Source organism: Campylobacter sp. IFREMER_LSEM_CL2151, from assembly GCF_025771725.1.
Classification (GTDB): Bacteria; Campylobacterota; Campylobacteria; order Campylobacterales; family Campylobacteraceae; genus Campylobacter_D; species Campylobacter_D lari_C.
On record NZ_JAKMQT010000005.1, the window covers coordinates 1 to 115,343 of the forward strand.

Consider the following 115,343-nt stretch of genomic DNA (forward strand, 5'->3'; position numbering starts at 1 on the left):
TAAAAATTTGATATAATCTATCTTTAATTTAAAGAGAGATTTATGAAATTATATACCACGTCTAAAAGATTAAAAAAAAATGTTAAAAACTTTTATAAGATAACTTCATGCCATCTCTGCAAAAACATCGTTAAAGAAGGTATTTTTGTAGGTTGGGGTAGAAAAAAGTCAGGTTTAAAAGCCATAGAGCTAGCTAAAAAGCACAATGTAAAATTTTTGCTTTTAGAAGATGGCTTTTTGCGCTCATTAAATTTAGGTATAGACAATAGTCCAAGTTTTTCTATCGTCAAAGATGATGTGGGAATTTACTATGATGCGACTGCACCATCTAAACTTGAAAAGATTTTAAATACTTATGAGTTTAGTACCGAAGAACTAGAGCAAGCAAAAAAGGCCATAGAGCTTATAAAAAAAGAAAAACTTAGCAAGTATAATAATAATCTTTGCGTGCCAAAAGAGCTTTTTAGCGCTAACGAAGAACGCGTATTAATTATCACTCAAGTAGCAAATGACGCTTCTCTTAAATTTGGCTTAGCTGAGGGTTTTTCAACTCAAGATATCATAAATGATGCTATCAAAGAAAATCCAAATGCTAAAATATACATTAAAATTCATCCTGATGTTTTTAGCGGTAATAAACAAAGTGATTTTAACGCACAAGATTTACCAAGCAAATGTGTAGTTATAAAAGAAAATTATAATCCCGTAGAATTATTAAGCTATTTTAAAAAAGTCTATACCAAGACTTCTGGTATGGGCTTTGAAGCTTTGATGTTAGAACGCGAATGTGTGTGTTATGGCATGCCATTTTATGCAGGTTGGGGTTTGACTCAAGATAAACAAGCGTGCAAAAGAAGATTTAAAAAAAGAACTTTAGAAGAGGTTTTTTATGCTACTTATATTTTATATAGTGAGTATTTTAATCCTTACTTAAATCAAAAAAGTGATATTTTTGATACCATTTATACCCTAGCAAAGTATAAAAAGATAGAGCATGCTAATTCAAATACTTTGTATTTTTTAGGTTTTACTTTGTGGAAGCGTTGGTTTATGAAACCATTTTTTAAAGCCAAGAATAGTAAAATCATTTTTTTAAACTCACTAGAAGAACTTTACAAAGCGAATTTAAATCTTGAAGATAAAATTTTCATTTGGGGTAAAAAGCATGATAAAGCTTTACTAGCTAAAGATTTTAAAAATGCAATTTTTCTAGTAGAAGATGGCTTTTTACGCTCTGTTTTTTTAGGTTCAGATCTTACACGTCCTTTTTCTTTGATAGTAGATAGTAAAGGCTTGTATGTTGATCCAAGTAAGCCAAGTGATTTAGAAGATATTTTGCAAAATCACATTTTCGATGAAAGCTTAAAACAAAGAGCTAAAAAACTCATCACTACCATTACACACAATAAATTTTCAAAGTATAATGGTTTAAAACATGAAGCATTAAATTTTAATACAAATAAAAAAGTTATTTTAATCCCAGCTCAAGTAGAAGATGATGTTTCTATGATCTTAGGTGGTGCAGGTTGTGATACCTTAAAACTTTTACAATGTGTAAGAGAGGCCAACGAAAATGCCTTCATAGTTTTTAAACCTCACCCTGATGTTTTAAGCGGTAACCGCAAAGGTTTAAAAGATAAAAACATTATTTTAAAATATTGTGATGAAATTATAGAAAATGTCAGTATAGATAGTGCTATAAATGCATGTGATGAAGTGCATACCATAACCTCTACAAGCGGTTTTGACGCTCTTTTGCGTGGTAAAAAAGTTGTGGTCTATGGTAAGCCTTTTTATGCAGGTTGGGGTTTGACAAGCGATTTACATGAAATTCCAAGACGCACAAGAATGCTTAGTTTAGAAGAGCTTGTTGCTGGCGTTTTGATCCTTTATCCAAGATACATCCATCCAAAAAGTAAAAATTTATGTGAAGTTGAGCTTGCATTAGATATAATGTTAAAAATGCAAAAAGATTATTTTTCTAAATTTTATTTGCGTTGGTTTATAGATATAAGAATTTATATATTAAGAAAAATAAGAAGATTAGTAGAATTTATTTTGATTAGATGAATTTAAGTAAAAAGTTAAAAAAATTTTCTGGTAAAAATGTTTTATTGCTCCAAGGGCCTGTGGGAGGGTTTTTTCGTAAAATTGCTACAAAAATTCCAAAAGCTAAGGTTTATAAAGTAAATTTTAATGGAGGGGATTTTTTCTTTTATCCTTTTAAAAGTATTAATTATACTAAAAGTTTAGCCGAGCTTGAAGACTTTTATAAAAAGCTTTTTGAAGAAAAACAAATTCAAGTTATCTTGATGTATAATGATTGTAGAAAAGTACATGAGATAGCCATTAGTGTTGCTAAGCAAATGGGTATTGAAGTATGGATTTTTGAAGAAGGTTATATAAGACCAAACTTCATTACTTTTGAAAAAGATGGAGTGAATGCAAACTCCACTTTACCAAGAGAAAAAGAATTTTATCTAAGTCAGAAAAAATTTGATAAAGATTTTAAATTTAAAACCTTCTCAAGCACTTTTAAAAATATGGCCTTTGCTTCATTTTTATACTGGCTTTTTGCTTTTTTATTTTCTTGGTATTTTAACAATTCTTTACATCATAGAAGTTTAAAATTATTTGACTTTTTACCTTGGCTTTGTTCAGTATATAGAAAAAACAAATACAAAATCACAGAAAAAAGTTTAAATGAAAAAATTCTTTCTCTAAAACAAAAGTATTTTTTAGCTATTTTGCAAGTGCATAATGATACTCAACTATCTCATCATTATAAAAAAACTACAGAAAAATTTATAGAAGAAGTGATCATCTCTTTTGCTAATCATGCTAAGGCAAAGTCATATCTAGTTTTTAAACATCATCCTATGGATCGTGGCTATAGAGACTATGCTAAACTTATAGAAGATTTGAGTTTAAAATACAATGTTGAGGGTAGAATTTTATATATACATGATTTGCATTTGCCTACGCTTTTAGTTAATGCAAGAGGTACTATAGTTATAAATAGTACAGTAGGACTTTCTGCTTTATATCACAATAGCCCTTTAAAAGTTATGGGAAAAGCATTTTATGATATTGAAGGTTTGACTTATCAAAAAAGCTTGCATACTTTTTGGAAAGAATGCAGAGCTTATAAACCTGATGCGGTTTTGCATGCTAAATTTAGAAACTATGTGATATATAAAACTCAAATTAATGGAAATTTTTTCAAAAATACTAGTTTAGATTAAAATTTCTTTTTATAGTTTTTTGCAATTTTTTTTAGTTTAAAAGGTAAGCTTAAATAGCCTATTTTAAAAGGAGTTCTTGAAGCTTGTAAAAGTGCATTGCCTAAAAGATAAGGCAAATGTGTTTTGGCTATTTGAGCGTGTTTATAGTCTGCATAAGCTTTTAGTGGAGGCAGATTTTTTTGTTCTTTTTGATTTTTAAAATGCTCTTTTTTGATTTTTCTTAGTTCAAAAGGTATTTTAAAATATCCTAGATAACTTTTACTATTTTTCATGATAGCTTCCCCAAGCTTATAGCTTAGTCTTTCTTTTATCCTTAAGATAGCTCCATAAAGTTTATTGTTTTGGTGGATGAATATTTCATATTCATTTTTTAAGCCTTTGTGATTTAAAAAACACAAAAGATTATGATTTTGACTTTGTAAAAATGTTTGCATATCAAGTTTTTTTAGTTCATGGTATTCTAGCACTAATTCTTTATAAAATGCTATAGGTGGTATTAAAGAATCATGGGTATTTACAAGATAATTTTTACATTCAATTTTTTTATCATTATCATTTTCTAAAAGTAAAATTCCTATTAAGTCCACATAATCAAGCCTTGGTGTTTTTTTATTTGCTATGCTTAAGCCTGAACTTTCTTCACTTTGCTTGATAATTTGCATATTAACATACAAAAATGTTTGCTCATCACAAATTGCTTTTTCATTTTGTATATCTTGAAAAGTATTGATAAGTCCAAAATTTTTTATTAATTTAAAAGATGAGTTTTCAATACTTATAGATGATATGGCATGGGTTGATGAGTTAGTGTGATTCCAAGTATGTATGCCTAAGATTTGATAGTTTTTTAACTCTTTTGGAAAAACGATTTTTTCACTAGCTTTAATCTTTGTAGTTTTTTCGCAAAAAAATGAGTTTTTATACTCTATTTTAGTTGAATTTGAAGGTGCAAAGATATGGTATTTTCTTTTTGAGCAAATGATATTTTCTTTGGATTTTTTAAAGCTATGTAAATTTTTAATGATGTTTTTTCCAAGTTCTTGCATAGCTAGTGGCATGGAGTGGAATTTATAGTTTTGATCAAAATCATAAAGATTATTTTTTTGATAGTAAAAGTCTACATCGATTAGATTAAAACCATAATACGCACAATTTTTCCTATGAGCTTCATTGATAGCTTTTGATTTGTCATTGTAAGCTGGTATGGGGAGTATAAGCACTATGGTAATTTTGTTTGCTTTGTAAAGTTCTTCATAAAAATAGTCAATATTTCTAAGTATAATATTTAAACTCATAGGACTTAGATAATCGTTGATATTTGATTCGCTGATGATGTAATCACTTTTATTTATAGTATCTTTATGGCGTATTAACTCATAAAGATTTTGCAAAGAAGTGCTAAGCCCTAAAGCGTAATTATGTAGCGTAATGTCTTTATTTTCAAGACCTATTCTAAGACCATTTTTAACTACACTATTGCTACCACCTAGTAAGATTATATTCATAAGTTCTTTCTTGATTTTATAATTTTTTATTTATTTTATAAAATATTTTTTAATGAATAATTTCAGAGTAAAAACACCTCATTTTGCCTTTAAATAAGCATTTGACAAAGATAACAACTTTAGCTATATTTTTAAATTCATTTTGAGTTTATTTGGGATTTTAATGGATAAATTGTGTCAAAAAAGAGATGTTTTTTATATAGCTGGTTATGATCCTAGAGGATATAGGCATTATTATGCTATGTTTAAAAAAAATTTAACCGAGCAAAATATACTTTTAAATTATGATTATACTTTATCAAAAGCTCAGGTTGATGCATATGCTTTTTGGCAAATTCAAACCCCACATACAAGTACTACTTATACCTTTTTAAGCTGGAATGATATAGTCAAAAAAAACTGGTCAGAAGGTATAAAAGATGCTTTGAGTGATTGTTATAGTTTTTTTAGAATTTATACCATCACAGGGCTTTTTTTAAAATTTGGTAAAGAATCCCCGCACCAACTTATCACAGGTTATTATCCATTTTTTTATGTACTTTTGAGTTTGATTTTTACTTTATTTTGTGCTTTTGGAAGTTTGTTTTATTTGCAAAATTTTCATATTGTTTTGGGAATTTTAGCATTTATTTTATCATTAGTATTTTTGCCAAAAATGCTTTATAAACTAGGCAAGAAATTAGCTGTTTTTTGGATAGCTAGAATTTGTTCTTTTTGTGCAAACTGGGAGAAAAATTCTCAAGGTGAACTTGAATTAAGAATGGATGATTTTGCTAGGGTTATTTTTGAAAAACTAAAAGAAAATGTAAATGATAAAAACTATGAGCTCATCTTAAGCGCACATAGTGTAGGAACGGTACTTTGTATAAATGTTTTAGCAAAAGTGCTTAGAAAATGTGAAAAAGAAAATATTTCTTTTGAAAATTTAAAGGTTTTAACTTTAGGTGAGTGCATACCTTTGGTAAGCTATCAAAAAAGATCTTTTGGGTTTAGAAAAGACTTAGAATATTTAGGAAGTAAAAATTTAATATGGTATGATTTTACCTCTATTATCGATGGGGCTTGTTTTGCACAAGTTGATTTTATACGCACAAGTGGAGTAAAAGCACAATTTAGTCCAAAATACCTTTCGGCTAAATTTCATACCTTATATAAAAGTAAAGATTATAAAAAAATCAAAAAAGACAAATATAAAGCACATTTTTTATATTTATTTGCCACACAAATTCAAGGGGTGTATAACTTTTTTGAATTTGTCATAGGCAAAAATAAATTAGAAGAAAAAATCAAATAGGAGAAAAACATGGGTCAGTGTCCTTTTCATCCAAAGCCTTATAAAAATAAAGCTTCTACATTAACTACTTTTTTACTAAAAAGAAGATCTTGGCTTGATGGACTTTATGAGCGAAGCTATAAAATGATGATGGGTAGAGTAAAAATGCCTGGCTTTGATCTATATGTAGTAAATGATCCAAAAGAAGTTAGACGCATTATGGTAGATGAGGTTAGAGAATACCCAAAAAGCCAACTTTTACATGAGCTTTTAGAGCCACTTTTGGGCATAAGCATTTTTACAACTAATGATAGAGTATGGGAAAAGCAAAGAGAGCTTTTAAGACCTTCTTTTGAAATGACAAGGATTTCTAAGGTTTTTAATTTGATGAGTGAAGCAGCTTCTGATATGATGGCAAGATTTGCAAAGTATGAAGATAAAGCGATTATAGAAGTAGATGAAGCTATGACTTTTGTGACTGCAGATGTGATTTTTAGAACTATCATGTCATCAAAACTTGATGAGCAAAAAGGTAAACTTGTTTTGGATGCTTTTGTAACTGTGCAAGAAGAAACAGTTAAAACAGCTATGCGAAGAATGTTTCGTTTCCCAACTTGGCTTTCAAATCTTTTGGGCGAGAGAAAAAGACTTAAAGCAGGTGGAGTTATACGCAAGGTTTTATCAGATATTATAAAGCCAAGATATGATAATGCCCTAAATGATCAAGGAAAATATGAAGATATTTTATCATCTTTACTTATGGTGGTAGATGCAGATACCAATGAGAGATTTTCTTTTGATGAAATTTTAGACCAAGTTGCCATGCTTTTCTTAGCAGGCCATGAGACTACTGCAAGCTCGCTAACTTGGACGCTATATATTTTAAGTATTTCTCCAAATGAGCAACAAAAAGCTTATGAAGAAATCATGCAAGTTGCAGGTGATGAGGAGTTTAAAATAGAGCATATTAGAGCGATGAAATATCTTACAAATGTGTTTAAAGAAAGTTTAAGACTTTATCCGCCAGTTGGCTTTTTTGCTAGAGAAGCAAGAAATGATAACAAAATGAGAGATAAGCTCATCAAAAAAGGCTCAGGCGTAGTGGTAGCTCCATGGCTTATCCATAGACATGATAGTTTTTGGGAAAATCCGCATGAGTTTGATCCAAGTCGCCATGAAGATAAAAGCAAGATTAAAAAAGACACTTATATGCCTTTTGGTATGGGAGAGCGTGTGTGTATAGGGCAGGGCTTTGCTATGCAAGAGGCTGTTTTGATTTTAGCTAATATTTTAAGGACTTATAAGTTAGAATTAGAAGAAAATTTTGTACCTGATATAGTAGGAAGACTGACTATAAGATCAGCAAATGGTATGAATATAAGATTTATAAAAAGGCAAAAATGAAAGAAAAATTAGCAGGAACCATACTGCTTTGTGCTATCGTTCCTTTAGCGGTGATTAGTTATCTTTTTATTGTTATAGTAGGTACTTTTGGTAATCCTGCTAGGGTTAGACAAGGTGTGAGAGCACTTGATCATTTTGTCAATGCTACTTTGTTTAATGGTTATGCTTGGGAGTCTTTATCATCTCATGCTTGGAGAGAACGTGATAAAAGATGGGCTAAAATAGTTATTAAAATCACAGATTTTTTTGACAAAAATCATTGCCAAAAGGCAAATAAAAGAGAACAACCTATAGTGGATTTAGTTTTAGAAAGAAAGCTTACCGAACAAACTGTCGGTAAGCAACTTTAATTTTCTCCAAATAAAGCTTTAAGATTTTTAAATGCTTCTTCTTGGTTATTAGTTTTATCTTCATTATTTACTTCATTAAGCTCTATCTCATATCTAAGAAGCATGCTAGCTAAGCGTATATTAATACCACTTTTTCCTATGGCTTTGCTTTTTTGCTCACTATTTAGCGTTACAATAGCCTTTTTATCTTCAATACTAACTGAGTTTATAATGGCTGGAGCTAAGCTTCTTGTGATTAAAATTGCCATTTCATTAGAATACTCAATGCAGTCGATATTTTCATTTTTTAATTCTTTGCTTACAGCATTGATTCTAACTCCTTTTATGCCCACAGTTGCTCCTACTGCATCAACGCTTGGACTATTAGCTTGCAAGATGATTTTTGCTCTCTCGCCTGGAATTCTTGCACTTGCATAAATATTTATAAGACCATCTTTGATTTCAGGGACTTCAGCTTTTAATAAAGCTTCTAAAAATTTAGGGCTAGTTCTACTAAGCTCCATTCTCATACCTGATTTATCAATATATACATGTCTAATAACAGCCTTAATCACATCGCCAACTTTAAATTTTTCACCTTTGATACGATTTTTTCTAGGTAAATATGCACGAAACTCATCAATTTCTACATAAGTATTTTCTTCACTATCTACTCTTACTACGCTACCAAAAACCATATGTCCTACCATTTTTTGGTATTTTTCATAGATTTTTTCTTCTAAGAGTTTTTGTATATTGTATTCTAATTCTTTATGTAAGATATTTACAGCAGTACGACCTAAATTTTCCAAAGAACATTCATAAGTTAGCTCATCACCAATTTCTACATCTTTAGCTTCCACTCTTGCTTTACTTAAAGCGATAAAATGCTCATTTTCATTTTCTAATCTTTCATCATTATCAGCTACTACGATGATTTTTTGGTAAAGTTGTAAATTTTTACCTGAATCAACAAAAAATTCATACTTATCACCATAAATTTTCTTAGCAGTATTAATAAGCGCTTTTTTAACTCTTTCTCTGACATCTTCTATTTGTAAATTTTTCTCATTAGCAATGGATTCAATTATATCTGTGATTTTTTCCATAATGACAATACAACCTTAATTTTGGATTTTAAAAGTTTGAAGAATAAAATTATATCTTTAATAAGTTTAATTAAAAGTAAAATTTGCTATAATTTCAGATTAAAAAAACTTGAGGATGATGATATGGATTTAAAAATAGCAAGAACCTCTGTTGATGAAAAGCCAAAAAGTATAAGTTTAGAAAGTATTGAAAAGGCTGTAGATAAAGAAGGTCAAAAATTTTTCTATTTTGATAAAGACAATGCACATAAGCAATTAATTGCTTTGGTAGAGCATTTTGAAAAAAAAGGAAAATGTGTTTATCATAGAACGATCAAATATGGTTTAGATGATACAGATTTTATGTATGAGGTACACATTCTTTGAGTAAAAAACTTTTTATACAAACTTTAGGTTGTGCTATGAATGTGCGTGATTCAGAGCATATGATAGCCGAACTTAAAGAAAAAGAAAATTATGAATTAACTCAAGATGCAAAAGAAGCAGATTTGATTTTAATCAATACTTGCTCAGTGCGTGAAAAGCCTGTGCATAAGCTTTTTTCAGAAGTTGGTAGTTTTGAAAAAATCAAAAAAAATGGAGCTAAAATAGGAGTTTGTGGTTGCACCGCTTCACATTTGGGAGATGAGATTTTTAAGCGTGCTCCAAATGTGGATTTTGTTTTGGGTGCTAGAAATGTTTCTAAAATCACAAAGGCTGTAAATACGCCAAAATTTTTAGGCAATGATATAGATTTTGATGAGAGTAATTATGCTTTTGCAGATTTTAGAAATAGTCTTTATAAGACTTATATTAATATCTCCATAGGTTGTGATAAACATTGTACTTATTGTATAGTGCCTCATACAAGAGGAGATGAGATTTCTATACCTTTTGAGATTATTAAAAATGAAGCATTAAAAGCTGTTTCTAAAGGTGCTAAAGAGATTTTTTTACTAGGACAAAATGTTAATAATTATGGCAAAAGATTTTCTAATGCACATGAAAAGATTAATTTTTCAGATCTTTTAGAAAGACTAAGTGAAATTGAAGGTCTAGAGCGTATCCGCTTTACAAGCCCACATCCATTGCATATGGATGATAGATTTTTAGAGGTTTTTTCTAAAAATCCTAAAGTGTGTAAGTCTATGCATATGCCTTTACAAAGTGGTTCGAGTGAAATTTTAAAAGCTATGAAACGTGGTTATACTAAAGAGTGGTATTTAGATAGAGCATTGAAATTGCGTTCTATGTGTGAGGATGTGAGTATTTCTACTGATGTGATTGTAGCTTTTCCAGGTGAGAGTGATAAAGATTTTGAAGATACTATGGATGTACTTGAAAAAGTGCGTTTTGAACAAATGTTTTCTTTTAAATACTCTAAAAGACCACTAACTAAAGCTGCAACTATGCCAAATCAAATTCCTGATGATATAGCTTCAAAACGCTTGAGTATTTTACAAGCTAGACATACAGAAATTTTAGATGAAATTGTTGCAAAACAAAAAGATAAAGAATTTGAAGTTTTATTTGAAGAATTAAGAAGTGAAGGTTTTGTAGCAGGTAGAAGTGATAATAACTTTTTGATTCAAGTTAAAGGTAGTGAAGAGTTATTAGGACAAATGAAAAAAGTAAAAATCACCAATCCTAGGCGTATGGTGTTAAATGGCGAAATCCTTTAAGATTAATCTTTTAGCTTTTGGAATTTTTTTATTACAATGGCTGATTTTTTTAACTTGTAGAAAGGTTTATTTAGGGCAAAAGCTTCCAAAAAGATCATGTGTGATACTTTTTTGGCATGGGCGTCTTGCTCTCATGCCTTTTGCCTATCGTAAAATGGGTATTAAAGGAAAAAAGGCTTATGTGATGATTTCACACCATAAAGATGGAGAAATCATTGCTAGAAATATTACTTTTTTTGGTTTGGATACTTTAAGAGGTAGTACAAGTAAAGGTGCTTTGGCTTTATTAAAACAATCTTTTAAAATTTTAGATCAAGGCGATGATGTGATTATCACTCCAGATGGGCCAAGAGGACCTTATCATAGTGTTTCAGATGGTTCTGTGATGATAGCTTTGAAAAAAAATGCTCCACTTTTTTTGCTAAATTATGAAGCAAGCTCTTTTTGGGAATTTAAAAGTTGGGATAAAATGATCTTACCTAAACCTTTTTCTAAGATTACCTATAGACTAAGTGAAGAAATCAAAATACAAAATTTAAATTTAGAAGAAGCTAAAGTATTGATAAAAGAAAAATTTGATATGATAAGTCAAATAGACAAAGGATAAACACTATGTTATCTTTTTTTAGAAAGTATATTTTACAACTTTTAGTTTGTATTTGCTATGATGAAAAACAATACATTATAAGATGTCATACTTGGAAAAAATCCCAAGCTGTTGATACTTTTGAAAAAAGCTTTGAAGATAAAGAAAAAGCCATAGAATATGTAAAAAATTTAACTAAAGATTTTCAAATTTATTATATATGTACTTTTTTTACTCCTATTGCTCAAGGCGTTGTGCCAAGCTCAAATTTTAAAGATCTTTCCAATTTTGGTGTCGATGCAAGTAGTGTCAAATGTATTTCTTTTAATAATGGTTTATTGTATGCATCTAATCATTCTTTAAGCTCATATGAACAAGATTATGAGGTTTTTGGCGGTTTGGATTTGCTTTATTCGCCTTTTTCTTTGCTTTATCATTGTATGGCAAATAGAGGTTTTGAAGAAAAAATAGGTCTTTATGTATATAGATACCATGATTTTGTTGCGATGTTAATTTGTAAAAATGAAGCTATATTGTTTGGAAGTTATTTTAATATAGCTAGTCAAAATTATGATGAAGATGATTTTTTTGATGATATTAAAGAAGAATTTGATTTACAAATTGATGATGAAAATCAAGAAGAAGAAAATGAGCAAAATTATGATTTAAAAAGTTTAGAAGAAATGAGTCAAGAGCTTGATAAACTTGAGGAATTAGATGAAGAAAAAGAAGAGCTTCCTATCGAGTCTTTAGAAAATTTTAGCTCAGATATGAAAATGATAGAATACATCATTTCAAGTGTAAAAGAATTTTATCAAAATCCTTTGTATGATAATAGCTTTTTAGAAGAAATTGTGATTTTTGATGAGGAAAGTTTTAGCCCAACCTCGCTTGATTATTTAGAAAATGAGCTTTTTATAAAACCTAAAGTAGAACTTGTAGATACTTTAAATTTGATGAATGAACTTATGGTGAAGGACTTAAAACTATGAGATATAGTCTAATCAAACCTAAGATAAAACCTGTTTTTAATCTTTTTACTAGAATTTGGATTTATTTTACTAGTATTAGTGTTGCTTTGATTTTTGTAGTATTTATTGTGGTTGTTTTTAAAAGCTATTATGCGTCTGTACAACTTGATAATAAAAAAGAAGAATTAGCTCAAATCATAGCTCAAATTAATGCTAATAAGCTTAAATATCAAGAATTAGTAAGACAAAATGATAAAGCAGAGTTGATTTTGGGAGATTTAGAGCAAGAGCAAGAAAATGGTAAAAATAAAGTTTTATTAAAAAGTATTCAAAATCTTTTTACTCTAGTGCCTAAAAATATATCTTTAGATGAGGTTTTAATGGAAGATAGATCGCTTATTTTAAGAGGCATTACACCTACTAAAGAAATGTTTGCATTATTATTAGAGGCTCCATTAAGAAGTATTTTTTCCAATTCTCAAACAAGTTATTATCAATTAGAAAATGGGTGGTATCGCTTTGTAAGTGTAAATATCACTATACCAGAGGAAATGTATGAGCAAAAACGATAAGAGCTTAGAAGAAGCTGATGTATTAAAGATATTAATTTATTCTTTTTCATTTGTAGCGCTTTGTGCGATTTTGATTTTATTTTTAATCGTGCCTTTTTTGAAAGATTATAAAATCGAACATTCAAGATTAGCAACCCAGCAAATTCAAAATACTAAAGCAATAAATGAGTTGCAAGCTTTAGAAAAAGTTATTGATGAGTTTCAAAAGGTAAATGCGCAAAATTTAGCTCAAATCAATGCAGAATTTTCACAAAAAGAATTATTAGAATTTATGAAAAATTACTTTGATGATGTTAAAATCAATCTCATTCCCATTAAAAAAGAGCAAGAGTATTTAAAATACCAATTTGGAGCTAATGTAAAGATGAAAAATCCTCAAGCTTTTTATTCTTTTTTAAATGATTTGCAAAGATATAAAAATTTAATAGAAGTTAGCACTCCTGTGGAGTTTAAATCCGAAGAAAAACACATTAATCTTAAATTTAAGATCAAAGTGTTTTACGCACAAGCTATTCAAAGATGATTACTTCATTATTTTGATAAGGAGTAGCTTTTTCTTCTTTATCATCTTGTTTTGCATCTTGAACTTCTGAGCTTTCTTGTGTTTTTGGTTCTTCTTTGATTTCTTTTACACTAGTTTTTAAACTAGATGTGATTTCTTTATAAAAAGCAACAAAAACTTTATCAATTTCTAAAGCGCTAGCCGCAAGACTTTCATTAAGCTGAGTAGGAACAGCACTGTATACCTCTCTAAAGCTTTCTATGCTTGCTTGACCTTTTATAGGATAATTTAAAATAATAGGATCATTTAGTTTTGCCGAGCTTGTTGTGCTTTGAAAAGTATCTTCTTGATGTAAATTATTTAAATGACTTTGAGCTTCTAAAATAATCATAAAAGAAGACTCCACACTATCGCCTCCAAGACTTGAATTTCTTGTAACCTTATCTTCATATAAATTAGCATTAATAACTATATTAAAAGCATAATCAGGATTTTCATTATCTATAGTATATCCTTTACTTTGAAGCAATGCTTTGCTATCTTCTAAAAGTTGTTTTTTGAGTAATTCTAAGCTTTTATTAATTCTTTGATTTAGAGTAGATTGCTCAAAATATGAACTATAAAAAGTACTTTTTATAATTTCTACATCATTGATTTTGACTTTAGGACTATTAGCATTTGTATGGTTGTGTTCTTCAAAAGTGCTTTTAAAATTTGGCATAGAAATATAATAAGTTTTTTGATTACCGGCGCAAGCACTTAAAAATAAAATTATGCTAAAAAATAATAATATTTTTTTCATTATTCTCTCCTTGTGATTTTTATAATTATAACAATTTTTTGCTATATTATATGTTTTATAATAAGGGCTTTTTATGGAATTTTGGCAAAATATTTATGCAAATTTTGATGTAGTGGCTTTTGAAATTTTTGGTTTAAAAGTGCATTGGTATGGCATTATGTATGTGCTAGCCTTGCTTGTTGCTTTAATGGTTGCAAAATACTATGCGATTAAAGACAATATGGGAATTTCTAAAGCTATGCTTGATAGCTATTTTATATGGGTAGAAATAGGGGTGATTTTAGGTGCAAGAATAGGCTATATTTTAATTTATGATGCGCATACTTTATGGTATCTTACACATCCTTGGCAAATTTTTAATCCCTTTTATAATGGAGAATTTGTAGGGATTAGGGGTATGAGTTATCATGGAGCTGTTGTGGGATTTTTGATAGCAACTTATGCTTTTTGCAAAAAAAATAAGCAGAATTTATGGAAATATTTAGATTTAGTTGCTATTAGTGTGCCATGTGGATATATTTTTGGTCGTATCGGAAATTTTTTAAATCAAGAGTTATTTGGTAGAGCTACAGAAGTGCCTTGGGGTATTTATGTAGATGGGATATTGCGTCATCCTTCACAACTTTATGAAGCATTTTTAGAAGGTTTTGTGGTTTTTGCTATTTTATTACTAATAAAAAAATATAAAAAATACAATGGAGAACTGATTGCTTACTATACGATTTTATATGCCCTAGCGCGCTTTGTATGCGAGTTTTTTAGAGAGCCTGATTTTGGTATAGGCTTTGTTGCTTTTGGTATGAGTATGGGTCAGATATTGAGCTTATTAATGTTTTTATTAGGACTATTTTTATCTTTTTATTTAAGAAATATTAAAAAAAATTTATAAATTTTTATTTATTTTAAGAATAAAAGTTCTATAATTGCTCCGATATTAAAACTTATCAACTTTTAAAAGGAGTAAATATGAGCCAACTCATTGAAGGTTTTTTAGGCAAGAGTATTGATGGCAAAAAAAGCAAAATGCCAGCAAAACTTGACTATATTCAAAGTGCAACAGGCTTGATTTTAGGCTTGTTTATGTGGGCACATATGTTTTTCGTTTCTACCATTTTGGTTAGTGATGATTTTTTTGATTCAGTGGTTCACTTTTTAGAACTAAAATTTATCATTAATAGCCCTATGATGAGCTACATCACTTCTTTCTTAGCTGCCTGTGTTTTGGTTATTTTCTTTGTGCATGCAGGTCTTGCAATGAGAAAATTCCCTATTAATTTCAGACAATACCAACTTTGTAGAACACACTTAAAATATATGAATCATGGTGATTCTTCTTTATGGTGGGTTCAAGCTGCAACTGGTTTTGTAATGTTTTTCTTGGGTTCTGCACACTTAATTTTTATCATTACTAATGCAGATAAAATCAGTGCTGATATGTCAGGCGATAGAGTAGTGAGCCATTTTATGTGGTTATTTTACATTGCCTTATTAATCTGTGTTGAGTTGCATGGTAGTATTGGTCTTTATAGATTATGTGTAAAATGGGGTTGGTTTGAAGGTAAAGATGCAAAAGAAAGTCGTAAAAAACTTAAAAAAGCAAAATGGTTTATTAGTATTTTCTTCTTAGTTTTAGGTGTATTAAGCTTAGCTGCTTTTGCAAAAATAGGCTTTAATAATTACCAAAACAACTCTGTAGCGCAAATAGTAAAAACTTATGATGGAGCTAAATATGAACATACAATATAGTGATGCTTTAGTTATCGGTGGTGGTCTTGCAGGTTTAAGAGCTGCTATTGAAGTTGCAAAAAGTGGTCAAAGTGTAACTTTATTAAGTATTTGTCCAGTTAAAAGATCTCACTCAGCTGCTGTACAAGGTGGTATGCAAGCGAGTTTAGGAAATAGCGTTAAAGGTGAGGGAGATAATGAAGATGTGCATTTTGCTGATACAGTAAAAGGATCTGACTGGGGCTGTGATCAAGAAGTTGCAAGAATGTTTGCGCAAACTGCTCCAAAAGCTGTGCGTGAGCTTGCTGCTTGGGGTGTGCCTTGGACTAGGGTTACAAAAGGACCTAGAACTGTAGTTATCAATGCTCAAAAAACTACTATTGAAGAAAAAGAAGAAGCACATGGTCTTATAAATGCAAGGGACTTTGGTGGTACTAAAAAATGGAGAACATGTTATATCGCTGATGCAACAGGACACTGTATGCTATATGGTGTGGCAAATGAAGCGATTAAACATCAAGTTAAAATCATCGATAGAATGGAAGCAGTAAGAATTATCCATGATGGTAAAAAATGTCTAGGGGCTATTGCTAGAGATTTAACTAATGGAGAATTAATCGCTTATGTTGCTAGAGGAACTATGATTGCAACAGGTGGTTATGGTAGAATTTATAAACAAACCACAAATGCTGTTATTTGTGAAGGAACAGGCGCTGCTATTGCACTTGAAACTGGACTTTGCAGACTTTCAAATATGGAAGCAGTGCAATTTCACCCAACTCCAATCGTACCAAGTGGTATCTTACTAACTGAAGGTTGTAGAGGTGATGGTGGTATCTTAAGAGATGTTGATGGTTACCGCTTTATGCCTGATTATGAGCCTGAGAAAAAAGAACTTGCAAGTAGGGACGTTGTAAGTCGTAGAATGATGGAGCATATTAGAAAAGGAAAAGGTGTAAAAAGCCCTTATGGAGATCATTTATGGCTTGATATTTCTATCCTTGGTCGTGCTCATGTTGAAAAAAATCTTCGCGATGTTCAAGATATTTGTAAAACATTTAATGGTATTGATCCTGCTGATGAGGGTCCAAAAGGCTGGGCACCAGTTTTACCTATGCAACATTACTCAATGGGTGGTATTAGAACAAAGCCAACTGGTGAAAGTCAATGGCTAAATGGTCTTTTTGCGTGTGGTGAAGCAGCTTGCTGGGATATGCACGGATTTAACCGCTTGGGTGGAAATTCATGTTCAGAAACTGTTGTTGCAGGTATGATCGTTGGAGATTATTTTGCACAATATTGTAAAGAAAATGGTAATGATATTGATACAAATATCGTTAAATCTTTCCTTTCTAAAGAGTATGATTACTTAAAATCTCTTGTTAGCAAAGAAGGAAAACATGATGTATTTGAAATCAAAAATAGAATGAAAGACATTATGTGGGAAAAAGTAGCTATCTTTAGAACAGGCCAAGGTCTTGAAGAAGCGGTTAAAGAGCTTGAAGAATTGTATCAAAAATCACTTGATCTAAAAGTACATGATAAAGAATTAAAATGTGCAAATCCAGAGCTTGAAGAAGCTTACAGGGTTCCAAGAATGCTAAAAATTGCTTTATGTGTTGCTTATGGTGCGCTTTTAAGAACAGAAAGCCGCGGGGCTCATTATAGAGAAGATTATCCAAAAAGAGATGACTTAAATTGGATGAAAAGAACAAATACTTACTGGGTAGAAGGTGAAAGTATGCCTAGAGTTGAGTATGAAGATCTTGACATTATGAAAATGGAAATCCCACCTGCATTTAGAGGTTATGGTGCTAAAGGAAATATCATTGAAAATCCATTAAGTGAAAAACGCCAAGCTGAAGTTGATGCGATCCGTGAAAAAATGGAAGCAGAAGGCAAAGGAAGATATGAAATTCAACATGCTTTAATGCCTTATGAATTACAAGCTAAATTTAAAGCACCAAATCAAAGAATAGGAGTTGATTATGAGTAGAAAATTAACAATAAGAGCATTTAAATATAATCCATTAAGTAAAATTTCTAAGCCTCATTTTGTTACTTATGAGCTTGAAGAAACTCCATTTATGACGATTTTTGTGTGCTTAACTCAAATCAGAGAAAAAATGGATGCGGATTTGAGTTTTGACTTTGTATGTAGAGCAGGGATTTGTGGAAGTTGTGCTATGATGATCAATGGTAAGCCAAAACTTGCTTGTAAAACATTGACAAAAGACTATCCAGATGGCGTTATAGAGCTTATGCCTTTACCTGCATTTAGACACATTAAGGACTTAAGTGTTAATACAGGTGAGTGGTTTGATGGTATGTGTAAACGCGTTGAAAGCTGGGTGCATAATGAAAAAGAAACAGATATTTCTAAACTTGAAGAGCGTATTGAACCAGAAGTTGCTGATGAGACTTTTGAGCTTGATCGTTGTATAGAGTGTGGAATTTGTGTTGCTTCTTGTGCAACTAAGTTAATGAGACCTGACTTTATCGCAGCTACTGGACTTTTAAGAACAGCTAGATATTTACAAGACCCACATGATCACAGAACCATAGAAGATTTTTATGAATTAGTGGGTGATGATGATGGTGTGTTTGGATGTATGTCTTTACTTGCATGTGAAGATAATTGTCCAAAAGAACTACCTTTACAAAGCAAAATCGCTTATATGAGAAGACAGCTTGTCGCTCAAAGAAACAAATAATTCTAGCCCCCAAGAAAAGGGGGCTCTTAAAACCTTACTAAAACAAATTTGGCAAAATCATAGCGTTTATCTTGACACAAATACACTTTTTGATGAAAGTTTGATTGATGTTCAAAAAGTAGCAATTCTTTTAAGTACTAATCTTGAAAATTATGAAAGATTTAGCGCTTTAAATGAATTTAAAAGTTTGATGAAAAGTTTAAATTTACGCTTAGATCTTTATGGTATTCAGTATGCACAGGTTTGTTTTATTAACGCTTTAAATTTAGGAATTTTAGACAAAAATGAGCTTTTAAAAGCCTTGGAAAAACTTCAAAAAATCACCGATAATACTTTAATATATGCTTTTGTATCTAAACAAAAAGTTATTCAAAAAGATTACAAGCAAGAAGTTAAAAACTCACATCAAACACTAGATCTTATTAACCAAAACTTACAAGAGCTTTGCGAAGATGAAAAAGCTCAAAAACTCTTACAAGAAGCTTTAGTTAAATTTAGCAATATTGATTTTTCTATCGCGGTAACGGGTGTGGTAAATGCAGGTAAATCAAGTATGCTAAATGCACTTTTAAAAAAAGATTTTTTAGGTGTATCTAATGTGCCTGAAACTGCAAATTTAAGTGTTTTAAAATACGGCAAAGACCAAAAAGCTAAGATATATTTTTGGAGTGATGAAGAATGGCAAGATATTTTAAAAAGCTCTAAAGATAATCAAGAAATGCAAGAACTTATAAAACAATTAGAGCAAAATTTTAATCTAAATGAGTATATTGAAAAAGAAAATAAAAATATAGAAATAAAAATTGAAGAATTAAAAAATTACACTAGTGCAAAAAACAAAATCTCAGCACTTATTAAAAAAATAGAACTTTTTTCATCGCTTGATTTTTTAAAAGATAATGTTTGTATAGTTGATACTCCAGGACTTGATGATGTGATCATCCAAAGAGAGCTTTTAACAAAAGCTTATATAAGCAAAGCTGACTTTTTAATTCATCTTATGAATGCTTCTCAAAGTTTAAGTCAAAAAGATTGTGACTTTATTATAGAATGTTTGTTAACTTCAAGGGTAAGTAAGCTTTTGATTGTGCTTACTAAGGCTGACTTGCTTAGTCAAAAAGACTTACAAGAAGTAATTAACTATACTAAAAATAAGCTCAAAGAAAATTTAGCACAAAAGCAGCTTAGCCAAGAATTATTAGATAATGTAGATTTTGTGTGTATTTCTTCAAAACTAGCTAATGATTTTTATCAAAAAAAAGGTGGAAATTTAGAACAAAGCAATATTTTAACGCTAGAAGAACTTATAGCTAAAAGCTTATATGATAAAAACAAAATCGCTCTAAGTGCTTATAAAAAAGAATTATTATTGCATTTAGAAAAAATAGAAGAAAAAATTAAATTTTCTAATAAAATACTAAATTACGAAAGCTTTGAGCTTGATAAGCAAAATCAAACTATTATCAATGACTTTAAAGCAAAAAAAGAAAAATTAATGCAAGTAAAAGCAGAGCTAAGTGCTATTTTTGGTACAAAATATGAAAATACTCAAGAAATTTTAACGCTTTTGCATTTGCTAGCTAAGAAATTAAAAGAAAAACTTATAGATGAGCTAAAATATAATCAAAATAATAAAATCAAAAACAATACTCAAAGATTAAACACTATCATCGATACGACTTTAAAAGATGGAATTTTTGATCTTTTAAGAGAATTAAAACAACAAAGTGAGTATAAGATCAATGAGCTTAAAAACACTCTAAGTGTGAAATATGATTTTTTAAAAGCTATTTTAGAGCAAAATTGTGATGATTTTAAAAGTAAGGTTGAAGCAAAAATAGAAAGTATTTTTACTAATGAACTTTTTATGACATTAAAAGCGGAACTTTTAAAAAATTTAGAGTTTACTCAAGATATTTATAAACTAGAAAGCTCTTTAGAAAATCAAATTTTAGAAAAATTACAAACATTTAATATAGAAAAAATCGCCCTAGATTTAAAAAATAATCAAGATTTTTTTACTAATTTAGAGCTTAGTTTGAATTTATATGAAAAAGAGCAAGAAGAACAAATCAAAGACTTAAAAGACTTGATTTTACAAATAGAACAAAATGAACAAAACTCCAAAGAGCTTTTAGAAAAAAACAATACAAAATTACAAAGTTTAAAGACTTTAAAAACGGAGCTTTTAAATGCAAAATGATTTGATTAATGATTTTTTAAAAGCTTATGAAAATGCTTATTGTAAAAGTTTTGATGATAGTTTTGAAGGAAAAATTTTAGCAATAAAAAATGCATTTTTAGAGCCGAGTTTGCATTTAAATGATGTGTTTTTAAAAGATCTTGAGATGATTATAGCTAGCTATAAAAGAGCCATTAATGTGGCCATTATAGGGCAATTTTCCAGCGGTAAATCTACGCTTTTAAATTTGATTTTACAAAAAGAATGCCTGCCAACAGGCGTGGTACCAGTGACTTTTAAACCTACTTTTTTACGCTATGCTAAAGAGTATTTTTTAAGAGTTGAATATGAAGATGGTAGTGATGAGATTGTTGATATAGATGAGCTTTCTAAATTTAGCGATCAAAGAAATGAGCTAAAAGAAACTAAAAGTTTGCACCTTTTTGCACCTATTGAGCTTTTAAAAGATATCACGCTTATAGATACCCCGGGTCTAAATGCAAACACCACCGACACGCTAACTACTTTTAAAGAACTTTCTTTTATGCATAGTGCTATTTGGCTTAGTTTGATTGATAATGCAGGCAAAAAAAGCGAAGAAGATGCTATAAAAGTAAATGCCAAGCTTTTAGAGCGTGGCGGGATTTGCGTGCTAAATCAAAAAGATAAGTTAAGTCAAGATGAGCTAGAAAATGTTTTAAATTATGCTCATTTAGTTTTTGATAAGTATTTTGAAAAAATCATCGCAATTTCATGCAAAGAAGCAAAATTTGATTTGCAAAAGTCAAATTTACCTTTACTTTATGAGTATTTAAAAGAACTTGATTATGAGCATATTAAAAAAGATTTTATCAAAGATAAACTTGGTAATCTATGCGAACTTTTGTCAAATCAATATGATTTGTTTCAAAATGCGCTAGAGCAATTAGAGTTTAAATTTAATACTATTTTGCAAACTTTCAAAGCAAGCAAGCTAGAGCAAAAAATCAAAATTTTAAATCATAATTGTTTAGATAAATTAAAACTTGTTGGAGAAAAAATTGCTCAAGAAATCTTAAAATTTATTAAAGAAAAAGATAGTAGTTATTATAAAGAAGCTAAGGGCTTATTTAAGAAAAATCTTTATGAAAAAGTTTCTTATAAAGCACCATATCTTTCAAGTGATGATGCGTTTTTGGCTATGTTTTATAACTCTGAAGCAATGAATAAGGAATTTAAAAGATTAAAAAATGAAATCGCTTTAGAATTTAGTCAAATCAAAGATGATTTTTCCTTATTTTTTACTAATTTAGAAGAGCAAATTTTGCTTTTTAAGGCTCAATTTTCAAATTTACAAAAAGAAAATGCCTTAGAAAGTGAAAAAGAATTTGCTAGTTTTAGAAGCTTTGCTAGTGCTAGTGAAGAACTTTTTTTAAAAGATTTTAAGCAATTATTATTTAAAAGCCAACTTGAACTTGATCTATTTTTAGAAAAGCTTAATCTAAAAGCTTTGGCAAATTATGAAAGTGCTACTAAACTTACTTTAGGATTTTTTAGCACTAAAATGAATGCGAGTAAAGAATTTTACGAGCTTGATAGCACTGAGTTTAGCTTATATCATCCAAAAGCAAGTGAAGTACATCAAAGAGTATTAACTGAGCTTAATGTATATGAATTTGAAGATTTACTTTTAAATAAGCCTGTAGTTTTAAAAATTTATAAAAATTATATGCAAAGTTTTGTTGATTTTATTGAGACTAAAAGACAGATTATTTTGAATTTAAAAAGTGAATTTGAGGCTAAAAAATCAATGATTTCTAGCATCAAATCCCAAATTTCTAAGCTTTAAAAATTTTTTCTAAGTGTGCTTTATAGTTTGTGAAATATTCTTGCACTTGAGGATTTTTGATTACATCATTTGCTATGAAAGTAGGCAAAGCGCTCATCCCTAAAAACTCATGTGCTTTGTGAAAGTGTAAATACACTCCATCAACTCCGGCTCCATTAAAGAATTCATTCTCACCATTAAAAGCTTGCATTGGAGCATTCCAAGTTAGTGAAAGCATGTATTTTTTATTTTTTAAAAGCCCACCTGTGCCATAATTCTTAGTAGGTTCATTATGACTTCTACCATCGTTTTTATAAAACACTCCATGTCCTGCTGTGAAAACATCGTCAATGTATTTTTTCACTATCCAAGGCTCTCCCATCCACCAACCAGGCATTTGCCAAATCAAAACATCAGCATTTAGAATTTTTTCTACCTCATTGTTTGTATCATAGCCTTGATCTATATGTGTTTGCTGGGTTTGTAAACCAAGATCTTGCAGAGTTTTAAGTGCAAGCTCATGTAAGCTTGTGTTTAGTCTTCCTTTAGAGTGTCCAAAGTCTTTTGCACCATTTAATAACAATACTTTTTGCATATTTTATCCTTTTATGTTTTTAAAATTATAATTTAACTATAATTTTATTTCAATACTGAAATTTATGTAAGATACTATATAAAAGGAAAGTATATGGAAGAAAAGTGCGATTTTACAGAATGTGGGTTTAACTATACCTTGTCTTTGATTTCAGGCAAATATAAGATGAGTGTTTTGTATTGTTTGTTTCGCTATGAAGTTGTAAGATATAATGAGCTTAAAAGATATCTTGGTAATATTTCTTTTAAGACTTTGACACATACTTTAAGAGAGCTTGAAAATGATGATTTAATCACGCGTAAAGAATACCCACAAATCCCTCCAAAAGTAGAATACCGTCTTGCTAAAAAAGGACAAAGCTTAATCCCTATTTTACAAGCGATGTGTGATTGGGGCGAGGCAAATCAAAAGGAATAAAAATGATAGAATTATTAGATGGTATAAATTTAGAAAAATACATGGGTACATGGTTAGAAATGGCTAGAAAACCTGCATTTTTTCAAAAAACTTGCAAAAGTGCCAAGGCAGAATATGAGCTAGAGTATGAAGGCTCTACACCTATAATTAAAGTCAAAAATATATGCACTAAAGAAAATGGAGAAATCTCTCAAGCAAATGGCAAAGCTAGGGTAAAATCACCAAGATCTTTAGCGGTTAAATTTAGTATTTTTATGAATGTTTTTAACAAGCCAAACTATGAGATTATTTATATTGATACAAATTATCAAGTTTCTATCGTAGGTAGTCCTGATAAAAAATATCTTTGGATTTTATCAAGAGAGATTTTAGCAAAAGAGCAAATAACCTCTTTGCTTGAAATAGCCAAGCAAAGAGGTTTTGATACTAGCGATGTGATTTTTGATGAGTATTAATTTTCTGCACTCATATCGATTACATAGCGGAATTTGGCTTTTCCTGAAGTGAGGTTTTCGTAAGCTTTGTCAATCTCGCTTGGCTTGATGAGTTCAATTTCAGGATAAATTCCATGTTCTAAAGAAAAATCAAGCATTTCTTGAGTTTCTTTAATGCCCCCAATAAGTGAGCCATATACTTTTTTACCTGCTTTATGTACAAAGTGAATGATGTTAATGCTAGGGCTTACTTCATGTGGAGGTAATCCTACTATAGCCATCTCACCACCAAATTTTAATAAATCCATATAAGCTAGCGGATCATAAGGGGTTGGTATGGTGGAGATGATGAGGTCAAATCTTTCTTTTACCACGCTTTTGTCTGTACTAGTATAAAAATTACTCACTCCCATAGCTAGAGCTTCTGCTTTTTTGTTTTCATTTCTTGCAAAAACACTTACTTTTGCACCCATTTTCACAGCATATTTAACTGCCATCATACCAAGTCCACCAAAACCTGCTACGGCTACACTTGAGCCTTCTTTGATGTTTGAAAATTTAAGCGGTGAATAGGTAGTAATACCTGCACAAAGTAAAGGTGCTACTTTGTCAAGTGGAGCATTTTTGGGTACATTGATAGCAAATTTTTCACTTACTACGATGTTGTTTGAGTAGCCTCCATAGGTGTTTTCATTATCATGAAATACATCTTTGCAGTTATAAGTGTAGATGGTTTTACCATTTTCGCAAAATTGTTCTTGAGATTTTTTACATGCTTCGCACTCTCCGCATGAGTTTACCATGCACCCAACCCCAGCATAATCACCTACTTTAAATTTACTCACATTTTCACCCACTGCGATAACTTCTCCTGCTATTTCATGACCAGGTACGCAAGGGTAGGTTGCCTCGCCCCATTCGCTTCTTGCGGTATGTATGTCACTATGACAAATTCCTGCGTACTTGATAGCGATTAAGATGTCGTTTTTGCCTACTTTATGGCGTGTAAATTCAAAAGGTGTGAATTTAGAATCCTTGCTAAGCATAGCATAACCTTTACTTTTAACACGACCATTTTCTAAAAAGATTTTTGAGTCCATTTTCTCTCCTTTGTGGTTTTTGAAATTATAATAAAGCTAGGTTTTTATTGCAATAGGGAAAATAAAGTAAGATACTATACTCAAGGTACGTTTGTGGGTTTTGGTTTGATTTTTATGGTATAATTATTTAAATTTTTTACCCATAAGGAAGCCATGGAACTTAAGCATTTTTCAGAAGATGATACTAGAGTTAAACTCATAGATGTAAAACTTCACGCTAGCTCTTGGAGCGAAGAAAATATCATAAGAAATTATTATTTTACCGATGGGCGTAAGCTTATAGGAAATAAAAGAGGCGAAAGAAAATTTGCAGATTATTTGCTGAAATTTCAAAACAATAATCTTGCTATCATAGAAGCTAAAAAACAAAGCAAAGATCCTTTAGATGGCTTGTCTCAAGGCATAGAATATGCCAGAATTTTAAACGTAGCATTTGTATATAGCACTAATGGCGATAAAATTTATGAATACAACTTAAAAACTTCAAGCGGTGAGTATATAGAAAAATTTCCAACCCCAAGTGAGCTTTTTGCTAGGATTTATGGAAATTTAAAAGAATGGCAACACAAGCTTTTATCGCAGCGAGAATTATACATACCCCAAAAAGGATTAAGGTATTATCAAAAGATCGCAGTTGATAAAGTCATAGAAGCTTTGATTAACGGTAAAAATAGAATTTTACTCACTCTTGCTACAGGTACAGGTAAAACCACCATAGCTTTTGCTTTGTGTTATCGTTTGCTTGAAGCTAGGTGGAATAAAACAAATCAAGACAAAAAACCTAAGATATTATTTTTATGTGATAGGGTGAGTTTAAGAGATCAAGCTTTAGGAGAGTTTAATCCTATAGAGGGCGATTGCGTGGCAGTGAGTGCGCAAGAGTTGAGAAAAAATAATGGCAGAGTGCCTACAAGTGCAAATGTGTTTTTTGGAATTTATCAAAGTCTAGCTTCAAATTCAAAAGAACAAGAAAATGCTAATGAAGAACAAGAAAGCAAATTCTACTTACAATACCCCAAAGATTTTTTTGATCTTATCATCATCGATGAATGCCACAGAGGTGGAGCGAATGAAAAAGGTAGCTGGGCAGGGGTGCTAGAGTATTTTTCGTCGGCTACGCATTTAGGGCTTACTGCTACACCTAAAAAAAGTGATAATGTAGATACTTATAGGTATTTTGGTGAGAGTATGTATGAGTATAGTCTTAAAGATGGCATAGAAGATGGCTTTTTAACCCCTTATAAAGTTAAGCGTGTTACGACTACGCTTAGTGAAGGCTATGTGTATAACCCTGATGATATCATAGAAGGTGAGTTAGAAAAAGGATTTTATAAGATCAATGAATTTGAAAGAAATATTCACTTACCTCAATACAACGATTTTCTAGCTAAAGAAATTTTAAAGCTCATCAACCCTATGGATAAAACCATCATCTTTTGTGCTAACCAAGCCCATGCAAGCGAAGTAAAAAGAGCCATTGATAAATTTAAAAGTGTAAAAAGAGATGACTACTGCGTGAGGGTTACAAGTGATGAGGGTAAAATAGGGCTTGAGTACTTAAAGCAGTTTCAAGATAATGACAAAAGCTACCCTGTGATACTCACTAGTTCTAAAATGCTAACCACAGGAGTAGATGCTAGAAATGTCCGCAACATAGTGCTTTTGGCAAATATAGGTTCTATCATAGAATTTAAGCAAATCATCGGAAGAGGCACTAGGGTGTATGAGGGAAAAGACTTTTTTACTATACTAGATTTTACCGGAGTAACAAGACTTTTTTATGATCCTAAATGGGATGGCGAGCAGATCAAAGATGAAGAAAAAACCGAAGTAAAAATTATACAAAACAAAAGAGAGCAAAGCAACCCTAAAGAAGCAACCAAGCAAAAAGAAGTCACTGTGCATTTAAAAGGCACAAAACTAAAAGTGCTTGATATAACGACAAGCTATATAGGAGATAGCGACAAGCCACTTAGCACAAAAGAATTTTTGGAATTTTTAGTAGGAAAATTAGCAGAATTTTATAACGATGAGACAAGGTTACGCGAGATTTGGAGTAATCAAGCAAGTAGAAAAGAATTTTTACAAAAACTTGAAAAAGACCGCATAAGCGAGCAGGTTTTGGAAGAATTGACAGTGATTTTTGAGCAAAAAGACTGCGATGTGTATGATGTGCTAGCACACTTAAGCTTTAACAGCGAGATAAAAACACGCCATGAACGCGTGCTAAATGTAAAAAATAGTACATTTTTAAAACGCTTCCAAAAAGAAAAAGCCTTAAAGCTTGTGGAATTTTTACTAGATAGGTATCAAGAGTATGGCATAAAAGACTTTGATAGTGGGTTAAAAACACTTATAGATCTTAGCTCTTTAGGTAGCGTAAAAGAGCTAGTGAGTGAATTTGAAGGTATGGAAAATTTAAAACAATGCATTGATGATTTACAAAGGGAGATTTATGCGAGGTAAAAAATGAAAATTTTAAAATTTGATGAAATAAATTTTGGCTCTTATAAAAATTTTAAATGGGGTAATAATCTTGATGAATTTAAAATAATTAATATTTTTTATGGTAGAAATTATTCAGGTAAAACTACACTTTCAAGGATAGCTAGAAGTTTTGAGCTTAAAAAACATAATGAAGATTTTTTAGATGGAGAATTTAAAATAAAATTAGAAGATGGTAATTTTTTAACTCGAAATGATGTGGCAAATTCTAATCTAGATATTAGGGTTTATAATAGTGATTTTGTAAAGGAAAATTTAAATTATTTATATGATAAAAAAGGAGATATAAAAGGCTTTAAAAGTATAGGGGTGGAGCAAAAAAACATAAATGAAATAATTGAAAAAAGAGAAGAAATTTTAGCAAAAAGATGTGAGAAGTTAAAAAATACACAAATAAATCAAGATGATATTTCTAAAAAACAACAAGATAAGATAAAAACTTTAAATGAAAACCTTGCAAATAAAGCTAAAGTTATAAAAAGTAGTTCAAATTTGACAAAACAAGGTAATGACTATAATAAGAGAAATTTAGAAAAAGATTTAGTTGTAATTAAAAATGATGTAAATATCTATATTCTTAACGATGAAACACAAAATCAACTTATAGAAATTTTAGAAGATAAAGAGAAACAAAATATAAATTTTACAATCAATTTTAATAAAAATAATTTTCAAAATATTTTAAAACATTTATCAGAAAATCTTGAAAAAGAAATTATCATTAAAGAAAATTTAACAAGCGAATTAAGACAATGGCTAGAAGAAGGTTTAAAATTTCATACAGAGCATTCATCTGCACAGCAATGTAAATTTTGCAACAATCCCTTAACATTAGAAAGAATAGCTTGGATTGAAAACAACACAAAAGATGATAGTGGAGAAAAAGAACAGATTGAAAAAGAATTAAAATATTTATTAGATAATTTTGAAAATTATCAACTAGAATTAAAAAATTTATTGCAAGATATTGAATATGAAAATTTTTATTCTAATTATAAAGATAGTTTTATTGCCTTAAAAGAACAACTAGGAGTAAGTATTGCGAATTATAACAAAGAGCTATTGAAAATAGAGAAAAAATTAAAAGAAAAACAAAAAGATGTTTTTACTCCCATAAAGTTAGAAAATATTAATGATTTTTCAGACGAGATATTTTTAACATTAAACCAAATTGAAAATTTATGCAAAGAAAATGATGAATACACAAAAAATTTATTAATAAATCAAAATGAAGCAAGAGAAAGATTAAGATTGAATGAAGTAGCAAAGTTTGCTAAAGATAGTGATTATTTTACTATACAAGATGAAATTGAAAATCTACAACAAAATATAAATACTTTGGGAGAAAGTATTAAAACGCAAAGCGACAAAAAAGAACTTTTAGAAAATAGAATAGAAAATTATAAAGCAAAGCTTAGTAACCTAGAAACTTCCACAAACAATATAAACAAATATTTAAAATCATATTTTGGACACAATCTATTAGAATTAAAAGCAAAAAAAGACGATAAAGGACAATTAAATGGAGAATTTGGAATTTTAAGAAATGGCAAGCAAGCTAAGAATTTAAGCGAGGGTGAGTGTAGCTTGGTAGCTTTTTGTTATTTTGTAGCAAGTTTAGAAGATGCAAACACCAAAGATAAAAATCCTATAATATGGATAGACGACCCTATCTCTAGTCTTGATAACAATCATATATTTTTTATTTTTTCTTTGATAGAAAATGAAATAATAAAAAAAGATTCTTTTAAGCAATTTTTTATATCTACTCACAATTTAGATTTTTTAAAATATATAAAAAGATTAAAGAAAAGCAAACCCAAACAAAATAAAAACGATAAAACAGAGTACGAGTTTCCACAATACTATTTTATTGAAAGGGGTATTAAAGAAAGTATAGAAACAAGCGAAATTAAAAATCTATCAAGATACTTGAAAAAATATACAACAGAATTTAATTATCTTTTTGAACAAATTTATAAGTTTAAAACCATCGATACTATAGGCGATGAAGATTTAAAAACTTCTCTTGTCTATAATTTTGGAAATAATTTAAGAAAATTTCTTGAGATTTACTTGTTTTTTAAATATCCAAATAATTTTGAGAGTTTAGATCAAGAACTAATCGAAAGATTTTTTAATGATACATATCAAAGTGATAAAATTGATGAAAATCATCAAAAAATGGTAGCAGGTATTATAAATAGATATCAAAATGAGTATTCACATTTAAGAGAGATACTTAGCAGAGGAATGCAACCTATTGATATAGAGGAAAGCAAAAAAATAGCTGATTTTGTTTTAACAATGATGAAGAAAAATGATAAAAATCAATTTAAAGCACTTGTAAGAAGTATAAGTAATGACAGATAAAATAAGTTATTTAATAACAAATTTACCGCAGGGTTGGAAAGTTAAAACCATAGAAGAAGTTTGTAAAAATTCAAGCTCTAATTTAGCATTAAAAGATATTAAAGATAAAAATGGACAATATCCTGTTTTTGGTGCTAGCGGTATTGTTGGTTATGTGGATTTTTATCATAAAGATAAAGAATGTTTAGGTATAGTAAAAGATGGAGCCGGAGTAGGAAGAGTTTTTGTATTGCCAAAAAATACTTCAGTTATAGGAACTTTAAATTATTTAGAAACTTTTGAAAATACTAATCTTAAATATTTGTTTCATTTTCTTTGTAGTGTTGATTTTTCAAAATATGTTTTAGGTTCAGCTATACCACATATTTATTTTAGAGATTATAAAAAAGAGCAAATTCCACTACCACCCCTTAAAGAGCAAGAAAGGATAGTGGAAATTTTAGATGAGAGTTTTGCAAAGATAGATGAGAGTATAAAAATCTTAGAGCAGGATTTACTAAATTTAGATGAGTTAATGCAAAGTGCCTTACAAAAAGCTTTTAACCCTTTAAAAGATAATGCTAAGAAAAACTACAAACTCCCACAAGGTTGGGAATGGAAAAGCTTAGGGGAAATATGTTTTATTACAGATGGAACACACAAAACACCTAACTATATAAAAACAGGGATTCCTTTTTTATCTGTTAAAAATATTTCTAAAGGTTTTTTTGATTTAAGCGATATCAAATACATTTCACTAGAAGAGCATAACAAGCTTATAAAAAGAGCTAAGCCTGAATTTGGAGATATTTTAATTTGTCGCATCGGAACCTTGGGAAAGGCTATAAAAATTTCTTTAGATTTTGAATTTAGTATTTTCGTTAGCTTGGGGCTTTTAAAACCAAAAGTTAAAATTATAAGTGACTATTTGGTTTATTTTTTGAATTCTTATTTTATTGAAAGGTGGATTGATAATAATAAAGTTGGTGGTGGAACACATACTGCAAAATTAAATTTAAATATTTTAGAAAAATGTCCTATTGCGCTACCCCCACTCAAAGAGCAAGAGCAAATCGCTTTGTATTTAGATGAGCTTTCTTCTCATGTAAAAAATTTAAAGCAAAACTATCAAATGCAGATAAAAAATCTACAAGAGCTTAAAAAGTCCTTGCTAGATAAAGCTTTTCAGGGAAGATTATAAATGTTAAAATTTTTATCAAATTTTAACATAAGGACTAGATATGTTAAAAATTTTTGATTTTTTTAACATATTTTTTTATAATGTTAAAAATTTTAAAAAATTTTAACATATGGAAAAATTATGAAAGAATTCATACCACCAAAACTTCCTTTAGATATAGAATTAAATGCAAATATTTATGGTCTCATCATTAGGGCTTCGAGAAAATTAGCGGAGTTAAATGGATTTAGCAAAAGCATGTCTAATCCAAATATATTAATCAATGCTTTGATCTTGCAAGAAGCTAAAGATTCTAGCGAGATAGAAAATATTATTACCACTCACGATGAACTTTTTTTATCTCAAATCGATGAAAGTAAACTTACAAGAGCGGCAAAAGAAGTAAAAGACTATGAAAATGCTTTAAAAAAAGGATATGAGCTTTTAAAAAAAGAGCAATTATTAAGAAATGCACATATTTTAGAAATTCAAAAAAGACTAGAAAGAAATAATGCGGGTTTTAGAAAACAAAGCGGAACTACGCTGATAAACCCTACCACAGGAGAAATCAAACACACACCCCCGCAAAATCCTAGTGACATACAAGAACTTATGGGAAATTTGGAGCGATACATCAACGATGATACTTTAGATGAACTTGATTTTTTGGTAAAAATGGCAATCATTCATTATCAGTTTGAAAGCATACATCCATTTTACGATGGTAATGGTAGAACAGGCAGGATTATCAATATACTTTATTTAGTTTATAAAGGCTTGCTTGATTTGCCTATCTTGTATTTAAGTGCTTATATAGTAAATAACAAAGAAGAGTATTATAATCTTTTGCAAAAAGTACGTGATGAAGGTGCAATTTTGGAATGGATAGAATACATACTCAAAGGTGTAGAGCAAACTGCTATAAAAACGATAAAAACCATTACTATAATAGAAAAAATGATGTCTGATGTAGGTGAAATTTTGCAAAATAAAACGAATTTTTACAGCAAAGACTTTATGGAGCTTTTGTTTTCTCATCCTTATACAAAGATAGACTTTTTGATAAATAAATTAGATATTTCTAGGCAAAGTGCCTCAAAATACCTTAAAATTTGTGAAAATTTAGGGGTGCTAGAGTGCATTAAAATGGGTAGAAATAATTATTATATTAATATAGAACTTTTAAGACTTTTTAGAAAGGGAATTTTTTAAATGCAAGGTAAAATCGATAAAATCACAGATATTCTAAGACGCGATGATGGCATAAGCGGTGCTATGCATTATAGTGAGCAGATTAGTTGGGTGCTTTTTTTGAAATTTTTAGATGATTATGAAGAAGAGCTAAAGCTAGAAGCTGAGTTAGATGAAAAGCCTTATAAGGCTATTTTGCAAGAAAAATTCAGTTGGAGAGCTTGGGCAGCACCTAAAACAAGCGAAGGAAAGCTTGATGTAAAAAATGCTTTAAGCGGAAGTGATTTGCTAAGCTTTGTGAATGATGAGCTTTTTCCATACCTAAAAAGTTTTAAAGATAATGAAAATTTCAAAAGCATAGAGTATAAGATAGGCGGAATTTTTGAATTTATAGACAACCGCATAGCTAATGGCCATACTTTAAGAGAAGTTATAAATTTAGTCGATGAGCTAAGTTTTAGCAAAGAAAGTGATGTATTTGCTTTAGGTGAGGTTTATGAAAAGCTTTTAAAAGACATGGGAAGCGATGGGGGAAATAGTGGGGAGTTTTATACCCCAAGACCTTTGGTTAGAGCCATGGTGGAGGTGCTAGACCCTAAAGCAAAAGAGAGAATTTATGATCCTGCGTGTGGGAGTTGTGGGTTTTTAGTAGAGAGTTTTTTGCATATTCTTTATGAAGATAGGGCAAAAAAGAAAAAAGCAAATTTGAGTGTGGAAGAACTTGAATTTTTACAAAATGATGCCTTGTTCGGTAAAGAAAAAACTCCGCTAAGTTATGCAATGGGCGTGATGAATATGATCTTACATGAGGTTAAGTCCCCAAATATCATCAAAACCAATACTCTAAATAAAAAAATCACAGACATAACTGAAAATGAAAAATACGAAGTGATTTTGGCAAATCCTCCTTTTGGTGGTAAAGAAAAAGATCAAATTCAAAATAACTTTCCTGTAAAATCAAATGCTACCGAGCTTTTGTTCTTGCAGCATATTTTAAAGTCTTTGAAAAACAACGGAAGATGTGCCATAGTAGTGCCTGAAGGAGTGCTTTTTCAAAATTCAAATGCCTTTGTGAGTGTAAAAAAAGACTTGCTAGAAAATTTTAATCTTGAATGTGTTTTAAGCTTGCCAAGTGGGGTGTTTTTGCCTTATAGTGCGGTAAAAACTAATGTGCTTTTTTTCTCTAAAGGACAAAGAAGCATTTGTGGTGAAAATGATGAAAGTGTATATTACTATGAGCTTGTGCCTCCTTTTAAATTGACCAAAAACAAACCTTTAGAATACACGCATTTGCAAGAATTTTTAAAATGTTATAAAGAAAGAAAAATCACGGCTAATTCTTATTTGGTAAGTAAAAAAGAACTTGAAGAAAGAAATTATGATTTAAGTGCTAAAAATCCAAACATAAAAGAAGAAAAAACTTTGCGTGAAGTAGAGGAAATTTTAAGCGAGTTAGAGCAAAACCAAAAACAAGCAAAAATGCTTTTTGAGAAAATTCAAAAAGCACTTATTTAAGGCATTAAAACAATATCCACTAAATCATTTTCTTTTATATCATCATTTGCTATCATAAGTGCAGCTTTGTGGTTAAGGTTGTTGATGATGGCACTTGAGCCTTGTTTTTTGCCTTTTAAATTGGCATAAATTTTTCCGTCTTTAAATTCTACATTACAAGCTACAAATTCTAAATGTGGACTTTTTTTCTTATAGTCAGTATTTGCAAATACTTTAAATACATAGTCTTTTTCTTGTAAAAGCCAAGCATTTAAAAGTTCTCTTACATATAAATTAAACATTACCATAGCCGAGTATGGAAAACCCGGCAGGGCAAAGATGAATTTGTCTTCAAATTTGGCTATTTTGATGTGTTTGCCAGGCTTTACATTGACTTTGTCTATGATGATTTCATACTCTTTAACAGCTTGCTTTAAAAAGTCAAAATCCCCCATGGAAACTCCACCAGTGGTAACTAAAATATCACATGCATTAAGTGCTTGTTTTAAAACACTTGGAGTTTTTTGCATATCATCTTTTAAAAGTGGGAAAATTCTAGCTTCAACACCAAGTTTTTTTGCCATATTAGCTATGGCTACATGGTTTGATGAGCGAATTTGTGCAGGATGTTCTAAGCTTTCGCCTAAGTCTTTGATCTCACTTCCGCTACTTAGCACGCCTATGATAGGTTTAGCAAAAACACTAATGTGAAAATATCCAAGCTCGGCTAAAAGTGCTATCTCGCTATAGCCTAGCTTTGTACCTTTTGTGAGTAAAATTTCACCTTTGGTGTAGCTCTCGCCCACCTTTCTTACAGCAAAGCCTTGTGGAACCTTTTCTTTTATATAAACTATGTTATTTTTAACTTCTACTTTTTCCACAGGCACTAAGGTATCACAACCCTCACTCATTAAAGAACCTGTAAAGGTTTTAACGCATTCTTTATTTTGTATTTTAAAGCTTGGAAAAACTCCGGCAGGCACTTCACCTATGATAGACAAAGGCTCATCTTGCTCGCTAAATTTGATCGCATAGCCATCCATAGAAGCAGTGGGAAATTGAGGGTTATTAGCAGAAGCTTTGATGTCTATGGCTAAAATTCTATCTAAGCACTGTGTTAAAGCAATGTTTTCTATCTTTTCATATGTTTGTATGTGTGAATGAAGTATATCTAAACTTTGTTTATAAGAAGTTAGCATTTTAGTCCTTAGTGCTTAAAATTCCTGCTCCTTGAAGTTTCAAAGAGCGTTCTTTGGCATAAATTTTTTCGCCATTAATGATATCATATTTCCATATAGGTGCACTTGCTTTAAAATCTTCTACAAAATCATTAATCAGCTTAAGTCCTAATTTTCTTTGCTTACTTAAAACCCCAGCAAAATAAGAACTCTCATGCACCTTAACCTCGCCGATAGAGTGAGCAAACATCAAGCTTACATTTTCATTTGCAAGTTTTTGGCACCACTTTTCAAACCAAGTTTTTAATAAAGGCTCATATATATCAAAACTCAAAGCCTCAATCTCATCTTCAGCCCTCACTATACCGCAAAATGTGATCAAAGCTCCGCAGTTTTTATCTTTAGCATATTCATACCATCTAGCATAAATGCTAGGAATTTCTAAGGCTCCTTGGTGTAATTCAAACATAACTCATCCTCCACAAACCGGTGGTAATAAACAAATTTTATCCCCATCTTTTAAGGTAGTTTCATCATTAAAAACCATTTCATCATTTAAAGCAACTGCACAAAGCTCAAGCCATTCTTTTAAGCTTTCATCTTGCCCTAAAATTGCTTTTAATTCTTTAAGATTGCTTACGTTTAGTTCTAAGCTTTCTTTGTTAATTGGCCCTAGAAATTCGACTTTTACCATTTTTTTACCTTTATTCTTTTATTTCTAAAATTCCCATCATTCCAAGATCTTCATGCTCTAAAATATGGCAGTGAAACATTCTAATACCGGTAAATTTTTGACTCATTCTAAGTCTTAATTCTTCTCCAGGTCTTACATTAATTGTATCTTGCAATGCTCTGAATTTTGCTTTTGTTATTTTACCCTTAAATTTAGAAGATATGAGTTCAAATTGTGTTCCGTGTATATGGAAAGGATGATCCATATGCGATTTGTTTTTTACTACCCATTCTTCCACCTCATTTAATTTTGAGGTTAAATCCGTTCTATTCATATCAAATGTTTTACCATTGATTAAAAACATAGAGGCAAGGCTTTTTTTGATTTCTTCTTCACTTTTTTTACTAATACCATGCATTTGCATATGATCTTCACTCATAATCACTTCTTTAAAGCTTGTAGCTTCTTTTAAAGGTGGAAATTCGCGTAATTTCTCCGGTATGTTTTCTATAGTTTTTTCTACTTTAAGATCAGCTAACATAAGAGTGTAAGGTTCTTCTTTAACAAGCATTTTATCGCGGTCATAATAAGTACTTTCAAGTTTAAATTCACCCTTACTTGCTTTGATTAATACTTCTACTCTTGAAGCAGGACTTAAAAATAACTCATCTAATTCAACACCTTTTTCTATAAGCCCTCCATCAGTTCCTACTAAAATAAATTTAGCACCTTTAATGCGTAAATTTAAATATCTTGCCGCACAAAAATTATAAATACGAATTCTTTGAGCTTTGTCAAGTGTTATTTTTGGTTTTAATTGTCCATTGATAAGAACTAAATTTCCTTCTCTACCATTTAGCCAATCAAATAAATTATTATCAGGAATTTGTGCATTTTCATCTAAACGCAAATCACTAATCACCCAATCTTGTTCTTGTAAATGCGACAACGCGTCTTTTTTAGCTTTTACTACAAATACCCCTGCTAAGCCTTTATAAACTTGTTTTGCTGTGGTGTAGTGTGGGTGTGGATGATACCAGTAAGTTCCTGCTGAATTTTCTCCAAGTTTAAAGCGATAAATTCTTTCTCTACCAGGCATGATAGGATCATGTGGGTTGCCATCTTGCTCAGGTGGTATGTCAAGTCCATGCCAGTGGATAGTAGTTGGTTCTTTTAAGCTATTTTTTACCAAAATTTCTACAGTGTCACCTTCATAAACTTCTATTTTAGGTCCAGGTATAGAGCCATTGTAAGTAAAGCATTTTGTTTTTTTACCTTTAACAAGTTCTATTTGACTTTCTTTGATTTCTATACTTGATCTAAAGAAATTTTTCTTTGTACTTGTATTTTTTAGAAGTTTTAAATTTGCTAATGTTTGTCCGCTAGGAAAGTCTTTTTCATCTAGTAATTTAATGTTTGGATTTTCTAGTTTTATAAAAGAAGTATTGATTTCTTTTGTGTCTTTTTGTGTATGTTTTGAGTGCATATTGTGATGAGAATGATCTCCCATTGCATAAGCACTGCTAATACTTGCCAAACCTAAAGCATTAAATTTTAAAAATAACCTTCTGTCCATTAAATTTTTACTCCTAAATTAATTTTGATTTGGATTTTGATTATAGCTATTATTTGATTAATGATTGTAAATTATAAAAACAAGATATAATTTTAATATGATTTGTTATACAAGTGGTTTTAAATCAAAAATTAAGGATAAATAATGCTAATTAAAAATCATCTAGATAAAGACTTCCAAACCCCTGCTTATATTTTAGAAGAAGACAAACTTAGAAAAAATTGTGAGCTTTTGGCTAAAGTGAGCGAGCAAAGTGGAGCAAAAGTTTTACTTGCGCTAAAGGGTTTTGCTTTTTCAGGTGCTATGGATATAGTGGGTGAGTATTTATCAGGCTGTACTTGTAGCGGGCTTTGGGAAGCTAAATTTGCAAAAGAATATATGGATAAAGAAATTCATACTTTTTCACCTGCTTTTAAAGAGGATGAAATAGATGAAATCATAGATCTTTCACACCATATAGTATTTAATTCTTTTAATCAGTTTAAAAAATTTAAAGACAAAGCAAGTAAAAAGTCTCTTGGTTTGCGTTGTAATCCAGAGTTATCAGTAGCCCCAAAAGAACTTTATAATCCTTGTGGCAGATTTTCAAGATTAGGAATTCGTGCAATTGATTTTGAAAATGAAGATTTAAGCGCTTTAAGTGGGCTTCATTTTCATGCTTTATGTGAAGAAAGTGCGCATTCTTTAGAGCTTGTGTTAAATGCTTTTGAAGCTAAATTTTCAAAATTTATTAAAAATATGAAATGGGTTAATTTTGGTGGAGGTCATCATATTACCAAAGAAGGTTATGACACGCAAAAACTAATTGATCTTTGTAAAAAATTTAGCGATAAATATGGAGTGCAAGTATATCTTGAGCCAGGTGAGGCTGTGGGTTGGCAGTGTGGGACTTTAGTTGCAAGTGTGATAGACATAGTAGAAAATGAGAAAAAAATAGCTATTTTAGATACTTCAAGCGAAGCTCATATGCCAGATACTATCATTATGCCTTATACAAGCGAGGTTTTAAATGCTAGAATTTTATCAAGTCGTGATGGGGAAAAATATAGCGAGTTAAAAGAAAATGAATTTGCTTATTTACTTGGTGGTAATACTTGCCTAGCAGGGGATATCATGGGTGAGTATGCTTTTAATCAAGAATTAAAAATAGGGCAAAAAATAGTATTTTTAGATCAAATTCATTATTCCATAGTTAAAAACACCACTTTTAATGGAGTAAGACTTCCAAATTTAATGTTCTTGGATAAGAATGAAAATTTATCTATGGTAAGAGAATTTTGTTATGAAAATTATTCAAAAAGAAACTAAAAATTGAGTTTTTTTGTAGTTTTTTGCAAATTTATGTTTTTTAAATAAAACTTTTTTTAAAATAAAAATGGAAACTGAAAATTAACAAAACTACAACGCTAAGCTTTGGTTAGCGTGTAATGTTTAGGAGTAATTTATGCATAGGGTTATACTAGCTCTTTTAGCCTGTTTTAACTTTCTATTTGCTCAAGAAAATTTTGAAGTTAAAAATACTCAAATTTGGGATGTACAAAGAGTGATGAATATAGAAAGTTATCAAAATTTTGGTGCTTTGTGGACTAAACTACAAGGTGAATATATTGCAAGTGCTGTTTTGATTATACTTATAGTGGTAATTTCAGCTTTTGCTTTGCATTATATGGTCATAGGTCCAAAGAAATTTTCTCATGATGGTAAGAAAATTTATGCTTTTTCGGTATTTGAAAGATTGTTTCATTTTGTAGCAGCAATCTCTTGGATTATCCTTGTGCCAACCGGACTTATTATGATTTTTGGATCGTATTTTGGCGGTGGATTTTTTGTAAGAATGTGTAAAAACTTACATGGTATTGCTACTATTTTATTTATCATTTCTATCATTCCTATGCTTTTGTGTTGGATTAAAAGAATGCTTCCTGCAAGTTATGATTTAAGATGGATGATGATAGTAGGTGGATATTTAAGTAAAGAGAAAAAACCTGTGCCTGCGGGTAAGTTTAATTTTGGTCAAAAATCATGGTATTATATAGCTGTTTTTGGTGGCTTTTTGATGATAATCACTGGTGCATTTATGTTTTTCCTTGATTTTAATTCTACTTCTTTACAATCTATTTTTGGAATTTCTCATATAGATATTTTAAGAGCTTCGGCTATCATCCATAATATTTTGGGTATTTTATGTGCAGTATTTTTTGCTATTCATATTTATATGGCTGTATTTGCTATTAAAGGAAGTATCCATTCTATGATTAGTGGTTATAAAGAAGAAGAGGAAGTTTATATTTTACATTCTTATTGGTATAAAGAATTAAGCGATAAAAAACAAATCAATCCATCATTTACTTACGATTCTAAAACAAAATTTTAAAATCTTACTTGATTTTTTTAAATTTTCCTTGTTATAATCAAATAAAAATAACAAGGAAAATTAATGATACAAGATATTGATCTTTCGCGTAAATATTTTTATGAATTTTTTTCAAAAGCTTTTAATTTTATCGATGAAAATGAGTTTAAAATTTGGCATGAGCAAGTTTTAGTTTTAGCTCAAAGTCCTTTAGATGACAGTTTAAAATCTGATTTTGAAAAACTTAGCGCATGCGATTTTGCAAGTTTTAAAGAAGAACAAAATGGGGTGTTTTTTGATTTTTCTTATGTGAATGTGCCTATTAGTGCTTCTTTTTATGATGAGGGTAGAGATGATGGTAAAATGAAGCTTCAAGCTTGTGAAATCATTAGAAAAACCAAATTTAGAAAAAAAGAAGATTGTAGACAAAGTGAAGATGAATTTGGTTTTTTGTTTGCTTTTATGGCAAGTATTATTGAGCATGATTTAAAAGTTGCACAGCAATTATTTCGTTTTGTGATAAACCCTGTAGTAGATGAGTTTATAGAAAAATTGCAAATTCACAAAAACTCAAATTTTTACATTGCTATTGCTAATATTATGAAAGTCTTTTTTGTAAATGAAAGAGCTTATTTAGAAGTACAAGCACCTATGAAAAAAGAAGGCAAAAGCGTAGCAGATGAAGCTTTACAAAGACTTCCTTACGAACCAAGACTTCCTACTAAATTTAGTAAAACAAATATAGAAGAACTTAGTAAATTATAAAAATTAATATGTATTTTGTTACCAAAATACATATTATCAAAATCATCTTTTTATGAAAATAGAAATTAAATAAAATCTTAAGTGAAAATATGCAAAATTTACTCTGTTAAGTGCGTAAATACTTTGAAAATAAGTATTTATAGTTATTCTTTACTTTTATTTCAAAGGAGAGAACATGGAGGCCAATCAAAGAAGAGATTTTTTAAAAAAATCTTTGAAAATTGGTGCTTTAGGGGTGGTAGCTGGAGCAAGTGTAAATGCTTTAGCTAAAGATGACTACCAAGAGCAAAATACCGTAGTTTTAGGAAAAAGTACTAAAAAAGAAGTGCTTTATAAAAAAACTATGCATTGGGAAAAATACTACAAAATAGCTTATTAATTAAGAAAGGAAGAAGATGGCATTAGCAAGAAGAAATTTTCTTAAGCTTGCTGGTATTGCTGGTCTTGGAAGTGCGGCTTTTGGTAGTGAAAACAAAGCTATTAGAGCTGCAAGTGAACAAGAAGTAGCAAATCCTTATCCAGATTCTAAGATTGTTAGAACAATCTGTAGTATCTGTAGTGCAGGCTGTGGAATTAAAGCAGAAGTACAAGATGGAGTTTGGGTGCGTCAAGAAAACGCTATAGAACATCCTATTTCTCAAGGATCACACTGCTGTAAAGGGATAGATCAAATCGATCTTACTAAATCAAAACAGCGTATTAAATATCCTATGAAAAAAGAAAACGGTAAATGGGTGCGTTTAACTTGGGAGCAAGCTATCAATGAAATTGGTGATAAAATGCTTGAAATCCGTAAAGAAAATGGACCTGATAGCGTTATGTTTTTAGGTTCGGCTAAATTTAATAACCAACAAGCTTATTATTTTAGAAAATTTGCAGCATTTTGGGGTACTAATAATATAGACCACGTTGCTAGAATTTGACACAGCGCAACAGTCGCCGGTGTGGCGAATACATGGGGTTATGGCGCTATGACAAATCATTTTGGTGATGTGACTAAACATTCAAAAATGATGATTATTTTTGGTGCAAATACTGCTGTGGCTAATCCTATTGGATTTAAACACTTATTGCAAGCAAAAGATCGTAATAATGCTAAATTGGTAGTTGTAGATCCTGTATTTACAAAAACTGCGGTACATGCTGATGAATACGTAAGAATTCGTCCAGGTACAGATATAGCTTTAGTTTATGGTATGCTTCATTTGATCTTCAAAAACGGTTGGGAAGATAAAGAATTAATCAAAACTAGAACTTATGGGGTTGAAGAAATAAAAGCAGAAGCTGCTAAATGGACTCCTGAAGTTGTAGAAGATGTAACAGGTGTTCCAGCTGCTCAACTTGAAAAAATCACAAGAATGCTAGCTACAATCAAACCTGCTACGCTATTTTGGGCTTTAGGTATTACTCAACACTCAGTAGGTAGCTCTAACACAAGAATTCTTGCTATCTTACAACTCGTTCTTGGTAATATAGGCAAGCCAGGTGCAGGAACAAACATCATTAGAGGTCATGATAATGTTCAAGGTGCTACTGATATGGGTTGTTTAGCTGATACTTTACCGGCTTATTATGGTTTAGGTGATGATGCATGGAATCATTTTGCTAATTTTTGGAATGTAGATAGAGAATATTTAAATTCAAGATTTTATTCTAAAGAATGGATGCATGAAAAAGGCTTTTCACTAGCGAAATGGTGGCAAGGTGTTTTACATGAAGAAAAAACTTATTCTAACTCACCTATCCGCGTACTTTGGGTACAAGGAACGGGTATTACTTCTATGGCACATACGGTAAAAATTCAAGAAGCACTTAAAAAACTTGATATGATTGTAATCGCTGAGCCTTTTGTAAATGAAGTAGCAGTTTTAGCAGATCGTCCTGATGGTATTTATATCATCCCTGCTTGTACTCAATTTGAAACAGAAGGTTATGTAACTGCGACTAACCGTGCTATGCAATGGCGCTCTCAAGTAGTAAAACCAATTTATGAAAGTAAAGAAGACCATGAAATTATGTTTGCTTTTGCTAAAAAATTTGGTTTTTACAAAGAATACACTCGCGGTATGAAAATGGAATTAAAAGATCATAAACTTGTGCAAACAAGAGATGATAGTGATGATAATTTCGTATGGCCTGATGATGCTACAAGAGAAATGAGTAATGGTCTTTTAAGTATAGGTTTAAGAGGTATTTCAGCTGAGCGTCTAAGAAAACACCAACAAAATTGGGAACATTTTGATCCTGATACTCAAAGAGGTATTGGTGGTGAAGTTAAAGGTGAATATTATGGCTTACCTTGGCCTTGTTGGGATAAACAGCACCCTGGTACTTCTATATTATGGAATACTGATGTGCCTTATGAAGAAGGTGGTATGGGCTTTAGAAACCGTTTTGGTTTAGAGCATGAGGGGCATTCTCAATTAGCAGATGAAGCCTTTACTCCAAAAGGATGTAAAGTTAAAGGTGGTTACCCACAAATTACTAAAGCAAATATCGAAAAAGTGTTTAATATTAAACTAAGCGATAGTGAAAAAGAATTAATGGGTGCTAGCTGGAGCACAGATATTTCAGGTATTATCTTAGAAAAATGTAGGGAAAAAAGTGCTTGTTGTTTAGGTAATGCAAGAGCTAGAATGAAAGTTTGGGAGTTTGCTGATCCTATCCCACTACATAGAGAGCCTATTCACTCGCCTCGTTGGGATTTGGTTAAAAAGTATCCTACTTGGGGTGATCAAGAGAAAAACTTTAGGGTTGAGAGTAAATTTATTAGCGAACAACAAAAAACAGATTGGAGCAAAGAGTTTCCAACTATCATTTCAAGTATGCGCTTAGTAAATTTAAGTGGTGCGGGTATGCTTGAGAGAACTAGTAAATATCTTGCTGCAATCACACCTGAGATGTTTGCTAATGTACACCCTGAACTTGCTTTAAAATATGGCATAAATGATGGGGATATGATGTGGATTCACTCACCACAAGGCACTAAGATTAAAGTAAAATGTGTGCATAATCATTCAGTTACGCCAGATAGAATTTGCTTGCCTTATAACTTTGCAGGCATTATGCAAGGAGTGGATTTAAGTTATAATTATCCTGAAGGTACTAAGCCTTATACTATAGGGGAGAGTTCTAACACGGTTACTAACTATGGTTTTGATATAAATACGCAAATTTCTGAGTTTAACGCAGGACTTTGCAGACTTGAAAAGGCTTAAGGGGTAAGTTATGGCTAGAATGAAATTTTATGTAGATAATAATCGCTGTATTTCTTGCTTTGCTTGTCAAGTAGCTTGTTCAAGTGCGCATGAAGTGCCAGTGGGAATTAATAGAAGAAAAGTAATCACTTTAAATGAAGGTATAGAAGGCAAAGAGTTTTCAACAACTCTTGCTTGCCAACATTGTACAGACGCTCCATGTGAGCAAGTTTGTCCTGTAAAATGCTTTTATATTAGAGCTGATGGTATTGTTTTACATGATAAAAAAACTTGTATAGGTTGTGGATATTGTCTTTATGCATGTCCTTTTGGTGCTCCACAATTTCCAAGAGATGGTGCTTTTGGCATTAAGGGTGAAATGGATAAATGTACTATGTGTGCAGGTGGTCCCGAGCCTACTAACTCTCATGAAGAAAGAGAACTTTATGGACAAAATCGTATTGCAGAAGGTAAAGTACCTATGTGTGCTGCGGTTTGTTCTACAAATGCACTTTTGGTTGGCGATGCAGCTGAAGTTAGTGCAATGTATAGAAAAAGAGTTTTACTCAAGGGTCAAAATTTAGGACTTGATATAAAATAACTCAAAGGGTGTTTACAAGCACCCTTTTTACTACTTATAATCCAAGGTTAATTCATGGAAGAGCTAATTTTACAAATTCAAGAAAATCTTGATGAAAATAATAAACTTACTTGTAAAAAAGCATTAGAACTTTTAAAACATTATTCTAAAGAAGATTTTCAAACTGCTATAAAAGAATTAGGTGTAAAAATTTCAGATTGTGAGCTAGGTCAATTTGGCAAGTTAAATAAAAATATAGCAAAAAGTGAAATTTTAGAAAAATTGGAAGTAAAATTAGATTCTAAGCGTCGCATATCATGTAAAGATGCTTTAGAATGTGCTAAAAACTTTAATATGGCTGATATGAGAGCCACGCTTAAAACTTATAAAATTGATGTTAAATACTGTGAACTTGGTTGTTTTGAAGAAAAAAAGGGTAAAAAATTTCATGTAAAAAGCAAAATTTGGGTAGAAAATCCTGAAGGAGAATTGCTTTTTGGTAAAGGTAAAACAGATATTTTAGAATTAGTAGGAGAATGTGGAAGTATCTCCCAAGCGGCTAAACAACTAGGGATTAATTATAAAAAAGCATGGCTTTATATACAAGATTTAGAAAAAAATATGAAAGAAGAATTACTCATTGCTAAAAAAGGAAGAGGAAGTGAAGCTGGTAGTAAGCTTACTCCAAGAGCTTATGAGTTAATTCAAAATTTTAAAATTTTACAACAAGATGTAGAAGAATACACTAATAAACGCTTTAAAGAATTATTTTTCAAGAAAAATCAAGAAAAAGACAAAACTTAATTTGAATACAAGTTATAACAATATATCATTAAGCAAAAAAGGTAAAAAATGAAAATTGATTGTAGAGATTTAGCTTGTCCGCGTCCTGTGATAGAAACAAAAAAAGCTTTAGAAGAGTTAAAAGAAAATGAAAATTTAGAAATTCTTTTAAATTCTCAAGCTTCTAAAGAAAATGTAATGAGATTTTTAAAATCTTTAAATTTGGAATTTAGTGTTAAAGATTTAGATGATGAGAGTATTATTAGCATTGTAAAAGATAGTAATATAGCTCAAACTCAAGAAAAAAATTTACAAGAATACAATGTGTTATTTTTAAAAAGCGATAGAGTGGGCGAGGGAGAACTTGGAAAAAATCTAATGCTAGGTTTTTTAAAAACCCTAAAAGATTTATCTAATAAACCTGCAAAAATCCTTTGTGTTAATGATAGTGTTTTGATGAATACTGATTGCTCTCATATTGCTTTTGAAGCTATGAAAGAACTTGAAAATTTAGGAGTTGAAATTTATAGTTGCGGGGCATGTTTGGAATTTTTTGGCAAAAGCAAAGAGCTTAAAATAGGTAAAATAGGTAATGCTTATGAAATTTTAAATGAACTTTTTGGAAAGGCAAAGATTATTTCTTTATGATATATAAAGATCAAAAACTAACCCAATATGTAAAAGCTGCGGGTTGAGCTGCCAAATTAGACTCGGTGGGTCTTGACAAAATTCTTGGCATTTTAAAACCGCATGAAAACATTTTAAGTGGTATTAATAATAATGAAGATGCAAGTGTTTATAAGCTAAATGAAGATTTAGCTTTGGTGCAAACTCTTGATTTTATTACACCCGTGGTTGATAGTGCGTATCATTTTGGCGCTATAGCTGCTGCAAATGCTTTAAGTGATGTATTTGCTATGGGCGCTGAGGTGATTAATGCTTTAAATATTGTAGGCTTTGATACTTGTCATTTTAATAATGAAATTTTACTTGAAGTGTTAGAAGGTGCTAGAGTTAAGGTTGAAGAAGCTGGCGCTGTGCTAGTAGGTGGACATACTATAGAAAATGATGAATTTATTTTTGGTCTTAGTGTAACAGGTGTAGTTCATCCTAAGAAATTTATAGCTAATAATAGCGCAAAAGATGGCGATGTGATTTTACTTACTAAGCCTATAGGTAGTGGTATTATTAGTACTGCTATCAAGGCTGGTTTGCTAGAAAAAGCAAAGATTTTAAAAGCAGTAGAACAAATGGGTTTTTTAAATCTTTATGCAAGTCGTATTTTAAAGAGGTTTAAAAGTCTTAGTGCTTTAAGTGATGTTACCGGTTTTGGTCTTTTGGGACATTTAAAAGAAATGTTAAATAAAGAGCTTATGATAGAAGTGTATAAAAATGAAATTCCTTTAATGGATGGAGTTTTATCAATGGCTAATATGGGGATTATCCCAGCAGGAGCTTATAAAAATAAAGATAGTCTAAAAATTTGGGTTGATAATTTAAATGAAAAAGATGAGGATATAGTGTATTTTGATCCTCAAACTTCAGGTGGACTTTTAGCTAGTATGAGTGAAAATGAATCAGTTGAAGCTTTAAAAATTTTGAAAGATCATAATATAGAGGCAAAGATTATTGCTAGATGTGTAAGAAATACTCATAATTATTTATTATTGCGCTAATATTTTATTTACAATCAAAAATATATGTTTATATTTGTTACTTTTTTACATAAAAAAATAAATTACAAATAAATATATGTTGATTTTCGTTGCAATTTTTGTATCATAAATACATATTAACTATTAAAGTGGAGGAAAAAATGATACAAAAAGCTTTGCAATTAGCTGAAGAATTACAAAGAAAGATAGAAAGTAATATCTCTCAAAGCGAAAAAGAATTTCACGCCAAAATGCAAAAACTTTTAAACAATCCTAAAAATAAAGTAATGTTAATTGAGCTTTTAGATCGCTCTTTTAGATGTAAAGATAAAAGTGCGAGTTTTGAGCTTATAGAACATACTTTAAACAAATATGGTATAGCTGATTTTTTTAGTGCTTTTGAAAAATTTTTACTTTTTTCATTTTTAAATTTTGGAAAATTTGCACCAACTCTTAGTGTGCCATTTTTCATTAAGCATTTAAGAGAAGATACTAAAGCTATGGTTTTAGATGCAAATCCTGGTGTTTTAGAGCCTCATATGCGCAAAAGAAAAGATGAAGATAAAATCACTTTAAATGTAAATTTAATTGGTGAAGAGGTTTTGGGTGAGGCTGAAAGTGCTTATAGGATGAAAAAATATGAAGAAGCATTAAAAACAAGCTATATTACTTATATTTCTATTAAAATTACTACCATTTTTTCCCAAATCAATATTATTGATTTTGAATACTCTAAAGATGAGGTGGTAAAAAGATTGGATAAATTATATGCTCTTGCTTTAGAGGAAGAAAAAAAGCAAGGTGTGTCTAAATTTATCAATCTTGATATGGAAGAATTTAGAGATTTAGAATTAACTGTTGAAGCTTTTATGGAAAGTGTTGCAAAATATGATATTAAAGCAGGTATTGTTTTGCAAGCTTATTTGCCTGATTCTTATGAGTATTTGAAAAAACTTTTTGCTTTTTCTAAAGAAAGAGTTTTAAAAGGTATGAAGCCTATAAAAATTCGCTTTGTTAAAGGAGCGAATATGGAAAGTGAAGAAACTATAGCCTCACAAAGAGGTTGGGCTCTACCTACTTTTTATAAAAAAATTGACACCGATAGCAATTATAAAAAAATGCTTGATTTTGTCTTAGAGGGAGATAATCATAAATATATTAATGTAGGTATTGCAAGTCATAATTTATTTGAAATTGCTTATGCTTATACTAGAATTTCACAAGCTGGAGCTTTATCATCTTTTACTTTTGAAATGCTTGAGGGTATGAGTTTGCAATGCTCTTATGAACTTTCTAAAATGCATGATCTTATACTTTATGCACCAGTTTGCGATGAAGCACATTTTAACAATGCTATTGCATACTTAGTAAGAAGACTTGATGAAAATACTAGTGAAGATAATTTCATGAGATATTTTTTCAATCTTAAAATCAATGATAAAAATTGGCAGATACAAAAAGAATTATTTATAAAATCTTTAGAAGGCGTTGCTAGTTTGGATAATTCTACTCATAGAACTCAAGATAGAAATAATGAAACAAAAGCTATTAGTTCTTATGAGAGTAAAGAATTTAAAAACGAACCTGACACAGATTTTATCTTAAAAGCAAATAGAGAATGGGCTAAAAATATAAGAACTAAATATGAAAATTTAGAAAATTATGATGTCTATCCGGTTGCAAAAGAAGAAATTAAAAATGAAAATTTGCAAGTAGTAGAAGTTAAAGATAAAATCAAAAATCGCACTATAGGTAAAGCACATTTAGCAGGCCAAGCAGAGATCAAATACGCTTTAGATGTAGCTAAGAGCTCGAATTTTAGCGATTTAAGTCATGATGAAATTTATAAAATTTTAGCAAAAACTGCTCAACTTGTTAGAGATCGTAGAGGAGATTTAATAGGTATAGCAGCTTTAGAAGTAGGAAAAACTTTCTTAGAAATTGATCCTGAAGTTAGTGAGGCTATAGACTTTTTAGAATTTTACCCACATTCTTTAGAAAAATTAAAAGAGCAAAATCCTAATACTAATTTTAAAGCAAAAGGCATAGGCGTGGTGATTGCGCCATGGAATTTCCCAGTAGGTATTTCAGTAGGAACCATAGCAGCACCTTTGGCCGCAGGAAATAAAGTAATATATAAACCATCATCTTTATCGATGTTAACAGGTTATATGCTTTGTAAATGTTTTTGGGATGCAGGAATTCCTAAAGATGCTTTGATTTTCTTACCTGCTAAAGGTAGTGATATATCAAAATACTTACTTGTTGATCAAAGCGTGAAATTTTCAGTATTAACCGGTGGGGAAGAAACCGCTTATGCAATGCTCAAAGCTAATCCAACCTTACTTTTAAGCGCTGAAACAGGCGGTAAAAATGCAACTATTGTTTCTAAATTTGCCGATCGTGATAGTGCGATTAAAAATATCATTCATTCAGCATTTTCAAATTCAGGTCAAAAATGCTCTGCTACTTCTTTACTAGTTTTAGAAGAAGAAGTTTATAATGATGAAGAGTTTAAAAAGACTTTGGTAGATGCTGCTAGTTCCATGGCGGTTGGAAATCCATTTGTATTTAAAAATAAACTTGGAGCTTTAGCAGATAAACCAGATGTGAAATTACAAAAAGCTTTAGATGAGTTAGCTCCATATGAAAGTTGGGCTTTAAAACCTAAATTTGTAGATGATAATCCTTATCTTCTAACTCCAGGGATTAAATATGGTACTAAAAAAGGTGATTTTACGCACATGAATGAGCTTTTTGCGCCAATTTTAACCGTAATGAAAGCAAAAGATTTAAAAGAAGCTATTGATATAGTAAATTCGACAGGTTATGGACTTACAGCAGGATTTGAAAGTTTAGATGAGAGAGAATGGGAGTACTTCCATACTCACATAGAGGCAGGAAATATTTATATTAATAAACCAACAACAGGAGCTATAGTTCTTAGACAGCCTTTTGGTGGTATTAAAAAATCAGCCATTGGCTTTGGTAGAAAAGTTGGAATTTATAATTATATTACCCAATTTTTAGATATAGAGCAAAGTCAAGCTGATCAAAATGTCTTAGACAATGAATTAGTATTAAATTTAAATGCTTTAAGCTTAGATTTAAATGAAAAAGATAAAGCCGATTTTGAAGTCATTAAAGCTATGGCAAGAAGTTATGCTTATCATGCAAAGAATGAATTTGCAAGTGCGAAAGATTATGTCAATATAAGAGGCGAGGATAATCTTTTTTCTTATACAAAGGTTAAAAATATCGCTTATAGAGTGCATAAAGATGATAGTTTAAAAGATATTTTAGGGGTTATTTTAGCAGCTAGTGTGCTAAATATTGATCTTATTTTAAGTTATGATGAGCATGAAAAAATAGATCTTGTGCAAAAGATTAATCAAAAAATTAGTTCAAAAACTTTATTCCTTAAAGAAAGTAAAGAAAATTTCATTAGCAAAATAGCTGATTATGAAAGAATTCGTTATTTTGCTCCATTAGATGTTAATGATGAAATTTTCATAAAGGCAGCAAGTTGCGCAAAAATCATTGCTAATGCTAAGCCTTTAATGAATGGACGTTTTGAGTTGCTTTTATATCATAATGAAAAAGCTTTAAGTATATCTTTCCATCGTTATGGAAATTTAGGCATTCGTGCTTTAAAATAAAAAAAGGAGAATAAATGGAGGTTGTACACATTAATACTCAAATTGCGATAATGTTTGTTGCATATTCAGCATTAATGCTTTTTATCGGATTTTATTTTTATAAACAAAATAAAAATTCAGAGGATTATTTTTTAGGTGGTCGTTCTATGGGACCGGTGGTTTCAGCACTTAGTGCTGGAGCTTCTGATATGAGCGGTTGGCTTTTAATGGGTTTGCCAGGAGCTTTATATGTAAGTGGTTTAGCTGAAAGTTATATTGCAATAGGTCTTAGTATAGGAGCGTTTTTAAACTGGGCTTTTATAGCAAAAAGACTTAGAATTTATACTAGTGTGATTGCAAATTCTATTACCATACCTGATTATTTTGAGACAAGGTTTGATGATGATAAGCATATATTAAGAGTGGTTTGTGCTATTGTTATCTTGATTTTCTTTACTTTTTATGTTTCTTCAGGACTTGTAGGTGGAGCAAAACTTTTTGAAGCAACTTTTGGAATTCAATATGATTATGCTTTAACTACAGGAACTGTGATTATAGTTGCTTATACATTTTTGGGTGGATATAAGGCAGTTTGTTGGACGGATTTGATTCAGGGTTTATTAATGATGAGTGCCTTGATTATCGTGCCTATAGTGATGATTTATCATTTGGGTGGCTTTAGTGAAGCTGTTAATATAGTCAAAGAAATTAAGCCAAATACTTTTTCTATGCGAGAAGGATTAAGCTTTTTAGGTATAGTTTCAGCTCTTTCTTGGGGGCTTGGATATTTTGGTCAGCCGCATATTTTGGTGCGTTTTATGTCTATACGCTCAACTAAAGACATCCCAACTGCTACTTTTGTAGGAATTTCTTGGATGGTTATATCTTTAATTGGTGCTTGTTTGATAGGTGTTTTAGGTATAGCTTATGTGAGTAAATTTGAACTTAGTTTACAAGATCCTGAAAAGATTTTTATCGTAATGTCACAATTACTTTTTAATCCTTGGATAGCAGGTATTTTATTAAGCGCTATTTTGGCAGCTATTATGAGTACAGCAAGTTCACAATTGCTTGTTTCAAGTTCGACTATAGCAGAAGATTTTTATAAAAGAATTTTCAATAAAGAAGCGTCTAATAAAATGGTAATGACTTTAGGTAGATTTGGTGTTTTAGCAGTGGCCGTGATAGCTTTTGTTATTTCTACTGATAAAAACTCAAGCGTATTAAGCATAGTAGCTTATGCTTGGGCAGGGTTTGGAGCAAGTTTTGGTTCTGTAATGCTCTTTTCATTATTTTGGTCAAAAATGACTAGATATGCTGCTATTGCAGGTATGATTACAGGTGCAGTTGTAGTTGTAGCATATAAAAATTTCTTGGCTGAGTGGCTTAATTTTCCTATTTATGAAATCATCCCAGGATTTTTAGCTGCATCTATTGTGATTGTTTTAGTGAGCTTGGTAACTAAAGTTCGCCCAGGAACTAAAGCAGCTTATGAAACAATGTTAAAACATCTTTAAAGTTTTTTTGTGGGTAATTCTTTGTAAGAATTACCTTTAAAAACTATAGATATATTTTAATTGTGTGCTATATATTCTTTGAGTTTTTGTGCTTGTGTGAAAAATATTTTCTTTGCAATCTGAAATAGAACTTCTTATAAAAGGAATTTTAGCACCCAATTCTATACTATGATGATTGTTAAAATTTGCTCTTGTACCAAAATTAATTCCACTAATGAATCCTTTTTTCTCTATATTTGTAGAATTCACAAAATCCCAATCAGTATAACCTGCAAATAATCCACCATAAACACCCATATTTGTTTCATTTGAGGTAAAATTATATAAAGTATCTAAATTAATCGTATATTCATTCCAACCTGCTTCTTTAGCTTGAGTTACCACTCCATAGTCTATTGAACTTGATTCGTGATTAAAATAAATTCTAGCGCCAAGTTGAGGAGTGTAGAAATATTTATATCCCACAATTAGATTAAAAACAATATCTTGTGAGTTATCTTTATATTTTTCTCCGATAATGCTTGTTGTATCTTTGTTTCCTGTGCTAGAAATTCCTCCACCTATGAAAAAACCATTATTTTCTGCATTTAAAAGAGTGGCAAATAAAAGTAAAAAGAAAATACTCTTTTTTATGATTTTCATGTATTCTCCTTTATATGTTTAAAATTATAATAACATAATTGAAAAAATTATATTATTTTTTATTAATTATATGAAATATTTTTTAATTTTTACTTTATAAGTATAATTATTTTTCATTTTTGTAAAAATATATATTTACTAATTATTTTATTCTAATATATAAATTTATAAGATATAATATAATTTTTGGAAGGTTAGCTTATCTGGTGATGGCCACTGACTTCAAATCAGATGAAAGGGTAGTTGACTACTTTTTGGGGAGTTCGATTCTCTCACCTTCTCGCCAAATTTAAGTCAAAATGGAGTTTTTTATGAGTAAAGCAGATATTGTAGTTGGTATCCAATGGGGTGATGAGGGTAAAGGTAAGATAGTTGATAAACTATGTGAAAATTATGATTATGTTTGCAGGAGTGCAGGCGGACATAATGCAGGTCACACTATATGGGTTGATGGTATAAGATATGCTTTACATTTAATGCCATCAGGTGTTTTAAATAAGCAATGTATTAATGTTATAGGAAATGGAGTTGTAGTTAATCCTGATGTATTAATTAGCGAAATGGCTCAATTTGAAAATTTAGAAGGAAGATTGTTTATAAGCGATAGAGCTCATTTAAATTTAAATCACCATGCTTTGATTGATCAAGCAAGAGAAAGACTTAAAGGCGATAAAGCTATAGGAACAACAGGCAAGGGTATAGGGCCAAGCTATGAAGATAAAATAAGTCGTAATGGACATAGAGTAGGGGAGTTGCTAGAGCCTGAAAAACTTTGTGAAAATTTAATGAAAGATTTTGAACTTAAAAAAACTTATTTTGATGCTTTAGGTATTGCAATGCCTAGTTATGATGAAATTTTAAAAGATTTAAAACGCTTTAAAGAAGTTTTAGCACCATATATTACAGATACTACAAGAATGCTTTGGAAAGCTTTGGATGAGGATAAAAAAGTATTGTTAGAAGGTGCGCAAGGATCAATGCTGGATATTGATCATGGAACTTATCCTTATGTTACTAGTTCAACGACTATTTCAGCTGGAGCTTTAAGTGGTTTGGGATTAAATCCAAAAGAAATTGGAAAAGTTATAGGTATAGTAAAAGCTTATACAACAAGAGTAGGAAATGGAGCTTTTCCAAGTGAAGATTTAGGTGAAGATGGTGAAAAAATAGGGCTTATTGGTAAAGAAATCGGAGTAAGCACAGGCAGAAAAAGAAGATGCGGTTGGTTTGATGCGGTTGCGGTAAGATATACTGCAAGATTAAATGGCTTAGATATTTTATCATTAATGAAACTTGATGTATTAGATGGTTTTGAAAGTGTTAAAATTTGTAAAGCTTATGAATATAAAGGGCAAGAAATAGACTATGTGCCTTGTGATTTAGAAAATGCTAAACCTATTTATGAAGTAATGGAAGGCTGGGATAAAGTTGCAGGAATTAGGGATTATGATTTACTACCTGAAAATGCTAAAAAATACATTAAACGTTTAGAAGAATTAAGTGGTGTTAAAGTAGGTTATATCTCTACAAGTCCTGAAAGAGAAGATACTATCATTTTATGAAAAGCAAATATTCTTCTGTAATTAAGCTTAGAAAACAACAGCTTGATAAAGCAGAAGCAAATTTAACTAAAACAAGACAAAAGCTTTTGCAGTGTGAAGAAGAGCTTAAAGAAGCTTCAAAAACTTGCGAAAGCTTAACTTTAGCCGATAAGGGCTCTATAACTTTGTTAAGATCGTCTTTAAAAATGCAAGAAATTGCAAGAGAAGGCAAGCAAAGAGTTAAGCAAAAATTGGATTTAACTAAAAAAGAATTAGCACACCATCAGCACTTATATAAAAAAGCTCATTTAGAATTTGAAAAAATTAAAGTTTTAGAAAATGAAGAATTAAAAAAAATCCAAAAAGCTTTGCAAAAAGAAGAAGAAAAATTTATAGATGAACTTGCTATAACAAGGCATTTTAATAAGGATAAATAATGAAAAAAATAATATTTTTATTAATTTTTTTAAATTTTGTAAATGCACAGCAAAATTGTGAGCAGTATTTTGAAGCAAGAAAAGAACAAATGCAAGAACAAATTAGAGAATATGATGAAGCAAGACAAAGCTTGGAAGCTTATAGAGCATCTTTTGAAGCTTTACAAAAAGAAAAAATGCAAGCTTTAATGCAAAAAGAAGCTGATATTAATGCAAGTTTAGAGCAAATCAAAAGCTTAAAAGAACAAAATGAGCGTATATTAGAAGCAACTAAGCAAAATCTTCAAGTTATTAATGATAAAACTATGGGACGTATTACAGAAATCTATGCCAAGATGAAAGATGTGGCTGTGGCAGGTATATTAAGCGAAATGGAGCCTGATGAAGCTTCAAAAATTCTACTTTCGCTAGATCCTAGAAAAATTTCATCTATTATGGCAAAAATGGAGCCTAAAAAAGCTTCGGATTTAACATTACTTTTAAAAAATTTAGATCAAAATGCAAGTTCGCAGTAAGTTTTAAGCAGTTTTTACCTTTTTTTTAGTATTATTTCAATAAAAATAAAAAGGTGAATAAATGCGTATCAAACCAGCTCATATACCTTATATAGCAAATAAAATAATACTTGATTTAATGCATTCTTCTTTTGTAAAAATCAAAGATGATAGTCAAAAACTTTTAAAAATAGCAAAAGAGATTATAGAAATAGATGTTTTAAACGAGCGTAAGCTTGATGAAAAAGCAAAAGAGCTTTTGGAAAGTCAGGAAGATGAAATTGAGTTTATGCAAATAGATAGAAAAAGTATGTTTTGGATGATTAAGAAAAAATTAGCAAATGAATTTAAATTTATACTTGATAGTGAAGATAGATACAACAATCTTTCTCATAAAATTTTAGAAAATTTAGTAGAAGAGGATTTAATAAATTATAATGTATCAGAAAATCGCGTGAAAAATCTCATCTTTTCAAGTATTATGTCTTATTTAAAAGAGTATGAAAATTTAGAAGATTTGGTTTATGAAAAAATTTCAAATTATAAAAGAAAACTTATCCCAGGTTCTGAGGAATATGAATTAGTATTTGAAAAGCTGTATCAAGAAGAGCTTAGAAAAAAGGGACTTTTATGAAAGCTTATATTTATATAGAAAATGATGTTTTTTTAAGCGCAAAGGCTTTTGGAGAAGGTGGAACTTTTTTTGGAGAGCTTGTTTTTAATACCTCTTTAACGGGCTATCAAGAGATTATTTCTGATCCTTCATATGCAGGTCAGTTTGTGGTATTTTCGATGCCAGAAATTGGTATAGTTGGTGTTAATGATGAAGACAATGAAAGCAAAGAAGTTTTTGCTAGCGGTATGATTATAAGAGAATTAAATGAAGATTATTCTAATTTTAGAGCTAACAATTCTTTAAGTGCTTATTTGAAAAACCATGGCAAAATAGGACTTTGCGAAATTGATACAAGATTTTTAGTTAAAATGATTAGAGATCAAGGCAATTTAAGAGCAGTAATATCTACTGAAATTAAAGACAAAGAAGAACTTAAGAAAATGCTTCTTTCTAGTGCTAAAATCGATGAGGTAAATTATGTAGCTCAAGTTAGCACTAAAAGCTCTTATAAGCATAGTAAAGGTGCTTGGGATCATAGCAAAAAAGCTTATGAGAATGTAAAAGCAAGTGGTAAAAAAGTAGCTGTGATTGATTATGGTGTAAAAGAAAATATTTTAAATGAACTTGTAAGCGTGGGGCTTGAAGTAGAAGTTTTTCCTTATAATATCAAGGCAAAAGATTTGATTGATTTATACCAAAAAGGCGTGATTCATGGAGTATTTTTATCTAATGGGCCAGGTGAGCCAAGAATTTTAAAAGATGAAATCGCAGAGATTAAAAAATTAGCAGAAGCAAAAATTCCTATGCTAGGTATTTGTTTAGGACACCAACTTTTAAGTAATGCTTTTGGTTATGAAACTTATAAGATGAAATTTGGTCAACATGGAGCAAATCACCCAGTAATTAACCTTACAAATAACACAGTAGAAATCACAGCACAAAATCATAACTATAATGTTCCTGAAGAAATAGCAGAGGTTGCAACAATTACTCATAGAAATTTATTTGGTGACAATGTAGAGGGTGTAAGATATAAAAATTATCCTATTATATCAGTACAACACCATCCAGAAAGCTCATCAGGGCCACATGAGAGCAAGTATATTTTTAAAGAATTTTTAGAGCTTTTGTGAATTTAGATTTTATTGCTTTAGCGAGTATAGCTTTTCTTTCAAGCTTTGGACATTGCTATGGAATGTGCGGAGGCTTTGTTTTGGCTTATACTCAGCTTTCAAAGCAAATTAAACTCCCTTTTTCTCTTTTGATTTTCTCTTATCATTTATCTAGAATTTTTGCCTATGTTTGCTTAGGCGTATTTTTTGGAATTTTTGGAAATTTATTTTCTTTTAACGAATTTGCAAAAGGTGTAATGTTTTTTATTATTGGGCTTTTTATGATGATTTTAGCTTGTGCTTTAATTTTTAAAGGAAAATTTTTAGCTTTTTTTGAAAGATCTTTAATTTTTGACTGTATCATCAAAAAAAATATTCCCAAACTAATTCAAAATAAGTCTTTAAAAAATACTCTTTTTTTAGGATTTTTAAATGGTTTTGTACCTTGTGGATTGGTATATTTTTATATAGCCTTTGGTATGAGTGTGCAAAATATTTATTTGTCAGCATTAATTATGCTTGTTTTTGGACTTTCAACCTTGCCTGCATTGATATTTTTTGCTTATTTTTCTAAAACATTAAATGAAAAATTTCAAAAAATAGCTAGTTCGATTTCTTATATTTTAATCTTTTTTTATGGCGTGTATTTTTCTTATACAGGTTTTATATTCACGCGATAACATTATAATTTATTAATAAATAATAAATAATTTGACATAATTTAAGCTAAAAAAGATATTAAATATCATATAATATAAAGATTGCATAATTGCAGAAAAAAACTTAAGGAGAGGAAATGCACCCAGGAAATGCATTAAACTATGACTATACGGTTGCTAAATATTTTATGTTTGCTACCTTATTGTTTGGTGTTATTGGTATGGCTATTGGAACGCTTATTGCCTTTCAAATGGCTTATCCGGATTTAAACTATTTAGCCGGTGAGTATGGTACTTTTTCAAGACTTAGACCATTACACACTTCAGGTGTAATTTTTGGTTTTATGCTCTCAGGAATTTGGGCTACATGGTATTATATTGGTCAGCGTGTGCTAAAAGTTAGTATGGCAGAATCAAGCTTTTTAATGTTTATTGGTAAATTACATTTTTGGCTTTATATGATCACTATGATTATAGCTGTTATTACTTTGTTTGCAGGTGTTAGTACTTCAAAAGAGTATGCTGAACTTGAATGGCCACTTGATATATTGGTAGTTTTAGTTTGGGTTTTATGGGGTGTAAGTATTTTTGGACTTATTGGAATTCGCCGTGAAAAAACTTTATACGTTTCACTTTGGTATTATATAGCTACTTTCTTAGGTATAGCAATGCTTTATCTATTTAATAATATGGCTGTACCAACATATTTTGTAAGTGGAATGGGCGATTGGTGGCATAGTGTTTCTATGTATGCAGGAACAAATGATGCGTTAGTTCAATGGTGGTATGGACACAATGCTGTTGCATTTGTATTCACTGTTGGTATTATTGCTCAAATTTATTATTTCTTACCAAAAGAAAGCGGTCAACCAATTTTCTCTTATAAATTGTCTTTATTTGCATTTTGGGGCTTAATGTTTGTTTATTTATGGGCAGGTGGGCACCACTTGATTTATTCTACTGTGCCTGATTGGATGCAAACTATGGGTTCAGTTTTTTCAATTGTACTTATTTTACCTTCTTGGGGTTCAGCAATTAATATCTTACTTACTATGAAAGGTGAGTGGAGTCAATTAAGAGAAAGTCCATTAATCAAATTTATGATTTTAGCTTCAACTTTCTATATGTTCTCAACTTTAGAAGGTCCTATTCTTTCTATTAAATCAGTTAATGCATTAGCACACTTTACAGATTGGATTCCAGGGCATGTTCATGATGGTACTTTAGGTTGGGTTGGCTTTATGACTATGGCTGCACTTTATCATATGGTGCCTAGAATGTTTAAAAGAGAGCTATATAGTAAATCACTAATGGAAGCTCAATTTTGGATTCAAACCACAGGTATAGTATTGTACTTTAGTTCTATGTGGATAGCAGGTATTACTCAAGGTATGATGTGGAGAGCTACAGATGAGTATGGTAACTTACTTTATACTTTCATCGATACTGTTGAAGCTATTATTCCTTACTATTGGATTAGAGCTGTGGGCGGCTTGTTATACTTAGTAGGATTTTTCATGTTTGTTTATAATATTTACAAATCAATCGCAGTGGGTAGAGTACTTGATAAAGAACCAAAAAGTGCTTCACCTATGGCAGCATAAGGAGGAAAAATATGTTTAGTTGGTTAGAAAAAAATCCATTCTTTTTTGCTGTAGCGGTATTTATTGTGATTGCATATGCGGGTATTGTAGAAGTTTTACCTGATTTTGCTCAAAATGCAAGACCAATTGAAGGTAAAAAGCCTTATACGGTTTTACAACTTGCAGGACGTCATGCTTATATTAAAGAAAGTTGTAATGCATGTCATTCACAACTTATTCGTCCTTTTAAATCAGAAACAGATCGTTATGGTATGTATTCAGTTAGCGGTGAATATGCTTATGATAGACCATTTTTATGGGGTTCAAAAAGAACCGGACCTGATTTATTACGTATAGGTAATTTTAGAACTACAGATTGGCATGAAAATCATATGTGGGATCCAGTTTCAGTTGTTCCTGGTTCTATTATGCCAGCTTATAAACATATGTTTAGCAATAATGCAAACATAGAAACAGCTTATGCAGAAGCATTGACTGTGAAAAAAGTTTTCAATGTGCCTTACGATGTTGAAAATGGTACAAAACTTGGTACTTGGGAAGAGGCTCAAGCAGAAGTTAAAGCAGAGGCTCAAGCTATAGTAGATCAAATGAAAAATCAAGATGTTAAAGATGCGTTTGCTAGAGGCGAAATTAGAGAAATTGTAGCTTTAATCGCGTATCTTAATAGCTTAAAATAGGAAAAACCATGGATTTAGAACTAATAAGAGAGCTACAAGCTTATGGTTTTTTTGCTCTTGTAGTGTTTTTAGTGGTAGTTTTGTATTCTTATTGGTTTCATTTATATAGATCTGAAAAAACAGGTAGAAGAAACTATGAAAAATATGCTGATTTAGCATTGCATGATGAAATCAGTGATCGTGTTTTAGAGCAAAATAAAAGGAGTGCTTAATGCAATGGTTGAATTTACAAGATAATGTTAATTTATTATCTTTTATCGGAGCAATTCTTATCATACTAATTACGCTTGTTGTGGTAGGAAAATTATTTAAAAGTATGAAAGAAGAAAAAAGCCAAGGTGAGCTAAGCGAACATAGCTGGGATGGTATAGGCGAGTTTAAAAATCCTATACCACTTGGTTGGGCTGTGGTGTTTTTCTTGTCTATAGTATGGTGTATATGGTATTTCCTTTGGGGATATCCTTTAAATAGTTATTCTCAAATTGGTGAGTATAACAAAGAAGTACAAGCGCATAATGAAAAATTTGCACAGAAATTTGCAAATTTAAGTGCACAAGATAAACAAGAAATGGGTAAAAATATTTTCTTGGTTCAATGTTCTTCTTGTCATGGAATTACAGGTGATGGTATTAATGGAAAAGCACAAAATCTTAACATTTGGGGTTCAGAAGAAGGACTTATAGAAGTAATTACTAAAGGTTCTAAAGGTATGAATTATCCTATGGGTGAGATGTTAAGCGCAGCTGATAATGGCATAGATGAAGCTGATATCCCTGCAATTGCAGCTTATGTTGCCTCTGAAATTTCAGCGATTAAAAAAACTGAAAATCCTCAGCTTGTGGCAAAAGGAAAAGAGCTTTTTGTAACTTGTACAGTATGTCATGGAGAGGACGGAAAAGGAACTATTGATGGACAATTAGTAGCTCCGGATTTATCAAAATACGGTAGTGCTGAGTTTGTAGTAGATGTTTTAAATCGTGGTAAAGCAGGTAGCATAGGTGTAATGCCTCACTTTAACAATGGTTTATTAAACGAGCTTCAAAAAGAAGCAGTTAGTGAATATGCAATTTCTCTTTCAAGGGGTGAATAATGGAAAATTCAAATAGATGTGTATTTTCACTTTCAGGTGTTAGTGGAATGTTAATAGCAACTGTTTTATTATTATCGATTTTAGCTGGACTTACTGTTTGGGGTTTAAAAGCACAGCAAGATGTAATGCAAAAACCTTATAAATTAGAAAAAGCAGAGCAAATTAAAATGTTTGACTCTAAAAGAGAAGAACATATCATCATAAAGGAATGATTATGGCAAAAGTTCTTGAATACTTAATCATAGCTGGCTTAGTTGTAGCAGCAGGAATTACTGCTTGGTCGGTTTTAACTGTAAATCATCTTTTTATAGGATGAAAAATACATTTAAGGGCGGTTTTTTAACCGCCATTTTTATTTGCTTTGCTAATTTCTTGCATGCTGAAATATTATTAAATGATAACATCTTAAATACCGCAATAGAACAAAATATCACTTCAAGTTCTAAACAAATCCATGAATTAACCGGAGTTAATATAGCCTTAGCATTAAGTGATAAAAAAGACTTTGAAAGCTTAAAAAGCTATGAAGCTAATTTGAGCAAGCCATATATTTTGCTTGTGTTTTCTAAAGCTTCGCATAAGGTAGATATACTTGCAAGTGATGATGCTATGAAGTATTTTGATAAAGAAGGTGTTTTAAGTCCTTATCCTGAAAAAGGAACGATTTTACCTATACTTGCAAATCCTAAACAAAAAGATATTTATAATGCTGCTATTTTAAATGGCTATGCAGATATTGCCGATCAAGTGGCAAATCATTTTAATATAAAACCTTTTTATGGAAATTCAAATCGTGATACTTTAAATATCATGAGAATTTTAATCTATGGCTTTTTATGTGTCGCAATTTTAATGCTAGTTCAAAGAAAAATCAAAAGGAGAAGATAAATGCAAAATCAAAAAACATTTTGGCCTTATGGTATTTTGATTTCTTTAGGGCTTATTGTTATAGCTTGTATTGTTACGGTTTTTATTGCAAGCAAAGCCCCTGTGTATGAAGATAATTTTTATTTTGATTCTTATCAAAATGTTGAGTTAAATTATAATGAAATTCAAAACAGACAAAAGACTTTTGATGAAAATTTTAAGCTAAGCATTAAAGACAAAGAAAGCTTTATGCATAAGAAAAATCAAGTTTATTATATCAATGAAGGACAAAATGAGCTGAGAATTGCTATTGAAAATTTAAAAGATTATGACTTAAGTAAGCTTCAAATTCAAACTTTACTTTCACGCCCACATACAAATGTAAATGATAAGAATTTACAAGCAAAATTAGAAGGAAGTGATTTGGTATTTGATTTTAATACCAAAGAAAAAGGCGTATGGCAAATACTTTTAAAAATCACTCAAGATGAAAATAGTGTAGGATTTTTTAAATTCTTTTTACAAACTAGATAATGAAGCTTTTTGTATTTAGCTCACTAAGGGCTTTAAGAAAATATTATGAGAAAAAACTACAGATTGATAGTTTAGTAGAACCGGCTATGAGTATAGCTGAATTTATGCAAAAATTAGTTTTTTCTCCACATTTTCAAGCAACTCATTATGAGTGTTTGCTTTTGATGAAAAAGGCTTGTGAGCAAACTAAAAATTTAGAGCAAAGTTTAAAAATACCGAGTAATTTTTTTGCTTTCTTAAAAAACAATGCTTATTTATTTAGTTTCTTTAAAGAGCTTAGTTTAGAAAAAAAAGATATCAACTCATTAAAATTTCATGATGCTTATGCTCAATATGATGAGCATTTGCAAATTTTAGAAGAGCTTTTTAAAAATTATCTTACTTTATTAAAAGAGCAAAAATTATATGATGATATTTCTTTGCCACTAGATTATGAAATTAATAGCGATTTTTTAAAAAATTATGATGAGATTATTTTTGATTTTCAAGGTTTTTTAAATGCCTTTGAAGTAGAGCTTTTGTTAAAAGTTAAGGAAATACTTCCTCTTAAAGTGCAGTTTAATTGCACTAAATTTAATAAAGATTTTTTAAATACTCTTAGCTTTTTACAAGGACTTTATCTTAAGGAAAATCATGCTTATTTGTTTGATGTAAATCAAAAAACAATTTTAAAAGAAGAGTGCTTTTTAAAAGAAAGTAAAATTAGTTACAAAAGTTTTCATTTAAGATCTTTACAAGCTGCTTTTGTTTTTGAAAAAATTAATTCTTTTTTAAAATCCGGTATAAACGCAAAAGATATTGTAGTGATTACTCCTGATGAGAATTTTGTAGATATTTTAAGACTTTATGATAAAAACAATGTTTTAAACTATGCAAGTGGAGAGAGTATTAAAAACACACTTTTTTATCATAGATTAAAGTCTTTGTATGAAAGTGCTAAAGATGATGAGTTTGAGTATGAAGAAAATAAAGAATTTTATGAAAGGTGTAATTTAAACAAACATTTGTGCAATTTACACTTTTTTTCTTCTAACGTTGATTTTGCAGAGTTTAAAAAGCTTTTTGATGAAAATATTTCTTATGATTTTTTTGAGAATTTTATTTTTAATTTGCTAGAAGATAGTGATGAGGAGTTAAAAAATTATATATATCAAGAGCTTATTTTTATCAAAGAGCTTGTAAAAACACACAAGTTAAGCTTTGTGCAAATTTTAGAATTATTTTTTATGCAAATTGATAGTATAAAACTAAGCAGTGTTGGTGGTGGTGAAGTTACTGTAATGGGACTTTTAGAAAGTAGGGGGCTTAGATATGATGGGGTAATTATAGTTGATTTTAATGATGAGTTTATCCCAAAAAGAGTTTCAAGCGAGTTATTTTTAAACAATGAAATTCGCAAAAAAGCAGGACTTATCACTCATGCTCAAAGAGAAAATTTACAAAGACATTATTATTATACTTTAATAGCCAAGGCAAAATTAGTTGGAATTTCTTATGTGGAAAATGAAGAAAAAATCAAATCAAGATTTTTAAATGAACTTGAATTTCCGCTTTATGAAGATAAAACTTATAGCAATAATGCTTATGTGAAATATTTCCAAACTTATCCATGCACTTTTAATCTTGAACCTATTGTAAGTATTAAAGCAAAACATGATTATTTTCAAAGTGATCTTTCTTTTTCAAGATTTCATCTTCTTGTGTATTATGGTTTGGATTATTATTATAAGTATGTTTTAAGATTAAAAGAGCCAAAGACTTTAGATGATACACTTAGAGCAAATGAGTTGGGGAGTTTTATCCATAAGGCTTTAGAGCTTTATTATACACAAAAATCTAAAAATCATTTTGATTATGAAGTTTTTATGCAAGTGGTAAAAAACATTAAACAATACCGAGTTGATGCGCTAAATTTAGCTTTAATACAAACTATATTTAAAGAATTTCAAACACTTGAAAATGAGCATTTTAAGCAAGGTTATGTGGTGGAAAAATGCGAATTTAATCCACCAAGAAAAGAATTTATTGCAGAAAATGGAGTGAAAATTCATGCCATAGGCTTTTTAGATAGAGTAGATAATAATGGCAATGAAAGATTGATTATAGATTATAAAAGTGGCAAAGCAGATGAAAAGTCTTATCAACTTGCTTTTTATAAGTTTTTATTAGAAAGTCAAAATACCTTATTAAATACAAAAGCTTGTTTTTATGATCTAAAAAATATCAAAATCATACATGAAAATGCTAAAAGTAAGAGCGTACAAGAACTGAAAGATTTACTTAATGAGCTTGCTAAAGAACCTTTGGAAAAAGAATTTTTTAATCAAAAAAACGACAATACCTATAGTCCTTATACCATGCTTTATAAAAAGGAGTTTAAGCTTTGAGTTATCATTTTGAACCTTTTTTAGCTTTGGAAGCTAGTGCAGGAAGTGGGAAAACTTTTGCATTAAGTGTGCGTTTTGTAGCTTTGGTTTTAATGGGAGCTAAGATTAATGAAATTTTAGCCCTTACTTTTACTAATAAAGCTACAAGCGAAATGAAAGAAAGGGTTTTTAAAACCTTTTTAGAATTTGATGTGCTTGAAAATGGAGAGAATAAAGCAGAGTGTAATGAGCTTATGAAAATGCTAGGTAAAAGCAAAGATGAGCTTATAGCTTTAAGAGAAAAATACAAAGATGAGTTTTTAAGATCTAAGCTTAATATCTACACTTTTGACAGCTTTTTTTCACAAATCATTCGTTCTTTTGCTTTAAATTTAGGTCTTATGAGTGATTTTGACATTATAGAAAGTCAAGATAGTTATAAAAATTTCATTTCTAAATTAGACGAAGAAGAATTAAGAGCTTTAGCTTATTACATTGTCCAAACAAAAAGTAAAAGTGATTTTTTACAAAATCTTGAAAGCTTGTATGAAAGATCTTGTGAGATAATTTCTATACAAAATGCGCATTTTCCAAATAAAACTTTTTTAGAAAAAAGCTTAAGTGAGTTTATAACTTATGCAAGAAATTTAAGCACAGATAAAAACTATCAAAAAAATTTCGAATTTGAAAACATAGAAGATTTCTTTACTAAACCTATTATTTGTGATTTAGATAAAAAATATTTTGTAAAAGTCATCGATAGTGAATTTTTACAAAAAAGAGCAGAGTTTTTACAAAGCGCAAAAGAGTATTTTACTCAAATGGAAAATTATCGCATTAGTATGCTTGCAAAGCTTTTGAAGCATTTTAAAGAAGCAAGAAATGAAAATAATGCTAAGCAAAATGCATTGACTTTTTCAGATATAGCTTTAAAAACTCATGAGTTAATTAGTGATGAAACTAACAAAGATTTGATTTATTTTAGACTTGATGGTTATATTTCGCATTTATTAATCGATGAATTTCAAGATACTAATGTTTTGCAGTATCAAATTTTAAAACCCATCATTGCTGAGCTTGTTTCAGGCGAGGGAGTGAAAAAAAACAGAAGCTTTTTTTATGTGGGGGATAAAAAGCAAAGCATATATGGTTTTAGAGGGGGTAAAAAAGAGCTTTTTGATAAGCTTTTAAAAGATTTTCCACAAATTAAATTAGAGCATTTAGATACTAATTATCGCAGTAAAAAGATCATTGTTGATTATGTAAATGAAGTCTTTAAAGATAAATTTTTTGATAGCTTTTTAAATCCTAGCTTTACTTTGCAAAAAAGCATTAAAGAAGGTGGATATGTGGAAGTTTTGCAAAATCATATCCCACCAAAAAGTTCTTTACATGAAGCAAGTGGCAAAGAAGTTTTAAAGATCATCCAAAAGCTTTTAGAAAAAGGCGTAAAGCTCAGTGAAATTTGCATTTTGGTATGGATTAACAAAGACGCTACTTTAATGAAAGAATTTCTTGAAGAAAATGACATTAAAGCTTATACGCAAAGCAATGTAGCTTTGATAGATTGTATTAGTGTAAGAGTGCTTTTTGAGTATGCAAAGGCTTGTGTGCTTAAAGATGAGTTTAGTTTGTACTTTGCAAGTAGTATTTTAGAAAAAGAACTTGAGTTTATAACGCTTGATTTAAACCGTAGTGTAAGTGAGATTTTAAAATACTTAGTACATGTTTTAAAGCTTGATTTAAGCGATGTTAATCTCATCGCATATTTAGAGTATGCAAGTACTTTTGATAATTTTTTTGATTTTTTATTTGCTCCATGCGAGTTAAAGTCTTTACAAGCTCAAGATGATGGAGTAAGTATTATGACTGTGCATAAATCTAAGGGGCTTGAATTTGAAAATTTAATCGTACTTGATAGACTTAGTAAAAAAGCTCCAGATAATGAAACTTTAATGTTTGAGTATGATTTAGAGCAAGGTTGGGAAGTAAAATACAGGCATAGTGCTAGAAAATATCTTGAAGATCAAAATTACAATGCTTTTTTAGCTAAAAGAGAAAAACTTCAAGCAGAAGATGAGATAAATTGTCTATATGTAGCCCTTACTAGAGCTAAAAACTCTCTTTTTATTGTAAAAAACGATGAGAGTTTTAAAACCTTTAAGAGCTATTTTCAAGACTATGAAGAAAAACAAATAGGCATTATAGAAGAACAGCTTGTCAAAACAAATGAGCCTTTAGAAAATTTAGAGCAAATAGAAAGCTTTGAAGAATTTCAAAAGGTAAATTTGCAAGAAGTTAAAGTAAAAAGTCATCTTTCAAGTACGCAAATACATTTTGGTTTGGCTTTGCATGAGTTTTTGCAATATTTTGACTTTAACGCTAAAAGTAATTTTGAATTTTGCAAGCAAATGGTGTATAAAAAATATCGTTTTTACTTAGATGATGAAGGTTTTAATGAGCTTTTTAAAAGACTTACTATGCTTTTAAAAGATGAGAGCTTTAACGCGCTTTTAGTGGGTAAAAAGCTACTAAAAGAGCAAATCATCACTTATAAAGGTGAGCAAAAACAGCTTGATATGCTTGCATTTGATGATAATGAAGCTATCATTATAGACTATAAAACGGGTTTAAATTTAAACGAGCATAAAAAGCAAGTTTTGCTTTACAAAGAAGCCATAGAAAAAATCTTAGCCAAGACTTCCACTAAGGTTTTTTTGGTATATGTTTTAAAGGATAAAGTGGAGATAGCGGAGGTTTAATAATCTATTTTATTAAATATTAGATTCTACTAGAAAAATTTCCATTTCTATCTAAAAGCCCATATTCTCCATTTAGTTTAACTTCAGCTAAACCATTGTTGAAACTAGAAGCATAATCAAATTTAGGCTCTACTAATCGATTTCCATTTTCATCTATAAAGCCATACTTTTCATTTAGTATGATTATTGCAAACCCCTCACTAAAGTCATCAATCCAATCATAGATTAATTTTGCAACAACTTCACCATTAGTGTTTATTAAACCACATTTGTTATTTAATACAACTCTTGATAAACCTCGATTAAAATTGCTGACTACATCATATTTTGCTTCTATTAATCGATTTCCGTTTTTATCTATAAAACCCCATCTTCCATTTAGTTTAAAACCAGCAAGATTTTCACTAAATTCTAAAACTTCTTCATATATAGGTTCTATTATAATCTCATCTTTTTCATTCATAAAACCATAATTATTTCCCATTCTAATTATTATCAAACCTTCCTTAAAATCACCTAGCTTAATAATTTCAGGGTTCATTATTTATCCTTTCAACAAATTTATAAAGTTATTTAATCTTTAGATACAATATTACCTTTTTTGTCAATAAATACCCATTTTCCGTTTAGCTTAACTCTTGCTTTTCCACCACTAAAATACCATACATCATCAAATTTAGGTTTTATTACAAATTCCCCGTTTGTATTTATAAATCCCCAAGTATTATATAGTTTAATAGCTGCCATTTTTTCATAAAAATTTCCGATAAAATCAAATTTAGGTTCTAAAACTATATCTCCCTCTTTATTTATTAAGCCAACTTTTTCGTTTGATTTGATTATTGCAAAATTTTCTTTAAATTTGCCAATATAATCAAGAGTAGGTTTTATTGTGATTTTTCCTAAGCTATTGATAAGTCCTAGTTTTCTATTTAAGACAATAATTATTAGCTCTTCATTAAAATATATATAGTTAAATTTTGGTTCGATTATAACGCATCCATTTTTGTCTATTATTCCCCATTTATGATTAAATTTAACCAATGTAAATTCTTTCTTAAAATAAAAATCATCAAAGATATTTTCAACTAAAATTTTATTATTTTCATCGACTAAATTCCATTGATCATTATCTTTGATAGCTCTTAGATCCTTATGTTTGTGTATATAAGCACTTATGCAAGCTTTACTATCTCCCTTGTCGCATTTTTCTTTGTAGATAGCTTGGAGTATTTTACAACTTGCTTCATCGCTGTGGCATTTACTTTCAAGTTCGCTTATGTAAATTCGGCTATATTTTCCACCATAAAAATACTGATACACACTTGCTAAGGCTATCAAAATCAAAATCATCACACTAGCTATGATTTTACTTTTGTGTTTTGTGATGAATTCTTTTCTTTGTTTGAGTTTCTTTTCTCTTTCTTCTTGGGTTGTTTTTATCTCTTCTTCGATTTTCTTTTTTCTTTCTTCTTCTAATCTTTTTAATTCTTCTTGTCTTTGTCTTTCTTTTTCTAGTTTTTCTTTTGCTTGTGGATCGTATAGTTCATTACTACCACATTCTTTACAAAATTTAGCTACATCTAAATTTTTCATATTACAGCGCTTGCAAATAAGCATCATTCACCCCTTGCTTGTTTTATGATTTCATAGGCTAGGTTGATCTTTTTCATCATCTCTTGAGCTATCTTTAAAAGTTCAGGTGGAAGCTCTTTAGAATGAAGATTATCATAGTGGTATTCTTTAGCTAGTTTTCTATAATTTTTCTTAACACTTTCAAAATCATCATTTGGATGAGAATTTAAAATTTCATAGGCTTGTTCTAGGGTGATTTTTATTTCATCTTGTTGTTTTTCTTGTTTTTGCTGAGTGTTTTCATGTGTGAAATTATAAATTTGTTCATATCTTATTTTTATTTCTCTAAAGCTTATGAGGTTTAACCCAAGTCCTATGATGATATTTTCCATTAAGGTGTTTTCATTTGCACTCATTTGTTTATCATAATATATTAGATCAAGCAATAAACATATAAGAAAATCTGCTTCTTTCTTGCTTATGCGTATGTTAGAGCAAAGCTCACTAATGCTTCTATCTTGATTTTTCTCATACTCAAAAATATTTGCATAAGTATTTCTAAAGCCACTATACTCTTTAGTATAAAACATTTCTATCTTATCAAGTAAAGAAGATATAAATTTAGATAAATCTTGAGTAATGATTTTATTATCTACTTTGGCAACTTTTGCTAAAAAAGCAACCATGATAGCAGGATTTTTACTATAAATATAATCAAATTTTTGTCTTGCAACATGGTATAATTCTTTTCCGCAAAATATACAAAATTTAGCGTCTTTGTCGGGGTTAAATTCTGAGCAATGCTTGCAAATTCTATATTCTTGAGTTTTAAATTTTAAAGAAAACAAAATAAAACCTTATTTTTAATATAATAAAAAGTTATTTTATAAAGAACTTACTTAAAATGTGCTATTTTACTTTTATCTTCAAGAATTAATCAAAATATTTAAACTTTAAGTATTCTTAAATTAAGTATTAATTAAGCTAAAATAATTATAATCTCATTTTTAAAAAAAATTTTTGGCAAAGGTAAGATGATGACAAAGATAACAAAGCCAAACGAAGTAAAACGCGAATGGATCGTTTTAGACGCTGAAGGAAAGCGTTTTGGTCGTCTTTTAACAGAAGTAGCGACTATTTTAAGAGGTAAAAATAAACCTTGCTATACTCCAAATGTTGATTGTGGAGATTATGTAATCATTATCAATGCTTCTAAAGCAGTTTTCACAGGTGCAAATAAAGCAGAAGATAAACTATACCACAGACATTCAGGGTATTTTGGAAGCGTAAAAAGTGAAAAATTTGGTGATTTATTAGAAAAAAATCCAGTTAAATTATATAAATTAGCAGTTCGTGGTATGCTACCTAAAACAAACCTAGGTAGAGCTATGCTTAAAAAATTAAAAATTTATGCAGGTAGCGAACACCCTCATACTGCTCAAATTGCTAATAAAGGAAAATAATCATGGCAACAACATACGCAACAGGTAAAAGAAAAACCGCTGTAGCTAAAGTTTGGGTAAAAGCTGGTAGTGGTAAAATCATCGTTAATGGTATGGATTTAAACACTTGGCTTGGCGGACATGAAGCTATAAAATTAAAAGTAGTTCAGCCTTTATTAGTAACTAAACAAGAAACTTCTATGGATATTAAAGCAACAACTTTAGGCGGTGGATACAGCGCTCAAGCTGAAGCTTTAAGACATGGTATTTCAAGAGCTTTAGCTGCTATGGATGCAGATTTTAGAGCATTATTAAAACCAAAAGGACTTCTTACTAGAGATAGTAGAACTGTTGAGCGTAAAAAATACGGTCGCAGAAAAGCAAGAAGAAGCCCACAATTCTCTAAACGTTAATCTTTTTTTTGGATCCATTTTTTGGATCCATTCTCTCTTTTATTTTTAAAATCACATTTTTTCATATATTTTTGTTTTGTTTAAAATCAAAGGATTTTTTGTTTAGAATAAACTTTTATAATTTCAAAGTCCGATCAGGGAAACCTCCTTTTTGTAGTAAATTTAAGCCCCTTTCCCAAAAAGGGGCTTATTTTATTTTAATCTTCTTTTTATATAATACCCCATTTATTTTCATTATTTAAGGATAGTTTATGAAAAAAATTATAGGATTAGTTAGTTTAGCTAGTGTTTTGTTTGCTTTTGATGCTAGTAAAATAGAAATCACTCCAACCTTTAACTATACAACCCCAGAAGGAAATTTAGATCTTAAAAATTATGGTGGAGTGGGTTTAAGATTTGGTTATCATTATGATGATTTATGGATAGATCAAGTTGAGTTTGGCTTAGAGTATTATGATAACGCAAAATATAATAATCCAAACGATAATACACATACAGATACTAGTGTTTCAAGATTTTATATAAATGCTATTAAAGGAATTGATTTAGCCAATCATGTATATTTATATGGTTTGTTAGGAACGGGTTATGAGTATTTAAGCCATGGAGCTTATGAAAATAAAAGCGGTATGTTTGCTCAATATGGTGCGGGTTTTAAATTTGCACTTGGCGAAGATTTAGCTTTAAGGCTTGAAGCAAGAGATCAAATTAAATTCAATAATGGTGAACATAATTTGATTTCTAGTGTTGGCTTGAGTTTTTATTTTGGCAATAAAGCTCCAAAAGCTCCTCAAACTGCAACTAAACAAATCGAAGAAAAACCACAAGCAAAACAAATTGATAAATCATGTCCAGAGCCAAGAAAGGGTGCTTTGCTTGATCATATAGGTTGTGAAAAGACAATAGCGCTTGAAGGGCATTTTGGTTTTGATCAAATCACTATAAACCCTGAGTTTGCACAAAAAATCCAAGAAGTAGGTAAGGTTTTAGAAGAAAACCCACAATATTATACTATTTTAGAAGGTCACACAGATAGCACAGGCCCTAAAGCTTATAATCAAAAATTATCATTAGAGCGTGCTAAGGCAGTTGCGAAAGAGCTTGAAAAGACAGGTGTTGCTAAAGAAAAAATTGTAACTAAAGGCTATGGTTTTGATAAGCCAAAAGCAAGCAATGATACTAAAGAAGGCCGTGCGCAAAATAGACGCGTGGAAGCAAAATTTTTCATTAAAGAATAAGCTTTGTTAAAAAAGACAATTTTATTTGACTTAGATGGCACTTTGATAGACTCTACAAGTGCCATTTTAGATGGTTTTGATGCTGCTTTTAAAGCTTTTGGAGAGCCTTTAAGAGATCATGAAGCCATTAAAGCTTTAATAGGTTTTCCTTTAGATGTAGCTTTTGAAAAACTTGGAGTGCCAAAAGAAAAAACAAGTGAGCATATTAATGCTTACAGAAGCGTATATCAAAAAATCTATATAGAGCAAACTTCTTTGCTTTCTTTGGCAAAAGAAAGTGTATATGAAGCTAGTTTATTTGCTGATTTAGCTGTTGTAACGACTAAAAGTTCTAAATTTTCCAAACCTTTACTTGATCATTTGGGTATAGGAAAATACTTTAAAGTTATTATAGGTAGAGATGATGTAACTTACCCAAAACCAAATGCTGAGCCTATTTTGTTAGCTTTAGAAAAATTATCTAAAAGCAAAGAAAATGCATTTATGATCGGAGATACTCATTTAGATATTCAAGCAGCTTGTAATGCTGGCGTTAAACCCATAGCAGTAAGTAGTGGTTATGAAAGTAAGGAAAGTTTAGCTAAATTTAAAATTCCACTTTTTGAAAATACTTATGAAGCTGTAAAACATATAAAAAATATCCGATAATTTCACATTCAAACCCTATACACATAAATAATAAAAAATTTTTATCATTGTTTAAGACAATTAAAGATAAAGTAGCTATTGATTTTAAGTAATTATTTTAATTATAAGGATAATTAAATGAGTAAAATAATGAAAACAATGGATGGTAACGAAGCAGCAGCTTATGCTGCCTATGCATTCACAGAGGTTGCTGGAATTTATCCTATTACCCCAAGTTCTCCTATGGCAGATTATACTGATATATGGGCTTCTCAAGGGAAAAAAAATCTTTTTGGAGTACCGGTTAAAGTCGTAGAAATGCAAAGTGAAGCAGGAGCAGCAGGGACAGTTCATGGTTCTTTACAAGCAGGTGCTTTAACTACTACTTATACAGCATCTCAAGGGCTTTTATTAAAAATACCAAATATGTATAAAATCGCAGGTCAGCTTTTACCTGGGGTTATCCATGTGGCAGCTAGGGCTTTAGCTTCTCAAGCATTATCTATTTTTGGAGATCATCAAGATGTTTATGCTGCAAGACAAACAGGCTTTGCTATGCTTTGCTCGCATTCTGTGCAAGAAAGTATGGATTTAGCAGGTGTTGCACACCTAGCAGCTATTAAAGGTAGAGTACCTTTTATGCATTTTTTTGATGGTTTTAGAACAAGCCATGAAATCCAAAAAATCGAAGTAATGGATTATGCGCATTTTGATCGTTTGCTTGACCGTGAAGCTTTATTAGAATTTAGAAATTCCTGTCTAAATCCAGAAAATCCAAAAACAAGAGGTACGGCTCAAAATGATGATATTTATTTTCAAACAAGAGAGTTAGTAAATAAATATTATGAAGCTATTCCTGATATTGTTAATGAATATATGCAAGAAATTTCAAAAATCACAGGAAGAGAATATAAACCTTTTGTATATTATGGGGATAAAAACGCAACACGCATTGTAGTAGCAATGGGTTCAGTGACTGAAGCTTTAAAAGAGGTTGTAGATCATCTAAACAGTAAAGGCGAAAAAGTAGGGGTTTTAAAAGTTCATTTATATAGACCATTTAGTTTAAAATATTTATTTGATGTAATGCCTCAAAGTGTTGAAAAAATAGCTGTTTTAGATAGAACTAAAGAGCCAGGAAGTTTAGGCGAACCACTTTATTTGGATTTAAAAAGTGCATATTATGGAAAAGAAAAAGCACCTTTAATCGTTGGTGGTAGATATGGACTTTCTTCGAAAGATGTAGATCCTGCTCAGCTAATAGCAGTTTTTGAAAATCTAAATCAAGCAAATCCAAAAGATGGTTTTACCATAGGAATTAATGATGATGTGACCTTTACTTCATTGCCTGTGGGAGAAAAAATTTCTTTGGGTGATGAAAGTACTATAGAGTGCTTATTCTATGGACTTGGTGCTGATGGCACTGTAGGGGCGAATAAAAACTCTATTAAAATCATAGGGGATAAAACAGACTTTTATGCGCAAGCTTATTTTGCTTATGATTCTAAAAAATCAGGTGGTTATACAAGAAGCCATTTAAGATTTTCTAAAAAACCTATCACTTCAACTTATTTAGTTTCTACGCCGCATTTTGTAGCGTGTTCAGTTGCTGCTTATTTAGAAATTTATGATGTTTTAGCAGGTATTAGAAAAGGAGGAACTTTCCTTTTAAATAGTATTTGGAGTGCGCAAGAAACTATTAAAAAAATTCCAAATGCAGTTAAGAGAGTTTTAGCGCAAAAAGAAATTAATTTTTATATCATTAATGCTACAAAACTTGCTAGGGAAATAGGACTAGGTAGTAGAACAAACACAATCATGCAATCAGCATTTTTCAAACTTGCCAATATCATTCCTTTTGAAGATGCACAAAAATATATGAAAGAATTAGCTTATAAATCATATAGCAAAAAAGGTGATGCTATAGTTGAGATGAATTATAAAGCTATTGATGTAGGTGCAGATGGACTTGTAAAAGTTGATATTGATCCTTCTTGGGCAAATTTAGCTGATGAAGTTAAAGAAGAAACTATAGCTTATAAAGGCACTGAGTTTGTTGAAAAAATCGCAAAACCTATGAATGCAGCTAAGGGTGATGATTTACCAGTTTCGGCATTTTTGGGCTATGAAGATGGTAGTTTTGAGCATGGTACTACTGAGTATGAAAAAAGAGGCGTTGGTGTTATGGTGCCAAGATGGATAGAAACTAATTGTATTCAGTGTAATCAATGTGCCTCAGTATGTCCACATGCAGTTATTAGACCATTTTTAATAGATGAAAAAGAATTAGAAAATGCTCCAGCAGGTGTAAAAGAACACAGCTTAAACGCAAAAGGTGTGAAAGAGCAAAAATTAAATTTCAAAATTCAAGTTTCACCGCTTGATTGTACAGGTTGTGAGCTTTGTGTGCATGAGTGTCCTACTAAAGAAAAATCTTTAGTAATGGTGCCACTAGGTGAAGAGCTTGATCATGGTGAGCAAGAAAATGCAGATTATTTATTCAAAAAAGTAAGTTATAAAGATAATATCTTAAATAGAGAAAATGCAAAAGGTATTCAATTTGCTCAACCTTTATTTGAATTCCATGGAGCATGCCCAGGGTGTGGAGAAACTCCTTATATTACTTTAATCACTAGATTGTTTGGCGAAAGAATGATTATTGCTAATGCAACTGGCTGTAGTTCTATTTATGGTGGTTCAGCTCCTTCAACTCCTTACAGAAAAAGCAATAAAAATGGTCATGGGCCTGCTTGGGGTAATTCTTTATTTGAAGATAATGCTGAATTTGGTCTTGGTATGAAAATAGCAACTGAAACAACAAGACATAAAATAGAGCAAATCATGAATGAAAGTATGCAAGAAGTTCCTAATGCGCTTTCTGCATTATATAAAGAATGGATTGCAAATAAAGAAGATTCTAAAGCTTCTTTAGAACTAAGAGATAAGTTAGTGCCATTGCTAGAAGAAAATAAACAGATTAAAACTGTAAATGATATTTTAGAGCTTAAAAGCTATTTGAGCAAAAAATCACATTGGATTTTTGGTGGTGATGGTTGGGCTTATGATATAGGTTATGGCGGGCTTGATCATGTTTTAGCAAGTGGTGAAAATGTAAATATTTTAGTGCTTGATACCGAAGTATATTCAAATACCGGAGGTCAAAGCTCAAAATCTTCAAGAACAGGTTCAGTAGCGCAGTTTGCTGCAGCAGGTAAGCCAATACAGAAAAAAGATCTAGGTCAAATTGCTATGACTTATGGCTATATTTTTGTAGCTCAAGTAAATTCTAATGCAAACTATGCACAGTTGTTAAAAGCTGTAATGGCAGCAGAAGCTTATGATGGGCCTTCTTTGATTATAGCTTATTCTCCTTGTATAGCTCATGGTATTAAAGGTGGGCTTGGAAATTCAGGAAATCAAGCAGAGCTTGCTACAAAATGTGGATATTGGCCAACTTATATTTATGATCCGCGTTTAGAAGCTGAAGGTAAAAATCCTTTAACAATTTCTTCTAAAGAGCCTGATTGGGATTTATATGAAAGCTTTTTAATGAATGAGGTGCGTTATAGCTCACTTAAAAAATCAAATCCTGAACAAGCAAAAGAATTATTTGAAAAAAATAAAGCAGAAGCACAACGCCGTTATAGACAACTTAAACGCTTAGCAAGTGCTGATTTTAGTAATGAAAACTAAAATTTGCTTCGATTTTTACTTGTGAGTTTATGGGTGCTTAGTGCTTTTGGTGCTAAGTACCCATTTTTGAATCAAAGTTGTAATGATGTTGATTTTTCTTTGATTCAAGATCCTTTTTTTCAAAAAACTACAAATATAAAATCTGATTTTTCCTTACAAGCTATCGTTTCTAATAAAGTTAAGATTAATGATAAATGGTATGTTTTGAATGATGATATTGAAGGTTTTAAGATTGTTGAGATTAAAAATTCTCAAGTTATATTGATAAAGGAAGAAAAAATCATGGTTTTAAAATTGTATGAAAAAAATAATATTTTTATTTATTAGTATTTTAACTTTTACAAATGTTTTTGCCTCACAGTGCCATCAGCGCTTTTTTGATATAAGTGTAGAAAATAAAACTTCTTTGATTGAAATTTTAAATGAACTTGGTAGAGAATGTGGTTTTAGCATTATAATAAAAGATTCATTAGCCGGAGAAAAGTTAAATCATACCCAAAATTATCTACACATAAGAAAAATGTCTTTAAGAGAAATTTTTAAACTTTTATTGATGGAAAATAATCTTGCTTATGAGTATGAAAAAAATATTTTAAAAATTTATGGAAGACAAGTTAAAACTTTTAAAGTGCATTATATAAGCTCTATTAGAGAAGGGCAAAGCGTTACTAAAGCTTCAGTGGATTCAAGACCTAAACAAGGCGATTATGATAGTACTAAAGAAGCAGATAATCTAGTCATTAGCACAGATAAATTTGATTTTTGGGAAAAAATTTCAGAAGAAATACAAGCTTTATTAGATGAAAATACAACTAAGCCTATTATTAATACTAATGCAGGGATTATTACTTTAAATGCTACTTTGTATGAGCTTACAAGGGTTGAAAAATATTTAAAAGATTTAAATAAAAGACTTAAAAAGCAAGTTTTAATTGATGTAAGTATAGTTGCAGTACATTTAAATAAAAGTCATTCAAGTGGGATTAACTGGCAAGAGCTTGCTTTTAAACTTAATGGAGATGATAATGATTTTATAATCAATAAAGGCGGTGTTAGAAATATCAATCTTAAAGCCAATGTTGAAACTAAGGCTATTTTAAATTTATTACAAGAAAATGGTAAAACTACTGTACTTTCTAACCCAAAACTCATGGCACTTAATAATCAACAAGCTATTATTTCCATAGGTGATACGATTAATTATCAAGTAAAAGAAAGTTCTAAGGGTACTGAAAATGGTACGACTATTAGTGAAACTTATAATAATTATTCTATTTTTGTAGGAATTTTACTAAATATTTTGCCTGAAATTTCAGATGATCACAAAATCATGCTTAGAATAAATCCTAGTTTGAGTGATTTTAAATATAGTGTTGATAATCACAGACAAAATAAACCAAGAAATATAGCGCCTGATACCATACAAAAAAAGCTTTCTACTGTAGTTGAAGTTGATGATGGACAAACTTTAATTTTGGGCGGATTGATTAGTAAAAATACGATTAGTAATCATAACGAAGTAAGTGCTTTATCTAAAATACCACTTTTTGGTGCTTTATTTCAAGGAAAGCAAAATTTAGAAGATATTAGCGAAATAGTTTTTATTATCAAGCCAAGTTTAATAAGAGCTGATAAAAAAGTGTTGAGTTTGAAAGAATTAGGTTTTGAGCATGAAGATGATATGTTTTAATTTTTTAATTTGTTTGTCTTTTTTAAATGCAATGAATATTCAAAATGAAAGTTTTGAACAAAATGTATTCTATGAAAAATTTATTAATCACCCAAGTTATGAAAATGCCCTAAATTTAGCTAAATATTTTTATCAAATCAAAGATTATCGAAAGGCTATTTTTTGGGCTATTGAGGCAAATGAATTTGAGTTGTTAGAAAAAGAAGCATGGTTAGTTTTTATCAATGCTAAATTAAAACTTGGAAAGCATGAAGATGCTTTAAGAGCTAAAGAAGAGTATGAAAAACTTTTAGGAAATTATTTTGAATGATACAAAAGAAATAAAAGCTTTAAATGAACTTTCTTTGCAAGAATTAGCTTTAGAGTATAAATTAGAAATTTTAGACTTAAATCAAACTCTTAAAATAGAAAAATATCTCCATGTTTTACCTTTTTCTTTAATAGAACAATATAATATTTTTTGTTTTTATGAAGATGATGAAAATATTCATATAGCTTCTTTAAAACCTTTAGATGAGAGTATTTTAGAAAAAATACAAAATTTATACCGCTTAAAGGTTATTAAAATTTTTCTTTGTGATTTTACACAATTTAAATTCTTACTAGAAAGGATTAAATTTTTAATTTGCTTTCAAAACTATCTTGATAAATTAGAACTTAATTTAAAAAGTGATGAAAATAAAGATGAGTTTTTATTAGAGCAGTTTTTGAATTTGATTTTAACTTATGCTTGTTTTTTAAGAGCAAGTGATATTCATTTGGAGCCTTTAGAAAATGAAGTTTTGATAAGATTTAGAATAGATGGAGAATTAAAATATATCCATAGTTTTGATGTGGATTCTTATCAGGCTTTATTAATGCATATAAAAATCATTACCTTGCTTAATGTAGCAGAGCAAAGACAAGCCCAAGATGGAAGTTTTTCTAAGATAATCTTAGAGCAAAAGTATGACTTTAGAATTTCAATTATGCCTTTGTTATTTGGGCAAAGTGTGGTGCTTAGAATTTTAAAACAAGATGAGTATGTTTTAAAACTTGATAGACTTTTTATTAAAGAAGAAAATTTAACCTCATTAAAAAAATACATGAATGCGCCTTATGGTTTGATTTTATTTTGTGGGCCAACGGGGAGTGGTAAAAGTACTTTTATGCATGCTATTTTAAACGAGCTTGATCAAAATAAAAAAATTATTACCCTGGAAGATCCTATAGAATATAAACTTAAACATGCTCAGCAAATTTTGTTAAATTCTAAAACCGGCTTTGATTTTCATAAAGCTTTAAGAGCGGTTTTAAGGCAAGATCCTGATGTGATTATGGTGGGTGAAATCAGAGATGATGAGAGTTTGGATATAGTTTTAAAAGCTTCCTTAAGTGGACATTTGGTTTTGAGTACCTTGCATACTAATGGTGCTATAGAAGCTATTTTTAGAATGAAACACATGGGGGCAAAAGAATATTTAATAGCTTATGCGCTTAATTTGATTATAGCCCAACGCTTGGTAAGAAAACTATGTGAATGTAAAGAACTTAGCAATGAAAAATTTCATTTTCAAAATCAAGTTTTTGAAGGAAAATTTTATAAAGCAAAGGGTTGTGCTAAGTGTATGTATAGTGGATATAAAGGGCGTTTAATGGTGGCTGAATTTTTGTTTTTAGATCATAATTTAAAAAGTATGATAGAAAATAATGCAAATTATGAAAATATTTTAACTTATGCTTTAAAAAAAGGCTTTTTAACTTTAGGTAGGGATGCTTTGGAAAAAGTTAAGCTTGGTTTGACAAGTGTAGATGAGCTAAGAAAGATTGGTTTTTGAAAAAATTTATTATTTTTTATGCTTTAAACAAAGAGCAAAAGCAATGTATAATTAAAGCCAAAAATCTATATGAAGCTAGAAATCTTGCACAAAAATCATTTGAAAATATTATTAGTATTGAAGAGTATTTTGGAGTAACAAAACATAAAATTAAAGAAGAAGAGCTTATTTTTATCCTTAAAGATTTAAATATGGTTTTAAAAGCAGGATTAAGCTTGCAAGAGGCTATTTTAGAGTTTGCAAGATCAAATCATGATATATATGTAGCTAAAATATTTAGTGCAATTTATAATAAACTCAAAAATGGAAGCTCTTATAATGAAGCTTTTAGAGGTGTTTTAAATTCTAGAGAATGTGCTGTTTTAAAAATTTGTGACGGTAAGGAGGATTTATATAAGGCTTTTGAGATTATCATTAATCTAAAAGAGAAAAACCTTCATAGTTTTAAGCAGTTTAAAAAGGCTATAACTTATCCACTTTTTGTTTTTACATGTATTATTTTAGCTTTTTTTGTGTTGATGATTTTGGTTTTGCCTGAATTTAAAACTTTATTTTTACAACTTGAATTAGATTTGCCAAAAATCACTCAAATTCTTTTTATTGTAGGAGATTTTTTTAAACATTTTTATGTATTTATTTTATTAGGTGTGGGAATTTTTATAATACTTGCTTATTCTTTTAGAAAGTCTTTGTTTTTTCATAAAATTCTTTTTTATTCTCCCATTTTTGGAAAAATAATATTTTATCAAGATAAATTTTGTTTTTTCTTGATTTTTTCGTATTTATTAAAAGCAGGGGTGGATATAAAAAGAGCTTTTGAGCTTGCTTGTGAAGGTATAGAAAATCAATTTTTTAAAAACAAAATGTTTATTGTAAAGACTTCATTTGAATCAGGATTTGATTTAGCTCAAGCTTTTTCTAACACAAGGCTTTTTGAGCCTTTTGTGATAAGAATGTTAAATTTAGCTTTAAAAAGTTCTAAATTAGATGAAAGTACTTATGAGCTTGCTTTATTTTATGAATATAAAAAAGAAAATTACACCCAAAGACTTTTGGTTATTTTAGAACCTTTGATGACAATTTTTATGGCGAGTTTGATTTTGGTCTTGGCTTTGGGTGTATTTTTACCTATGTGGCAAATTAGTCAAGGAATTTAAGCAAGATAATCATAAGCAACCTTAGCTATAGTTAAAGCAACCATAGTTAAAAAAAGTTTTTTGATAAAAGTTCCTTGTGTTTTTAAAACTAGTTTTGAGCCTACAAAGGCGCCTAAAACTTGACCTATACCCATTAAAATACCAACTTTCCAAAGTACTTCATAAGAGTATAAAAATACTCCTAAAGCCACTACATTACTAGTAAAATTTAAGATTTTAGTATTAATGCTTGCATTTTTCATACTAAAACCAAGAAATATCACACAAGCAAAAATCCAAAAAGACCCGGTTCCAGGCCCTAAAAAACCATCATAAAAGCCAAGTAATAAACCAAAAGTGATTTGAAAGCTTGTGGTGCTCATTTTGGCTTTATTATGAACATGGCCTAAATCAGGTTTGAAAATAGTATAAAGAAAAACTAAAGCTAGGCATATTAGCACAATGATTTTAACAGCGTTTTGATCTATTAGTAAAACTGCATAAGTACCAATAACTGCTCCAATTGCGGTAAATAAAATACCTAAAGCAATTTTTTCTATATTCATATGTTTTCTATAAGATAAAACCGCAGTGAGTGAGCCAAAGGTGCTTTGAAGTTTATTAGTAGCTAGGGCTAAATGAGGAGGAATTCCACAAGCAAATAAAGCAGGTATGGTAATAAGTCCACCACCACCTACAATCGCATCAACACAACCTGCAAAAGCAGCAACAAAAAATAAAATCACATAATAAGTTAATTCAAGCTCCATAAGCTTTCCTTGTTTTGTCCGATTCTATATAGAGCAAAATCATATTTTATAGGATCAGCAGGATCAAATTTTTTAAGACTTTGCGTAAGCTCTAAAACACTTTTAAAATCATAAATCTTACGCTTTAAAAGCTTAAGTTTTAATGAAACTTTATGAGTATGAGTATCTAAGGGTATGAGTAAATCTTTTTTGTCTATATTTTTAAACAAACCCAAATCAAGCTCATCTTTTCTTACCATCCACCTAAGATACATATTGTATCTTTTTAAAGGACCTTTTGGAATGCTAAATTCTTTTGAAAAGAAAAATTCATAACCATAACTTTTATAAGGATTAAGCTTGTAAATTGTTTCTATGAAAGCTTTTGTTGCATGTGTGATGTTTTGCTCTTTTTGATAAGCTTTGGTGAAAATATTTTCTATACTATTTTCATTTCTTAAGCGTTTAAGTGTGATGAAAATTTGAGCTATGTCTTGAGAGTTTTGAAAGCGATATTTTAGATCTTTGCATTCTTTTTTAATAATCTCATCATTTCTTTCAAGTAAGGAAAAATCAAGTTTGTTTAAAAAATTTACAATATTTTTAGCATTTCCATAAGCAAATAAAGCGCAAAGCAAGGCTATATTTTCATCTTTATAAACACTTGCAATTTGCAAAGGATCAGGATGAGAAAAAAGCTCTTTTTGAGTGTTTTTGCTTAAAATTGCTTCATCTAAAAGAGCTTTAATTTGCATTAAGATTTTAAACCAAGTAAGGTTTCAAGCATTTGATCAACAGTAGTTACGATTTTAGCTGCAGCGCCATAACTTGCTTGATATTGTATGAGTGCTGCTAATTCTTCATTAGTATTTACACCACTTTTTGATTGATATTCTGCATAAGCTGTATTAAATACTGTCATATTAGTTGCATGTGCAAAACCATTGCTTTCAGCATCTGAAGCAATTTGACCTGTAAATTTTCTATAATATCCATCTAAAGTCATAGTATCTACTGTACCATCTTTATTATAAAAATTTACTTTTTGATTTTGAAGTTGCAACATAGCATTAGCTACATCATTGTTTCCATCAACTCCGTTTGAACTTGCTTTTAAGCTGTTTGGATCATTTCTGATGCTTGAATTTACATTAATACTGCTTGCATCTTGACCATTAAAAAATGAAGATACATTTAAAGCACCCGGGAAATTTGTGCCATTATCTTTAAAAGCTATTTTATAACCTTCTTTTAAGCCATTGATTTGGAAATTTCCGCTATCACTTTGTCCATCATAATGATAAAAGGCTTGAAAATAATCATTTAAATCATTACCAGGTTTTCCGTCGTGATTATCATCTATATCTGCATTGATTTGCTTGACAACATCTTCTATGGTGGTATTAACATCAATTTTTATAGTTCTAGTGGCAACCGCATTACCTTCTTCATCATAAATTGTGATGTCAAAGCTTCCTGCTTGAATGTTTTTATCATAACTCATTAAAGAAGTATCAGGTTTTAAACCTTTTAAGTCATCTGAATTGACTCTATCTGTAGCTGCTTGAGCATAGACATTATTAGTTTGGGTTATGAGCGTTTTTGTAAAGGTATTGAGCATATCTTTATACTCTTGCAATTTTCCATCACTGTAAGTATCGTGATTGCCATCATAGTTTCTACCTCTAAGATCAAGTTGAGCTCCAAGCTGTCCGCCTGAAATTTTACTAGTTAAATCATAGCGGTTTTCATCATTTACTTCATAATAAATTTGATAAAAACCATTAGGGTTGTTATTGTCTAGTTTTAAAGGATGAAAGCTAGAGCCATTGACTATACTAAAGCCTTGAATGCTTAAATCATAATATCTTCCAGAATCAGTCATGGTAGATTCTAAAGTGCTATCCTGAGAGCTTTTTCCTTTCCAAGCTACTGCATTGACTAGTTTTGAAAGTCTAAGTTCAAGCTCATCTCTTTTATCTCTTAATTGATTTGCATTATCAGTAGGTAAAACTTCTTCATTTTCAAGTTGTTTGTTAATATTTGCAATTTCTTGACCAATATTATTAATTTCATCTACAGTTTGTTGAATTTGCTCATTAACAGTTTGTTGCATTTTATTAAGATCTTGCAAGGTTTTTTGTATGTTTTGAGTTAGTGTATTTGCGCTATTAACAAGATCTATTTTACTTGCTCCATCACTTGGATTAGAAGCAAAGTTATTCCACGCATCATAGTAGTTTTTATAATCTTGTAAAATACCAGTTCCTTGCATATCAGGAAATCTTTGGCTTGCTTCTTGTAAAATTTGTCCTAAGTAATTTGTATAGTTTTGCTGAGTGGTAGCATTTTTTAATTCATAATAAGAATGCTCATCATGCAATCTTTTAATAGTATCAATTTGCGTACCTGTTCCTAGGTGTAAGCCACCTCTATCAAGAGACATACCCGAACTTTGTACAGCTCTTTGTCTAGTATAAAACACCGCATTTGCATTAGAGATATTATTACCTGTTGTGTTAATTTGAAGTTCAGCAGCTCTAATACCGCTAACCCCTGTATATAAGCTATCAAAAATTCCCATGACTTAACCTTTAAACATTGATCTTAAATAATGAATCTGGAATTGTCTTATTATCTCCATAAGCATTATTTGTTCCATTTTGTTCAAACATTGTATTTAAAAGATTGTCGTAAAAATTTTTAATAATAAGAGCTAATTTAGCATATTCTTTATTTTTTTGGTGCAAGGTATTTAAATTTTGCTTTAAAAGAGCAAGTTTTTCTTTATCTTCATCATCTAAAAGTTCATCTAAGCCTTTATTGTTTCCTTGATTGCTAAGTTCTATTAAAGCCTTGTCAAGATTTTTTTTAGCAATTTGGAAGTCATTTACAAGTTTAGTTTTTTCCTCTACGCTTTTGCTAACATGTTGGTGGTTAGCGGCTTGAATTTGGGTTATATCTTCTAAAGTAAGATTGATGAGTTTTTCTAAAATAGAATTTGTTTCGTCTAAGTGTTGTTTAACCATTTTTTATCCTTTCTTAGGCACTAACCCAAAAAAGGATAAAAATTATAATAAAGAATCTGCTATTGCTTTAGAAGTGGCTTGTAAGTCTATTTTATACGCGCCATTTTTTATTTGTGAAGCAATCAAAGATGCCTTACTCTCTTCTACCTTTTGAGTTTCTTTTGCCTTGTTGTTTTCTTTGTTTTCTGTTTTATTTAAATCATTAGTAGCAACTTGAGCTACATAACTTTGATGTATAGGGTTTATCATTTTAAGCCTCCAGTTCTATTGAAAAACTCTAAGAACTATATCGACACTTAAAAAAATAACTTAACCCCTTTCTTTTAAATAATCAAATAATAATTTTGAAAAACCTAACCCCCCGCTTAATGCTTTACTCATAGTATCATTATACATAGATGAATAAATTTCATCACTTGCATCTTTTCCAAATAAAGAATTTTCTTGTTTTAAAGAAATATCCAAAACGCTTTTGATTAAAAAAGCTTCAAAAGCATCAGTTTGTTCTTTTAAAGCTTTATCTTCATCATTTAATGCTTGTATATGAGTTAAATCATTTTTAAAAGCACTATCTGCATAGTTTTTGGCAGCCTTGTAGCTATTGTTGTGTTTAGTAATACTTTCATAAAGCTCACTGCTATAGTTTTTACTTGCTAAATAATTATCAACTCTCATCATATCACCTCTAATTCAGCACTAATTGCACCAGCTCTTTTTAGATTTTGCATAATAGCTATGATATCATTTGGTGCTGCTCCAAGTTTATTTAACATTCTAGCTATATTTGCTACTGTTGTTTTATTGTTTGTGATTTTTAAAGTATTAGATACAGGATCTAAAATACCACCATCTTTCATATCGATTTCATTTTGTCCTAAAGCTACGGTATTGTTTGGATCAATTTTTATCGTGATATCTTTATGAGTAATTAATATAGGTTCAACTTCTATATTTACTCCTGCTACTATAGTTCCTGTTCTTTCATCGATGATTACTTTGCTTTCTGGAGTATAAGCTATATCTTGCTCTAATACTCTTGCCATAAATTCAACATGAGAAAATTCTTCAGGTTTTGTTAATTTTATAGTTCTAGAATCTAAGGCCTTTGCTATATCTGTATCAAAAATAGTATTTAGAACTCTTTCTATATTATTAGCAGTTTTAAAATCTGCTTCTTTTAAACTTAAAACCAAATCTTCACTTTGGCTAAAGTTTTGTGGAATTTCTCTTTCTACTACTGCACCATTAATAACATTTGCTGATGTTGAGTGTGTTCCTGCTGCACCTGGTCTTGGACTAAGTCCGCCTATTGCTAAAGAACCTTGAGCTACTGCATAAATTTCTCCATCAACCCCTTTTAGAGCTGTCATAAGTAAGGTTCCACCTTGTAAAGATTTGGCATCGCCTAAAGAAGCTACACTTACATCAAGCTTATCCCCACTTCTTGCAAAAGCAGGAAGTTTTGCTGTAACCATTACTGCTGCTGTGTTTTTTGATTTAATATCGCCCGGGCTAATTTTTACATTCATACCTTGAAGCATATTTGAAATAGATTGTAGAGTAAATTCGCTACTTGTACCATCTCCACTTCCATTTAAACCAACAACCAAACCATATCCTATAAGTTGGTTATCTCTAACACCTACTACATTGGTAAGTTCTTTAATAGTAGCTGCAAAAACGCTTAGACTTAGTGCTAAGCTTAAAAATAATATTCTCATCGATTCTTCCTTTAACCTATGCTATTTTCATAAATTAAAGCAAAAAAAGTTCCAAATTTATATAAAGGAGTAAAAGCTTAGAGTAGTTGAGCCAAATTTTTTTTCTTTTGTTTTTTTATAATTTTGTATTTTAGCTGGAGTTTTAAAAGTGCTGTGATGTTCTATGATGATGATTTTAACATTTGAATTTTTTATATTTTCTATCAATTTTAAAGTTTTTTTATAAATATCAAAAAAACCTTCTCTAATATCAAAAGGCGGATCAAGATATAAAATAATATCTTCTTTAGAATTTTGAATAATTTGAGGGGTTTTTTTAAAGGTATCATCATTGAAGCAAATAGTGTTTTGATCAATGTTGGAAGCATTTTTTAAAGCGATTTCATAAGCTTTTTTATCTTTTTCTATAGCATAGCTTTTTAAGCAGCCATTACTTCTTGCCTCTAATGCCATTAAAGCGCTTCCTCCAAAGGCTTCTATGAAAACCTTATCTTGTAAAGAAAAACGCAAAACATTAAAAACACAAGATTTTACTATGCTTTTGGTGCTTCTTGTGGTATCTAGACTAGGAAGTAAAATTTTTTTGCCTTTATAAATTCCGCTTTCTATGGTGGTGTAAATTTTTTGAGTTTGTTTTTTTGAGTTTGTTTTTTTATCTTCTTTATAATTTTTTAAAAAATCTTTTACACTTTGATATTCTTGTATTTTATGCATTATTATTTTCTTCTTTGATAAGATTTTTTAACTCTGTTTTGTAAAGATCAAATATCGCATCGATTTTTTCATGACTTTCTTGACGTAATTGCTCTAAAATGGCTTCACATTTTTGATTCATGATTTTTTTCTCACGCATTGCTATTTTATAAGCAATATTTTGCAAACTTGCATTGAAATCATTTAAAGCATTAAGCAATTCTTCCATATTAAAAGGATGAGATAAAAAATTTGATTTTTTATTGATGATAAATTGTGGTTTTTGTGTGTTGATTTTTTCATCACAGACTAAAAAATCACAATCTTTTTTTAAAACTAAAAAATCTTTCAAAGCAATTTCTAAAGTTTTTTCTAAAATTAAATCTTTACATTCAAGAGCGATTTTCATTGACCAAACTCACTTTTAATTTATGTTTTTTTAAAGTATATGGTACTATACCTAGAGCCAAATTTGCAAGCTCTGCAAAACTTAAAATATAAAAATCTTCAAAATTTCTATTTGAAATAGCTTGTAATTCTTTATAACATTTATCAAACATATAAAAAGAATAAAAATCCTCAACTACTAAAAAATCACAACCACTATCATAAGCATCTAACATTATAGCAGCAGCACTTTTGAAAGCTAGCTCAGCATTTAAATTTAAAAACCCATAGCCACAGCTTTTGTATTTTCTTTCAAAATCTATTACATTTGCTTTAAGTATTTTAGCAAGCTCTAAAGAACAGTTCGCATTAGAAAATCCTTGATATATGCCTATATTAAATTTCTCAAAAAAATGTTTAATGTGTTCTTGTTTAAGGTGGTTTAAAAAAACTTTTGGGGCATATTGAATTTTTTCAATTTTACTCATAATTTCATAAGAGCTGTATTCGCAAGCTAAGATATTATCTTCATTCATCATTCTTGAATATTCATCTAAGATATCTTTTGGATCATAATCAATAATAAAATAATTTTTACCCAAAGGTTTTTCACATAGCGTGCTTTCAACACCGACTACGTCTAAAGCATTTTTGATAATATCAAAATAACAAAATAAGTCATTATTGCTATTAGTATAAATTTTATACATTTTAATTCCTTAAAAAATACTTCTTGCAAGGCCTGATTTTACAAGCATAACTTTTAATTCTTTAATGTAAGATTCATAATCAAGCTCATTTGATGAAATAAAATTTTTAAATTTAGTATGATAGTAAATCCCTTTTTCTTCATCTGCGACTAGTTTTAAAAATTGTGGTGCTTTTTCTGGGTATTTAAGTAGCATTTTATAAGCAAATATAAAAAAGCTATCTCCTAGATATTCAGGTAAAAATTCTCTAACTTCGCTTGTATAATATAAAAAGTCATATTGTTTGTAAAGTTCTACATCATGTATATCAATAAGTCCTTTAAAAAGCTCTAATTTTTCTAAAAAATCACTTTTATCCATGATTAAATCTTTGGTTGCTCTTTTGGTATCAAGTGGTTCTATGATGAGTTCTTTTCCAAATTTTTCAATGATATTATTTAAATCTCTTCTTTGTCTAATGGCGACTTGGTTGATTTTAATGCAACTTTCTGGGTTTTCTTCAAAATCAAAATATATATCATCTTTTTTCACTTGCACTAAAATATCATAAATACTTTTAAAATTTTTACTATCATAAACATAAGGTTTATAATAAGCTAAATAATCACTATCTTTATCAAAACGAAAAATTCTTAAAGTTATTTGCATATTTTATCCTTGGTATTATTTTTCATTATATACATTTTAAACTTATAAAAATTTGATTATTATATAAAATTAAAAGCTTTTTGTATAAAATATTCACATGGATAAAGAAAAATTTATTATCAACGGCTTTGCTAATCCTATCAATGGAGATGATGGGGCAATCATCGATGGATATTGTTATTCTAAAGATTTATTTTGTGAAAACGTGCATTTTAAGCGCTCTTGGATGAGTTTAGAACAAATTGGAGCAAAGGCTATGCTTGTTAATATTTCTGATGCAATTGCTATGAATGCTACGCCAAAATATGCTCTTTTGGGGCTTTCTTTACCAAAATGTTTAGATATGAAACAGGTTAAAGCTTTGCAAAAAGGCTTGCTAGATAGTGCAAAAGAATTTGGAGTACAAATTATAGGCGGAGATACTATAGCAGATAATAAAATCAATATTAGTATAACTATTATTTCTAAAGTAAATAAAAAGGCTATTTTTAGAAAAGGTTTGAAAAAAGGAGATTTACTTGCTTTTAGTGGAAAATTAGGTGAGAGTTTAAAAGGTTTAAATATATTATTTCGCGGTGGAAAATTGCATTCTAAACATCGTTTTATAAAACCAAATTTAAGACAAAAATTTTTTTATGATATAGCAAAAAAAGTTAGAGTAAGTATGGATATTTCAGATGGTTTAAATAAGGATCTATCGAGAATGCTCTTTATAAATCAACTTGGTATAAAATTCCTTAAAAAATTAGATAAATTTAGCTTAAATAGTGCAGAAGAGTATGAAATTTTATTTGCTTTTGATAAAAAACACAAAGCATTTATACAAAATATGGCTAAAAAGCATAGAGTTAAACTAAATATTTTTGCAAAAACAACAACAGGAAGGTATAAATTTTATGGAAGAGAACATCATTTTTAAGCCCTTATATACTTTAAAACACAGCCCGATAAATGTGTATTTTTCAAAAAATAGCAATGATTTTGTAGTAAGAGAAAAGCCTTTGTATGAATTTAGTGGAAAAGGTGAACATTTAATTTTACATATACAAAAAAAAGATCTTAGCACTAGTGAAGCTTTGAGAATTTTAAGCGAGCAAAGTGGTGTTAAAATGAAAGATTTTGGTTATAGTGGTTTAAAAGATAAACAAGGCTTAACTTTTCAATATATTTCTATGCCTAAAAAATTTGAAGAGGGTTTAAAAAATTTTAAACATGATAAGATGAAAATTTTAGAAACTTTTTACCATGATAATAAACTTAGAATAGGGCATCTAAAAGGAAATTTATTTTTTATAAGATTAAAAAAAGTTTCTAAAGTAGATGCTTTAAAAATAGAACAAGCTTTTAAAAATATCCAAGAACAAGGTTTTGCTAATTATTTTGGATATCAGCGTTTTGGCAAATTTCAAGATAATTTTTCACAAGGACTAGAAATTTTAAAAGGCAAAAAAATCAAAAATAAAAAAATGCAAGAATTTTTGATTTCTGCTTTTCAAAGTGAGCTTTTTAATAGATATTTGAGTAAAAGGGTAGAATTATCACATTTTATTAATGACTTTAGTGAAAAAGAAATAAAGCAAATTTATAGTTTAGAAAAAGAAGAAATCAAAAGTTTAAAAAATCAAAAGCAGTTTTTTAAACTTTTAAAGGGTGAAGTTTTAGGACATTATCCTTTTGGTAAATGTTTTATATGTGAAGATTTACCAAGTGAAGTAGAAAGATTTAATCAAAAAGATATTAGTGCCATGGGTCTTTTAATAGGCTCTAAAGCTTATGAGGCAAATGAAGGTTTAGCTAAAAAATTAGAAGATGAGATTTTTTCTTTTGCATATGAGTTTAAAGATAAAATGCAAGGCTCAAGACGCTTTATGTGGTCTTATTTGCAAGATTGCAAAAGTTATTATGATGAAGAAAAAGCTCATTTTACTTTGGAGTTTTTCTTGCAAAAAGGCTCGTATGCCACGGTGATTTTAGAAGAAATTTTACATACAGATATTTTTGAACAAACCCATAATATGTAATTAAAAATTGATATTGAGTATCAGTTAAAATTTATCTTTTATAAATTATAATAACAATTATCATTTTTATAAAAAGGAAAGCTCAATGTCAGTTTTGGTTATCGGAGCGGATGAAATAACTCCAATTAAGGCAGTTTTGACAAATCTAGGTGCAAAAAGCATAGAGCATTGGGATGCTAGAAATGAAAATAGGGTAAATAGAAAACCCATTCCACAAAATACCGAATGTATAGTTATGCTTACTAGTTTTTTAAACCATAATACCATGAAAAAAATCAAAACAGAGGCAAAAAAACGCAATATACCTTTAGTTTGCGCTAAACGCAGTGTAAGTTGTGTGTATTGTGAATATTGTAAGGTTTTTGGCCTTGATCAAACCTATGAGTGCGCAAAGAAGGCTTAATATGTTTGGATTTAATGAAAAAGAGGATTTTATACCTAAAATATTTAGAGATTTAGAGCAAAAAAGTATTAATCGCATTTTTTTAAATTTATACAATTCTTTGGTTGAAGATGAATTGAAAATACCTTATATTTATGCAAAAGAAGCTAGTTGTTTAAGAAATATTTTTGAGTTAAAAATTCAAAATATGAGCGCAGAAAGAGCTTTGAGATTTAATAAAGTGAGGCAATTTTGTCCATATTCTCATAAAATTATCAAGGCATATAAAGAAGGAAAATTAAACAAATTAAAGCTTGAAGCAAAGAAACCAAAATATGCTTTAGCTAAATTAATACAAAATGTGTTTTTATCATCTAGTTTTACTTTGCCTTTACAAGTAGCTTTTGAGGCTTTTGTGTATGATAAAATTTGCAAAAGCAATACCAAATCCAAAGTAACAATTTACAAAAACATTATTATTATCAATGAAAAAATGGCGGTTATGCCTTTATTTTATAAAGATAATGATAAAGATATAGAACTTGCTTTGCAATTTATAAAAGATAATTCTTTTGAAAGATTTTATATTGTGTATCCAAGAAATAAAAATTTCACTCAGCATAAAGAAATAAGACATTTTTTATGTGAAAATAACAAAACTTTGCTAAAATTAGTTCCCTATACTATTAATAATCAAATTTTAAGGAGATGTTAAATGTCAATAGCAGTAATTTATGGTAGCTCTATGGGTAATACTGAAAGTGCAGCAAATATGATCGCTCAAAAATTAGGAATTTCTGATGTATTAAATGTCGCAGATATTGATGCAGAGAAAATTAATTCTTATGATAAATTAATTTGCGGTACTTCTACTTGGGGAAGTGGTGATTTTCAAGATGATTGGGATGGTTTTGATTTTTCAGCTTTAAATCTTAGTGGTAAAACTGTTGCGGTTTTTGGTATGGGAGATAGTGAAAGCTATTCAGATACATATTGCAGTGCTATGGGAAAACTTGCTCAAGCTTTAAAAGCAGCAGGTGCAAATTTGGTAGGTGCTGTTTCTACAGGTGGTTATACTTTTGAAGCAAGTGAAGCCGTAGAAGGTGATAAATTTGTAGGACTTGCATTAGATAATGATAATCATGAGGATTTAACAGAAAGTAGAATTGATGCTTGGTTAGAGCAAATTAAACCTTCTTTTTCTTAAAAATTAGATGCCTAAAAGGCATCTTTATATTTAAAATTTTCTTTTTTTAGTTTCGCTTAGTATATCTTGTGCTAAAGAATCTACTTCATTTGCAATAGTATTAGTCTGCATAGCTGTTTGAGAGTTTTGTTGTGTGAGTTTTTCTATAGTAGCTACTGATTCATTAATTTGACTAATATCATCTGCTTCTTCTTTTATAGCTTCTCCCATATCGCTTATAGATTGGGCCAAGATATTAGTATTTGCTTCAATCTCACCCAAAGACTTTTGAGTTCTTTCTGCTAAGTTTCTAACTTCTTCAGCAACAACAGCAAAGCCACGTCCATGCTCGCCTGCACGTGCAGCTTCAATAGCAGCATTTAATGCAAGCAAGTTGATTTGCTCAGCTATATCTGAAATTACTGTGGTAACGCTTTTAATATCATTACTTTGTTTTACAACATCTTGCGCTTTAATAGAGATTTCACTCATGGCTGAGTTCATTTGCTCTAAAGCTCTTGCGCTTTCTTGTAGTGATGAGGTTTGATGAGTGGCATCATTAGTAAGCTCTTGCATACTTTGTTTGAGTGCTTCAGCTTTTTGATTTAATAACTCGCCTTGGTTAAGTGATTGTGAGAGCATGTTTTTGATTTCATTTCCAAGCGCATTGATTGCCTTTTCAACATCACCTTTTGGCGTATTGATAGCTGCTGTAAAATCTAAATGCTTGTAACTATCAAACACAGCTTGAATTTCATTTAAATCGCTACCGATTTTTGCTTGTAAGGTAGTAAGCATTTTATTTAAAACTTCTATAAGTTCTTGAATTTGAGGATTATTAGCATGAGAACTAATATGTAAATTAAGCTCACCTGTTTCTATTTTTCTAGCAACATTTACAGATTCTTCAATGGCTTTTGCGTCTTTGCTTAGAGCTTCTTTGATGATATTGATATTTTCGTTAATCTCATCTGCCATTTTCCCAAATTCATCCTGGGTTTTAAGTTTAATAGGATGAGAATGAGTGTCTTTGTGATTTAAATAATTAAAGAAATTATGCAATCCTGAAGAAATAATTGCAATTGGTTTAAGATTATATGAAATAATCATTCTAATGAAAATCAAAGTAATAAAAATAGCAATTAGAGAAATGATGATTTGTTCCATTAGTGTTTGCTCGGCTGCGTCGCTATAAAAATCATAATCAGCTATAGAGCAAATAGTATATTTTGGATTAATACTGCCATTGCAAATTAAAGCTTTAGTTCCTTCTTCTTTGGTTTGCATTTTAAAAATATCTTTAGAAAGAGCTTTATTTGCACCCTCAGGTGTTTTAAAATAGTTTGAAATGATATCTTTACTAATTTCAGTTGAAGTTAAGATTTTAGATGAATCAGTATGAAAAAGATAGGTTCCATCATCAGCTAAAACTGCTGCGTGTGAATAAGGTGTTTTGCCTATAGCTAAAACTTCTTCTGAGAATTTTTTCAAATCATAATCTGCAGCAACTACGCCTATAACCTTTCCATTTTCTATAATAGGGCTGGCATAAGAAATAGTTGGTTTTTTCATGCTAGATGATATATAAGGCTCTGTGACAATTAACTCTCTTTTTTCTTTAGCTTCTTGATACCATCCTCTAGCCCTAGGATCATATCCGCTTTCTGGGGTTTGATTGTTGCCATTTGATCTAAACATAGATCCATCTTCAAAACCTACATAGGTTAAATCAAAACCTAAAGAATCTCCTAAAGATTTTAATAAACTAGTATATTGTGCTGAATTTAGATTGTGTTTGTTTTCTTTGATATATTTTGTTAAAGAATCAATCACATTGCGTCTATCACTCGCATATAAATCAAATCTTTTACTTACATCAAAAGCAACTTTTTGCTGAAATTGAACTAGTAGGGTATGACTATTAGATTTAGATTTAACATAGTTAAAAAAACCTAAAACACATAGCAAAACTACGACAAAAATACAAACTAAGAAAGCTATTTTGTTGGAAAAATTACCTAGTAGGTATTTCTTAATGGAAGAGAGCATTTTTTCTCCTTAAAAAGCCAAATTTTGAGGCTTTATGGTTATGATAATTTATATGATTTTATTCAAAAAATATTTAAAAATTTATAAATATAGTTAATTTTTGTTAAAAAATATTATATTTTAAAGTATTTTTAAATAAAAAATTCTAATTTTTTAGAAAGTAAAATTTTATTGTCAGTATATTTTGCCCATTGTATATTTAAAGCAAAAATACAAGCTTGTGCAAGTTTTGCAAAGGGAAATTTTTCATAGTATATTTTTTCTTGCTCTTTGGTAGCTTTTTGAAAAAGAGCTTTAATTTGCACTCCTTTAATGAGATTGATGATGTTTGTATCTAGTGCTATATTAACTGCTACCTTGGGTGTTTTATAAGCAAGTTGAATGTGTTTGGTGTGTTCTTCACTAGCAAAAATTAAAGCTAAATTTTTATCATCAAAAGCATAATAACAACTTGCACAATATATTCCGCCATCATCATCAAGCATGCTTAAACTAAGAAGTTTTTGCGAGTGAATAAAATTTATAATTCTTTTATCCATTGTTGTTGGCTTTAAGTTTTAAGATTTTTTGATAACTTAAATGAGTCAAGAAAATCACATAAAATACTTGTAAAAATAAACCAAGTAAAGGTATGCTTGATAAAGCAAAAAAGATTAAAGTGATGATTTTAAAGTATAAGGGTGATGAGTTCTTATAAAAATCATCGAAATTGTTTTTGTCTAAGACATTGCTTAATACATCTAATAATAAAAGTTTGTGAAATAAATAATAAAATACTCCATAATAAATCACAATACTAACAAAAGGTATAATCAATAAGAAAGTAGCTACTACAAACAATACGCATGAGATGAGTATAAATTTGAATGTTTTAAGTAAAACCTCTAAAGAATTTACTTCTTTTTGTATGGAATAGTTGTAATATCTTTGATTGATTTTTTTCACAATAGAAGGAGTTAAAAAAGAAATTATTAGCATGGTAAAAAACACTGAGGCAAATACCACTATGAAAAATCCACCTATAGCGCTTAAAAATGCAAGTGAAAATTGCACTATAGAAAAGCTAAAAAACCAAGCCATAAAAGATCCGCTAACCACATCTTCTATATAAGAAAAGAATATATCATAACTATAATATACAAGCAAGGCAAAAAGGAATAAACTAATCAAAAATGGCAAGAGAGAAAATTTTAAAAAAGGCTTGCTAAGAAAATCTTGCAAGCTTAGGTATAGTATATTCATTTAATTTGATTGTAATTTTCTTGAAGCTTTTGATAAATTTCTTTATAATCTAGTGTTTCTTTTAAAATTTGATTTAAAACTTCATTATCTTCTGTGCCATTCCAAGTTTTTTTATAAGTACCTTCTTTGTAGCCATTTTCTTGTCTGAATTGATTTAATATATTTTTTCCAATATAGGTTTTATAAAGTTCAAAGAAATTTAAACCACATTTTCTAGCCAAAACAAAATACACGCTTAAAAGTTCACCTAAATCATAATCAAAACCACTACACTTATGGATAATAAGTTCAATATCATTTAAAATTCCATAGATATCTGCTTCATTTGGATTAGAAGTTTCTTTGCAAAAATCATCAAAAAAAGTTACAGAAGAAACTTCTTCTGCTATGAAGTTTTTATCATCGATTTGTTTTTCTTTGTATTCTTCTAAAATTAAACTCAAAATAAAATGCCATATATCTACTATTTCAATGCGTACATTATCCCAATTTGCAGGAGTATGTATGCTTTTCCAGTGTTTCCAAGCAAAAGAATCAATAAGCTCAGCACACTCCATATAAATACATCTTCTAAAACTGATTAATTTACCTTCTTTGGTATAACCATTTTCCCAACCTATACCATTGGTGTCATCATTTAATTTTTGCTGGAGTTCTAGCATGCTTTTTAAAATATCTTTTACTTCCATTTTGTTTCCTTTTTTAAGCATAAAATCCAAATTCTTTATTATCTTCTTCTTTTTCTTCTTTTTGCTTGTTATATTGCTCCCAAATTTCTTCTAATAATTTAGCACTATCTTGGAAAATTTGCTTTTTAATATCTTCAAGATCTGTTTTATTCATTTCTTTGTTTAAGCTTTTATCCATAGTATTTAATAATTCATGTAAAGTGGCTTTTTTGTGTTCTTCATTTTTTGGTTCAGGTAAGGCATTGCCGATTTTCATTGCAGTAGTGATAAGCTCTTTTGGTTTTAAAGTTCCTACTCTTGAGTTTTTCATAAATTCATCGATTTGAGGTTGTACTTTAGCTACCGCTTCTTTTATTTCTTCAATTTCTTCTTGTGAAAGTTTGGTTCCATTGTATGAGAATGAAAAACCAAATTGATTTCTAAGGCTTAAAGAAGCTGAGTTGCCATCTTTATCTAATTTTGCCTCTTTTTTATCATACATAGAAAAAGAAAGATGGTTACCATTTTTTGTTTTAATATCCATAGAAAAATTTTGAGAATTATAACTAGAAATTTGCATAACATTCCTTTCAAGTCAAGATAAAGCTATATCGTCAAAATAACTCAATCTTAAACAAATTTGCAAAGTTTTTATACTTTGCAAATTTCAAATATTAGGGAGATAAACATTTTAACATTAAGTCTTTAAATGCTCGTTAAATCCCAAAATAATTTTAATAATTTTTCATTTTTTGCACATATTAAAATTTGCTTTTTATTGTGCGTTTTTTTGCATGCTTTTAAAGCTTGTTTTAAATGTTCTTTTAAAGAAAAAATCAACCCAAAGGCAATGGCTTCTTTATCTAAGCCACCTAAAATATAAATCAAAGGCATACGCATAGATTTAGAAACATCAAGCTTTGCTTGTTCATTAATAGTGGTTTTAAAATCAAATTTGCTAGGATGTTTAAACTTATAAGCTAAAGCAAGATCTAAAAACTCATCTAAATGGTTTAATTTTTTTCCACTAATAAATGGATAGATAAAATAAAATAAATCTAAGATATTATTACTAATTTTGCTTTCATCATCATAATTTTCTTGTATAAAATCATAATATGTTTTAAATTGCTCTTGATAATTTTGCACTAAAGTCATAGCCATTTTGGTTTTTGCGAAATTATTTAAAAAAACTTTAGGATTAGCTTCAAAACTAAAATCTAAAAAATTAATCTTTGTATCATTTTGATAAAAAATCCCACTAATTTCACTTTCTAAATCTAGTAAGATATTATCTGAATCAAGCTCATTGTTAGAATTATTATGGACTATTTTATCATCTAATATAATAGAAAAATCATTATAAGCAAATTCATTACTCATAGGTTTTTCATAAAAACCAAAATCATCCCAAAAATTTTCTTCACTACAAGCAATACAGCCATGTCCTGCAGCTACTGGCCAAGAGGTTTTGGAGTTAAATTTAACCTTAGGGCAATTATTATAAGCATAAGGTCCTTTGCAACCTACTTTAAAAAGACAATAACCTTGTTTTATATTTTCATCATCAAAACTTTGAGCAAAATTTCCTGCTTCAAATTTAGCTTTTCTTTCACATAAATCATGCAAGCATTTTCCATAAAAGGCTAAAGGCCTATTTTGCTCATCTAAAGCCATGTCTTGTTCAAATAATATATAAAAGCAAAGCGCTGCGATGATATTTACATCACTTGGAGGACAACCTGGTATATTGATTACTTTTTCTTCTAAGACTTTAGAAATTCCTATGCTTTTGGTAGGATTTGGATGTGCAGCTTGAATTCCTCCATAGCTTGAACAAGTCCCCATAGCAAAGATTGTTTTAGCATTTTTAGCACATTTTTGTAAAATTTCATACCCATTTTCACCATGTGCTCCTATAGTTAGATAAAAAGGATCTATAGCACAAACCCCACCTTCAACAGCTAAAAGAAAATCTTTTTTTTCTAAAACTTCCTCTAAATGCGATTCTGCCTGGTGTCCGCTTGCACTCATAAAGGTTTCATGATATTCTAAAGAAATAAAATCAAAAATCAGATCTAAAAAGTCAGGCAATGAAGTTCTAAGTAAACTCTCGCTACACCCTGTGCATTCACTTAAATGAAGCCATATGAGACTAGGCGGGGTATGAAGTTGAAAATATCTATGTGCTAAAGGGCTAAAATCATTTGGTAAACCTAAAATTTTAATAATGGAATTTACAGCCTCTAATGAGATATTTTTTTCTTCTTTGTGTGAGTTTTCCAATAGAGCGATTTTACGCTCTAATATGCTTTTTAGTTCTTCATTGCTTAAAGACATTTTTTAACCTTTAGCTATTTGTATCATATTTAAAAAATCATTTGCATTTAATGCAGCTGAACCTATTAACACTCCATCACAATTTTTTAAAGCACAAATTTCTTTAATATTGTTTTGATTAACACTTCCACCATATAAAAGCTTAGCGTTAGTAAATTCTCTTAAAAAATTAAGTATGGTATTAATATCATTAAGATTAGCACTAACTCCTGTGCCTATAGAATAAATAGGCTCATATGCTATGATAAGTTTTTTATAAGATAAGTCAATATTTTCAATTTGTTTTTTTAAAAAGTCTAAGCTTTCGTTAGTATTCTTAGTTTCTAAACTTTCGCCTATGCAATAAATGATATTAAAATCAAGATTTTTTGCAAAATCAAATTTAGCCCTTAAAAAACTTTCATCTTCATTTAAAGCTCTTCTTTCAGAATGGCCTATTAAAACGCTTTTGATATTAAATTCTTCTAAGTGAATTTTACCTATTTCTCCGGTATATGCTCCATTTTCACAAGGGTAGAAATTCTGCGCGCCTTGTTGAAATGAAAAATTGTCTTTTAAGAAAGCTATGTTAGGAGGGAAGATGAAAATTTCATCTTCTTTGTTTAAGTTTTGGTTTAATTTTTGAGCGTAAAGTTCAAAGCTTGATCTTGTATGATTACACTTTAAATTTGCTGCAAAAATCATTCATTATCCTTTATAGTCAAAGGTTTTACACCAGGAAGTTCTTTTCCTTCTATAAGTTCTAATGATGCTCCACCACCGGTTGAAATGAAAGTCATCTCATCAGCATCACCTGCTCTTGCTACGACATCAGCAGTATCACCACCACCTATTACAGTTGTTGCATGAGATTCGCTAATATAATGACTCATTTTAATACTACCTTTTGAGAATTTATCGATTTCAAAAACCCCCATAGGTCCATTCCACCATATAGTTTGAGCATCAGAAAGTGCTTCTTTAAACAACCTTACACTAGCAGGACCTATATCAAGCCCCATCCAACCCGCAGGAATTTCTTGCACAGGAGTGTATTTCATCACCGCTTCTTGAGAGCAAGTTTGTGCTGCTGTAACATCCACAGGAAGATAAATTTTCACCCCTAGATTTTTACCTTTGAGCAAGATTTTATTCGCTTCTTCAATTAAATCTTCTTCTAAGAGAGAATTTCCTATATCATAACCTTGAGCTTTTAAGAAAGTAAAGGCCATACCTCCACCTATGATTAATTTATCTACTTTTGGAAGTAAGTTAGTCAAAGCTTGCAATTTCCCACTTACTTTAGAACCACCCACTACAGCTACAAAAGGACGCGCAGGGTGTTTGATAAGATTACTTGCAAATTCGATTTCTTTTTGGAGTAAAAATCCCGCACCTTTGTTTGCATTATCAAAGTATTTTGTAATAGCTTCAACGCTAGCATGGGCTCTATGGCAAACCCCAAAAGCATCATTAATATAAACATCAGCCATAGAAGCAAGTTCTTTAGCTAAGTTTTCATCATTCTTAGTTTCACCTTTTTCAAAGCGTAAATTTTCTAAAAGCAAAATTTCACTTGATTTTAATTCACTAGCTTTTTTCTTTGCATCTTCACCTATAACATCTTTAGCCATGATAACATCTTTAGCCATTAAGCGTGCAAGTCTTTTTGCAACCGGCTCTAAAGAATATTTTGAAGCTATTTCTTTTGGACGCCCTAAATGTGAAGCTAAAATAACAGCACAGCCATTATCTAAACAATATCTTATGGTAGGGATAGCTGAGCGAATACGACGATCATCGGTAATATTTAAAAATTCATCTTGAGGAACATTAAAATCACATCTTATAAATACTTTTTTCTTTGCAAGATCAATATCTTTAATCGATAAAATACTACTCATCTTAAGCCTTTGCCACAAATACTGCCATATCTACTAAACGAGAAGAATATCCCCATTCATTATCATACCAAGCAACCACTTTAACAAAATCATCACAAATTACTTGGGTTAAATCACTTGCTACAATCGCACCATAAGAGCAAGTTATAAAATCACTTGAAACTCTTTCTTCATCATCAACCAATAATATACCTTTTAAATTACTAGCAGCTGCTTTTCTAAAGGCTTCGTTGATTTCTTCTTTACTTACTTTTTTCTTTAAAGTTGCAGTTAAATCCACAGTTGATACATCAGCTACAGGTACACGCATGCTTTGACCGTGTAATTTTCCATCAAGCTCAGGCATAACAAGCTTCATAGCTTTTGCTGCACCAGTTGAAGTAGGGATGATATTTTGTGCAGCAGCGCGCGATCTTCTTTTATCTCTTGCTTTTGCATCAATAATGCTTTGTCCGTTTGTGTAAGCATGTATAGTTGTCATTAAACCTTTTTCTATGCCAAAATTATCTTGTAAAACTCTACAAATTGGACCCAAACAGTTAGTAGTACAACTTGCGTTTGAGATGATGTTTTCGCCTTTGTATTCGTGAGCATTTACCCCTAAAACATAAGTTGGAGTTTTATCTTTTGCAGGTGCACTCATGATAACTTTTTGCACCCCATGATCTAAAAATCCTTGACATTTTTCCATAGTTAAGTGCGCGCCAGTGCATTCTAAAACAATTTGTGCGCCATATTTTGCAAAGTCTAAATCCGCTACATTTCTGCTTTTTAAAACTTTTATTTTTTTATTATCAATTATTAAATCATCACCATCGTTTTCAACACTACCATCATATACCCCATGAACGGTGTCATATTTAAAAAGATATTTAGTAAGTTCTATATCAGTAGTATCATTAATCGCTACAAGATCGATATCATCATGCTTCATAATAATTCTTGCAACACATCTTCCAATGCGTCCAAAACCATTTATTGCAACTTTTACAGCCATTTTCATTTCCTTTTTATGATTAAGTAGGTAAAATTCTACTAAAAAAAGGTTAAATTTTAATGAAAATCGCACTTTTTGGTGGCAGTTTTGATCCACCCCATTTAGGGCATAATGCTATAGTCTTTAATGCACTAGCAAATTTAGAGCTTGATAAACTCATTATTATGCCTACTTTTATTAGCCCTTTTAAGCAAGAATTTACCGCAAATGAACAAAGACGCTTAAAATGGTGTGAGATGATTTGGGGAGGTTTAGAAAAAGTTGAAATTTGTGATTTTGAAATAAAAAAACAAAGACCCGTACCTAGTATAGAAAGTGTTGATTTTTTGTATAAGCAATATGAAATTTCTAAATTTTATCTTATTTTAGGAGCTGATCATTTACAAAGTCTTGAAAAATGGCATGAATTTGAAAGATTGCAAAATTTGGTAGAATTTGTTGTAGCTAAAAGAGATGGTATTTTTATACCAAAACATTTTAAAACCCTAGATACTAAAGTAGATATTTCTTCTTCTTTTATAAGAGAAACCTTGCAAACATCGCAAGTTTGTGAGCAAATCAAAGAAGAAGTTAAGCTTTATTATTCTAAATTTAAAAATATTTAACAAAAGGAAAATAATGCAAGAAAGAATTAATAATATAGTACAGATTTTAGATGATAAAAAAGCAGATTTAATAGAAACTTTTGATATGCAAGATAAAGATTATTTTGTTAAATTTGTAGTGATTGCTACTACTATGGGAGAAAGACATGCGCTTTCTTTGATTGATGATTTAAAAACCAATCTTAAAAGTAAGGGTGAAGAGTTTTTAAATATAGAAAGTAGCGAAGAATGGACTGTGCTTGATTTAGGTGATATTTTAATTCATTTAATGAGTGAAACTTATAGAGCAAAATATAATATAGAAGAATTTTTAAAAAGTCTAAATAAAGAAAATCAAAACTAGGATTAAGATTTGGATAATCTAATCACTGAGTTATCAGATTTAGCTAAAGAATATTTTGAAAATTCAGAATTTGAAAAATGTGATGAAGTCTTAAGTGAGCTTATAGCTTTTTGTAAAGGCGAAGTTACGCTTGCTCAAGATGGTAAAATGATTTTTATAGATGATGAGGATAAACATCGTTTGCTTTTAGAGGCTTACCATAATAGAGCGTTTTGTAGATTTAATTGTTTGAAATTTCAAGAAGCACTTAAAGATGCAACTATAGCTGTAGAATTTGATCCTAATAATGTATTTTTATTTAATCTTTTAGGTCTATGTAATTTTAAATTAGATTTATTACAAGAAGCACTTTTGGCTTTTAATAAAACTATAGCACTGGATAATACATATTATTTAGCATATTTTAATAGAGCTAGGGTTTATATACTTTTAGATGAGCACACAAAAGCTTTAAAAGATTTGCAAATTTGTATTGATTTAGCTCCCGAGTATTATATAGCTTATTATACTAGAGCTATTGCTTTGCTTAGTGTTGATCCAAAACAAGCTTTGATTGATTTTAAAAAGTCTCAAGATTTAGGCTTTGAATCCTCGCAGATTTTTTATTATCAAGGTGTAGCTTATGAGAATTTAGAAGATTATCAAAAAGCTATAGAATTTTTTACTAAGATGATTGAGCAAGATGAGAGTTTTGCTGATGCGTATTATAAAAGGGCTAATAATAAACGCAAGGTTGATGATTTAGAAGGAGCTTTGCAAGATTGCTTAAAATCTATTGAACTAGATAATGAAAATGCAATGGCGTACTTAATTTTGGGACATATTTATAAAGACTTAGAAAAGATAGAATTATCAATAGATGCCTTTAAAAAATCAATCGAATTAGATGAAAATTTACAATATCCATGTTTTGCATTGGCTAGAGTTTTGTATGATTTAAAAGATTATGAGCAAGCTTTGAAGTATTATGACAAAACAATTGAGCTTTATGAAGAATATGCCCAAGCATATATTAATAGAGGCAATACTAAAATCAATCTAAAAATGATTGAAGAGGCTATAGAGGATTTTGACTTAGCAGCTAAATATTATCAAGAAAGAGCAAGAAAGCATGATTTTACTCCATCAGAATTAGCAGAGCTTGAACACGCAGTTCCTTATGGTTTTTATCATTTGGGCAATAGCTTATATAAAATAGACAAATATGATGAAGCTTTGATAAGTTATGAAAAAGCCTTAAAATATCAAAAAGAATATCCTGATGTGTTTTTTAATAGGGCTTATTTAAAATCTGATCTTGAAAAATATGAGGAAGCTTTAGAAGATAGCGAATTAGCTGTTAAATATTATAAAAAGCAAAATAATACTCAAGATTATGTTAATTCTCTTTCTCAAAGAGCTTGGATTAAAAGCAAGCTTGAAAGATTTCAAGAAGCTATGGATGAATACAATGAGCTTATAAAAACATATAAAGATTATATTGATTTAAAAGATGTATTATTTGAAAGAGCATATTGTGCAAAAGAGCTTGAATCTTATGAAGAATTAATAGCTTATTGTAATGCAGCACATAAAGTGGATAAAAATAATTTTAAACTTTATTTTTGGCGAGGAATTGCTAAATATAATTTAAGCTTAGAAGAAGAAGCTATAGAAGATTTAGATAAGGCTTTAAAAATTGATAAAAATCATAATGGAGCAAAGTATTATAAGGGACTTTGTTATGAAGATCTTTATATGTTTGAAGCAGCGATAAAATGTTATGATAGTGTGATTTTAAGTAATGAAGAAGATGATGAATCATATTTTCATAGAGCAAAATGTAAAAGAAATCTTGAAAAATACAACGAAGCCTTAAAAGATATCAATGAATGCTTAAAAATAATTGATGATGCTGGGGAGTACTGGATAGAAAAAGCACAAATTTTAAGCTTTTTAGGAAAATATGATGAAAGCTTCAAAGCAGCAAAAAAAGCAAGTGAGCTTGAACCAAAATCACATGAATGTTATCATTTTATGGGTGCGGTTAAACTGTATTCGCAAGATTTTAAAGAAGCTATAAAATATCTTAATATGGCTTTAAATTTAGATGAAAGTCAAAATTGGACACATTATTATAAGGCAGAGTGTTTAAGAAATTTAGGTGATTTTCATGATGCATTGCAATGTTATGAAGATTGTTTAAAGATAGCAAATGAAAATACCGATGCTTTGGTGGGAAAAATTCAGTGTTTAGAAGAGCTAAAAGAATACGAGCAAGCTTTAGAGTGTGCTAAAGAATTATTAAAGCTTGATGAAGAAAATGAGTTTGCATTAAAAAATCAAAATATTTTAATGCAAAAATTAAAACAACAAAATAAAAAATGGTGGCAAATTTGGAATTAAATTAGAGTTTGTTGATGTATTCTTCAATCTCTTTTTTGATTTTGTCTTTTTTGTCTTTTAAAGCTTGTTTTTTATTTTTATATTCTGTTTTGCTCATATAATCTTTTTGTTTTTTTAATTCTTTTAACTCTTGTTCGATTTTTTTTATCTCTTGCTCTTTAAGTTTTTTAGCCTCTAATTTTTTATCATAAAAAAGAGGATCTTTTGCACAATCAGCCTGAACTTCTTTTAAAGCTAATTCTAAACTTGAAGCTTTTTCTTGATGATTATAATTTTTAGCATAAGCTATTTCTTTTTGAATTTGCTCTATTTTAACCTCACATTGTGTGGAAAATGCAAATGAGCAAAGTGTAAGTAAAAACAACAGCTGTTTCATAGTTTAAACCTTTCTTTTTTGATATTTTAGTTTGCTATATTAAATAATTTATTTGCTGTTTTTAATGAAAATATGAGTTTTGAAAAAAGTTATTTGACCTTTTATATTAATGTCAAACTCCAAAGGGATAAAAATCAAAGATGAGTTATTGTTAAGTTTGTAGCTTAATTGCGAATTTTCCTGGTAGTTTTTTAATATTTTGTCAAAATTTTCAAGCTTTAAAAGTTCTTTTTCTTGAAGTAAAAAATACAAGGTATTATCATCAATTTTCATAAAATATTTAAAGTCACTTGAATCAGCAATAAAATCAAATAATACTTCATCATAATTTTCTTTTAATTTGGAGTATTTTGGATGAAATTTTTTGGACATATTGTGAAATTCTATCTTTTGTGGTTTTAAATGAGTTAAATTATAAGTTTTTAAAAAATCATCAAAACTATAATTGTTGTTATAATTTTTATTAAGATTGTGCAAAGTGTTTTTGATACTTTTAATTTGATTATAATATTGTCTGCTTTGAATATAGTCAAGATTTAAAGAATGTATAGAGTTTTCTAATTTTTGCAATTGATATTTTTGTGAAGAAAAGCTTATGTAATTTGCAAAAAATCCTAAAAATAGTGCCATAAGTGCAAGTAGATAAAAAGAAAATTTTAATGCTATTTTTTGTTTAAACACGCTTAGATAATTTGCTATCAATAGCCATAAATTTAAAGCTAATACTGCTAAGCGTTCTGGCGTAAAGCCATATTGTGCAATTCTAATTATAATAGCATAAAATACGAAAATATTTAGTGATAGCACCACAATAAAAAAGGCATAGAGTAATGTTTTTTTGATTTTATAAAACGATAAATTTATCCACAGATTAATTAATAAAAAATTACCAAACCAAAGGCACAAATGAACTATGCTAAGATTTTCTAAAAGACTAAATAACGCCCCTAAACCATAAGCAAAAAGCATAATAATATATAAAACACTAAAAGTATTTAGTATGAATATAAAAATTTTATGAAAATTATATGAGGTAAAATTACCAAGTAAAAATAAAGAAAAAATTCCAGCACTAAAAAGCCATAATGATAAAACACAAGAATCTAACATGCTTGAAGAAATATCAAATAAAAAATCAAATGAACCATAAAATATAGCCAAAAATATACCAAAAATGAACCAAAAGCTTATACTAAAAGAAATGGCAGCTAAAAAATGATGAAAATAATTAAAATCATATAATTTTCTTGCACATACTAAAGCTATAAGAGCTGTTGTTAAGGAAATATACAAAGAATTATTAGTAAAAAATATTAAATAATTTTCTATACCATCTTTAAAAATAAAATTTAAAAATATATAAAAAATTAGCCCAAAAAATCCAACCCATAAATTTTTCAAACTTTTATAATTTTGTATTAAATTGCTTTTTTGATTCAGTGAATGTTTCACAAAAAATTATAAATAGGGTTAAAAGTAAAAAAATACTAGTTTGGTATGAATCATAAAAAAATGCTATAAAAAACCAAAAACATAAATAAAAAATAACTCCAAGTGGATGATTCAATAAAGCTAGATAGCTAGAATTAATAAATTTTTTAAACATGAATATTTTTTATTTTGTTAAGTAAAATTGATATAAATCCTTCAAAGTCAGGTAAATTTAAATCCTTAATTTCTCTTTGCTGTTTTCCCCACATGCATTCAGGAAAAAACCCATCTTCTTTAAAACGTGCCATAACATGAAAATGCACTCTTGGTACATAGTTTGCAAAGGAAGCTATATTGATTTTTTCTGGGTTATAGTATTCTCTAAGGCTTAATTCACAAGCTAAAACATATTGAAAAAGCATATTTTGCAAAAAGGCTGGGCAATCACTTAATTCTCTGTAATTTTCTTTAGTAAAAATTTTCACCCAAGGAATTTGAGAATTTTCTTTTTCTATAAATAAATAATCATTTTCATAAATCATACTAACCCTTAAGAAAAGACTAGGATTATTCCTAGTCTTTTGATTATTTTTTTGGTCCTATCATTTTTGTAGGATCTACAAATTTAGCAAAGTCTTCTTCACTTACCAAGCCAAGCTCCATAGCACTTTCTTTTAAAGAAATACCTTTTTTATGAGCATTTTTTGCTACTTTAGCTGCATTTTCATAGCCAATGTGTGGGTTTAATGCAGTCACTAGCATTAAGGAATTATGTAAATTATGATCTATTTTTTCTTTATTTGGTTCTATACCAACAGCACAGTGGATATTAAATGAATGCATAGCATCAGCTAATAAATCAAGACTTTGTAAAAAATTATAAATAATCACAGGTTTAAAAACATTAAGCTCGAAATTTCCTTGGCTTGCTGCAAAACCAATAGCTGCATCATTTCCCATAACTTGCACTGCAACCATAGTTAAAGCTTCGCATTGAGTAGGATTAACCTTACCTGGCATGATAGAACTTCCTGGTTCGTTCTCAGGTATGTTTAACTCTCCAAGACCACATCTAGGGCCACTTGCTAACCATCTAATATCATTTGCTATTTTCATTAAATTTGCAGCTAAGCCTTTCATAGCTCCATGAGTAAAATTAATAGCATCATGGCTTGTTAGTGCATGGAATTTATTTGGACTTGAAACAAATTTAGTACCTAAAAGCTTGCTTAGTTCTTCACTTACTTTTTCGCTAAGTTCTGGATGTGCATTTAATCCTGTGCCAACAGCTGTCCCACCTATTGCAAGCTCTCTTAATGTAGGTAAAGAAGCGATGATTTGCTCTTTTGAGTGAAGTAACATAGAAAGATATCCACTAAATTCTTGAGCAAGGGTAAGTGGTGTAGCATCTTGAAGGTGAGTTCTTCCTATTTTAATAATCCCTTCAAATTCTTTTACTTTTTTTTCAAAAGTTGCAATAAGCTCATCTAAAGTAGGGATAAGTTTTTTTTCTACTTGCTCTACTGAAACTATACTCATAGCAGTTGGAAAAGTATCATTTGAGCTTTGGCTCATATTTACATGATCATTAGGATGAACAAGTTTTTCTTTTCTAAAATCTCCACCCATAATTTCAGTAGCACGATTTGCTATGACTTCATTCATATTCATATTGCTTTGTGTGCCCGAACCTGTCTGCCATATTGCTAGTGGGAAATTATCGTCAAATTTTCCTGCTACAATTTCATCGCAAGCTTGCACAATAGCATCTTTTTTAGCATCATCTAATTTGCCAAGTTTGTTATTTACTAAAGCCAAAGATTTTTTAAGATTTGCAAAAGCATAAATTAAAACTTTTGGCATTTTTTCGCAACCTATTTTAAAATTTTCAAAACTTCTTTCAGTTTGCGCACCCCAATATTTGTCATTAGGAACTTTAATCTCTCCCATAGTATCGTGTTCGATTCTATATTCCATGGCTTTTCCTTGTAATAAAATAAGATATGATATTTAAGCCAAATAAACCCTAAAGTTTGCTTATAATTTAAGAAGTATTTATAAAATTTTTGAAAAAAAGTGTAGTTTTTTCAAAACTACACAAAATATTTATTCTACGGTAACACTTTTTGCTAGATTTCTTGGCATATCCACATCATTGCCAAGTCTTATAGAAACTTCTAAAGCAAGAAGCTGTAAGATCACCATCATTTCAAAAAATTCACACATATAGTGTTCTTGTTTTGAAGTTCTTATAAAATCATCACTTAAATCAAAATCAAGCGGGGAAATAGCAAGCAAAGTAGAATCCCTTGCAGCTAATTCTTCTACATTTGATTTGGTTTTTTCATAAAGGCAATTTTGCGGCATTAGTGCAACAGTAAAAAGCTCACTATCTGCTAGAGCAATAGGTCCATGTTTCATTTCACCTGCTGGATAGCCTTCAGCATGTAAGTATGAAATTTCTTTTAATTTTAAAGCTCCTTCTAATGCTAGTGGATAAAATACATCTCTTCCTATAAAGAAAAAGCCGTGGCCATGTAGGTATCTTTTTGAAATTCTATGTACTTTTTCATGTAAGTTTTGTTCAACTTTAACTATACTTGGCAAGCTTCTTAAAGCTTTGATTTCTTTACTCATTTCCAAATTTGCTTTTTGTGCAAGATAGATTGCAAGCATCCATAAAGTTGCCACTTGAGTAGCAAAAGCTTTAGTTGAAGCCACACCTTTTTCAATGCCCGCTCTAGTAAGCAATGATATATCAGCCAAACGCACGATATTAGAATTATCCACATTACATATTGCTAAAGTTTTAACTCCTTGTGCTTTTGCTATTTTTAAAGCTTCAAGTGTATCAGCTGTTTCACCACTTTGTGAGATTACTATAAAAAGAGTATTTTTACCTATAATGGCTTCTCTGTATCTAAATTCACTTGCTACTTCAACTTTAGTTTTAATCTTTGCAAGTCTTTCAAGCAAATAAGCCCCACTTAATGCTGCATGATAGCTTGTACCACAAGCACAAAGTGTGATTTCATCTATGTTTTGTAAAAGCGTTTCATCTATATCTTCAAAAACAATTTGCTCACCTTGCAAGCGTCCCATTAAAACTTCACCTAAAACTCTACTTTGCTCATAAATTTCTTTTTCCATAAAAAATCTATAACCATCTTTTTGAGCATAACTTTTATCTTGACTTAAAGCCACAAAAATAGGTTGTATACAAGCTTGATCATGACAAATTTTGCATTCGTTTAAATTCACATATCCATAATCTCCATCTTCAAGATAAGCTACTTTATCTACTAAAGAAACTAAAGGCGCATCACTTGATGCAAAATAATATTCATTTTCATCGCCATTTTTTCCGATGATGAGTGGTACAGCATTTTTAGCAAAATAAATTGTATTAGGATCTTTTTTGCTCACAAGTAAGATTGCAAAAGCACCTTTTAGTTCAGCTATAGTCTTTTTAAAAGCTTCAAATGGTTCTAAATTACTTGCATAGTATTCAAACAAATGCACAATAACTTCAGTATCGGTTTGACTTAGAAAATTAATACCTTCTTGTGTGAGTTTTGTTTTTAATTCTTGGTAATTTTCTATGATTCCATTATGTATTACACAAGAGTATTGTCCTAAATGTGGATGAGCGTTTATTTCAGTTGGTTTTCCATGAGTTGCCCAACGCGTATGGCCTATAGCAAGCCCAAAGCCATCACTATTAAAATTAGCAGTTTTGTTAGCTAAATTTTCTAATTTTCCAACCGCTTTAAAAAAGTCTAATTCCCCATCTTTCATTACTGCTATACCAGCACTATCATAACCTCTATACTCAAGCTCTTTTAAGCCTTCTAATATGATTTTTTTCTTTTCTTTAGTTCCTATATAACCTACTATTCCACACATCTTTTACTCGCTTATTAGTGATTTAAGAATTTGATCTTTATGATCTTGCAAGCTTTCATTTTTATGCAAAATCAAAACATTTCGCGTTCTTTCTTTTATGGTTTGAATTTTTGCTGCGCTTAAGATAATATCATATCTTGCAAGCACATCCATCACATAAGCCATTAAACCTTTTTGATCTTTTGTGTTTAAGGTTATTTTGGCATAGCTTTTGGAATAATTCATGTCTAATTTTAATTCATCTTTTTTAATGTTTGGTTTTTTTGCCTTTTTTTGTACTTTTAAATGCAATTTAGAATTAAGTAAATTTTCTAAACTTTGTTTTTGAGTATCGCTTACTATATCTGAATATTCAAATTTCAAATAAACTTTTTCATCAAATAATTCAAAAAAACTCATAAAGACTAAATTTAAAGAACTTAAAGTATTGAGTATATTTTCAAGATTGTTTTTTCTATTCATTATAAGCTCTAGGGTAAAATTATCTTGATTATCAAGCCAAAAAGTAAAATTTTCTTTTTGTGCAATTTGTGCTATTTTAATGATTTTTTCAAAACTATTTTTTATAAAAAAGAGATTAGATTTAATATGAGCGATATTATCTTGAGTTTGCTCATCAAGATCTAAAAAAGCCTTACTTCTTTTTAGAGTTTGTTCTTTTTTTACTCTTCTTTGGCTCTCATCAATTAAATTCTCATCCTCAAAGCCTTCTAGCGCATTTTGAAACAATCTTTCTAAACTTTTATAATAAAAATGATTTTCTATACCTAAAGCTTTAGCATTGCAAAAAGATAAAAGATGTAAGGTTTTTAAGGTATTTATATCATTTAATTTGGAAATAAAATTTAAAACAATAGTAGAATTATAAATATCTTCTTTTTCTATAATGTCTTTAAAAGCGTTAAAATTTTTATACAATCTTAAGCCAAAATCTAAAAGTTCATTATCAACTTGGAATTTTCCTACATAAGCCCTGTAAATATTTGCTAAAGAAATTTCATTTTCTTCATGAATAGCACTTAAAAGTATGGTGAGTTTTATTATTAAAAGTGTATTTTCATCAAAGTCATAATCTTTTTCTTCAAAGCATTTTAAGCAAAGTAATGCTCTATCTAATGCGCTATAAACACCTTCTTCTTCGAGTAAAAATTTACTTTGAGTAAGAGGTTTGCAAAAATCTTTTAAAATATTAGCATCAGCAAGAAGTTTTAAAAGAGCAAAAGAATGTTTTCTTTCTAAAATTTTCTTGAATAATTCTAGATTTTCATCTTTATTTTCTGCTCTTTTTAATGCAAAAATGAGTTTGATATCAAAATTATAATCTTTATCATCTAATTTTAAAAGTTGATTTAATATCAAGCTTAGGTTTTCACTTTTATTAGAATAAGTAAAAAAGTTATCTTGTGTTTCATAAAGCTTACTATCTTTATAGTGTTTTTCTTGGATACACCTTGCTAAAAATTGCGTATAAATTCCACAAGTTTGCATGCATTGCATAGCTTTTTGAATAAGTATGGATTTAAGATCTAAATTTTTCTTTTCTTTTTTTTGCATTAAGTTAGCAAGTTCTTGTGAATTTTGTATTAAAAATAAATTAGTGTTTTTACCTTCTAAAAGATTCATTGCGCATTTGAGTGAAAATAAAAAATCACTCGCAAGCTTAAATTCACTTAATTCTTTTTCGTTGATAAAATTAAGCATATAATTTTTAGGAGAATCTTTAAATAATATACTTAAATTTTCTATATCAAGTTGCTCATCTAAACCACCAAAATTTTTATTAATGTCAAATTCTTGCTTGATTAAAGGTTGATGATATGGGTTAAATTCTTGCAAGATTTTCAAAGCAAATTCTTCTTTTAACTCATCTTGAGCTTGAGAAATTTTTTCTTTGATTTGTTTGAATAAAATTTTAGAACCGCAAATATAACGATATTGTAAAATATTTTGTTTTAGCTCGTTTTTGGCTATATTGTAAAGTCCATTTATTTCACAAATTTGATAATTGATATTTAAATTAATATCATTTAGTGAAGTAATAAATGCTTTCATTAAAGGCTTGATATTATAAGCTTTTATATCTTTATAAATAAGCAATAAATCAACATTTTCTTTTATACTTAAATTCATTTTAGCATATTGTTTAATAGCGATAATACAAAAAGGGAATTTATCATTATGCGGAAAATAATCATCGAAAAAATCATTCAAAACAAGCTCGTAAACATCTTCTATAAAACGATCAATTTCTTTAGAGTGGTAAAAACTAAACGAGCCTTGTTTTAAAAAAAGTCTGGAGCAATAAGCTTCATAATCTTTTAAAGAATTTTTTAATTTTTGAATTTTTTGCATATTCATTTTTGATAATAATCCCTTTATTTTGATTTTTAATATCATACCAAAAATACTTTGTATTAAATTTTAAGTAAGTAGAAACTATAATTGTAATTTAAATTTAAAAAATGGTAAGAATATGCAAACAATTATAGAAAAACTAGAAAAACAAGAAAGATTAAATGAAGAAGAAGCTAATAAGCTTTGGGGTTTAGAGCTTTTTACTTTAGGCAAATATGCACAAAGAATTCGAACTAATTTGCATGGTAAAAAGGTTTATTTTAATATTAATCGCCATATTAATCCTACAAATATATGTGCTGATACTTGTAAATTTTGTGCTTTTTCAGCACATAGGAAAAATCCTAATCCTTACACTATGTCGCACGAAGAGATAATGAAAATAGTCGATGAAACAGTTTTGAGAGATACCAAAGAAATTCATATCGTTTCAGCGCATAATAAAAACACTTCATGGCAATGGTATTTGGAAATTTTTAAAATGATTAAAGAAAAATATCCATTTTTACATATTAAAGCCTTAACTGCTGCTGAGATTGATTTTTTAAGTAGAGCTTTTAATATGAGCTATGAAGAAGTGATAGAAAAAATGCTTGAATATGGCGTTGATTCTATGCCAGGTGGCGGGGCTGAAATTTTTGATGAAGAAATTAGAAAAAAAATTTGTCATGGTAAAGTAAGTAGTGAAAATTGGTTGAAAATTCACAAACTTTGGCATGAAAAAGGCAGACAAAGTAATGCCACAATGCTTTTTGGGCATATAGAAAGTAGAGAAAATAGAATCAATCATATGATAAGATTGAGAAATCTTCAAGATCAAACAAGCGGGTTTAATGCTTTTATTCCTTTAGTTTGGCAACAAGATAATAGTTTTATTACAGGTAAAAAACCACTTGGCTCGGTAGAAATTTTAAAAACCTTAGCTATAGCAAGGATAGTGCTTGATAATATTAAAAATATCAAAGCATACTGGGCAACCATGGGTATAAATTTAGCTATGGTAGCTCAAGATTTTGGTGCAAATGATTTAGATGGTACTATAGAAAAAGAAAGTATACAAAGTGCAGGTGGGGCAAAAAGTTCAAATGGCTTGAGTTTAAAAACTTTTATAGAAATGATTCAAAGCTCAGGTTATATAGCGATAGAACGAGATAGTTTGTATAATGAATTAAAAACTTATTAAGGATAAAAATGGATTTTTTTAAACTTAAAGAACATAATAGCGATATAAAAACTGAAATTTATGCAGGTATTGCTACTTTTTTAGCAATGATTTATATTATACCAGTTAATGCAAATATTATGAGTAATTCAGGTATGCCACTAGAAGCTTTAATTGTTGCAACCGCTTTAGTAACTATTATAGCTACTACTTTTAGTGCTTTTTTCTCTAATACTCCTGTGGCTATGAGTGTGGGTATGGGGCTAAATGCGTATTTTACTTTTAGCGTGTGTAATACCTATCAAATTCCTTGGCAAAGTGCTTTGGGAGCTGTGTTTTTATCGGGTATTGTTTTTACTTTATTATCTTTTACTAATTTTAGAATTTGGGTAATAAAAAGCATACCAAATGATTTAAGAAAAGCTATATCAGCAGGTATTGGAACCTTTATAGCCTTTATGGGACTTGTGCAAATGGGGATTATCACCAAAAGCGAAGCAACCTTAGTAGGTTTGGGTGATTTTTCAAGCACTAAAGTGCTTTTTGGATTGTTTGGCTTGTTTTTGGTTTTTGTTTTTTGGGCTTGGAGGATTAAAGCTGCGTTTATTTTAGCTGTTTTTGTAAGTGCTTTGTGTGCTTGGATTTTTGGTATTGATGGAGCCAAGTTTCCTGAGCAACTTTTATCTTTGCCAGTTATTAGTGGAGATAATGGTTTAAGTGCTATATTTGGCAAGCTTGATATTAAAGGTGCTTTAGAGCTTAGTATGATTCCTATAGTACTTACTTTTTTTGTTACTCAGCTTTTTGATAGTGTGGGCACAATCACAGGTGTAGGCTCAAGAGGAAAAATATTTGATGATCCAAAGCAAGGTGAGAAAAAATTAGGTAAAACCTTAGGCGCTGATGCAGCAAGTTCGGCTATGGGAGCAGTTGTTGGAACTTCTACTGTAACTGCTTTTGTAGAAAGCTCAGCAGGGGTAGAAGCAGGAGGTAGGACAGGACTTACAGCTTTAGTTACTGCTATATGTTTTGTTTTTACTTTATTTTTACTGCCAGTATTTAAAGCTATTCCTGCAAATTCTATTTATCCTATTTTAGTGCTTGTTGGAGTTTTAATGTTTATGGAAGTTGCAAATATTAATTTTAAAGATAAAGCTATAGCAGTGAGTGCATTTTTTATTATCATTATGATGCCACTAACTTATTCTATTACCACAGGTTTTGCTTTTGGATTTATTGCATATTTATTTATGCGTATTATGCAAAAAGAATTTGATAAAATTAACCTTGGTATTATTGTATTAAGTGCGATTTCATTGCTAGTATTTTTATTACAATTTTTATAGGAAGTGATTATGTATTATTATGCTTATGAAGAATTTCAAAAAGAAATTATTCCTTTTACACGCAAAATTAAGGAAGAATTTAATCCTGATGTATTACTTGCCATTGCAAGAGGTGGTATGACTTTGG

General features: G+C 29.8%; 110 protein-coding genes, 1 tRNA gene and 2 pseudogenes (1 of these 113 running past the window's edge). 73 read left to right on the forward strand and 40 right to left on the reverse strand.

The genetic code is table 11. The features are described 5' to 3' along the window. Positions 1–42: 42 nt before the first annotated feature. Together L8V82_RS04705 and L8V82_RS04710 are read left to right on the forward strand one after the other, a co-directional pair. Positions 43–2,070 carry a capsular polysaccharide biosynthesis protein gene (locus L8V82_RS04705; RefSeq protein WP_263724173.1) on the forward strand — a complete coding sequence of 676 codons (2,028 nt, stop codon included), beginning with the start codon at positions 43–45 and terminating at the stop codon, positions 2,068–2,070. Next, positions 2,067–3,245 (forward strand): capsule biosynthesis protein, encoded by a 1,179-nt coding sequence (locus L8V82_RS04710; RefSeq protein ID WP_263724174.1) that lies wholly within the window; start codon positions 2,067–2,069, stop codon positions 3,243–3,245. Before L8V82_RS04705 ends, L8V82_RS04710 begins: the two co-directional genes overlap by 4 nt. On the opposite strand, the gene L8V82_RS04715 is transcribed toward L8V82_RS04710, so the two are convergent. Beyond that, on the reverse strand, positions 3,242–4,750 hold the full coding sequence (locus tag L8V82_RS04715; protein ID WP_263724175.1) for an SGNH/GDSL hydrolase family protein: 1,509 nt from the start codon (positions 4,748–4,750) through the stop codon (positions 3,242–3,244). The two genes, L8V82_RS04710 and L8V82_RS04715, sit on opposite strands and share 4 nt — an antisense overlap. Positions 4,751–4,913: 163 nt before the next feature. Between L8V82_RS04715 and L8V82_RS04720 the strand changes: the two genes are divergently transcribed. From L8V82_RS04720 to L8V82_RS04730, 3 genes are read left to right on the forward strand one after another with little or no spacing between them, the layout of a single operon-like run. After that, a complete protein-coding gene (locus L8V82_RS04720) occupies positions 4,914–6,044 on the forward strand; it encodes a DUF829 domain-containing protein (protein ID WP_263724176.1) in 1,131 nt (376 codons plus the stop codon). A 9-nt stretch (positions 6,045–6,053) separates the two neighbouring features. Beyond that, positions 6,054–7,427, forward strand: a complete 1,374-nt coding sequence (locus L8V82_RS04725) for a cytochrome P450 (RefSeq protein ID WP_263724177.1) — start codon at positions 6,054–6,056, stop codon at positions 7,425–7,427. Then, the gene (locus L8V82_RS04730; protein ID WP_039627957.1) at positions 7,424–7,777 is read left to right on the forward strand and encodes a membrane protein; all 354 of its coding nucleotides are present in this window, start codon (positions 7,424–7,426) and stop codon (positions 7,775–7,777) included. The genes L8V82_RS04725 and L8V82_RS04730 overlap by 4 nt, the downstream gene beginning before the upstream one ends. Here the strand turns inward: L8V82_RS04730 and nusA are convergent. Further along, positions 7,774–8,865, reverse strand: coding sequence for a transcription termination factor NusA (gene nusA / locus L8V82_RS04735; protein WP_263724178.1), 1,092 nt, complete (start codon positions 8,863–8,865; stop codon positions 7,774–7,776). The genes L8V82_RS04730 and nusA overlap by 4 nt on opposite strands. Before the next feature lie 123 nt (positions 8,866–8,988). On the opposite strand from nusA, the gene L8V82_RS04740 reads away from it, so the two are divergent. The 6 genes from L8V82_RS04740 to L8V82_RS04765 are packed head-to-tail and all read left to right on the forward strand — an operon-like array spanning position 8,989 to position 13,178. Next, on the forward strand, positions 8,989–9,231 hold the full coding sequence (locus L8V82_RS04740) for an HP0268 family nuclease (RefSeq protein WP_039617566.1): 243 nt from the start codon (positions 8,989–8,991) through the stop codon (positions 9,229–9,231). Then, on the forward strand, positions 9,228–10,526 hold the full coding sequence (gene miaB / locus L8V82_RS04745; RefSeq protein WP_263724179.1) for a tRNA (N6-isopentenyl adenosine(37)-C2)-methylthiotransferase MiaB: 1,299 nt from the start codon (positions 9,228–9,230) through the stop codon (positions 10,524–10,526). Before L8V82_RS04740 ends, miaB begins: the two co-directional genes overlap by 4 nt. After that, positions 10,510–11,133 (forward strand): lysophospholipid acyltransferase family protein, encoded by a 624-nt coding sequence (locus L8V82_RS04750; protein WP_263724180.1) that lies wholly within the window; start codon positions 10,510–10,512, stop codon positions 11,131–11,133. The genes miaB and L8V82_RS04750 overlap by 17 nt, the downstream gene beginning before the upstream one ends. Before the next feature lie 5 nt (positions 11,134–11,138). Next, on the forward strand, positions 11,139–12,104 hold the full coding sequence (locus L8V82_RS04755; protein ID WP_263724181.1) for a hypothetical protein: 966 nt from the start codon (positions 11,139–11,141) through the stop codon (positions 12,102–12,104). Beyond that, positions 12,101–12,655, forward strand: coding sequence for a hypothetical protein (locus tag L8V82_RS04760; RefSeq protein WP_039627963.1), 555 nt, complete (start codon positions 12,101–12,103; stop codon positions 12,653–12,655). The genes L8V82_RS04755 and L8V82_RS04760 overlap by 4 nt, the downstream gene beginning before the upstream one ends. Beyond that, positions 12,639–13,178, forward strand: a complete 540-nt coding sequence (locus tag L8V82_RS04765) for a hypothetical protein (RefSeq protein WP_257938602.1) — start codon at positions 12,639–12,641, stop codon at positions 13,176–13,178. Before L8V82_RS04760 ends, L8V82_RS04765 begins: the two co-directional genes overlap by 17 nt. On the opposite strand, the gene L8V82_RS04770 is transcribed toward L8V82_RS04765, so the two are convergent. Continuing rightward, positions 13,165–13,959 (reverse strand): membrane lipoprotein lipid attachment site-containing protein, encoded by a 795-nt coding sequence (locus L8V82_RS04770; RefSeq protein WP_263724182.1) that lies wholly within the window; start codon positions 13,957–13,959, stop codon positions 13,165–13,167. The two genes, L8V82_RS04765 and L8V82_RS04770, sit on opposite strands and share 14 nt — an antisense overlap. A gap of 73 nt (positions 13,960–14,032) precedes the next feature. Between L8V82_RS04770 and lgt the strand changes: the two genes are divergently transcribed. The 6 genes from lgt (at position 14,033) to L8V82_RS04800 (ending at position 22,408) form a co-directional block, all read left to right on the forward strand. Next, positions 14,033–14,848 carry a prolipoprotein diacylglyceryl transferase gene (lgt, locus tag L8V82_RS04775; protein WP_263668983.1) on the forward strand — a complete coding sequence of 272 codons (816 nt, stop codon included), beginning with the start codon at positions 14,033–14,035 and terminating at the stop codon, positions 14,846–14,848. Between the two features lie 77 nt (positions 14,849–14,925). Beyond that, the gene (locus tag L8V82_RS04780) at positions 14,926–15,705 is read left to right on the forward strand and encodes a fumarate reductase cytochrome b subunit (protein ID WP_039617578.1); all 780 of its coding nucleotides are present in this window, start codon (positions 14,926–14,928) and stop codon (positions 15,703–15,705) included. Continuing rightward, the gene (locus L8V82_RS04785) at positions 15,689–17,680 is read left to right on the forward strand and encodes a fumarate reductase flavoprotein subunit (RefSeq protein ID WP_066007209.1); all 1,992 of its coding nucleotides are present in this window, start codon (positions 15,689–15,691) and stop codon (positions 17,678–17,680) included. Before L8V82_RS04780 ends, L8V82_RS04785 begins: the two co-directional genes overlap by 17 nt. Beyond that, the gene (locus tag L8V82_RS04790) at positions 17,673–18,398 is read left to right on the forward strand and encodes a fumarate reductase iron-sulfur subunit (protein WP_012661078.1); all 726 of its coding nucleotides are present in this window, start codon (positions 17,673–17,675) and stop codon (positions 18,396–18,398) included. The genes L8V82_RS04785 and L8V82_RS04790 overlap by 8 nt, the downstream gene beginning before the upstream one ends. Beyond that, complete coding sequence (locus tag L8V82_RS04795) at positions 18,376–20,601, forward strand: dynamin family protein (RefSeq protein WP_263724183.1); 2,226 nt, start codon at positions 18,376–18,378, stop codon at positions 20,599–20,601. The genes L8V82_RS04790 and L8V82_RS04795 overlap by 23 nt, the downstream gene beginning before the upstream one ends. Then, positions 20,591–22,408, forward strand: a complete 1,818-nt coding sequence (locus L8V82_RS04800) for a dynamin family protein (RefSeq protein ID WP_263724184.1) — start codon at positions 20,591–20,593, stop codon at positions 22,406–22,408. Before L8V82_RS04795 ends, L8V82_RS04800 begins: the two co-directional genes overlap by 11 nt. On the opposite strand, the gene L8V82_RS04805 is transcribed toward L8V82_RS04800, so the two are convergent. Further along, positions 22,398–22,982: an NAD(P)H-dependent oxidoreductase gene (locus L8V82_RS04805; RefSeq protein ID WP_263724185.1), complete on the reverse strand. Its 585-nt coding sequence runs from the start codon at positions 22,980–22,982 to the stop codon at positions 22,398–22,400. The two genes, L8V82_RS04800 and L8V82_RS04805, sit on opposite strands and share 11 nt — an antisense overlap. 93 nt (positions 22,983–23,075) lie before the next feature. On the opposite strand from L8V82_RS04805, the gene rrpA reads away from it, so the two are divergent. Both rrpA and L8V82_RS04815 read left to right on the forward strand, forming a co-directional pair. Beyond that, positions 23,076–23,399: a MarR family transcription factor RrpA gene (gene rrpA / locus L8V82_RS04810; protein WP_263724186.1), complete on the forward strand. Its 324-nt coding sequence runs from the start codon at positions 23,076–23,078 to the stop codon at positions 23,397–23,399. A gap of 2 nt (positions 23,400–23,401) precedes the next feature. Continuing rightward, positions 23,402–23,854, forward strand: a complete 453-nt coding sequence (locus tag L8V82_RS04815) for a lipocalin family protein (protein ID WP_263724187.1) — start codon at positions 23,402–23,404, stop codon at positions 23,852–23,854. On the opposite strand, the gene L8V82_RS04820 is transcribed toward L8V82_RS04815, so the two are convergent. Beyond that, positions 23,851–24,933 (reverse strand): NAD(P)-dependent alcohol dehydrogenase, encoded by a 1,083-nt coding sequence (locus L8V82_RS04820; RefSeq protein ID WP_263724188.1) that lies wholly within the window; start codon positions 24,931–24,933, stop codon positions 23,851–23,853. The genes L8V82_RS04815 and L8V82_RS04820 overlap by 4 nt on opposite strands. Positions 24,934–25,086: 153 nt before the next feature. On the opposite strand from L8V82_RS04820, the gene hsdR reads away from it, so the two are divergent. From hsdR to L8V82_RS04845, 5 genes are all read left to right on the forward strand, one after another. Then, complete coding sequence (hsdR, locus tag L8V82_RS04825; RefSeq protein ID WP_263724189.1) at positions 25,087–27,399, forward strand: EcoAI/FtnUII family type I restriction enzme subunit R; 2,313 nt, start codon at positions 25,087–25,089, stop codon at positions 27,397–27,399. Between the two features lie 3 nt (positions 27,400–27,402). Then, on the forward strand, positions 27,403–29,811 hold the full coding sequence (locus L8V82_RS04830; protein ID WP_263724190.1) for an AAA family ATPase: 2,409 nt from the start codon (positions 27,403–27,405) through the stop codon (positions 29,809–29,811). Further along, positions 29,801–30,991 carry a restriction endonuclease subunit S gene (locus L8V82_RS04835; protein ID WP_263724191.1) on the forward strand — a complete coding sequence of 397 codons (1,191 nt, stop codon included), beginning with the start codon at positions 29,801–29,803 and terminating at the stop codon, positions 30,989–30,991. Before L8V82_RS04830 ends, L8V82_RS04835 begins: the two co-directional genes overlap by 11 nt. Before the next feature lie 120 nt (positions 30,992–31,111). Beyond that, a complete protein-coding gene (locus tag L8V82_RS04840) occupies positions 31,112–32,182 on the forward strand; it encodes a Fic family protein (protein WP_263724192.1) in 1,071 nt (356 codons plus the stop codon). Further along, positions 32,183–33,676, forward strand: a complete 1,494-nt coding sequence (locus tag L8V82_RS04845) for a type I restriction-modification system subunit M (protein ID WP_263724193.1) — start codon at positions 32,183–32,185, stop codon at positions 33,674–33,676. Here the strand turns inward: L8V82_RS04845 and L8V82_RS04850 are convergent. Genes L8V82_RS04850 through L8V82_RS04865 form a run of 4 tightly spaced genes read right to left on the reverse strand, consistent with a single transcriptional unit; the run spans position 33,673 to position 37,082 of the window. Next, positions 33,673–34,854 (reverse strand): molybdopterin molybdotransferase MoeA, encoded by a 1,182-nt coding sequence (locus L8V82_RS04850; protein ID WP_263724194.1) that lies wholly within the window; start codon positions 34,852–34,854, stop codon positions 33,673–33,675. The two genes, L8V82_RS04845 and L8V82_RS04850, sit on opposite strands and share 4 nt — an antisense overlap. Before the next feature lies 1 nt (position 34,855). Continuing rightward, entirely contained in the window at positions 34,856–35,302 is a 447-nt protein-coding gene (locus tag L8V82_RS04855) for a molybdopterin synthase catalytic subunit (RefSeq protein ID WP_039627992.1), read from the reverse strand. Positions 35,303–35,305: 3 nt separating this feature from the next. Further along, on the reverse strand, positions 35,306–35,527 hold the full coding sequence (locus L8V82_RS04860) for a MoaD/ThiS family protein (protein ID WP_263672196.1): 222 nt from the start codon (positions 35,525–35,527) through the stop codon (positions 35,306–35,308). A 10-nt stretch (positions 35,528–35,537) separates the two neighbouring features. Next, entirely contained in the window at positions 35,538–37,082 is a 1,545-nt protein-coding gene (locus L8V82_RS04865) for a multicopper oxidase family protein (protein WP_263724195.1), read from the reverse strand. A 144-nt stretch (positions 37,083–37,226) separates the two neighbouring features. Between L8V82_RS04865 and nspC the strand changes: the two genes are divergently transcribed. The 11 genes from nspC (at position 37,227) to putP (ending at position 51,570) form a co-directional block, all read left to right on the forward strand. Next, entirely contained in the window at positions 37,227–38,390 is a 1,164-nt protein-coding gene (gene nspC, locus L8V82_RS04870; protein WP_263724196.1) for a carboxynorspermidine decarboxylase, read from the forward strand. Between the two features lie 136 nt (positions 38,391–38,526). Beyond that, entirely contained in the window at positions 38,527–39,456 is a 930-nt protein-coding gene (locus L8V82_RS04875) for a formate dehydrogenase subunit gamma (RefSeq protein WP_039627999.1), read from the forward strand. Between the two features lie 63 nt (positions 39,457–39,519). After that, positions 39,520–40,200: a molecular chaperone gene (locus tag L8V82_RS04880; protein ID WP_263724197.1), complete on the forward strand. Its 681-nt coding sequence runs from the start codon at positions 39,520–39,522 to the stop codon at positions 40,198–40,200. Positions 40,201–40,375: 175 nt separating this feature from the next. After that, positions 40,376–40,579: a twin-arginine translocation signal domain-containing protein gene (locus L8V82_RS04885; protein WP_012661099.1), complete on the forward strand. Its 204-nt coding sequence runs from the start codon at positions 40,376–40,378 to the stop codon at positions 40,577–40,579. Positions 40,580–40,595: 16 nt separating this feature from the next. Then, positions 40,596–43,418 (forward strand): formate dehydrogenase subunit alpha, encoded by a 2,823-nt coding sequence (locus L8V82_RS04890; protein WP_263724198.1) that lies wholly within the window; start codon positions 40,596–40,598, stop codon positions 43,416–43,418. Between the two features lie 10 nt (positions 43,419–43,428). Next, positions 43,429–43,998, forward strand: coding sequence for a formate dehydrogenase FDH3 subunit beta (gene fdh3B / locus L8V82_RS04895; RefSeq protein WP_263724199.1), 570 nt, complete (start codon positions 43,429–43,431; stop codon positions 43,996–43,998). A 54-nt stretch (positions 43,999–44,052) separates the two neighbouring features. Beyond that, on the forward strand, positions 44,053–44,781 hold the full coding sequence (locus L8V82_RS04900; RefSeq protein ID WP_263724200.1) for a winged helix-turn-helix domain-containing protein: 729 nt from the start codon (positions 44,053–44,055) through the stop codon (positions 44,779–44,781). Between the two features lie 48 nt (positions 44,782–44,829). Beyond that, positions 44,830–45,408, forward strand: coding sequence for a sulfurtransferase-like selenium metabolism protein YedF (gene yedF, locus L8V82_RS04905; RefSeq protein ID WP_263724201.1), 579 nt, complete (start codon positions 44,830–44,832; stop codon positions 45,406–45,408). Next, the gene (selD, locus tag L8V82_RS04910) at positions 45,405–46,436 is read left to right on the forward strand and encodes a selenide, water dikinase SelD (RefSeq protein ID WP_263724202.1); all 1,032 of its coding nucleotides are present in this window, start codon (positions 45,405–45,407) and stop codon (positions 46,434–46,436) included. Before yedF ends, selD begins: the two co-directional genes overlap by 4 nt. Positions 46,437–46,576: 140 nt before the next feature. Continuing rightward, positions 46,577–50,074 carry a bifunctional proline dehydrogenase/L-glutamate gamma-semialdehyde dehydrogenase gene (locus L8V82_RS04915; RefSeq protein ID WP_263724203.1) on the forward strand — a complete coding sequence of 1,166 codons (3,498 nt, stop codon included), beginning with the start codon at positions 46,577–46,579 and terminating at the stop codon, positions 50,072–50,074. A gap of 14 nt (positions 50,075–50,088) precedes the next feature. After that, positions 50,089–51,570 carry a sodium/proline symporter PutP gene (putP, locus tag L8V82_RS04920; protein WP_263724204.1) on the forward strand — a complete coding sequence of 494 codons (1,482 nt, stop codon included), beginning with the start codon at positions 50,089–50,091 and terminating at the stop codon, positions 51,568–51,570. Positions 51,571–51,606: 36 nt separating this feature from the next. Here the strand turns inward: putP and L8V82_RS04925 are convergent, their stop codons facing one another. Further along, a complete protein-coding gene (locus L8V82_RS04925) occupies positions 51,607–52,212 on the reverse strand; it encodes an outer membrane protein (RefSeq protein ID WP_263724205.1) in 606 nt (201 codons plus the stop codon). A 188-nt stretch (positions 52,213–52,400) separates the two neighbouring features. Here L8V82_RS04925 and L8V82_RS04930 point away from each other — a divergent pair. The 17 genes from L8V82_RS04930 (at position 52,401) to L8V82_RS05010 (ending at position 66,971) form a co-directional block, all read left to right on the forward strand. Then, positions 52,401–52,498, forward strand: a tRNA-Sec gene (locus L8V82_RS04930). Positions 52,499–52,523: 25 nt separating this feature from the next. After that, complete coding sequence (locus L8V82_RS04935; RefSeq protein ID WP_263724206.1) at positions 52,524–53,774, forward strand: adenylosuccinate synthase; 1,251 nt, start codon at positions 52,524–52,526, stop codon at positions 53,772–53,774. Then, positions 53,771–54,190 (forward strand): flagellar FliJ family protein, encoded by a 420-nt coding sequence (locus L8V82_RS04940; protein ID WP_263674775.1) that lies wholly within the window; start codon positions 53,771–53,773, stop codon positions 54,188–54,190. The genes L8V82_RS04935 and L8V82_RS04940 overlap by 4 nt, the downstream gene beginning before the upstream one ends. Then, positions 54,190–54,705, forward strand: coding sequence for a MotE family protein (locus L8V82_RS04945; protein WP_412175313.1), 516 nt, complete (start codon positions 54,190–54,192; stop codon positions 54,703–54,705). Before L8V82_RS04940 ends, L8V82_RS04945 begins: the two co-directional genes overlap by 1 nt. A gap of 61 nt (positions 54,706–54,766) precedes the next feature. Beyond that, positions 54,767–55,318: a DUF507 family protein gene (locus L8V82_RS04950; protein WP_263724207.1), complete on the forward strand. Its 552-nt coding sequence runs from the start codon at positions 54,767–54,769 to the stop codon at positions 55,316–55,318. Next, on the forward strand, positions 55,315–56,433 hold the full coding sequence (gene carA, locus L8V82_RS04955; protein ID WP_263724208.1) for a glutamine-hydrolyzing carbamoyl-phosphate synthase small subunit: 1,119 nt from the start codon (positions 55,315–55,317) through the stop codon (positions 56,431–56,433). Before L8V82_RS04950 ends, carA begins: the two co-directional genes overlap by 4 nt. After that, on the forward strand, positions 56,430–57,092 hold the full coding sequence (locus L8V82_RS04960; protein WP_263724209.1) for a sulfite exporter TauE/SafE family protein: 663 nt from the start codon (positions 56,430–56,432) through the stop codon (positions 57,090–57,092). The genes carA and L8V82_RS04960 overlap by 4 nt, the downstream gene beginning before the upstream one ends. Before the next feature lie 116 nt (positions 57,093–57,208). Then, on the forward strand, positions 57,209–58,675 hold the full coding sequence (ccoN, locus tag L8V82_RS04965) for a cytochrome-c oxidase, cbb3-type subunit I (RefSeq protein WP_263674776.1): 1,467 nt from the start codon (positions 57,209–57,211) through the stop codon (positions 58,673–58,675). An 11-nt stretch (positions 58,676–58,686) separates the two neighbouring features. Continuing rightward, positions 58,687–59,352: a cytochrome-c oxidase, cbb3-type subunit II gene (gene ccoO, locus L8V82_RS04970; RefSeq protein WP_087700416.1), complete on the forward strand. Its 666-nt coding sequence runs from the start codon at positions 58,687–58,689 to the stop codon at positions 59,350–59,352. An 8-nt stretch (positions 59,353–59,360) separates the two neighbouring features. Further along, the gene (locus L8V82_RS04975; protein ID WP_039617636.1) at positions 59,361–59,564 is read left to right on the forward strand and encodes a cytochrome c oxidase, cbb3-type, CcoQ subunit; all 204 of its coding nucleotides are present in this window, start codon (positions 59,361–59,363) and stop codon (positions 59,562–59,564) included. Beyond that, positions 59,564–60,442: a cytochrome-c oxidase, cbb3-type subunit III gene (gene ccoP / locus L8V82_RS04980; protein ID WP_263674777.1), complete on the forward strand. Its 879-nt coding sequence runs from the start codon at positions 59,564–59,566 to the stop codon at positions 60,440–60,442. The genes L8V82_RS04975 and ccoP overlap by 1 nt, the downstream gene beginning before the upstream one ends. Continuing rightward, a complete protein-coding gene (locus tag L8V82_RS04985) occupies positions 60,442–60,654 on the forward strand; it encodes a DUF4006 family protein (RefSeq protein WP_263674778.1) in 213 nt (70 codons plus the stop codon). Before ccoP ends, L8V82_RS04985 begins: the two co-directional genes overlap by 1 nt. 2 nt (positions 60,655–60,656) lie before the next feature. Beyond that, positions 60,657–60,758, forward strand: a complete 102-nt coding sequence (locus tag L8V82_RS04990) for a hypothetical protein (protein ID WP_087685197.1) — start codon at positions 60,657–60,659, stop codon at positions 60,756–60,758. A gap of 56 nt (positions 60,759–60,814) precedes the next feature. Continuing rightward, positions 60,815–61,330, forward strand: coding sequence for a hypothetical protein (locus L8V82_RS04995; protein WP_263724210.1), 516 nt, complete (start codon positions 60,815–60,817; stop codon positions 61,328–61,330). Beyond that, positions 61,331–61,843, forward strand: a complete 513-nt coding sequence (locus L8V82_RS05000; RefSeq protein WP_263724211.1) for a FixH family protein — start codon at positions 61,331–61,333, stop codon at positions 61,841–61,843. Continuing rightward, positions 61,843–64,230 (forward strand): PD-(D/E)XK nuclease family protein, encoded by a 2,388-nt coding sequence (locus L8V82_RS05005; protein WP_263724212.1) that lies wholly within the window; start codon positions 61,843–61,845, stop codon positions 64,228–64,230. Before L8V82_RS05000 ends, L8V82_RS05005 begins: the two co-directional genes overlap by 1 nt. Continuing rightward, the gene (locus L8V82_RS05010) at positions 64,227–66,971 is read left to right on the forward strand and encodes a RecB-like helicase (RefSeq protein ID WP_263724213.1); all 2,745 of its coding nucleotides are present in this window, start codon (positions 64,227–64,229) and stop codon (positions 66,969–66,971) included. Before L8V82_RS05005 ends, L8V82_RS05010 begins: the two co-directional genes overlap by 4 nt. Before the next feature lie 19 nt (positions 66,972–66,990). On the opposite strand, the gene L8V82_RS05015 is transcribed toward L8V82_RS05010, so the two are convergent. Genes L8V82_RS05015 through L8V82_RS05025 form a run of 3 tightly spaced genes read right to left on the reverse strand, consistent with a single transcriptional unit; the run spans position 66,991 to position 69,394 of the window. Next, the gene (locus tag L8V82_RS05015) at positions 66,991–67,512 is read right to left on the reverse strand and encodes a WG repeat-containing protein (RefSeq protein WP_263724214.1); all 522 of its coding nucleotides are present in this window, start codon (positions 67,510–67,512) and stop codon (positions 66,991–66,993) included. Positions 67,513–67,544: 32 nt separating this feature from the next. Next, positions 67,545–68,594, reverse strand: a complete 1,050-nt coding sequence (locus L8V82_RS05020) for a WG repeat-containing protein (protein WP_263724215.1) — start codon at positions 68,592–68,594, stop codon at positions 67,545–67,547. Next, positions 68,591–69,394 carry a DnaJ domain-containing protein gene (locus L8V82_RS05025; protein ID WP_263724216.1) on the reverse strand — a complete coding sequence of 268 codons (804 nt, stop codon included), beginning with the start codon at positions 69,392–69,394 and terminating at the stop codon, positions 68,591–68,593. Before L8V82_RS05025 ends, L8V82_RS05020 begins: the two co-directional genes overlap by 4 nt. 189 nt (positions 69,395–69,583) lie before the next feature. Between L8V82_RS05025 and rplM the strand changes: the two genes are divergently transcribed. The 10 genes from rplM to L8V82_RS05075 all read left to right on the forward strand — a co-directional run bounded on the left by rplM (position 69,584) and on the right by L8V82_RS05075 (position 80,623). Then, positions 69,584–70,009: a 50S ribosomal protein L13 gene (gene rplM / locus L8V82_RS05030; RefSeq protein WP_039617653.1), complete on the forward strand. Its 426-nt coding sequence runs from the start codon at positions 69,584–69,586 to the stop codon at positions 70,007–70,009. Between the two features lie 2 nt (positions 70,010–70,011). Further along, entirely contained in the window at positions 70,012–70,401 is a 390-nt protein-coding gene (gene rpsI, locus L8V82_RS05035) for a 30S ribosomal protein S9 (RefSeq protein ID WP_039617655.1), read from the forward strand. Positions 70,402–70,652: 251 nt separating this feature from the next. Beyond that, positions 70,653–71,639 (forward strand): OmpA family protein, encoded by a 987-nt coding sequence (locus L8V82_RS05040; protein ID WP_263724217.1) that lies wholly within the window; start codon positions 70,653–70,655, stop codon positions 71,637–71,639. Between the two features lie 3 nt (positions 71,640–71,642). Next, the gene (locus L8V82_RS05045) at positions 71,643–72,287 is read left to right on the forward strand and encodes an HAD family hydrolase (protein ID WP_263724218.1); all 645 of its coding nucleotides are present in this window, start codon (positions 71,643–71,645) and stop codon (positions 72,285–72,287) included. 117 nt (positions 72,288–72,404) lie between these two features. Continuing rightward, positions 72,405–75,959 (forward strand): pyruvate:ferredoxin (flavodoxin) oxidoreductase, encoded by a 3,555-nt coding sequence (nifJ, locus tag L8V82_RS05050; RefSeq protein WP_263724219.1) that lies wholly within the window; start codon positions 72,405–72,407, stop codon positions 75,957–75,959. Between the two features lie 3 nt (positions 75,960–75,962). Beyond that, a complete protein-coding gene (locus L8V82_RS05055) occupies positions 75,963–76,286 on the forward strand; it encodes a hypothetical protein (protein WP_263724220.1) in 324 nt (107 codons plus the stop codon). Next, positions 76,258–77,649, forward strand: a complete 1,392-nt coding sequence (mshL, locus tag L8V82_RS05060; protein WP_263724221.1) for a pilus (MSHA type) biogenesis protein MshL — start codon at positions 76,258–76,260, stop codon at positions 77,647–77,649. The genes L8V82_RS05055 and mshL overlap by 29 nt, the downstream gene beginning before the upstream one ends. Beyond that, positions 77,630–77,959 (forward strand): hypothetical protein, encoded by a 330-nt coding sequence (locus L8V82_RS05065; RefSeq protein ID WP_263724222.1) that lies wholly within the window; start codon positions 77,630–77,632, stop codon positions 77,957–77,959. Before mshL ends, L8V82_RS05065 begins: the two co-directional genes overlap by 20 nt. Further along, positions 77,952–79,466: a GspE/PulE family protein gene (locus L8V82_RS05070; RefSeq protein WP_263724223.1), complete on the forward strand. Its 1,515-nt coding sequence runs from the start codon at positions 77,952–77,954 to the stop codon at positions 79,464–79,466. Before L8V82_RS05065 ends, L8V82_RS05070 begins: the two co-directional genes overlap by 8 nt. Next, positions 79,463–80,623, forward strand: coding sequence for a type II secretion system F family protein (locus L8V82_RS05075; protein WP_263724224.1), 1,161 nt, complete (start codon positions 79,463–79,465; stop codon positions 80,621–80,623). Before L8V82_RS05070 ends, L8V82_RS05075 begins: the two co-directional genes overlap by 4 nt. Here L8V82_RS05075 and L8V82_RS05080 read toward each other — a convergent pair. The 11 genes from L8V82_RS05080 to L8V82_RS05130 are packed head-to-tail and all read right to left on the reverse strand — an operon-like array spanning position 80,620 to position 88,539. Next, the gene (locus tag L8V82_RS05080; RefSeq protein ID WP_263724225.1) at positions 80,620–81,372 is read right to left on the reverse strand and encodes a TSUP family transporter; all 753 of its coding nucleotides are present in this window, start codon (positions 81,370–81,372) and stop codon (positions 80,620–80,622) included. The two genes, L8V82_RS05075 and L8V82_RS05080, sit on opposite strands and share 4 nt — an antisense overlap. Next, entirely contained in the window at positions 81,357–82,106 is a 750-nt protein-coding gene (locus L8V82_RS05085; RefSeq protein ID WP_263724226.1) for a TIGR02757 family protein, read from the reverse strand. Before L8V82_RS05085 ends, L8V82_RS05080 begins: the two co-directional genes overlap by 16 nt. Further along, entirely contained in the window at positions 82,106–83,935 is a 1,830-nt protein-coding gene (flgK, locus tag L8V82_RS05090) for a flagellar hook-associated protein FlgK (protein WP_263724227.1), read from the reverse strand. The genes L8V82_RS05085 and flgK overlap by 1 nt, the downstream gene beginning before the upstream one ends. Positions 83,936–83,945: 10 nt before the next feature. Further along, positions 83,946–84,380: a flagellar export chaperone FlgN gene (flgN, locus tag L8V82_RS05095; protein ID WP_214125879.1), complete on the reverse strand. Its 435-nt coding sequence runs from the start codon at positions 84,378–84,380 to the stop codon at positions 83,946–83,948. A gap of 42 nt (positions 84,381–84,422) precedes the next feature. Further along, positions 84,423–84,629 carry a flagellar biosynthesis anti-sigma factor FlgM gene (locus L8V82_RS05100; protein WP_214125878.1) on the reverse strand — a complete coding sequence of 69 codons (207 nt, stop codon included), beginning with the start codon at positions 84,627–84,629 and terminating at the stop codon, positions 84,423–84,425. A 60-nt stretch (positions 84,630–84,689) separates the two neighbouring features. Next, the gene (locus L8V82_RS05105; protein WP_039617679.1) at positions 84,690–85,055 is read right to left on the reverse strand and encodes a rod-binding protein; all 366 of its coding nucleotides are present in this window, start codon (positions 85,053–85,055) and stop codon (positions 84,690–84,692) included. Further along, on the reverse strand, positions 85,055–86,101 hold the full coding sequence (locus L8V82_RS05110) for a flagellar basal body P-ring protein FlgI (protein ID WP_263674797.1): 1,047 nt from the start codon (positions 86,099–86,101) through the stop codon (positions 85,055–85,057). The genes L8V82_RS05105 and L8V82_RS05110 overlap by 1 nt, the downstream gene beginning before the upstream one ends. Positions 86,102–86,158: 57 nt before the next feature. Next, positions 86,159–86,815, reverse strand: a complete 657-nt coding sequence (locus L8V82_RS05115) for an RsmD family RNA methyltransferase (RefSeq protein WP_263724228.1) — start codon at positions 86,813–86,815, stop codon at positions 86,159–86,161. Further along, a complete protein-coding gene (locus L8V82_RS05120) occupies positions 86,808–87,203 on the reverse strand; it encodes a hypothetical protein (RefSeq protein WP_263724229.1) in 396 nt (131 codons plus the stop codon). The genes L8V82_RS05115 and L8V82_RS05120 overlap by 8 nt, the downstream gene beginning before the upstream one ends. Beyond that, positions 87,187–87,891, reverse strand: a complete 705-nt coding sequence (locus L8V82_RS05125; protein WP_263724230.1) for a hypothetical protein — start codon at positions 87,889–87,891, stop codon at positions 87,187–87,189. The genes L8V82_RS05120 and L8V82_RS05125 overlap by 17 nt, the downstream gene beginning before the upstream one ends. Positions 87,892–87,900: 9 nt before the next feature. Further along, positions 87,901–88,539, reverse strand: a complete 639-nt coding sequence (locus L8V82_RS05130; protein ID WP_263724231.1) for a DUF5644 domain-containing protein — start codon at positions 88,537–88,539, stop codon at positions 87,901–87,903. A 97-nt stretch (positions 88,540–88,636) separates the two neighbouring features. Between L8V82_RS05130 and L8V82_RS05135 the strand changes: the two genes are divergently transcribed. The 5 genes from L8V82_RS05135 to fldA all read left to right on the forward strand — a co-directional run bounded on the left by L8V82_RS05135 (position 88,637) and on the right by fldA (position 92,149). Continuing rightward, a complete protein-coding gene (locus L8V82_RS05135) occupies positions 88,637–89,458 on the forward strand; it encodes a thiamine-phosphate kinase (RefSeq protein WP_263724232.1) in 822 nt (273 codons plus the stop codon). Then, positions 89,427–90,560, forward strand: a complete 1,134-nt coding sequence (gene truD, locus L8V82_RS05140; RefSeq protein WP_263724253.1) for a tRNA pseudouridine(13) synthase TruD — start codon at positions 89,427–89,429, stop codon at positions 90,558–90,560. The genes L8V82_RS05135 and truD overlap by 32 nt, the downstream gene beginning before the upstream one ends. An 85-nt stretch (positions 90,561–90,645) precedes the next feature. After that, positions 90,646–90,963, forward strand: coding sequence for a DUF2325 domain-containing protein (locus tag L8V82_RS05145; protein WP_012661148.1), 318 nt, complete (start codon positions 90,646–90,648; stop codon positions 90,961–90,963). Position 90,964: 1 nt separating this feature from the next. Continuing rightward, on the forward strand, positions 90,965–91,657 hold the full coding sequence (locus L8V82_RS05150; protein WP_257928604.1) for a hypothetical protein: 693 nt from the start codon (positions 90,965–90,967) through the stop codon (positions 91,655–91,657). Further along, the gene (gene fldA / locus L8V82_RS05155; RefSeq protein ID WP_263724233.1) at positions 91,658–92,149 is read left to right on the forward strand and encodes a flavodoxin FldA; all 492 of its coding nucleotides are present in this window, start codon (positions 91,658–91,660) and stop codon (positions 92,147–92,149) included. 30 nt (positions 92,150–92,179) lie between these two features. On the opposite strand, the pseudogene L8V82_RS07790 reads toward fldA, so the two are convergent. The 10 genes and pseudogenes from L8V82_RS07790 to gap all read right to left on the reverse strand — a co-directional run. Next, positions 92,180–92,572 (reverse strand): annotated as a pseudogene (locus L8V82_RS07790) (methyl-accepting chemotaxis protein); the annotation flags it as partial. Positions 92,573–93,517: 945 nt separating this feature from the next. Beyond that, positions 93,518–94,177, reverse strand: a pseudogene (locus L8V82_RS07795) (cache domain-containing protein); the annotation flags it as partial. Between the two features lie 131 nt (positions 94,178–94,308). Then, a complete protein-coding gene (locus L8V82_RS05165) occupies positions 94,309–94,716 on the reverse strand; it encodes a hypothetical protein (RefSeq protein ID WP_263724235.1) in 408 nt (135 codons plus the stop codon). Beyond that, complete coding sequence (locus L8V82_RS05170; protein WP_263724236.1) at positions 94,709–95,419, reverse strand: EI24 domain-containing protein; 711 nt, start codon at positions 95,417–95,419, stop codon at positions 94,709–94,711. The genes L8V82_RS05165 and L8V82_RS05170 overlap by 8 nt, the downstream gene beginning before the upstream one ends. Beyond that, positions 95,416–96,108 (reverse strand): dUTP diphosphatase, encoded by a 693-nt coding sequence (locus tag L8V82_RS05175; RefSeq protein ID WP_257928598.1) that lies wholly within the window; start codon positions 96,106–96,108, stop codon positions 95,416–95,418. Before L8V82_RS05175 ends, L8V82_RS05170 begins: the two co-directional genes overlap by 4 nt. Before the next feature lie 13 nt (positions 96,109–96,121). Then, positions 96,122–96,667 (reverse strand): ATP-binding protein, encoded by a 546-nt coding sequence (locus tag L8V82_RS05180; protein WP_257928597.1) that lies wholly within the window; start codon positions 96,665–96,667, stop codon positions 96,122–96,124. A gap of 125 nt (positions 96,668–96,792) precedes the next feature. Further along, positions 96,793–98,427 (reverse strand): hydrogenase small subunit, encoded by a 1,635-nt coding sequence (locus L8V82_RS05185; RefSeq protein WP_263724237.1) that lies wholly within the window; start codon positions 98,425–98,427, stop codon positions 96,793–96,795. Positions 98,428–98,430: 3 nt separating this feature from the next. Then, complete coding sequence (locus tag L8V82_RS05190; RefSeq protein WP_263724238.1) at positions 98,431–99,111, reverse strand: triose-phosphate isomerase; 681 nt, start codon at positions 99,109–99,111, stop codon at positions 98,431–98,433. Beyond that, positions 99,108–100,310: a phosphoglycerate kinase gene (locus tag L8V82_RS05195; RefSeq protein WP_257396268.1), complete on the reverse strand. Its 1,203-nt coding sequence runs from the start codon at positions 100,308–100,310 to the stop codon at positions 99,108–99,110. Before L8V82_RS05195 ends, L8V82_RS05190 begins: the two co-directional genes overlap by 4 nt. A 1-nt stretch (position 100,311) precedes the next feature. Next, positions 100,312–101,307, reverse strand: a complete 996-nt coding sequence (gene gap / locus L8V82_RS05200; RefSeq protein WP_263724239.1) for a type I glyceraldehyde-3-phosphate dehydrogenase — start codon at positions 101,305–101,307, stop codon at positions 100,312–100,314. A 59-nt stretch (positions 101,308–101,366) separates the two neighbouring features. On the opposite strand from gap, the gene nadD reads away from it, so the two are divergent. Genes nadD through L8V82_RS05215 form a run of 3 tightly spaced genes read left to right on the forward strand, consistent with a single transcriptional unit; the run spans position 101,367 to position 104,640 of the window. Continuing rightward, a complete protein-coding gene (nadD, locus tag L8V82_RS05205) occupies positions 101,367–101,912 on the forward strand; it encodes a nicotinate (nicotinamide) nucleotide adenylyltransferase (protein ID WP_039628047.1) in 546 nt (181 codons plus the stop codon). A gap of 13 nt (positions 101,913–101,925) precedes the next feature. Continuing rightward, on the forward strand, positions 101,926–102,255 hold the full coding sequence (rsfS, locus tag L8V82_RS05210; protein WP_012661160.1) for a ribosome silencing factor: 330 nt from the start codon (positions 101,926–101,928) through the stop codon (positions 102,253–102,255). A 9-nt stretch (positions 102,256–102,264) separates the two neighbouring features. Next, positions 102,265–104,640, forward strand: a complete 2,376-nt coding sequence (locus L8V82_RS05215) for a tetratricopeptide repeat protein (protein ID WP_263724240.1) — start codon at positions 102,265–102,267, stop codon at positions 104,638–104,640. Between the two features lies 1 nt (position 104,641). On the opposite strand, the gene L8V82_RS05220 is transcribed toward L8V82_RS05215, so the two are convergent. The 6 genes from L8V82_RS05220 to L8V82_RS05245 all read right to left on the reverse strand — a co-directional run bounded on the left by L8V82_RS05220 (position 104,642) and on the right by L8V82_RS05245 (position 112,711). Beyond that, on the reverse strand, positions 104,642–105,016 hold the full coding sequence (locus L8V82_RS05220) for a DUF1090 domain-containing protein (RefSeq protein ID WP_263724241.1): 375 nt from the start codon (positions 105,014–105,016) through the stop codon (positions 104,642–104,644). A gap of 48 nt (positions 105,017–105,064) precedes the next feature. Continuing rightward, the gene (locus tag L8V82_RS05225) at positions 105,065–106,417 is read right to left on the reverse strand and encodes a DUF4153 domain-containing protein (protein ID WP_263724242.1); all 1,353 of its coding nucleotides are present in this window, start codon (positions 106,415–106,417) and stop codon (positions 105,065–105,067) included. 197 nt (positions 106,418–106,614) lie between these two features. Then, positions 106,615–106,989, reverse strand: coding sequence for an HIT family protein (locus tag L8V82_RS05230; protein ID WP_263674815.1), 375 nt, complete (start codon positions 106,987–106,989; stop codon positions 106,615–106,617). A 43-nt stretch (positions 106,990–107,032) separates the two neighbouring features. Next, positions 107,033–108,424: a class II fumarate hydratase gene (gene fumC / locus L8V82_RS05235; RefSeq protein ID WP_263724243.1), complete on the reverse strand. Its 1,392-nt coding sequence runs from the start codon at positions 108,422–108,424 to the stop codon at positions 107,033–107,035. A gap of 129 nt (positions 108,425–108,553) precedes the next feature. Then, a complete protein-coding gene (gene glmS, locus L8V82_RS05240) occupies positions 108,554–110,353 on the reverse strand; it encodes a glutamine--fructose-6-phosphate transaminase (isomerizing) (RefSeq protein WP_263724244.1) in 1,800 nt (599 codons plus the stop codon). 3 nt (positions 110,354–110,356) lie between these two features. Beyond that, positions 110,357–112,711 (reverse strand): nucleotidyltransferase, encoded by a 2,355-nt coding sequence (locus tag L8V82_RS05245; protein WP_263724245.1) that lies wholly within the window; start codon positions 112,709–112,711, stop codon positions 110,357–110,359. 115 nt (positions 112,712–112,826) lie between these two features. Between L8V82_RS05245 and mqnE the strand changes: the two genes are divergently transcribed. The 3 genes in view from mqnE to L8V82_RS05260 are tightly spaced (at most 9 nt apart) and all read left to right on the forward strand, a layout consistent with a single transcriptional unit that may run on beyond the window. Continuing rightward, the gene (mqnE, locus tag L8V82_RS05250; RefSeq protein WP_263724246.1) at positions 112,827–113,891 is read left to right on the forward strand and encodes an aminofutalosine synthase MqnE; all 1,065 of its coding nucleotides are present in this window, start codon (positions 112,827–112,829) and stop codon (positions 113,889–113,891) included. 8 nt (positions 113,892–113,899) lie between these two features. After that, positions 113,900–115,216: an NCS2 family permease gene (locus L8V82_RS05255; RefSeq protein WP_263724247.1), complete on the forward strand. Its 1,317-nt coding sequence runs from the start codon at positions 113,900–113,902 to the stop codon at positions 115,214–115,216. Between the two features lie 9 nt (positions 115,217–115,225). After that, on the forward strand, positions 115,226–115,343 hold the beginning of the coding sequence (locus L8V82_RS05260; protein ID WP_047208056.1) for a phosphoribosyltransferase. The gene runs 323 nt beyond the window's last position; 118 of the gene's 441 nt are visible here — the first part of the coding sequence; its start codon is at positions 115,226–115,228; its stop codon lies beyond the right edge, outside the window.

Excerpts from the sequence above, each read along its gene's own strand:
- L8V82_RS04865 (WP_263724195.1), bottom strand. The coding sequence starts at position 37,082 with ATGGACAGAAGGTTATTTTTAAAATTTAATGCTTTAGGTTTGGCAAGT.
- flgN (WP_214125879.1), bottom strand. The coding sequence starts at position 84,380 with ATGGTTAAACAACACTTAGACGAAACAAATTCTATTTTAGAAAAACTC.
- L8V82_RS04840 (WP_263724192.1), top strand. The coding sequence starts at position 31,112 with ATGAAAGAATTCATACCACCAAAACTTCCTTTAGATATAGAATTAAAT.
- carA (WP_263724208.1), top strand. The coding sequence starts at position 55,315 with ATGAAAGCTTATATTTATATAGAAAATGATGTTTTTTTAAGCGCAAAG.
- L8V82_RS05255 (WP_263724247.1), top strand. The coding sequence starts at position 113,900 with ATGGATTTTTTTAAACTTAAAGAACATAATAGCGATATAAAAACTGAA.
- rrpA (WP_263724186.1), top strand. The coding sequence starts at position 23,076 with ATGGAAGAAAAGTGCGATTTTACAGAATGTGGGTTTAACTATACCTTG.
- L8V82_RS04800 (WP_263724184.1), top strand. The coding sequence starts at position 20,591 with ATGCAAAATGATTTGATTAATGATTTTTTAAAAGCTTATGAAAATGCT.
- rpsI (WP_039617655.1), top strand. The coding sequence starts at position 70,012 with ATGGCAACAACATACGCAACAGGTAAAAGAAAAACCGCTGTAGCTAAA.
- L8V82_RS04850 (WP_263724194.1), bottom strand. The coding sequence starts at position 34,854 with ATGCTAACTTCTTATAAACAAAGTTTAGATATACTTCATTCACACATA.
- ccoO (WP_087700416.1), top strand. The coding sequence starts at position 58,687 with ATGTTTAGTTGGTTAGAAAAAAATCCATTCTTTTTTGCTGTAGCGGTA.
- yedF (WP_263724201.1), top strand. The coding sequence starts at position 44,830 with ATGAAAATTGATTGTAGAGATTTAGCTTGTCCGCGTCCTGTGATAGAA.
- L8V82_RS05180 (WP_257928597.1), bottom strand. The coding sequence starts at position 96,667 with ATGCAAATTTCTAGTTATAATTCTCAAAATTTTTCTATGGATATTAAA.
- L8V82_RS04845 (WP_263724193.1), top strand. The coding sequence starts at position 32,183 with ATGCAAGGTAAAATCGATAAAATCACAGATATTCTAAGACGCGATGAT.
- L8V82_RS04990 (WP_087685197.1), top strand. The coding sequence starts at position 60,657 with ATGGCAAAAGTTCTTGAATACTTAATCATAGCTGGCTTAGTTGTAGCA.
- L8V82_RS05175 (WP_257928598.1), bottom strand. The coding sequence starts at position 96,108 with ATGGAAGTAAAAGATATTTTAAAAAGCATGCTAGAACTCCAGCAAAAA.
- gap (WP_263724239.1), bottom strand. The coding sequence starts at position 101,307 with ATGGCTGTAAAAGTTGCAATAAATGGTTTTGGACGCATTGGAAGATGT.
- nadD (WP_039628047.1), top strand. The coding sequence starts at position 101,367 with ATGAAAATCGCACTTTTTGGTGGCAGTTTTGATCCACCCCATTTAGGG.
- L8V82_RS04855 (WP_039627992.1), bottom strand. The coding sequence starts at position 35,302 with ATGTTTGAATTACACCAAGGAGCCTTAGAAATTCCTAGCATTTATGCT.
- L8V82_RS05040 (WP_263724217.1), top strand. The coding sequence starts at position 70,653 with ATGAAAAAAATTATAGGATTAGTTAGTTTAGCTAGTGTTTTGTTTGCT.
- mqnE (WP_263724246.1), top strand. The coding sequence starts at position 112,827 with ATGCAAACAATTATAGAAAAACTAGAAAAACAAGAAAGATTAAATGAA.
- L8V82_RS04805 (WP_263724185.1), bottom strand. The coding sequence starts at position 22,982 with ATGCAAAAAGTATTGTTATTAAATGGTGCAAAAGACTTTGGACACTCT.
- L8V82_RS04880 (WP_263724197.1), top strand. The coding sequence starts at position 39,520 with ATGATACAAGATATTGATCTTTCGCGTAAATATTTTTATGAATTTTTT.
- L8V82_RS04730 (WP_039627957.1), top strand. The coding sequence starts at position 7,424 with ATGAAAGAAAAATTAGCAGGAACCATACTGCTTTGTGCTATCGTTCCT.
- L8V82_RS04940 (WP_263674775.1), top strand. The coding sequence starts at position 53,771 with ATGAAAAGCAAATATTCTTCTGTAATTAAGCTTAGAAAACAACAGCTT.
- L8V82_RS05000 (WP_263724211.1), top strand. The coding sequence starts at position 61,331 with ATGCAAAATCAAAAAACATTTTGGCCTTATGGTATTTTGATTTCTTTA.
- L8V82_RS05245 (WP_263724245.1), bottom strand. The coding sequence starts at position 112,711 with ATGAATATGCAAAAAATTCAAAAATTAAAAAATTCTTTAAAAGATTAT.
- L8V82_RS05115 (WP_263724228.1), bottom strand. The coding sequence starts at position 86,815 with ATGCATAAAATACAAGAATATCAAAGTGTAAAAGATTTTTTAAAAAAT.
- L8V82_RS05185 (WP_263724237.1), bottom strand. The coding sequence starts at position 98,427 with ATGTCTTTAAGCAATGAAGAACTAAAAAGCATATTAGAGCGTAAAATC.
- L8V82_RS04785 (WP_066007209.1), top strand. The coding sequence starts at position 15,689 with ATGAACATACAATATAGTGATGCTTTAGTTATCGGTGGTGGTCTTGCA.
- L8V82_RS05020 (WP_263724215.1), bottom strand. The coding sequence starts at position 68,594 with ATGATGCTTATTTGCAAGCGCTGTAATATGAAAAATTTAGATGTAGCT.
- L8V82_RS05230 (WP_263674815.1), bottom strand. The coding sequence starts at position 106,989 with ATGATTTATGAAAATGATTATTTATTTATAGAAAAAGAAAATTCTCAA.
- L8V82_RS04835 (WP_263724191.1), top strand. The coding sequence starts at position 29,801 with ATGACAGATAAAATAAGTTATTTAATAACAAATTTACCGCAGGGTTGG.
- nspC (WP_263724196.1), top strand. The coding sequence starts at position 37,227 with ATGCTAATTAAAAATCATCTAGATAAAGACTTCCAAACCCCTGCTTAT.
- L8V82_RS04755 (WP_263724181.1), top strand. The coding sequence starts at position 11,139 with ATGTTATCTTTTTTTAGAAAGTATATTTTACAACTTTTAGTTTGTATT.
- L8V82_RS04770 (WP_263724182.1), bottom strand. The coding sequence starts at position 13,959 with ATGAAAAAAATATTATTATTTTTTAGCATAATTTTATTTTTAAGTGCT.
- L8V82_RS05130 (WP_263724231.1), bottom strand. The coding sequence starts at position 88,539 with ATGCAAATAACTTTAAGAATTTTTCGTTTTGATAAAGATAGTGATTAT.
- fdh3B (WP_263724199.1), top strand. The coding sequence starts at position 43,429 with ATGGCTAGAATGAAATTTTATGTAGATAATAATCGCTGTATTTCTTGC.
- L8V82_RS04750 (WP_263724180.1), top strand. The coding sequence starts at position 10,510 with ATGGCGAAATCCTTTAAGATTAATCTTTTAGCTTTTGGAATTTTTTTA.
- L8V82_RS05065 (WP_263724222.1), top strand. The coding sequence starts at position 77,630 with ATGAAGATGATATGTTTTAATTTTTTAATTTGTTTGTCTTTTTTAAAT.
- L8V82_RS04860 (WP_263672196.1), bottom strand. The coding sequence starts at position 35,527 with ATGGTAAAAGTCGAATTTCTAGGGCCAATTAACAAAGAAAGCTTAGAA.
- L8V82_RS04915 (WP_263724203.1), top strand. The coding sequence starts at position 46,577 with ATGATACAAAAAGCTTTGCAATTAGCTGAAGAATTACAAAGAAAGATA.
- L8V82_RS04725 (WP_263724177.1), top strand. The coding sequence starts at position 6,054 with ATGGGTCAGTGTCCTTTTCATCCAAAGCCTTATAAAAATAAAGCTTCT.
- L8V82_RS04950 (WP_263724207.1), top strand. The coding sequence starts at position 54,767 with ATGCGTATCAAACCAGCTCATATACCTTATATAGCAAATAAAATAATA.
- L8V82_RS04945 (WP_412175313.1), top strand. The coding sequence starts at position 54,190 with ATGAAAAAAATAATATTTTTATTAATTTTTTTAAATTTTGTAAATGCA.
- ccoN (WP_263674776.1), top strand. The coding sequence starts at position 57,209 with ATGCACCCAGGAAATGCATTAAACTATGACTATACGGTTGCTAAATAT.
- L8V82_RS04885 (WP_012661099.1), top strand. The coding sequence starts at position 40,376 with ATGGAGGCCAATCAAAGAAGAGATTTTTTAAAAAAATCTTTGAAAATT.
- L8V82_RS04705 (WP_263724173.1), top strand. The coding sequence starts at position 43 with ATGAAATTATATACCACGTCTAAAAGATTAAAAAAAAATGTTAAAAAC.
- L8V82_RS04710 (WP_263724174.1), top strand. The coding sequence starts at position 2,067 with ATGAATTTAAGTAAAAAGTTAAAAAAATTTTCTGGTAAAAATGTTTTA.
- L8V82_RS04820 (WP_263724188.1), bottom strand. The coding sequence starts at position 24,933 with ATGGACTCAAAAATCTTTTTAGAAAATGGTCGTGTTAAAAGTAAAGGT.
- ccoP (WP_263674777.1), top strand. The coding sequence starts at position 59,564 with ATGCAATGGTTGAATTTACAAGATAATGTTAATTTATTATCTTTTATC.
- L8V82_RS05110 (WP_263674797.1), bottom strand. The coding sequence starts at position 86,101 with ATGAGAATATTATTTTTAAGCTTAGCACTAAGTCTAAGCGTTTTTGCA.
- L8V82_RS04720 (WP_263724176.1), top strand. The coding sequence starts at position 4,914 with ATGGATAAATTGTGTCAAAAAAGAGATGTTTTTTATATAGCTGGTTAT.
- hsdR (WP_263724189.1), top strand. The coding sequence starts at position 25,087 with ATGGAACTTAAGCATTTTTCAGAAGATGATACTAGAGTTAAACTCATA.
- rplM (WP_039617653.1), top strand. The coding sequence starts at position 69,584 with ATGACAAAGATAACAAAGCCAAACGAAGTAAAACGCGAATGGATCGTT.
- L8V82_RS05190 (WP_263724238.1), bottom strand. The coding sequence starts at position 99,111 with ATGATTTTTGCAGCAAATTTAAAGTGTAATCATACAAGATCAAGCTTT.
- L8V82_RS05015 (WP_263724214.1), bottom strand. The coding sequence starts at position 67,512 with ATGAACCCTGAAATTATTAAGCTAGGTGATTTTAAGGAAGGTTTGATA.
- glmS (WP_263724244.1), bottom strand. The coding sequence starts at position 110,353 with ATGTGTGGAATAGTAGGTTATATAGGAACTAAAGAAAAGAAAAAAATC.
- L8V82_RS04780 (WP_039617578.1), top strand. The coding sequence starts at position 14,926 with ATGAGCCAACTCATTGAAGGTTTTTTAGGCAAGAGTATTGATGGCAAA.
- putP (WP_263724204.1), top strand. The coding sequence starts at position 50,089 with ATGGAGGTTGTACACATTAATACTCAAATTGCGATAATGTTTGTTGCA.
- L8V82_RS04760 (WP_039627963.1), top strand. The coding sequence starts at position 12,101 with ATGAGATATAGTCTAATCAAACCTAAGATAAAACCTGTTTTTAATCTT.
- L8V82_RS05085 (WP_263724226.1), bottom strand. The coding sequence starts at position 82,106 with ATGCAAATTAAAGCTCTTTTAGATGAAGCAATTTTAAGCAAAAACACT.
- L8V82_RS04900 (WP_263724200.1), top strand. The coding sequence starts at position 44,053 with ATGGAAGAGCTAATTTTACAAATTCAAGAAAATCTTGATGAAAATAAT.
- fumC (WP_263724243.1), bottom strand. The coding sequence starts at position 108,424 with ATGGAATATAGAATCGAACACGATACTATGGGAGAGATTAAAGTTCCT.
- L8V82_RS05120 (WP_263724229.1), bottom strand. The coding sequence starts at position 87,203 with ATGAAAATCGCTCTTGAATGTAAAGATTTAATTTTAGAAAAAACTTTA.
- L8V82_RS04740 (WP_039617566.1), top strand. The coding sequence starts at position 8,989 with ATGGATTTAAAAATAGCAAGAACCTCTGTTGATGAAAAGCCAAAAAGT.
- L8V82_RS05100 (WP_214125878.1), bottom strand. The coding sequence starts at position 84,629 with ATGATAAACCCTATACATCAAAGTTATGTAGCTCAAGTTGCTACTAAT.
- L8V82_RS05135 (WP_263724232.1), top strand. The coding sequence starts at position 88,637 with ATGGATAAAGAAAAATTTATTATCAACGGCTTTGCTAATCCTATCAAT.
- L8V82_RS04715 (WP_263724175.1), bottom strand. The coding sequence starts at position 4,750 with ATGAATATAATCTTACTAGGTGGTAGCAATAGTGTAGTTAAAAATGGT.
- L8V82_RS05165 (WP_263724235.1), bottom strand. The coding sequence starts at position 94,716 with ATGGATAAAAGAATTATAAATTTTATTCACTCGCAAAAACTTCTTAGT.
- nifJ (WP_263724219.1), top strand. The coding sequence starts at position 72,405 with ATGAGTAAAATAATGAAAACAATGGATGGTAACGAAGCAGCAGCTTAT.
- L8V82_RS05125 (WP_263724230.1), bottom strand. The coding sequence starts at position 87,891 with ATGTATAAAATTTATACTAATAGCAATAATGACTTATTTTGTTATTTT.
- L8V82_RS04815 (WP_263724187.1), top strand. The coding sequence starts at position 23,402 with ATGATAGAATTATTAGATGGTATAAATTTAGAAAAATACATGGGTACA.
- fldA (WP_263724233.1), top strand. The coding sequence starts at position 91,658 with ATGTCAATAGCAGTAATTTATGGTAGCTCTATGGGTAATACTGAAAGT.
- L8V82_RS05220 (WP_263724241.1), bottom strand. The coding sequence starts at position 105,016 with ATGAAACAGCTGTTGTTTTTACTTACACTTTGCTCATTTGCATTTTCC.
- L8V82_RS04830 (WP_263724190.1), top strand. The coding sequence starts at position 27,403 with ATGAAAATTTTAAAATTTGATGAAATAAATTTTGGCTCTTATAAAAAT.
- rsfS (WP_012661160.1), top strand. The coding sequence starts at position 101,926 with ATGCAAGAAAGAATTAATAATATAGTACAGATTTTAGATGATAAAAAA.
- L8V82_RS04935 (WP_263724206.1), top strand. The coding sequence starts at position 52,524 with ATGAGTAAAGCAGATATTGTAGTTGGTATCCAATGGGGTGATGAGGGT.
- L8V82_RS04790 (WP_012661078.1), top strand. The coding sequence starts at position 17,673 with ATGAGTAGAAAATTAACAATAAGAGCATTTAAATATAATCCATTAAGT.
- L8V82_RS05145 (WP_012661148.1), top strand. The coding sequence starts at position 90,646 with ATGTCAGTTTTGGTTATCGGAGCGGATGAAATAACTCCAATTAAGGCA.
- L8V82_RS05150 (WP_257928604.1), top strand. The coding sequence starts at position 90,965 with ATGTTTGGATTTAATGAAAAAGAGGATTTTATACCTAAAATATTTAGA.
- L8V82_RS04985 (WP_263674778.1), top strand. The coding sequence starts at position 60,442 with ATGGAAAATTCAAATAGATGTGTATTTTCACTTTCAGGTGTTAGTGGA.
- L8V82_RS04765 (WP_257938602.1), top strand. The coding sequence starts at position 12,639 with ATGAGCAAAAACGATAAGAGCTTAGAAGAAGCTGATGTATTAAAGATA.
- mshL (WP_263724221.1), top strand. The coding sequence starts at position 76,258 with ATGAAAAAAATAATATTTTTATTTATTAGTATTTTAACTTTTACAAAT.
- L8V82_RS05005 (WP_263724212.1), top strand. The coding sequence starts at position 61,843 with ATGAAGCTTTTTGTATTTAGCTCACTAAGGGCTTTAAGAAAATATTAT.
- L8V82_RS04925 (WP_263724205.1), bottom strand. The coding sequence starts at position 52,212 with ATGAAAATCATAAAAAAGAGTATTTTCTTTTTACTTTTATTTGCCACT.
- L8V82_RS05105 (WP_039617679.1), bottom strand. The coding sequence starts at position 85,055 with ATGAGAGTTGATAATTATTTAGCAAGTAAAAACTATAGCAGTGAGCTT.
- flgK (WP_263724227.1), bottom strand. The coding sequence starts at position 83,935 with ATGGGAATTTTTGATAGCTTATATACAGGGGTTAGCGGTATTAGAGCT.
- L8V82_RS04975 (WP_039617636.1), top strand. The coding sequence starts at position 59,361 with ATGGATTTAGAACTAATAAGAGAGCTACAAGCTTATGGTTTTTTTGCT.
- L8V82_RS05170 (WP_263724236.1), bottom strand. The coding sequence starts at position 95,419 with ATGAATATACTATACCTAAGCTTGCAAGATTTTCTTAGCAAGCCTTTT.
- lgt (WP_263668983.1), top strand. The coding sequence starts at position 14,033 with ATGGAATTTTGGCAAAATATTTATGCAAATTTTGATGTAGTGGCTTTT.
- L8V82_RS05080 (WP_263724225.1), bottom strand. The coding sequence starts at position 81,372 with ATGGAGCTTGAATTAACTTATTATGTGATTTTATTTTTTGTTGCTGCT.
- nusA (WP_263724178.1), bottom strand. The coding sequence starts at position 8,865 with ATGGAAAAAATCACAGATATAATTGAATCCATTGCTAATGAGAAAAAT.
- L8V82_RS04875 (WP_039627999.1), top strand. The coding sequence starts at position 38,527 with ATGCATAGGGTTATACTAGCTCTTTTAGCCTGTTTTAACTTTCTATTT.
- L8V82_RS05195 (WP_257396268.1), bottom strand. The coding sequence starts at position 100,310 with ATGAGTAGTATTTTATCGATTAAAGATATTGATCTTGCAAAGAAAAAA.